Genomic DNA, 112,350 nt, shown 5'->3' with positions numbered 1-112,350 from the left:
ACACCGGTTCCGATGTCATCCTCTTCGATACGGGCCTCGGTGAAGGCGGTCGCGCAAACGGTCTCGGCCGCCTGGTCGAAGGCCTCACGGCTGCCGGTTACAAGCGCGAAGACGTCACCACCGTCGTCATCACCCACATGCATGGCGACCATATCGGTGGCCTGATGGAAGGCGGCCAGCCGACCTTCCCGAATGCGCGTTATGTCACCGGACAGGCCGAGTATGATTTCTGGGTCGATCCGGCGCGTGTCGGCACACCGGCCGAAAACGGCCACAAGGGCGTCCTCGCGAACGTACAGCCGCTGGCCGAGAAAATGACCTTCATCGGCGATGGTGGTGAAGTCGTCTCGGGCGTCACCGGCATGGCAGCCTTCGGTCACTCGCCGGGCCACATGATCTATCGCCTGGAATCGGAAGGCCGCCAGCTCGTTCTGACCGCCGACACCGCCAACCATTTTGTACTGTCCCTGCAGCGCCCGGATTGGGAAGTGCGCTTCGACATGGACAAGGCCGCGGCCGCTGCAACGCGCACTAAGGTCTTCGACATGCTCGCGACCGACAAACTCGCTTTCCTCGGCTATCACATGCCGTTCCCGGCCGTCGGTTTCGTCGAGAAGATCGACCAGGGCTATCGCTTCGTGCCCAAGGCCTACCAGTTCGAGATCTGATGATCAGCGGGGCCGCGCTTGATGTGCGGCCCCCTTTTGCTCACTGGCCGGCGTAGATTTCTTCCGTAGCTTGTTCGATGAAGTGATGCATGCGGCTGTCGATATCAGCCTCGCTCACCTCGACACCTGCCTTCGAAAAGTCTTGGCGAAGCTGTTCGAGCAGTCGATGCGGCTCGACGACCTGCTTCACAGCCACGCTGCGCGCATAGGCCTCGACGTCGTCGAGACCCATCGTATAGGCGGCCCAGCGGCCGATCATCTTGCTGCCGCGCACCTGCGCCTTGAATTGGATTTCTGCCTGACGGGCGAACTGGTTTTCGAGTGCCTGCGCACGCTTCTTCAATGCGGTCATGATGGATCCCCCAGATCACTGTGACTTCTTGTTCTTCTTGTGTGCCCCCAGCCCCTGAGAGCGTGTCCCTTATAGATGAGGAGGAACTGATAGGCGGTATAAGTGCTGCCTAAAATTCGAATGAATCTGCATTTTTCTGTGGGGTGACACAGCGGCACGGCGAAGCCCCGTGCCATGGATCGTTTTGCTATTCCCTTCCTGTCATGAACGTGTTACCAGCCCTCGCCAACTTCCAAGCATTTCTTGCAGAAGCGACCGAACGGGATGTCTCGTTTCCGGGCGGATTCTGCCTATCCAAACGAAGGAATTGGCAATGGCACGCATCGTAATGTCGGCAACTGGCGCAGAAGCGCTCACCTTTGACGACGTCCTCCTGCAGCCGGGGCACTCCGAAGTGATGCCGGGGCAGACCAACATAGCAACCCGCATTGCCCGCGATATCGATCTCTCGCTGCCGATCCTTTCCTCCGCCATGGATACCGTCACCGAAAGCCGGCTGGCCATCGCCATGGCCCAGGCGGGCGGCATGGGCGTTGTTCACCGCAACCTGACGCCGATTGAACAGGCCGAAGAGGTCCGGCAGGTGAAGAAGTTCGAAAGCGGCATGGTCGTCAACCCGGTGACCATCGGCCCGGACGCAACGCTTGCCGAAGCCAAGGCCCTGATGGGTGCGCATGGCATCTCGGGCATCCCGGTCGTTGAAGGCGCAAGCCGTCCCGGCCGCCTCGTCGGCATCCTGACGAACCGCGATGTGCGCTTCGCCTCCGATCCGAACCAGAAGATCTACGAGCTGATGACCCGCGAAAACCTCGTGACGGTCAAGGACGGTGTCGACCAGCAGGAAGCCAAGCGCCTGCTGCATGCGCATCGCATCGAGAAGCTTCTGGTCATCGACAATGAAGGCCGCTGCGTCGGCCTGATCACCGTCAAGGATATCGAAAAGTCGCAGCTCAATCCGCATGCCGCTAAGGATGCCCAGGGTCGCCTGCGGGTGGCCGCTGCCATCTCGACCGGTGACGACGGTGTCGAGCGCGCCGAGCGCCTGATCGATGCCGGCTGCGACGTGATCGTCGTCGACACGGCCCATGGCCACAGCCAGAAGGTTCTGGATGCCGTCGCCCATGTGAAGAAGATGTCGAACGCCATCCGCATCATCGCCGGCAACGTGGCGACCGGCGAGGGCACCAAGGCACTCATCGATGCAGGCGCTGACTGCGTCAAGGTCGGCATCGGCCCGGGCTCGATCTGCACCACCCGCGTCGTCGCTGGCGTGGGCGTGCCGCAGCTCGCAGCCGTCATGGCCGCCGTCGAAGAAGCCAACAAGCACGATATCCCTGTGATCGCCGATGGTGGCCTGAAGTTCTCGGGCGACGTTGCCAAGGCGATTGCCGCAGGTGCATCCGCCGTCATGGTCGGCTCGCTGCTCGCCGGCACGGATGAAAGCCCGGGCGAGGTCTATCTCTACCAGGGTCGCTCCTTCAAGGCCTATCGCGGCATGGGCTCTGTCGGCGCCATGGCCCGCGGCTCGGCTGACCGTTACTTCCAGGCGGAAGTGCGCGACACGCTGAAGCTCGTGCCTGAGGGGATCGAAGGCCAGGTGCCGTACAAGGGCCCGGTCTCGGCCGTTCTGCACCAGCTCGCCGGCGGCTTGAAGGCTGCCATGGGTTATGTCGGCGGCAAGGACATCAAGGACTTCCAGGAGAAGGCGACCTTTGTCCGTATCTCCGGCGCCGGCCTGCGCGAAAGCCATCCGCATGGCGTGACGATTACCCGCGAAAGCCCGAACTACCCGGGCGCGGCATGATCCTGGGGCGTTTGCCCGGTCCACGTCAGGCGCCGCTGCTCTGGGCAAGCGGCGCCTTGTCCGCCGCCTTGCTCGGCTGGATGAACCTGAGCTTCGCCTTGCCCTTCGCCGGCTTGACCGGCGGACGGGCCATTCCCGATCTCGATATCGAGAGCACGGGGCAGGGGTTGCTTGCCCTGAGATCGCTTCTGGCAACGAGGCCGGAAGCAGCCGACCTGCTCCGCGCCATGCATCTCGGACCGGATCTCCTTCTGCCCGCAATCCTCGGCCTCTTCCTCGTCCTTTTGATGCGACGGGTGGCAATCGGCGCTGGCCTTTATGGCCGTCCGGCGGAGCGCCTCCTGCCGTTTCTGCTGGCGCTGCCGATCGGCTATATCCTCGTCGATTACCTCGAGAACCTGGCGAGCCTCATGCTCTTTCCGCCAGCCTCGCCGGCACCGGGAACGGCGACCCTTCTTGCCGAAGCGCTGTCTTGGCTCACGCGTCTGAAGTTTGCTGCGCTCGTCATTTCAGGCATCCTCATTCTGCGGCTGGCCTTCGGCCCCAGGCCGTCAGCCGATTCCTGATCCCTCTGCTCAACTGATTTTCAAGGACGTGATTTTCAATGACCGGTTTTGAGATGTTCTGGCCGCTGATGGCCCATGCCTTCCTCGTGTTTTGTCTCTACGCTCTGCTGGTTGTCCGGCGCGCCGCCGTCGTGCGTTCCGGCAAGGTTGAGCGGATCGCCTTCCGTGAGAACCTCGCCGAGCCCGAGGAGAGCCGCGTGGTCAACCGGGCAATCGCAAACCAGTTCGAGCTGCCGGTTCTCTTCTACGCCCTCTCGGTGCTGCTCTTCATCACCGAGGCCGACAACATCGTGGCCGTCGTGCTCGCCTGGATCTTCGTCGCGGCACGCTATGTTCAGGCCGCCATGCAACTGACCGGCAATCTGCCGCTGCGCCGTCTCTTCTTCATGATCGGTTTCGTGACGCTCTTCCTGATGTGGCTGTGGCTGGTCGTCTGGATGGCCACCAGCTGAAGCCTTCACGGCAACGTGTCTGGGCGCGGCGTAGCTCGGCCCTATTTTGGCGTGGCATCCAATCCCATCCCCCGAGGAGAGTGTCATGTCGAAGCCCGAAATCACGCAGGCCATGATCAATGCCTATGACGAATACACCCATCTGACCCTCGACCGTCGCGGCTTCATGCAGAAGCTGACGACGCTCGCCGGCTCCGGTGCCGCGGCCGCTGCCATCATGCCCATGCTCGCGGCCAACCAGGCGAATGCCGCCATGGTCGAAGAAGGCGACGCCCGCCTTGATGTCGCAGACATCACCTATCCCGGCGCGTCCGGCGAGATGAAGGGCTATCTCGCAATGCCCAAGGATGCGGCGGAGAAATTGCCCGCCGTCATTGTCATCCACGAAAACCGTGGCCTCAATCCGCATATCCGCGATGTCGCCCGCCGCATGGCGCTCGAGGGCTTCGTGGCGCTGGCGCCCGACTTCCTCTCCCCGAACGGCGGTACGCCCGCCAATGAGGACGAAGCGCGTGCCATGTTCCAGTCGCTCGACATGGCCAATGCGACGGCCAATGGCGAGGCGACCCGCGCTTTCCTCGCCGGTCATGAGAAGACCAATGGCAAGGTCGGCGCGATCGGCTTTTGCTGGGGCGGCGGCATGGTGAACCGCATGGCTGTGGCCTCGCCCGAGCTCGGCGCCGGTGTGGCCTATTATGGTTCTCAGGCGCCAGCCGACCAGGTGCCAGCCATCCAGGCACCGCTGATGCTGCACTACGCCGGTCTCGACGAGCGCATCAATGCCGGCATCGACGCCTACAAGGCCGCCCTCGACGCCAATGGCAAGGCCTACGAGCTGCACATGTATGAGGGCGTCAACCACGCCTTCAACAATGACACCTCCTCGGCGCGCTACGACAAGGCAGCCGCCGACCTTGCCTGGTCGCGGACCATCGGGTTCCTCAAGAAGAACCTGGCCTGATCGAGCTGCGGGGAGTGGGATCGCTCCCCGCATCCATGACATTTCGATGAAATCTCCCAGCCTTTGACACCGATCAAACCGCGGCACGCCTCCCGCGCATAGCTTTCCCTCAAGCCGCCGGCACACGCGCCGCGCGCAATGAAGCGAGGGAGATTGACATGACATCGATGATGAAGGCTGCGGTGGTCCGCGAATTCGGCAAGCCGCTGGTGATCGAGGAAATGGCGATACCGGATCCCGGTCCCGGCCAGATCCTGGTCAAATACGAGGCGACAGGCGTCTGCCACACCGACCTGCACGCCGCCAATGGCGACTGGCCGGTGAAGCCCAATCCGCCCTTTATTCCGGGTCATGAGGGCGTGGGCTACGTTGCCAAGCTCGGCGCCGGCGTCACCCGCATCAAGGAAGGCGACCGCGTCGGCGTGCCGTGGCTGCACACGGCCTGCGGCTGCTGCTCGCCCTGCCGCACCGGCTGGGAAACGCTCTGCGGCAGCCAGCAGAACACCGGCTATTCGGTGAACGGCACCTTTGCGCAATATGGCCTCGCCGATCCCGATTTCGTCGGTCGTCTGCCGGACAATCTCGATTTCGGCCCGGCCGCTCCGGTGCTCTGCGCCGGCGTGACCGTCTACAAGGGTCTGAAGGAAGCGGAAGTGAAGCCGGGCGAATGGGTGGTCATCTCCGGCATCGGCGGGCTCGGCCACATGGCCGTGCAATATGCCAAGGCCATGGGCATGCATGTCGTTGCCGCCGACATCTTCGACGACAAGCTGAAGCTTGCCGAGGATCTCGGCGCCGATGTCGTGGTCAACGGCAAGGACAAGGATGCAATCGAGCAGGTGCAGAAGGCAACGGGTGGCGTGCACGGTGCGCTCGTCACGGCCGTCTCGCCCAAGGCCATGGAACAGGCCTATGGCTTCCTGCGCTCCAAGGGCACCATGTCGCTGGTCGGCCTGCCACCGGGCTTCATCTCGCTGCCGGTCTTCGAGACCGTCCTGAAGCGCATCACGGTGCGCGGCTCGATCGTCGGCACACGTCAAGATCTGGAGGAAAGCCTGCAGTTCGCCGGCGAAGGCAAGGTCGCCTCGCATTTTAGCTGGGACAAGCTGGAAAACATCAACGACATCTTCCATCGCATGGAAGAAGGCAAGATCGACGGCCGCATCGTCCTCGATCTCGCAGCCTGAATTTGTTTGATCAACGGGGGCGGCACGCGTTTGCCGCCCTTCACCCGTCGCGGACGCCGGACGTCTGATCTTATTCGCCGGACTGGATTGTCATGATCCGCGGCGTTGCGGTCGAACAGGCATTGTCGTCACAGATGCCGGTGATCCAGACCTCGCCATTGCCGATCATCACGCCCTCCGAATTGACGAAGAGATCGCCATACTCCTGGTTCGCGACCGCTTCCAGAATGGCGTCGGTGAAGACATCGTCATACCCGTCGCGCAACTCCTCCTCGGACGCATAGGTCTCCTCATTACCGTCGATCCGGACGATGATCGGATAATTGACCAGGCTCACCACGATATCCGACTTGCCCTCCTCGAGAGCGACCTTGAAGGCATAGAAAAGCTCCTTGTAGTCGCCAGCCGGTCCGAGCAGCGTCTCGATCTGCTCGTCCACCGACGCCTCATCGGCCCGGCTCGCGGGAGACCCGGCAAGGATGACAGAGAATGCGATGAGCAGGAGGCGAAGGAGACGGTTCATGAGGCTTCCTTGAAACAGTGTGCTTCTCTCCAATAATCCGAAAGTGCAGCGGCGCCTCGAATTTCTTTTGGGATGATCCCGAAGGAAACGCTGCAAAAGTGAACACTGAGTGAAGCCTGACATACTGGCAGGCTTCCGCCAAACGGCCTATCTATTGCACTGCAGCAAAGAATGGACAGGCCCATGGCAGAGACTAACACCGAGACAGGAACGAACGCAGCCACCGATCGCATCTTCGTCTTCCAGGGGGGCGGCGCGCTTGGAGCCTATCAGGCCGGTGCCTACGAAGCCCTGCATGAAAACGAGGTGGAGCCCGACTGGCTCGCCGGCATCTCCATCGGCGCCATCAATGCCGCCATCATCGCAGGCAGCCCGCGGGAAAAGCGGATCGCCAATCTTCGGGACTTCTGGAATACGGTCTCTTCCAGCCTCAACTTCGGCTGGACTGCGCAGGACAACACGCTCCGGCGCATCCAGAACGACGCTGCAGCCATGGTCGCCACCGCCTTCGGCATTCCGGGCTTCTTTTCCCCACGTCTGGTCACACCCCATCAGCTGCTGACTAATCCGGACCTGCGGGTAAGCGCCTATGACACTGAGCCCCTGATGAAGACGCTGGAACGGCTCGTCGACTTCGATCTCCTCAATGATTGCCAGACCAGACTCAGCCTGGGGGCGGTCGACATCCGCTCCGGCAATTTCGCCTATTTCGACAATCGCAAGACCCGGCTCGATGCCCGCCATGTCGCCGCCTCCGGCGCTCTGCCGCCCGGCTTTCCGCCGATCGAGATCGACGGTCGCCATTACTGGGACGGAGGCCTCGTCTCCAACACGCCGCTGCAGCATGTGCTGAACGTCAACGACGCCTCGCGGGATCTGGAAATCTTCCAGGTCGACCTCTTCAATGCCCGTGGCGACATGCCGCGTGACCAGTTCGAGGTCGAAAGCCGCATCAAGGAAATCCGCTATTCCAGCCGAACGCGCATGAACACCGATGATTTCGCCCGCCGACAGATCGTCCGCCGTGCCGCCAAGCGTCTGCTTGAAAAGCTGCCGCCCGAGTTCCGCGATGACGAGGATGCGCAGATCCTCCGCTCCATCGGCCATGAATATGACGTGACGATTGTCCATCTCATCCACCGCCGCGCCTCCCATGCGACCCATGCCATGGACGCCGAGTTCTCCCGCAGTTCCATCCAGGAACATTGGAAAGCCGGCTATGACGACGCGACCTACACGCTTAAACATCCGAAGTGGCGGCATCGCGGTCGACCCAAGGACGGCATCCAGATCTTCGATCTGGCACGGGAGCGTCATCTGCATGTGGACGGGTGACGCGTAGAAGCGACCTTTTTTGTGTGAAAACGAACAATTTTCCTCTCGCACGGCGCCGTTAACGCTTTTGCGAGGCCGCTGACCTATTCCGGTAACAAATGTTAAGCAGCCATGAAGGCTGTCTCATCGGGGAGTGCAATGAGCGATCAGGTGGTCGAAGGGCGGCTGGAGCTGCGCAAGAAGCCGCAACAGGAGAGAAGCATCCAGCGGCTGGAGGCGATCCTGGAGGCCGCGATCGAGCTTTTCTTAGAGAAAGGTGTTGTCGAGACGACCATGAGCGAGATCGCGCAGCGCGCGGGCATCTCGATTGGCTCCCTCTACCAGTTTTTCCCGCAGAAGGCGGCGGTCATCAAGGCGCTGCACGAGCGCTTCTCCGCACAGCTGGAAGGCTTCATCCGGCAGATCTTTGCAGACGTCGAGACTTTGGACGAGGCGGCAGAGCGCGCGTCGGAAAGTCTCATCGAACTCTATGGCATGTTCCGCGCCCAGCGCATCTACATGACGCTGTGGCAGGCAATCGTTGTCGACAAGGACCTCTCCCAGTTGTCGAACGATTTTCACGAACAGATCATCGCCAGCTTCTACCGCGATCTGGCTCATCTGGTGCCGCAAAGCGAGTTCGAGCGCTTTCGCGTCAATATCAAGCTGATGATCCTCGCCACCGGCGAGGTCATCCGCTTCACGACCCAGCAGCCGGATGAGGTCGCGGAAGCCCATCTGGCGCAGTGGCGCCGCGTCATTCGCGGCAGCATCTTTGCCTTCTGATCTGCCTTACCAGCCGGGGATCATGTTCCCGGCGCGCAGCCGCGGATAGTAACGCGAGATCGTCTTCGGCTCGCCATCCATGTCGTCCTCCACCTGCGCCGGCGTGATGTTGTCGAGGCAGGCGGTGATATGGTCGGTGATCGCATTGACGAGTGAGGTCGAAAGCCCCGGGCGCTTCATCAGGCCGATCTGAACGGGTGGAAGGGGCGGGAAGCCGTCATTGGCCGTCAATACCTTCATGCCCGTCCGAAGTGCGGATTCCGGCAGGATCGAAACGGCCATGCCGGCGAGAACCGCCGCTGCGACGACGGTCGAGGACCAGCTCGTGAAGAGGATCTGGTAATCGCGACCGTCAGCATCGAGCGCCGAGCAGGCAAGCTGCCGCCACTGGCAGTCCCGGCGGCCCACCGCGAGCGGCACCGGTGCGTCTTCCTTCAGCGGATGGTTGGCGGAGCCCACCCAGCAAAGCGGCTCGGTTCGCACCACATCGGATTGCCGGAGCAGCGGATTGTGCGTTACCAGCGCGATGTCGAGTTCACCCTTTGCCATCTTGTCGGCAAGGTCCATCGACGGTTCGCAGACGATATAGAGCTCCACATTCGGATGGGTCTTGGCGAAGCGACCGATGATCTCCGGCATGTAACGGTCCGCATAGTCGTCCGGCGTACCGATCCTCAGCGTGCCCTCGAGCCTGTTGTCGTCGAAGGCGGCGATCGCCTCGGAATTCAGTCGGATGATCCGCCGGGCATAGTTGAGCAGCTTGTCACCATCAGCAGTCAGGCGGTTGCCCCGACCATCCTTGATGAACAGCTGTTTGCCGACACGTTCTTCCAGCCGGCGCATCTGCATGGAGACGGCGGACTGGGTCTTGAAGACGCGCCCTGCAGCCTTGGTGAAGCTGCCGGTGTCGACGATGGCGATGAAGGTCTGCAACTGATCGATATCGAGGGGAGCCGACATGGGAAGTCATCCATCAGAAGGGTTGATGACTACCATTAGAAACATTCGTTGGACTGATCAATATCCTTTCGGCATCTTCGCAATCGTAATCCTCACCGACCGGTCTCCGGCCATTCATCCACCTCGAACCTCGTCACCTGTCTGCGCCCGCAGACGGGTTCGTCTTCTCGTGCCTGCTGAAAGGAAGATAGCCATGCGCACGAACGATCGGATCTTCGATTTTGACCTCGACCTCGCCACCGAACGGCCGAACCGGACGCTTGCCGCGCGTCTTTATCAGCTGGCTGGATGGCTCGGATCCCTTCGTGTGGCGCTTCGCAATCGCCTCGCAGCGAACAGTCTCGCCGATCTCGACGAGCGCCTTCTGAACGACCTCGGTCTGAGCCGCGGAGACGTTCGGGACGTGTTGCGCCGACATGGCCTGACTGACGATCCTTCGCTGCAACTGGCCCGTCTCGCGCGCCGCCGCGCAGAGCGATCCATACGCGGCCAGAGGACAGACTGAGCCTCCTCCCATCCCCGCAGGGTGACAGCCAATAGCCCTGCCTCTTGCCCGGCCACAGCTCCTGTGGGCCGGGCTTTTTTCATAAACGCTAAAATAACGATCTCTATTGTGAAATATGAAGGGAAAAGCCTCGGGAAGTAACCTGTTGCTAACGAGCGTATGTCAGCGATGAACTCGCCTGACGTGCTACCTGCTTCGGAGACCCTTCATGCGCATATCGACAAAGCTGCCGCTGGCGGCCACGCTGTTCGCCCTCGTAATCCTGAGCGCCTCCGTGGCGATCGGGTTGGTCCAGCAGAGCCGGGTTCTTGACGAACAGGTCTACCAGAAACTGGAGGCAACCGCGGATGGTCGCCGCAACGAGACACGGCGCTTCCTCGAAGCCATCCGTCTCGATGCCCGTGGCACCGCCGCCGACATGATGACGCAGCAGGCACTCTTCGGCATCACCGGCGCCTGGCCAAAGCTGGGAGACGACCCGGCGACAGAATTGCACAAGCGCTATATCGACGAGAACCCGAATCCGATCGGCGAGAAGTACAATCTCGAAAGTGCCAAGAAGGACAGCTACGACCGCGCCCACCGCCAGGGCCATGTCACCTTCCTGAAACATCTGAAAGCACAGGGCTATTACGACATCTTCCTGATCGATGCCGATGGCAACATCGTCTACACCGTCATGAAGGAGCGCGACTTCGGCACCAACCTGATCTCCGGCCCCTACAAGGATACGGGCCTCGCTCAGGTCTTCCGCAAGGTCATCGCAAGCGATGATCCCGATGCCTTCGCGAATTCCGACTTCGAGGCCTATGCGCCGTCCAATGGCGCTCCGGCAGCCTTCGTTGCCGTGCCGATCATCATGAACGAGCGCAAGCTCGGCGTGCTGGCTTATCAGCTGCCGAATGATCAGCTGAACACGATCTTCGCCAACACGCGCGGTCTCGGCGAGACGGGCGAAACGCTGCTGGTCGACAAGGCCGGTATGCTGGTCTCCGACAGCGTCCGCACGCCGGATTCCGACAGCCTGAAAGTCGCCATCAACGCGCCGCTGCTCGCGGACACCTTGAGCGGCCAGGACGTCAACGGCAATATCGAGGGCTATCGCGGTATCACCAGCTATGCGGCAGCCGTGCCGCTCGATTTCGGCGATGTGCGCTGGTCGGTTGTCGCCCTGATCGGCGAAGAAGAGGTCATGGCGCAGCTGGTCTCCGCCGGTCTGAAGTCGGCCGGCATCGGTGCCTTCCTGGTCCTGATCGGCTCGCTGGTAGGTTTCGTCTTCTCGCGCAGCTTCACCCGCCCGATTTCGGAGCTTGTCAGCTCCATGGGCCAGCTTGCCGATGGCAATACCGACATCGACCTCAAGGGTGTCGATCGCTCCGACGAAATCGGTGACATGGTCCGTTCTGTGGCGGTCTTCCGCCAGGCCGAAATCGACAAGCGTGAACTGGAGGCGGAAAACGAGAGCCGACGCTCCGCCACCGAAAGCGAGCGCCACCAGCGCGAAGCCGAACGTGCAGCCGCCCAGGCCGAATTGACAGAAGCCATCGAGGTGCTTGGCACCGGCCTGCAGCGCCTCGCCAATGGTGACCTGACCGGCACCATCCGCAAGCCGCTCGCCGGTAATCTCGATCGCCTGCGCCTTGACTTCAACGCCTCGCTCGAGCGCCTCTCCGGCACGGTGTCTGCCGTCCATGGCAATGTCGCCGAGATCAATCGCAAGAGCGGCACGGTCAGCTCCGCCACCGCCGATCTCAGCCATCGCACCGAGCAGCAGGCGGCAGCCCTGGTTGAAACCTCGACGGCGATCCGCCAGATCATGGAGGCGATCCGCCATTCCTCGGAGCGCGCCGAGAACGCCTCGCGTCTCGCCCGTGAAGCCCGCGCCAATTCCGATCGCTCCGGCGAAATCGTCGGTGGCGCCATCGACGCCATGCAGCGCATTGAGAACGCCTCCAGCGAGATCTCCAAGATCATCAATGTCATCGATGAAATCGCCTTCCAGACGAACCTCCTGGCGCTCAATGCCGGCGTCGAAGCAGCCCGCGCCGGAGAAGCCGGCAAGGGCTTCGCCGTCGTGGCCCAGGAAGTCCGCGAGCTTGCCCAGCGATCCGCAACGGCTGCCAAAGACATCAAGGCCCTGATCACCAAGTCTGGCGAAGAAGTCTCGAGCGGCGTTGGCCTCGTGCGCGAAACCGGGACGGTGCTCTCGTCGATCGCCGGCCAGGTCGTGCAGATCGGCGACCACATCCACTCGATCGCCTCGACGTCCAAGCAGCAGTCTGCGAGCCTGAACGAGATCAACGCCGCCGTCGCGCGCATGGAAAACGTCACGCAGCAGAACGCGCGCGCGGCCGAACAGACCAATGCCGAGATGTCGGGCCTGACCCGCGATGCGGAAATGCTCTCCAGTCTCGTCGGCCAGTTTACGCTGGAAGCCAATGCTTCCACGGTTCAGAACCGGTTCGCCGATCAGCGTGACACGGGCTTCAACCGCCCGGTCCAGCCCGCAGCACCATCGCAGCCCGCGCCATCAGCGGCCAAGCCGGCCTCGCGCTCGTTCCTCAAGCCGAAGGTGGCTCCTGCGGAAGCCGGAAACCGTGCGGTTGCCTCTCCCGCCCGATCGCTGATGGACAAGATCTCCATCGGCCTCGGCGCCAAGCTGACCCAGGCCAAGGACAACAAGTCCGACGGCGAGTGGGAAGAGTTCTGAGGCGACTAACCTCGCAAGTGAAAACGGCGCGGGAGACCGCGCCGTTTTTCGTTTCAGGAAAGGAAGCAAAGATCAGGATTTCTTCGGCTCGGCCGCCGGCTCGTCAGCTGCAGACGCATCATTGCGCGAAGCAGAGAGATAGGTCTCGAAGATCTGCTCCATGCTCTTCTGATAGCTCTTTTGCACTTCCAGTCCGCTGTCGAACATCGTGTTCATCATCGCGGAAAAGCTCTCCTGCGCTTCCTTCTCCGGCGTCTTCTCGGGCTCCGGCGCTGGCTTCGGCGCTTCGGCCGGCTTGCCCGTCATCTGCGCCGTATAGGCCGCCGCCATGTCCTGGAACGCCTTGGTGAAGGGATTGTCGAGGAAGGGATTGGCCGGCGCCTGGGGCTCGGGCTTCTTCTGCGTCGCGCCCATCATTTCCTGGAAGGCGCGGGTGAAGGGGTTGTCGAACATGGTGGCCGCCTGCGGCTGCGGCTTCGGCTGCAGACCGGTGCTTTCCAGCCATTGCTGCATCATCGCTGCCATCGGCGTGCCGGCAAAGGCGTTGGCGCCAGGAAACTGTCCGGTGCTCTGCTTGAAGAGGCCGCCCATCAGCGTGTCGGCCATGACGGGCATCATCTGCTTCAGGATGTCCTGTCCGATGCCGGTCAGTTGCGCGGCCTGCGCGGCGATCGCGCGCGAGACTTCCTTGGAGCCGAAGAGCTGCTGCAGCACCTGATTGCCGTCGGCGATCCCCTGCGGCGTGAAGGCCGAGCTCATATCCTCGAAATATTTGGCATAATTGCCCGATGCCATCGCCTGAAACAGGGCCGAGAAATCGTAAGGGTTGGTGGTGTTGCGCTTGAAGCCCGAGGCAAAGGCCGGCATCAGCGCCGCGACTGCCTTGGCCGCTTGTTCCTGTGCCAGGCCGTATTGCTTGGCCATGGCGTCCATCGCCATGCCGTTTTGCGCCTGCAGCATCATGTCGAACAGTGGCAGCATGGCATTTCTCCCCGGATGCGTGCAGATGATTCCGCACTATATCCGGAAAGGTCCCTCAGCAAACCGCTTTTTGCCACCTTGCTGAAATGCATGCGGCGGCAAGAGCGAAGGCTCAGTACTGGTAGTCCACGAAAACCGGATCGACCGAGCCGTTCCAGCGGCCGTGATAGAGTGCCAGCATATCGTCCGCGAGTGTCGTCCGCTTGGCGAGAACCTCGTCCAGCGTGTTGAGGAAGACGCTCTCGTCCTGGCCTTCGGCGTTGAGCTGCGCCCGGGCCTTGAGGCCAGTGCGGGAGATCTCGACAACCTCGCGCGCAACCTCCATCAGCGGCCGTCCGGCAACAGACGCCTTCAGCCCCTGCGCCGGAACGGCGTCGCGCATGGCCACCACATCCTCGACCGTCCAGCCGGCGGTCATTTCGTCCGCGGCTGCCAGAGCCGCGTCGTCGTAGAGCAGACCGACCCAGAGCGCCGGCAGCGCACAGATGCGCCTCCACGGGCCACCGTCGGCGCCGCGCATTTCGAGGAAGCGCTTCAGGCGAACGTCCGGGAAGAGGGTGGACAGGTGATTGGTCCAGTCGCCGAGCTGCGGTTCCCAGTCGGCGATCTCGCCCTTGAGTGCACCATTCATGAACTGGCGGAAGGTGATGTGCGTGCAGTCGTGATACTTTCCGTCGCGGACCACGAAATACATCGGCGCATCGATCGCCCAGTTCACGTAGTCGCCGAAGGAGAAGTCCTTGGAGAAGGTGAAGGGCAGAACGCCGGCGCGGCGGTTGTCGGTGTCGCGCCAGATGTCGCCGCGCCAGGACAGAAGCCCGTTGGGCTTGCCCTCGGTGAAAGGCGAGGAGGCAAAGAGCGCGGTCGCCAGCGACTGCAGCTTCATCGACACCCGCATCTTCTGGCGCATGTCGGCTTCCGAGGAGAAGTCGAGGTTAACCTGGATCGTGCAGGTCCGGTACATCATGTCGAGACCCTGGCTGCCGACCTTCGGCATGTAGCGGGTCATGATCTCGTAGCGCGATTTCGGCATGCGCGGCGTCTCGGCAAGTGACCATTTCGGGCTGCCACCGATGCCGAGGAAACGGATGCCCATGGGTTCTGCGACATCACGCAGCACGGCGAGGTGCTGGTTGGATTCCTTGCAGGTCTGGTGCAGCGTCTCGAGCGGCGCGCCCGAAAGTTCGAACTGGCCGCCGGGCTCAATCGAGATCGCGCCCATGCCGTGCTGTTCACCGAGCCCGATGATGTTCTCGCCGTCCATGATCGGCTCCCAGCCGAGCTTGGCCTGCATACCGGTCAAAAGGGCGGAGATGCTGGCTTCGCCAAAATAGGGAACGGGGCTGTTGTCGGCGCGGAAGAAGGCGAACTTCTCGTGCTCGGTGCCGATCCGGAACTTCTCCTTCGGCTTGGCCCCGGCTGCCATGTAGGCCGCCATGTCGTCGAGTGTGCCGAGAGGGGTCTGGTCGGTCGTATCACGGGCCATGAAAGCTACCTTGCTGGGCGTCGTAGGCGGGCCCAAGCAGGCCCATCACTGTGGCTGATTGAACCGGATTTATGTGCCGTGCAAGTGAAATTCTCTCAAGCACGACTCAAAAAACTGGAACGAGGTGAAGCGGAAATGGAGGCTAGCGCCAGTCGCCGATGGCGGCCTGCACAACGGCCATGGCGGCCACGGCGGCCGTGTCGGCACGCAGGATGCGCGGACCGAGCGGAATGGCCGTCACGAAGGGCAGGGAGCGCAAGAGCGCACGCTCGTCTTCCGAAAAGCCACCCTCCGGCCCGACCAGCAGCGCGAAGGACGTCTCCTCGATCTTCGAGAGAGCGGGCAGGGGATTTTGCGTGGCGCTGTCTTCGTCGCAATAGATGATCCGGCGATCGGCCGGCCAGCGGTCGAGCAGGTCCCTGAGCTTCAGCGACTCCCGGACCTGCGGGATCGCCAGGATGCCACATTGCTCGGCGGCTTCGACGGCATTGGCCTGCAGACGATCGATGCTGCCGATCTTGCCTTGCACATGCTGCGTCATCACCGGCTGCAGGATGCCGGCGCCCATCTCGACCGCCTTCTGCACGAGATAGTCCATGCGCCCGACCTTGAGCGGCGCGAAGAGAAACTGCAGATCGCAATTTTCGGGCTGCGGGCGTGTTTCTTCGATCGGCGTGATCAGGATCTTCTTGCGCGTCGGAAAATGCACGGCCGCTTTCCACTCGCCATGCCGTCCGTTGAACACCAGAAGTTCCGCCCCTTCTTCGAAGCGCAACACGTTGGCGAGGTAGTTGAACTGTTCCGCCGTCGCCTCGAAGGCCTGGTTCAAGCTGAGGTCGGCGGTCACATAGAGCCGCTGCATCCGGTAATTGGCACGCATGATGGTCTCGTCTCCGGGATCAAAGAGCGAGCTGAGACATAACCCAATACAGGAAGGCTGCAAGTGCGGCGGAGGCCGGAACCGTGATGATCCACGCAGCAACGATCGTCATGAAATGCGAACGGCGCACCAGATAGCGGCGGCGGATCTCTTCCGGATTGCGCTCCGGCTTCGGCTCGATCACGTAGCGCTCCGCCTTGTTGCGCATGTATTCCATGCGCCGCTTGGAGTTGCGGGTATACCACTCGCGGAAGAAGCCGACACCGAAGACGGCACCAACGGCAATGTGGGTGGAGCTGACGGGCAGGCCGAGCGCCGAGGCGACGATCACCGTGATCGCTGCCGACAGCGAAACGCAGAAGGCGCGCATCGGGTTGAGCTTGGTGATCTGCTCGCCGACGAGGCGGATGAGGCGCGGCCCGAAGAGCAGAAGCCCGAGCGAAATGCCGGCGGCACCGATCACCATGACCCAGAGCGGCACCGTGACCTGTCCGGAAATCTCGTGGTCCTGCGCTGCATGCACGATGGCCGAGAGCGGTCCGATCGCATTGGCCACATCATTGGCGCCATGGGCGAAGGAGAGCAGGGCAGCCGCGAAGATCAGCGGCAGCTGGAAGAGCTTGCGGAGCGACTGGTTGCGGTTCTCGAGCCCGCGCGACTGCCGCCGGATCAGGGGAACGCTCAGCCACCACGAGAGAACACCGAAGCCGAGACCGATCAGGCAGGCCTGCACGAGGCTGACGGCGATCAGCTTGTTGAGGCCTTTCAGTGCGAGATAGGCGATGAAGGATCCCGTCATGATGCCGATCAGAACCGGCACCCAGCGCTGGGCAGCCTCGATCTTCTCCTCGCGGTAGATGATGAATTCCTTGATGAAGGCGAGGAAGAGGGCAGCGATGACGCCACCGAGCACGGGCGAAATCACCCAGCTTGCGGCAATCCCGCCCATGACGCCCCAATCGACCGCCGACATCCCGGCTGCCGCCACGCCTGCGCCGAGGACGCCGCCGACCACTGCATGGGTCGTCGAAACCGGCGCGCCGATCCAGGTCGCCAGATTGACCCAGAGCGCCGACGAAAGCAGGGACGCCATCATTGCCCAGATGAAGACATCCGCATTCGGCATCTTGGACGGATCGACGATGCCGCGCGAAATGGTCGACACAACATCGCCGCCGGCGATCATCGCGCCCGCCGTTTCGAAGACGACGGCAATCGCCAGTGCCACGCCCATGGTCATGGCCCGTGAGCCGACGGCCGGTCCGACATTGTTGGTGACGTCATTGGCGCCGATATTCATCGCCATGTAGGCGCCGATCGCTGCTGCGGCAACGATGACCATAGCACCGGGGCGGTCCATGACGACCGCAGCAGCCACCACCGCCACGACGACGAGGAAGATCAGCCCGATCCCGAGTGGCGCGAATCCGCGCGACACGTGGTGCGCCGCTTCCTCCACATGAGCGATCTTGTCGAGATCCTTGTCCAGTGTTGGCTTGACGAGTTTCGGCTTGGTCTTGCCCATGCGAGATGTCTCCGGACGAGGCTACCTGTCCGGTTCCTCATTCTCTTTCTAGCGGCGGATGATGAAACCTGATCCGCGATCTATTGGCCTGTGCGGAAAATCCCATCTGATGGCAGAAGCCCCTAGCGATAAAGGGCCGCTGCCGCAATATGACAGTTTTGTGACAGTTGATTTCAGGCCGTTTGTGCAGCTTTTTTTGCCACGGGGGCTGCCGATTGTGACATTTTGGCAAAGTCACCGAACAGCATCTTCAGTTCCGGCTCGTCCACGCGCGAGGCGGCCTCGTCGCAGGAAACCCATTCCAGGCGACGCACGCCCTTTTCCGGAAACTCCTTCACGGCGCCTTTGACCTCCAGGGCATGGACCTGCACCCGGGTCGGCACTTTGTGGCCACCGCGCATCTTCTTCATGTAGGTGTAGAAGCCGATCGGCTCGACTGTTGCCTTGCCCTTGATGCCGGCCTCTTCGAAGGCTTCACGTTCGGCAATGGCATAGGGCTGCTTGCCGGGCATGTGCCAGCCCTTCGGAATGACCCATCGGCCGGTGTCACGGCTCGTGATCAGCAGCACCTCCAACTCACCCGTCTTCTTCTTGCGGCGATGGCAGATCGCAGCAAATTGCTGCCGCGGCGGACGCTGCAGCATGAGCTTGATGTCGGATGTGATGCGGCCGATGATTCCCAAGGACTTGTCACCTCGATTCGTTGTTTAAGGATACGCCTGTCAGCCGCAGCTTTGCGGCCAATGTTGCGGGAAGCTCAAGTTTTTCACGCAATAGTTAGCGCTGCTTATCAGGTGTGAGCGCCAGGCGTTCAATTCAATGCGACATTCGGTGCCCGAAAGTCGCATTTTCCGACATTCAAGTCGGTTCCGGCGTCGCAAACACGCCGAATTGGGTCAGCCCTTCGATCACGCCACGAGCGGCTTTGCCTTTGGTCGTGATGATGCCGTCTCTGGCCTGTGCGAGGCTGACGAGCTCCGGGAGAGCATTGCCGGGCAGGATCCCGCGGACACCCTCCAGTTCGAACATGCCGCGGTCATTGCCCGTGTCGCCGGCAACCACCACCTCGTCCATCGAGATTTCGAGCTCGCCGCAAAGCCAGATCAGGGCCTGTCCCTTGTCGGCAATCTCCGGCAACACGTCGAGATCGCGCGCGCTCGAATAAACGATCCGCGCTCGGTGGCCCGAACTGGCGAGCATCTGTTCCAGTTCCAGAATTTCTTCGGCACTGGCATCATGCAGATACCAGCTGGACTTGTAGTCGTGCTGATACTGCGCCGGCTGCCGGGTCAGCCGCTCCATCATCACAAGCTCGGCCTCGATCAGGTCGACGTCGTAACCATCGGCAATGACGGCCGTATAGGCGGCGGCGAGATGCGGATGGTTCTCGGAATGCACCATGGTGCCGACCCCGCCGATCAGGAAATCAGCCTTCGGCAGGCCTTCCTCCGCCGTAAATTCGAGGATGTCCTCAATCAGCCGCCCGCTGTTATAAACGAGGAGCGGGCGCTCGTTGTCCGGCAGCGCCTGCCAAAGTCGTGCGAACTCGATGGACGCGCCGCGGTCACCCGCGAGCGTGCCGTCGAGATCCGATGAGAATAAACGGACCGGTTTCAATCCCCGTCGTTCCATGGTTCGCCCCAGTCGCTTTCTTCAAGAGCTTGCGCCACCGGGCGGCCTTCCACAAGGGCGACGAGCTGCTGCGCGATGCCGGTCCAGGTGAAGAGGCTGCGGGCCTTGTGCGCACCCATGCGCGACAGCCGACCGTAAAGCCGCGGATGCTTCAGCGGCTTCATCATGGTGATGCCGAGGTCATACTTGTCGAAGGTATCGGCAAAGAGTGCATGGCGGCCGTAGCTGATGGCACGGAAGAGACCGCCGTGGATGGTGACGATCGTCGGCGTCCCGCTCGCCATCGCCTCGATCGCGGTCATGCCGAACGGCTCGTACCGGCTGGACAAGACGAAGAGGTCGGCTGCACGATACATGTCCGGCAGATCCTCGTCGGCAATGAAGCCCGAAAAATCGACCTTGTCGGCGATCCCGAGATCCACGACCTGCTGCTTAAGTTGGGCGAGGATGGTTTCTTCCTGCGGATCCATGTTCTCGCCGCCGACCGCAAGCCTCAGCCGTGCCTCAGGCACACGCTCGACAAGAACCGAAAAAGCGTCGATCAGGAGATCATAGCCCTTGTTCGTTGCCAAACGGCCCAGCGCGAGAATCGTCGTGCCTTCGAAGCCGAGGCGCTGCCGAACCATTTTCCGCGAGGCTTCAGAGACAGGATAGAAGCGGTTGTCGTCGTAACCCGGCGGGATCATGTGCACGCGGTTGCGCGCCAGTCCGTAATCCTCGGTCAGCATGTCGAGCTGGATCGGTGTCGTGGCGATCACCAGCTGGCAGCTGCGATAGACGATCAGCTCGTGCTGGATGCGTTCCTTGAAGTTGAACTCCTGCTCGAACTTGTCGGCCCGCTCCGGATAGTCCGTCTCCATCTGCCGCTTCTTCCACAGGCCGAGCGAATGCGGCGTATGGATATGCGGGACGCGCAGGGCTTCTGAGAGCCGCTGCCCGGCAACGCCGGCATCCCAGTAGTGGCTGTTGATGAAGAGGTAGGTGAGCCCTTCGCGCTTGATCCAGCGCAGCGCCTTTTCATTCCACTCGTTGAGGTGCCGGTGCAGATATTCCTTCGGGATGAAATCCGGGCCGCCGCAGGGAATGCGCACGACCCGCACATGTTCATCGACCTCATCGATCTCAGGCTGATCCTCGAAGCGGCGGGTAAAGATATCGACCTTGTGGCCGAGTTGGGCGAGTTTCTTCGCCAGTTCAAGCACATAAACAACTTGGCCGCCGGTATCGGCGGCCCCGAGAGGCGGCTGTGCAGCCACGTAGCCATGCGTGGAAACGAGCGCAATGCGCGGCGTCTCATGCGGATCCGTTGGTAAAGCCATAATCCCCACTCTTGAAAATTCGTTCTTAAGAAGCGGGAATAATAATACCTGAAACGGCAAAAGGTTCCAAATTCAGAACGAAATTTCTGCGTGATTGCAGATTTGTCGCATTTGAAACCGTCTGTGGGACGGCGTGCCGGTCGTTATCGGCTGCGGCCGCCGCGTCCGCCATCGCGCCGGATCAGCCGCAGCTTGGCAATACGGCCCCACTCGTTCGCACGGGCGCTTTCGTCGGCCGCGCGCATGACGAAGTCGATATGCGCTTGGGCTGCGGCCTTCGCGCTCGCAGGATCGCCCGCCAGGATGGCGTCATGGATCGCCACATGCTGCTCCAGCAGTTGCTCCCGGGCATTCGGCAGCGAGAAGACGGCCTTGCGGTTGAAGAAGATGCCTTCCGACAGGAGCCGATAGCAGGCCCGCATTGTGTGCAGGAGGATGATGTTGTGGGCCGCCTCGCCCACGGCATTGTGGAAGTCCACATCGGCTGAGAGTTCATCCTCGGGCTGGCTCTCGTCATGGGCGCGCCGCATGTCCGCGATGATGCGCGAAAGCAGCGCCTTGTCGGTCGCCGTCGCCCGCTGTGCCGCAAGCTCTGCCGTCAGCCCTTCGAGTTCGCGCCTGTATTCGAGATAGTCCCGGGTGGCGCGGGCATGGCGCGAAATCAGATCGGTGATTGGCTGGGAAAACACCTGGCCGATGATGTCGGCCACGAAGGTCCCGCCGCCATGATGACTGACCAGAAGACCCCGGTTCTCCAGTTCCTTCAGCGCATCGCGCAGGATCGGGCGGGAGACTTCCAGCGATTGGGCAAGCTCCCGTTCCCCGGGCAGGCGGTCGCCGTCACGCAGCACGCCGTCGAGGATCAGCAGCTCGATCTGCTGCACCACCTCATCGGCGGTCCGGCTGTGGCTCACGCCAGAAAACAAGGTTTCGTCGCTCTCGTCCATCGCGGCCTCCACTCCGCTCACTTAGCAAGCGAAGCGAAGACTGGTCAAATAATCTGCCCACTTCGAAAAGGAGCAGTATCCTCATCCGCTGTGACAAATGCATCTTTGCGGTTCGCATCACTCGCTGCTAGCTTTGGATCAGGGCAAGGGAGACGGTCGGCGTGGCAAAGGGTGATTTCGCATTTCCAATGGCGCCGGAGCGGGCGCTGGCACTCGGCGAGATACATGCCCGGCCTTATGCGCTGGTGAAGTCGGGCCGCGTGATCTTCCAGCTCGCCTTCATGATGGATGGCGGCTCGGCGGTCCACCATGCCGCGATCTCCGAACTGTCGCGGGCGAGGGGTGTCGCGCCGCCTGAGAAGAACGGACGTTACCACGCACTGCCCTGGGGGCAGGGGACATTGCGCTGGGAGCGCCACACTGAATTCTCCACCTGGTTCTGGGATGGACCGCTGCCGGAGAAGTTCGGCGGCGAAGTGCCCGTGCACCCGTTCGGCGATGGCTTCACCGCACCCGGGCCACTGATTTCAGGCATCCGTCTCGAACTGCGCCCGGAAGGCCCTGAAACGGTCGAGGCGCGCGGCGTCTTCGATCCCGCAAGCCTCTGCTACAGCGAGCTGAAAAACGGCCAGGCGGCCGTGCTCACAGACTTCCGCCAGGATGGCCACGGCCTCACCCACATCCTCGTTGTCGACCGCGGCATGACGGAAGCGGGACGCGGCGCCGTCGTCCAGCGCCTGCTCGATATCGAGACCTATCGCACCATGGCCATGCTCGGCCTGCCGCTCGCCCAGACGCTGTCGCCGGAGATGCGCCGCATCGAAGACGGGCTGACGGCCGTCACGCAGCGGATGAAGGCCCATGCCCGGGACGAGTCCGACGAGATGCTCTCGGAACTCACACGCCTTGCAGCCGAGCTTGAAGCCAATGCAGCCTTGAGCCTTTACCGTTTCGGTGCCAGCCGTGCCTATGACGGCATCGTCCGCGAGCGCATCAAGACGCTCGACGAGACACCGGTCCCGGGACACGAGACCTTGGGCGCCTTCCTCGAGCGGCGTCTGGCGCCGGCCATGCGCACCTGCCAGTCGATCGAAGAACGCCAGGCCAACCTCTCGCGAAAACTCTCGCGCGCCACGGCCCTTGTCCGTTCCTGGATCGATGTCGAGCTGGAGCGCCAGAACTCCGATCTTTTGACCGCCATGAACAGCCGCGCCGAAATGCAGCTACGCCTGCAGCAGACCGTCGAAGGTCTCTCGGTCGCCGCCATCTCCTACTATGTCGTCGGCCTCGTCGGTTATGCCGTAAAGGCCGTGCCCCACGATGTCCTGCCCTTCGACCCCGCCATCATCACCGGCCTCTCGGTGCCGCTCTCCGTGCTCGGCGTCTGGTGGGTGGTAAGGAGGATCCGCAGGAGCCACGAGCGGGACGGCTGATCAGGTCTTGCTGCGGCGCATTCGTGGTCGATATAAGACCTGAGACAGCGGCAGGTAGCAGGCAGAATGGCAAGACAGACCAAGGCAAAACTCGACAGGAAGGGGCTGACCGGCCTTGGGCTCGAGAAACTGGTCGATATCCTTCTGGAGGAATCCGCTGCGAACAAGGCGCTGAAGGCCCGGCTGCAGACGGCGCTCGCGGGCGAGACCGGTCCGGACGAGATCGCGCGGCTGATCGACAAGCGGCTCGACGCGATCGATCAGGCAACGACCCGCATCAACCGGGCCCGTGCGCGCGATCTTGCCGGCGAGTTTGCAGCCTTGGCCCGCAACATCCTCTCCGAACTCGGCGCTGCCGATCCTCAGGCTGCCGCCGAGCGGATCCTGCGCTTCCTCGGTCTCCGTTTCCCCGTTTCCGCCCGCATGGCGACCGACAATGCCCGCCTCTGGAAAGTCTTCGAGGATACCGAGCTTGCCGCCCTTGAGCTGATCAAGACCGTAGGCGCCGAAGAGCAACCGCTGCTCGTGCCGCATATCGAGCGTTTGCGTCTGCGTGACCGCTACGGCGAGCATACCGGTTTCCTGCGCGCGTTGACTGGCGTGGTCTCCGGCCCGGCAGCAAAGGCGTGGCGCAAGGTGCTGGCGGAGGTTCTGCCCTCCGAACCCTTGAAGCTCGGCGCGCTCGATCTCCTGCAGTCGCTCGCTCTGCATCAGGGTGACATCGACGACTTCCTGGCGCTCGAACGCCAGAAGCCGGACAACCGCCGCGATACGCTGGCCGTCGCCAGCATGCTGCACGAGGCCGGACGTCACGAAGATGCGCTGGAATGGGTGCGCGAGCGCCCGCGCGGCGTGCGCCTCATCCCGGTCAATGGGGTGCTGGCATCGGTCGGTCCAGACTATGGTGCTCATGAGCGCCGCCTGCTGGAGGCCGAGATTCTCGAAAGGCTGAAGCGCCGCGAGGACGCGCAGGAACTGCGCTGGCGGGAGTTTGCCGAAACCCTCGATCCCGAGGTCCTCAAGCTCTACCTGTCGAAGCTCGATGATTTCGCCGAATTCGACGAACTCGACCGTGCCCTGGCGCTCGCCAAAGAGCACGAGGACATCTATCTCGCGCTCGAATTTTTCGTCGCCTGGCCGCGCCTCGATCTCGCCGCCGCCCATGTCCTGCGCCATAGCCACGACTGGGAAGGCCGCCACTACGACGATCTCGCCCCTGCCGCTGAAGCGCTTGCCGCGAAAGAGCCGCTGGCTGCCGTCGTTCTCTACCGTGTGCTGGTCGAAGATATCCTCCGTCGCGGCATCGGCATGGCCTATCCCCATGCCGGGCGCTATGTCGGCGAACTTGCGCGTCTGATGCCGAACCTGCCCGAAGGCCACGGCCTCTCGACCCACGCCGCCTTCCTCGCAGAGTTAAAACGCAATCATTCGAAGAAATACGGCTTCTGGAGTTCGGTGCCGGGTGGACTGTCGGCGCAGTCCTAGCGCTCCCAATATGGCACCGGCCCATACAACTCCGCCAGATAGTCGATGAACAGCCGCACTTTCGCGGGCAAAAACTGGCGGCTCGGATAGACTGCCGAGAGCGCTACGTTGCGCGAGCTTTCATACTGCGGCAGCACCTGCACCAGCTTGCCGCTCTTCAGTTCCGCTCCGACATCCCAGGTGGAGCGCAGCGCAATGCCGAGGCCGGCGATCACGGCCTCGCGGATGACCTCGCTGGAATTGGTGATCAGCATGCCCTCCGGTCTGAGGGCCACCGGCCCGCTTGGCCCTTCCAGCCGCCAGGAGTCGTGGTTGTGGGCCGGCAGGCAGCGATGCTTCTTCAGGTCCTCGAGGGTCTCGGGCATTCCATGCGCGGCCAGATAGTCAGGTGCAGCGCAGAGCACGCGGCGAACGGGCGCAAGCCGGCGGGCGACCAGCGAGGAATCGTTGAGTTCAGCAATGCGGATCGCGAGATCGAAGCCGCCGCCGACGATGTCGGTGAACTCGTCCGACAGCACCAGGTGGATTGCGAGATCCGGATGCGCTTCCATGAAGGGCTTCAAGTGCGGCGCGACATGCATGCGACCGAAGGAGGTCGATGCCGAGATCTTCAGCGTGCCGTTGACCTCCGAGGAACGTCCTGACGCAAAGGCTTCCGCCTCTTCGAGCCCGCCCAACACCGTCAAAACCCGCTCGTGAAAGCCCTGACCGGCCTCCGTCAGCGAGATCTGCCGCGTCGTGCGCTGCAGAAGCCGCGTGCCGAGCTTGTCCTCCAGCCGCTTGATGCGCTTGGAGACAACGGCGGGCGACAGGCCGAGGTCGCGCGCCGCCGTCGACATGCTGCCGGCTGCGATGACGCGGACGAAGACTTCAAGATCACCGAGATTGGTCATGAGTGCGCGCTACTTTTTCCGATTTGGTCATAAGTGCATAGCATTTGCCCTGCGAAAGTCCTAGTGGTAAGAAAATTAGACCAGTTGAGCGAAAGGCCTCCTGTCGCTAGGATCGTTGCATGTCGGGAGGAGACCATCATGAGTGAGGCCATCGCCTTTTTGCCGCCGAGAGCGCAGGTCCTGTCGCGCCGCGCCGAGATCCTGGCCGACCTGAAGGAACTCGTGCCCGCCGGGCGTCTCGTGGCCGAGGAAACCGCGCTGGTGCCTTTCGAAACCGATGGCTTCATCGCCTATCGCCGCCGCCCGCTTGCCGTCGTTCTGCCGGAGACCACGGCCCAGGTCGCCGCGGTGATGAAATACTGCCACCGCTACGGTATTCCCGTCGTCCCCCGCGGCGCCGGTACCTCGCTGTCGGGCGGTGCGATCCCGCAGGAAGATGCCGTCGTGCTCGGCCTGTCCGCCATGACCCGCATCATTGAGGTCGACTACGCAAATCGCTGCGCCACGGTCCAGGCAGGCGTCACCAACCTAGCCATCTCCGACGCCGTCGGCGCCGACGGCTATTTTTACGCCCCCGACCCGAGCTCGCAGCTCGCCTGCACCATCGGCGGCAATATCGCCATGAATTCCGGCGGCGCCCACTGTCTGAAATATGGCGTCACCACCAACAACCTCCTCGGGGTCAAGATGGTGCTGGTGGACGGCACGGTGATCGAACTCGGCGGCAAGCATCTGGATGCCGAGGGTTATGACCTGCTCGGCCTCGTCTGCGGCTCGGAGGGCCAGCTCGGCGTGGTCACGGAAGCCACCGTCCGCCTGCTCGCCAAGCCGGAAGGCGCGCGCCCCGTGCTCTTCGGTTTCGACAGCGCCGAGGCTGCCGGCTCCTGCGTCGCCGATGTCATCGGCGCCGGCATCATCCCCGTTGCCATCGAATTCATGGACAAGCCCGCGATCGATATCTGCGAGGCCTTCGCCAAGGCCGGCTACCCGCTCGATGTCGAGGCTCTGCTGATTGTCGAGGTCGAGGGCTCCGAAGCCGAGATGGACGCCATGCTGGCCTCGATCGTCGAGATCGCCAAGCGCCATGGCGTCAAGACCGTGCGCGAAAGCCAGACGGCAACGGAAGCGGCGCTCATCTGGAAAGGCCGCAAGTCCGCCTTCGGCGCCACCGGCCGCATCGCCGACTACATCTGCATGGACGGCACTGTGCCGCTCAGCCAGCTCGCTTACGTCTTGCGCAAGACCTCCGAGATCATCGATCGCTACGGCTTGCGCGTCGCCAATGTCTTCCACGCCGGCGACGGCAACATGCATCCGCTGATCCTTTACAACATCAACGACCCTGAAGACGCCGCCCGGGCAGAAGCGGCCGGCATGGAAATCCTCAAGCTTTGCGTCGACGCCGGCGGCTGTCTCACCGGCGAACACGGCGTCGGCATCGAGAAACGCGACCTGATGCGCCACCAGTTCTCCGACATCGACCTCGCCCAGCAGATGGCCGTTCGCTCCGCCTTCGACGAGGGCTGGATCCTCAACCCCTCCAAGGTCTTTCCGCTGGAGGGGAGGGGATGATGATCGTGTCGGTTCTCTCTGTGGTTTACCCCCCTCTGTCCTGCCGGTCTCCCCCACAAGGGGGGAGACCGGCAACCCGCCTGCGCCCTGCGCGCGGCAAGCATTCGCCCGGTGAAGCCTCTCGCCGTTCTGCGCCTTCTCATGAGCCTGTGTCGGATCTGACCCGAAGGGCAGAGCGGCAGCCCCATCCACTCTCCCCCCTCGTGGGGGAGATGCCCGGCAGGGCAGAGGGGGGCGTGCTTGCGCCAGCGCATCTGCAAGCCGCCGTAACCGCGAAAGCCACCCCATGCTGACCCCCGTGACCGAAACCGAAGCCGCCGAGCTCATCCGCGGGCATGCCGGGAAGAAAACCCCGCTGCACATCCGCGGCGGCGGCACCCGTGCGGGCTTCGGCAATGCCGTGACCGCCGAGGCCACGCTCTCCTCCTCGTTGCTGACCGGCATCGTTGAATACAACCCCGCCGAAATGGTCATCACCGCCCGCGCCGGCACGCCCGTTGCCGAAATCGAGGCAGCTCTCGCCGCAAACGGGCAGGGCATGGCCTTCGAGCCGATGGACCATCGCGGCGCCATGGGCACCTCGGGCACGCCCACCATCGGCGGCCTCTTCGCCGTCAACAGTTCCGGTCCCCGCCGCTTCACGGCAGGGGCTGCCCGCGATCATCTGCTCGGTGTGCGCTTCGTCAATGGCGCAGGCGATGTGGTGAAGGCCGGTGGCAAGGTGATGAAGAACGTCACGGGGCTCGATCTCGTCAAGCTGCTCGCCGGTTCCCACGGCACGCTCGGCTTCCTCACCGAAGTCACCTTCAAGGTCCTGCCGGTGCCGAAGACCTCGACCACTCTTGTCCTCTCCAGCCTCGAGGACGAGCAGGCGATGCACGCGCTGGCCGCCGCCATGTCGCTCTCCGTCGAAGTCTCAGGCGCCGCCCATCTGCCGGAAAGCGTCCGCGGCCGTTTCATCGGTGGATCCCTTCCCGAAGGTGCCGCCACGGTCATGCGGCTGGAAGGCCTGGAGGCCTCCGTTGCCGTGCGCGCCGAAAAGCTGGCGGCGGCCATGGCAGGCTTCGGCCCTGTCGGTCGCCTCGACGCTGACCAATCGAAGACCCTCTGGCGCGAAATCCGCGATGTCGTACCTTATGCCGATGGCACGGCGCGTCCGCTCTGGCGTGTCTCCATGGCCCCGTCCGAAGCCTGGAAACTGGTGGCAGGCCTGAGGCTCCGCGCAGGCATCGATGCCTATTATGATTGGCAGGGCGGGCTCGTCTGGATGCGCGCCGAGGCCGATCCGGAGGCCGAGGTTCTGCGCCATGGCATCCGCACGCTTGGCGGCGGCCATGCCACGCTTCTGAGGGCCGCGCCGCAGATTCGCGCGGAAGTCGCCGCCTTCGAGCCACAGGCCCCGGCTGTCGCTTTGCTTTCCGCCCGGTTAAAGGCAAAACTCGACCCGCACGGGATCTTCAATCCCGGCCTGATGACGTGAAGGAGTTTTGTCATGACTGATCCCCATTACCAGCCGCCAACAGGCTCCGGAGGCGAAGGCTGGTTCTCGCCCGGCCGCCTGAATGTTCAGGTGGTCTATTGCCTCTATCTCGTCAGCTTTGTCGTCGGCCTCACCGGCATCGTCGGGCTGATCATGGCCTATGTGAACCGTGGCAAGGGCGAGCCTTGGGTCGACACCCACTATACCTATGCCATCAGGACCTTCTGGATCGGCCTGCTCTATGCCTTGATCGCCGGCCTACTGATGGTGGCCGTCATCGGTGTCATCCTGATCTTCGCCGTTGCCATCTGGATCGTCGTCCGCTGCGTCATCGGCCTGCAGAAGGCGTCTGCGGGAGAACCCATTGCCCGTCCCACCAGCTGGTGGATCTGAAATGAAGTTGAAAGAAGCGGCCATGCCGGCCGCTTCTCTGGAGGAAACGCGTGCAGACCAATTTCACCGCCGAGCAGCTCGCCGATCCCCATGTCGCGGAAGCCGAGAGCATCCTGCGCAAATGCGTGCATTGCGGCTTCTGCACCGCCACCTGTCCCACCTATGTGACGCTCGGCAACGAGCTCGACAGCCCGCGCGGCCGCATCTACCTGATCAAGGACATGCTGGAAAACGGCCGCCCGGCGGATGACCAGATCGTCACCCATATCGACCGCTGTCTCTCCTGTCTCGCCTGCACCACGACCTGCCCTTCGGGCGTCGACTACATGCATCTGGTCGATCACGCCCGCATCCATATCGAAAAAACCTATCGCCGCCCGCTGATGAACCGGCTGACCCGCAACATGCTGGCCATGGTTCTGCCTTATCCCGGCCGCTTCCGACTGGCCCTGAAGCTTGCTGCCCTTGGTCGCCCCTTTGCCGGTCTGTTTGATCAGGTGAGGGCCCTCAAGCCCATGGCCGCGATGCTGCGGCTCGCGCCCTCCAAGGTCGCGCCACCTTCCGACTTTGCAAAGCCTGCGACCCATGCCGCCGCGGCCACCCGCCGTGGCCGTGTCGCGATCCTCACCGGCTGCGCCCAGCCCGTCCTCGATCCCGGCATCAACGAAGCGGCGATCTCGCTGCTCAACCGCTTGGGCGTCGAAGTCGTCGTGCCCCAGGGCGAAGGCTGCTGCGGCGCGCTCGTCCACCACATGTGCCGCGAAGAGCAGGCCCTCGACAGCGCGCGGCGCAACGTCGATGTCTGGACCCGTGCCATCGAAGCGGGCGGTCTGGACGCGATCATCGTCACGACCTCGGGCTGCGGCACCACGATCAAGGACTACGGACACATGCTGCGCCTCGATCCCGCTTATGCCGAAAAGGCCGCGCGCGTTTCGGCGCTCGCCAAGGATGTCACCGAATATCTCTCGACCCTCGATCTGCCGATCGCGGAAGGAAAGGGTCTGACCGTCGCCTATCACTCCGCCTGCTCCCTGCAGCACGGCCAGAAGGTGACCATGGCGCCGAAACTGCTCCTGAAGTCGGCCGGCTTCACGGTCAAGGACCCGCCCGAAGGCCATCTCTGCTGCGGCTCCGCCGGCACCTACAACATCATGCAGCCCGAGATTTCTGCCAGGCTGAAGGCGCGCAAGGTGAAGAACATCGAATCGACGAGACCCGACATCATCGCCGCCGGCAATATCGGCTGCATGACCCAGATCGGTTCTGCCACCGGCATACCCGTCGTCCATACGGTCGAGCTCTTGAACTGGGCCTATGGCGGTGAGCGCCCCAAATCGCTCGATCGACGCCCCGCAGCCTGAGCGAATTGTTAAGCGATTGCTTTTACGCTTGTCCCAGGATGGAGCATCCCGGGAGGCCGTCATGGCGAAGAAAATCGTGGTCGTCGCATTGCTGTTTCTCTGTCCGCTTGCCGTGCAGGCACAGGCGGCCGAGCGCATCTACTGCGCCAGCTCCGACAAGGCTGTCGACATGTCGCTCGAAAGCGGCTTCAGCAGCAGGGACCAGGAAAAGCTCGTGCATTTCCGCGGCATGGCCGGTGTCAAGGATCCTGCCGCGCCACGTGAATTCCGGCGTTTCCAGATCAATTCGGAGATGCTGCGCCAGTACTGGATCGACGGACGCGACCTGCGTTTCAGCATCCAGACCTTCACGCCACCCAACCAGCCGGTCTATCGCGTCACCATGTCCATGCGGACGGAACGCAGCGACGCCACGGCGACCCGCTTCAACGGGGACTATGAGCTGAAGGTCGAGAAGCTCAAAGGCGGCAGCACGGTTGGCGCGGATGTCCTCGTCTCCCACAGCGCCGCCATCTTCTGCGATATCAAGCGACGCTGAACCTCAGAACCGGTAGCTGACGCCGACATTGACCGCATTGGTCAGGATATTGGTCTTCAAAGACGCGCCGGAATCGATATCCACGTCGACCCAGGAATAATTGCCCTTGTATTCGACGAAGGCCGACCAGTTCTTGGTGAAGTCGTAGGCCACGCCCGCTTGCGCCTGCACGGTCGCACCACCCAGCTGGTATTCGAAGGTCCGGCCCGAGCCACGCGTGACCTCGACATGCGGAATGTTGATGCCGGCACCGGCCCCGACATAAGGCACGAATTTCGTGCCTTCGATCGGCATGCGATAGAGCGCATTCAATGTCAGCAGGTTGATGCCGTCTGAGAATTCGAAAGCCGACCAGCCGGACGCGTCGAGCGTCTTGCTGTCTGCATAGACCTTGGCATGGCTGAAATCGAGGGACAGGCCGACATTGGGCTGACCAAGATTGTCCATCCACCATGTGCCGCGGACACCGTAATAGGGCGGCATCTCGAAGGACTTGCCTTCCCAGCCTGCGCGGAAATCCGGTGCGTCCGATACCTCGATGTCGCTGTGCGGCGCGGTCTGGAAGCCGCCATAAACGGAGACACCCATTTCGGCCTGTGCCGGCAAGGTGGCGAGCGTGGTGAGGCACGCACCGGCAAGGGCGAGCGCAAGCGAGCGATTGATCATCAACAGTCCCCGAGAAAACAAAGCGTGTCAGACGCGGGGCCCCCGAGCCCCGACCTGTGCGGAGACTGCACCGTCGAGACAACAATATCATGACACGCAAAACGGCCGCGCTTTCTCAACGCGGCCGTCTATAGGAAACCAGGATATAGGCAGCCTCAGCCGCCAAAAATCGTGCGCAGGATGTCGACGCCCTTGTCGTCGAAGGACACATCGCCCTGACGGTTGCCCGGGCCGATCACGATGACCTTGGAGCCGATATCGGCGCGATCATACAGATGCTCGACATCCTTGTTCATCATGCGGATGCAGCCGGACGACATGTTGAGGCCGATCGTCCAGGGTTGGTTGGTGCCATGGATGCGGAAGATCGTGTCGCGGCCGCCCTTGTAGAGATACATGGCGCGGGCGCCGAGCGGATTGTCCGGTCCACCTTCCTGCACCACCGGCAGGATATGGCCCTTGGCGGCTTCGCGGCGGCGCATCTCTGCCGGCGGACGCCATTCCGGCCATTCCGCCTTGCGGCCGATCTTCACCACGCCCGACCAGCCGAAGCCTTCCCGACCGACGCCGACGCCGTAGCGCGTCGCGCGGTTGTTGCCCTCGACATAGTAGAGAAACTTGTTGTTCGTATCGATGATGATCGTGCCCGGCTTTTCGTCCGTCGTCAGGCGCACGACCTTGCGCTTGAACTTCTCCGGCACTTCCTTGCGCTGCTGCGCAACAAGCGTCACGTCACTGGTCGTCTGAATGCGATTGAGGCTGATGGCAGACGCCGGCAGCGGCATGGCAAAGGTCACCGCCAGCATGGCCGCGGTGACGCTCTTCGTGATGGTCTTGAGCATATTCTGTCCCCTGAATTTGCAGGGCTCAGAGCCTAGCTCCTTCCTTTTGCAAAGCAAGGGTTAATCCAACGATTGTGATCTGTTGAGTGCCTTAGATCACAATCACCTTGGTGCCGACCTTCACCCGCTCATAGAGGTCGGTGACGTCTTCGTTGCGCATGCGGATGCAGCCGGAAGATACGCCGCTGCCGATCGACCAGGGCGCGTTGGTGCCATGAATGCGGTAGAGCGTCGAACCGAGGTAGAGCGCACGGGCACCAAGCGGATTTTCCGGGCCGCCGGGCATATGCGCGGGCAGGAAATGGCCCTTGGCCGCCTCGCGCGCGATCATCTCCTGCGGCGGGCGCCAATCCGGCCATTCGCGCTTGGCGGTCACCTTGTGTGTGCCGGCCCATTCGAAGCCCGGCTTGCCGACGCCCACCCCATAACGCTTGGCCATGCCGTCTGCCATCACGAGATAGAGAAACCGCTCGCGCGTGTCGATGACGATCGTGCCGGGCTTTTGCTCGGTCTGATACTGCACCATCTGCGGCAGGAACTGCGGCTCGATCTGGGTGCGAACGGGCTTGTCGGGTCGCATCGCCACCGGCTGGGCTGCCGGCTGCTGCGGGAAGAGCACGCGCCGCTGCTGGACCACGCGACGCTGCTGCACCGGCTGCTGGCGAAGCACCTGCTGCGGCTGCTGGACGATACGCTGGCGGCCTGCCGGTACCGCCTGGCGCAGGCGTTGCGGCGCCGCATAGCCGCGCGTCTGTGCCGGAACGCCGCCGAGCTGCAGCACCCAGGACGCCTGCAGGTCCGGGCTCACCATGACAGGCGGGCGGCTGCGGTAACGGTCACTGGCATGGACGGGCAGGGCAATCGACAGGCTGGCCAGCATGGCCAGAAGCAGTGAGGTTTTCGACATCGGACAACTCGCTACGTGGGACCGGATGCGGCGGCACGCACTGCCACCAACTCGCGTTAAACCTGCCAGAGCGCGACCCGCCAATTGGTAAAGACCTGGTCGTGAAAATGCGATCGACGCCGTAAACCTTTCGGAAGGGTTAGCGACCGGTTTGGAAAAATCGTGAACAAATGGTAAACGCTTCACCGCAGCGGGGGGGAATCGCATGGAGACGACAGCCGAAGGCCTGATCCGTGGAGAGGACGGTCTCGACCGCTGTTTCTGGCATGGCGGCCTCGAAGACTACCGCCGCTATCATGACGAGGAATGGGGCCGGCCCGTCACGGATGACATCAGGCTGTTCGAGAAGATCTGCCTTGAAGGTTTTCAGTCCGGCTTGTCCTGGCTGACGATCCTGAGGAAGCGCGAGAACTTTCGCGCGGCCTTTGCCGGCTTCGATTTCCATCAGGTCGCCCGCTTCGGTGATGAAGAGATCGCCCGATGCCTTGCCGATGCCGGCATCATCCGCCACCGTGGCAAGATCGTCTCGACCATCAACAACGCCCGCCGGGCGGTGGACATGCAGGCCGAGTTCGGCTCGCTCTCGCGTTACTTCTGGAGTTACGAGCCGGACGCTTCCGAACGTCCGCCGCGCATGGATTATGTGACACTGAAGGCCAATCCGACATCGCCCACCTCGATCCGTCTGTCGAAGGACCTGAAGAAGCGCGGCTGGACCTTTGTCGGCCCGACCACGGTCTACGCCTTCATGCAGGCCATGGGCCTCGTCAACGACCACATCGAAGGCTGCTGCTGCCGCGCGCCGACCGAGGAACTGCGATCCCGGCTCGTGCGCCCCTGACCGTCAGTCGATGCTGACGGCGAGGATCCGGCTGATCTCGGTCAGCGACCGCCCGGATTGCGCACGCCATGCAGTGAACGCCGCCTGAACGGCCGCCTTGTCCTTCGCCGATGTCGGCGCCTTGTCGACGACGCCCTCCGCAATCAGCCGGTTCACCACGCTTTGCGACAGGATGAAGCTGTCGATCCCGGCAAAGCGCAGGAAGTATTGGCCCGTATTGCCACCGAGCCGCGAACCCTTCTTCTGCAAGAGGTCGAGTAGCCCGACGTAATTCTCGGTCGGCCAGCCGGCAAAGAAGGCGCCGGCCGAGCCATGGTCGCGTGCGATCCCGGACAGAAACACGGCGTTTTCCTGCACCGCCTTGATCTTCGGCCCATGCCGCACGATGCGCGTATCGGAGACGAGCCGGGCAAAATCCTCGTCATGCAGCATGGCGCAATGCCCGATATCGAAGCCCTCGAAGGCCGCCTCGAAGCCCGGCCACATCGCCTCCACGACCTTCCAGTTGAAGCCGGACTGGAAGATGCATTTGGTCATCAGCGCCAGAAAGCGATCATCCGGCATGGCCGCGATCTCGGCCTTCGGTTTCGGATGCTGAAGGCTCTCGAGCACACCGGCCTCACCCTTGCGGGCAACCGCGAGCGCATAGATTTCGTCGAAGGAGCGCATGGGGCCTCAATGCTGAAGGTTGGCGACGAGATCCGGCACATGACCGAGATCGGGTATCTCGCGGAAGCGCGGTGCCTCTTCGGGCTTTTCGACATGCTCGAGCACCCAGGTCAGCTCATGCGGGACGAACACGCCCCAGGCGCCGGCAGCGATCGCCGGCACGATGTCCGATTTCAGCGAGTTGCCGATCATCATCGACCGCTCCGGTCCCTCGCCATGTTTCCCGAAGATCCGCCGATAGGTGGTGGCGGTCTTGTCGGAGACGATCTCGACCGCATCGAAATAATCGCCAAGGCCAGATTGCGCGAGTTTCCGCTCCTGATCGAACAGGTCGCCCTTGGTGATCAGAACGAGGAAATACTTGCCGGCCAATGCGTCGAGCGCATCGCGGGCATGCGGCAGGCATTCGACCGGGTGACTCAGGAGGTCGCGACCGATCGCCAGGATCTCGCTGATGACGGAGGAGGGGGCTCGCCCCTCGGTGATCTCGAGCGCCGTCTCGATCATCGAGAGGGTAAAACCTTTGATGCCGAAGCCGTAATGGGCGAGGTTGCGCTTCTCCGCCTCCAGCAGACGGTCCGAGACGTGATCTCCTTCGGCATAGTCGGCGAGCAGGCTGCGGAAATGGCTTTCCGTCAGCTTGTAATACTGCTCGTTCTGCCAGAGCGTGTCATCGGCATCGAAGCCGATCACAGAGACAGGGCGATTGGACATGACGCCTCCTTTTCAGTCAGGGGGCTGAGACTAATCCGTCTCTTCGGCAAAGCAATGGCGTCCGAAGACGCCATTGCAGGGTTGTGGGGAATGCGGCTTATTGCCCGTTCTTGGCAAGCCATTCCTTCATCATGGCGATCTCGCCTTCCTGGGCCGCGATCACCTCTTCGGCAAGCTTGCGGATCTCGGGATCCTTGCCGTGTTCGAGCACGATCTTCGCCATGTCGATCGCGCCCTGGTGATGCGGGATCATGCCCTGCACGAAATCGACATCGGCATTACCGGTCAGCGGCACGGCCATGTCCTTGTGCATCTTGGCATTGGCCTCCTGGAATGCCTTCGACGACGGGCTGTCGTCCATCATGGAGTGACCCATGGCCGACATGTCATGGCCCTGATGCATGGTGTTGTCCTGGGCGAGGACAAGGGACGTGGAAAGGGCGGTCGAAAGCGACGCCGCAACGAGAAGCTTCTTCAGCATTGAAATCTCCTGTGCTGATCGATGAAAGGAAAAGCGCGGACCTCATGGCCGCGCGGTTCATCGCATCAGGCGCGGGGAGGGGGTGTGAGCGGCGCCGTCATCTGCGACACCAGCCTTGGGGAAAGGCTCATAGCTTCGGCGGCCCGCGCCGGCTTGCCGCTATCGGCAAGCACAGGATCGGCGGGCAAGGTCAAACAGGCTGCGCAGTGCGAGGCCATCTTCAGAGGCTTCGATGACTGATCGTCTTCATCGATAGAGATGGTCTTTCCGCCAAAATGCGGGCAGTCGCTATCCGCCACGGTCTTGGTCGGCAGGTGGTGGAACGTGAAGAGATCGCCTTGATCCATCGCATGCATAACGGGCATGGCCATGGCCGGCATGCCGATCATCGGCATGGCGCCATAGGCGAGTCCTGCGAGCAGGAATAGAAAACGTATGAGCGGTCTCATGACTTGAAGATGATGCTGGATCGCGTCGAAAGCAAGGCCAGCAAGGTGAGCCTCAGCGCACGATCACGCGATGCACGATCTTGTAGTCCCGGCTCTCTTCGCCAAAGGGAATGACCGGCCAATCCCAGCTGTCCCGGACCGGACCCGGATCAACCCCATGCATCAGGTCGACCGTTTCGTGGGTCTGGTTGTTTCGGTCGATCACCGTGTAGCCCACATCCGTGACGAGACAGGTTGCGGCCGGAACTTGGGCAAGACCCTCAAGATGGGCGGCGATGACTTGGGGAACAAGCACCTCGGCATCCACATGTCCTTCGAGCTTGCGCGCAGCGCCAACTCCGATCTGCGACAGCAGGTTCGCCGAGACGACGAAATCGAGATAGGGCACCTGCCGGAGAAACGAGAGCGGCTCGACAGCCTCTCCGGCAAGCAGCGCATCGAGCCCCGAAAGATCCCGCTCGATCAGCCGGATGTTCTTGAAACGCTTGACCGTGAGCCAGCTCCGCACGCTTGCCAGATGCACGAGATCGACCAGCACCACCGTATCGAAGAGCCGCGAAAGCTCGGCAACCGGCACATCGCGCAACAGTCCCGAGCCCAGCACCACCACCGTCCGCCTCTGCCGACAGGCTTCGGCCGCGCTCAGAATAGTCGCCATCGTCCGTCTCTCGTGGTCCGCCCAGTCGGCGCGACAGCGATTGGCCCGCGCCCAGAGATTGACGGAGGAGCGAATGAACGGACGATGCGCGGCCGAGGTTACGGGCCAGCTCGCGGCATAATTCAGGGCTTCGAGGATCATGGATTACCGATAGACGGAGCTGCGATGGCCGATCTCGACCACGAGTACGATGAGTTTGCCGTCCTGGATATCGCAGATGATGCGGTAGTCGCCAACTGTGTAGCGCCAATAGGCACCAAGCTTGCTGCCATGAAGCGGATCTCCAAGGCTTCGGGGGTTGTCGTGGGTAGCAAGGCGTTCTTCAAGAAACTGTTTGATGCGGCGCTGGATGACGGGATCGAGTTTCTTGATCGTTTTCTGAACGGGCTGACGATACTCAATCGTCCAGGCCACGCCAGAACTCCTCGGAACTGATGACCTTGTCCTCACCGCTCTGGATACGCCTCATGGCTTCATCGGCGGCGGCCAGATCTTGAAGGTTTTCAAGTTCCCGCTGGATCATCTGGCGCAGATACTCATCCGGCTCCGCACCGGCCTCCGACGCGTATTCGACGATCAACTGGTGCATTTCTTCCGGCATCTCGAGCGTGACGCGCTTGTTCATCGGCCCAACCTCTGGTTTCGCGCTGTAATATACCACCGCACCGGCCCATTTTCCAGCATCCGGCCTTCACCCCACCCGCCTTCGCCCTTGCCGCCAAATCCTTGATCCTCTAAGACACCGGCACCTTTTTGAAACGAGAATTCCGGTTGTCATCATGAGCGATAAGAACAAGAAGCCCCAGAAGCTGAAGGCCCGCCTGCCGCGCGGCTTCGTCGATCGCGAGGCTGCCGATATCCGCGCTGCCAACCAGATGATGGAGACCATCCGCGAGGTCTATGAGCGCTATGGTTTCGACCCGATCGAGACGCCGCTCTTCGAATACACCGATGCACTCGGCAAGTTTCTGCCCGACTCGGACCGCCCGAATGAAGGCGTCTTCTCGCTGCAGGACGATGACGAGCAATGGATGTCGCTGCGTTACGACCTGACGGCCCCGATGGCGCGTCATGTCGCGGAGAACTTCCAGGAAATCCAGCTGCCGTTCCGCACCTATCGCGCCGGCTACGTGTTTCGCAACGAGAAGCCGGGCCCGGGCCGCTTCCGCCAGTTCATGCAGTTCGACGCCGACACGGTCGGCGCGCCGGGCGTCCAGTCCGATGCCGAAATGTGCATGATGATGGCCGACACGCTGGAAGCGCTGGGCATCAAGCGCGGCGACTATGTGATCCGGGTCAACAACCGCAAGGTTTTGGATGGCGTCATGGATGCCATCGGCCTCGGCGGCGAGGAGAATGCCGGCCGTCGTTTGAATGTGCTGCGCGCCATCGACAAGCTCGATAAGTTTGGCCCTGAGGGCGTTAGGCTGCTGCTTGGAGAAGGTCGTAAGGACGAGTCAGGCGACTTCACTAAGGGTGCAGGTCTCGCCGAAGATCAAATCAACAAACTTGAGCTTTTCTACAGTGGCGTGGGTCAGAGTGCGCAGGACCTATTCAAACCTGCGACGGACGCCGCGGCGCAGGATGACCACTCGGTCGTGAATGCCGACGGCCTGACGTCCTATCCGGCAAACTCGATACAGCTTGCAGGTTATCTGGAGCTGTTCGATGCACAGCATCCGGCGCACGAGGGTTTCAAGGAACTGAAGGCAATAAGCGATCTTGTCCGGGCGGCAGGCTACGGAACCAAACGCATCCGTATGGATGTTTCCGTCGTCCGTGGCCTCGAATACTATACCGGCCCCGTCTACGAAGCTGAACTCACCTTCGACGTCACCAATGAAAAGGGTGAAAAGGTCGTCTTCGGCTCGGTCGGCGGCGGTGGTCGTTACGATGGTCTCGTCTCGCGCTTCATGGGCCAGCCGGTCCCGGCCACGGGCTTCTCGATCGGCGTCTCGCGCCTGATGACGGCGCTGAAGAACCTCGGCAAGCTCGGCCAGGATGAGGTGCTTGGCCCTGTCCTCGTCACCGTCATGGATGGCGATGTCGAGAGCATGGGCCGCTATCAGCGCTTCACGCAGCAGCTTCGCGCCGAAGGCATCCGGGCCGAAATGTACCAGGGCAACTGGAAGAAGTTCGGCAACCAGCTGAAATATGCCGACCGCCGTGGTGCTCCCATCGCCATCATCCAGGGCGGCGACGAGCGCGCGCAAGGCGTCGTCCAGATCAAGGACCTGATCGAGGGCAAGCGCCTTTCCGGCGAAATCACCGACAATACCGAATGGCGCGAGGCCCGCGTCGCGCAGGAAGTCGTGGCCGAGGCCGAGCTCGTGGGCAAGGTCAAGGAAATCCTGGCCGCTCAGGCGGAAGATCGTCGTCGGGCGAAGGGTGTCTGACGTGATGTCGGGTGGTTACCCCCCTCTGCCCTGCCGGGCATCTCCCCCACAAGGGGGGAGAGCGGGTTGGGGCCGGCCTCTTGCTCAGCCACCACTCTCCCCCCTTGTGGGGGAGATGTCACGAAGTGACAGAGGGGGGTGCAGCACCCTCTGCGGAGTTCTTTGATGCCCCTGACCGACATGCCCGATTTCGCCGGCACCATCCTGCAGGAATTCACATCCCGCGGCACGACCCGCGTGGACACGCCGGTGATCCAGCCGGCCGCGCCCTTCCTCGACATGGCGGGCGAGGACCTACGCCGCCGCATCTTCTTGACCGAGAACGAGCGCGGCGAAAGCCTGTGCCTGCGTCCGGAATTCACCATCCCCGTCTGCCTGCGCCACATCGAAACCGCGACCGGCACGCCGAAGCGCTATGCCTATCTCGGTGAAGTCTTCCGCCAGCGTCGCGAAGGACCGCAGGAGTTTTATCAGGCCGGCATCGAGGATCTCGGCGATATCGCAACTGCCGCTGCCGATGCCCGGGCGATTGCCGATAGCGTGGCGATCCTCACCCGCCTGCTGCCGACCAAAACGCTGACCGTGACCCTCGGCGACCAGTCCGTCTTCGAAGCCGTCGTGAAGGCGCTCGGCCTGCCCGCCGGTTGGCAGAAGCGTCTCATCCAGGCTTTCGGCAATCCGGTTCAGATCGACCAGCTACTGCGGACTTTGGCGACCCCGACGCCGGTGCCGGGTCTGGCGCCTGAGGTCTCGGATCTTCTGGCAAAGGGTAACCAGGAGGCCCTGATCGCCCACATCGACGCGACCATGCAGGAAACCGGCTATCTGACCAATGCGAGCCGCACGCCGGCCGAGATCGCCCGCCGCCTGAAGGAAAAGCTGGAGCTCTCCGAGACCCGCCTCGATGGCGCGGCCCTGCTTCTGCTGCGCGAATTCCTCTCGCTCGAACTGCCGCTTGCCGATGCCTCGGCCGCCCTTGCCGGCTTTGCCGATGCCGCAGGCCTGAAGCTTGGTTCAGCACTCAGCCGCTTCGACGAACGCGTGGCAGCCCTTGCCAATATCGGCACGGATCTCGCCCGCATCACCTACCGCGCCGCCTTCGGTCGTCCGCTCGATTATTACACCGGCCTCGTCTTCGAGGTGGCGGTGAAAGGCAAGCCCGCGGTGCTCGCCGGTGGCGGTCGCTTCGACCGGCTGCTCACCCTGCTCGGCGCTGAGACGCATATCCCGGCCGTTGGCTTCTCGCTCTGGCTGGATCGAATTGAGACCGAGAGGAGCGCGTCATGACCATCACAATCGGTCTGCCCTCCAAGGGCCGCATGAAGGACGATGCCTCCGCCATTTTCGAGAAAGCCGGCATGAAGATCGTCGCCGTCGGCAATGACCGCTCCTATCGCGGCCGTGTCGAAGGTTTCGACGATGTCGAGATCGCCTATCTCTCCGCTTCCGAAATCTCGCGCGAGATCGGGAATGGTACCGTCGATTTTGGCGTGACTGGCGAAGATCTGATCCGTGAAGGCCTGGCGGAAGCCGACAGCCGCGTCGAGATCGCGGCTCGCCTCGGCTTTGGCCATGCCGATGTGGTCGTGGCAGTTCCCGAGATCTGGTACGATGTCGACACCATGGCCGATCTCGGCGATGTCGCCGCCGAATTCCGCACCCGCCATGGCCGACGCCTCGCCATCGCCACCAAGTACTGGCGCCTGACGCAGCAGCATTTTTCCGGGAGCCACGGCATCCAGCTCTACCGCATTGTGGAAAGCCTCGGCGCCACCGAAGGCGCACCCGCGGCGGGCCAGGCCGACATCATCGTCGACATCACCTCGACCGGCTCGACGTTGCGCGCCAATCACCTGAAGGTCCTCTCGGATGGCGTCATCCTGCGCTCCGAGGCCTGCCTCGTCAGGGCACGCAAGCCGGAGCATGAGGGCAATGCGATGATCGGTCGGATCATCGAGGCTGTGCGCGGGGTCCTCTGAGGCGTGAGACTTCTCGTCGTGCGGTACCCCCCTCTGCCCTGCCGGGCATCTCCCCCACAAGGGGGGAGACCAATCCGCGGCTGGCGCCGCGCACTCCCTCTGCTCTCCCCCCTTGTGGGGGAGATGTCACGAAGTGACAGAGGGGGGTATGATCTGGCTCACCTATGGATTCTCGATGCGAAAAAACCCGCCGGATCGCTCCAGCGGGTTTCTTGTTGCCTTCAAGGGGCAGGGATATCAGGCAGCGACGGCTTGGGCGGAACCGCGGCGGGCGTCGATCGAGTAGGCGCCGGCGCCGACGATGGCGAGTGCGATGTAGCCGCCAGCCAGCGTGATGTTCTTCATCATCATGATCTGGTTCAGCGTGTTGATCCAGCCGAGAGCGCCTTCCGGCCAGCCTTCGATGGCAACGGTGCCGGAGTGGAAGACGAGGCCCGTGAAGACGCAGAAGAGCGCAACGGTCCAGGCGGTGATCTTGGTCTGGAAGCCGACGAGGATGAAGAGGCCAGCGACGAGTTCATAGAGACCAGCGGCATAGGCGAGCAGATCGGCAGCCGGGAAACCGGCGCCGGCGATCATGCCGGCAGTGCCGGCCGGGTCGGTCAACTTGCCGAAGCCGGACATGATGAACATGAAGGAAAGCAGGATACGAACGAGAACGAGAAGGCCGTTATTGGTGGCGGACATGGGGGAACTCCGTTGAGCGTTGACGCTGAAACCCCCATCGTTGGCGGCCTCAGTCTGTGCCGCTTAGATGCATGCTTTTTTGTCGCAGGCATAGGTTAACAGTCTTTGACTGATCGTTCACAAAAACGAAACGACATCGCCGGCCTCGTTCGGTGCTCCACTCTTCCCAGAGCACGGCGGGCTCCCTACCTCCTATGGCATCCCCCGAGCAAAAGGAGCCTCGAGCATGGCAGATCTTTCCGCGTTCCCGATCACGACCAAGTGGCCAGCCGCCAATCCAGACGTCATCCAGCTTTACTCCCTGCCGACGCCGAATGGCGTCAAGGCCTCCATTGCGCTGGAAGAAATGGGCCTGGCCTATGAACCGCATCTCGTTGATTTCGGCAGCAATGCACAGAAGAGCCCGGAATTCGTCTCGCTGAACCCAAACGGTCGCATTCCCGCATTGATCGATCCCAATGGCCCCGATGGGAAGCCGATCGGCATCTTCGAGTCCGGCGCCATTCTCATCTATCTCGCGGACAAGACCGGCAAGCTTCTGCCAAAGGAAGGAGCGGCACGTTATGCCGTGTTGCAATGGCTGATGTTCCAGATGGGCGGTGTCGGGCCGATGTTCGGCCAGTATGGCCATTTCTACAAGTTCGCCGCCGACAAGGTGGAGAACAACCCTTACCCCGCCCAGCGCTATCGTGACGAAACCCGCCGTCTGCTCGGTGTGCTGGAAGCCCAATTGGAAAAAGGGCCGTGGTTGACGGGCGAGGACTATACGATCGCCGACATCGCCACCTGGCCCTGGGTGCGTGCGCTCAAGGTCTTCTATGCCGGTGAAACCGATCTCGGCCTCGCCGACTTCCCGCGCGTGCAGGAATGGTGGACCCGTGCCGAAGCCCGGCCTGCCAGCCAGAAGGGGCTCAACATCCCGGCGCGCGGCTGATCATGTCAGGGGAGGCGTCGGTGGACGCCTTCCTTTCTCCCGGATGTCCCTGAAGAGAAACGGCGTCAGACGGGTGAAACGGAAACGGTTGTCGGCAGCTGAAACCGCGGAAAGATGAAAAGCCCGACCATGTTGCCGCCGCTGCCTTCGAAGTCGGAGGATTCCCCGATGCAGAAGACCGGCTGGCGGTGCTGGCTGCCGGTCACGATGGTGGTGGAATAGCAGAAACGCGAAGGCTGGGTGGCAGCCTGCTCGAACAGCCGCAAAATATGCCCGCGATCCGCCTGCTCATAGCAGCGCATGACGGTCAGCAGACCGCATTCGTCATTGTCGAGGCCATGCAGGACCCTGGCGTTCTCCCCAAGCTTCAATAGCCCGTTGGTGAGATCGCCCGTCCAGTCTTCGGACAGGCCAAAACGGCAGTCATGCTGCCCCAACAGGCCTTTTCCGTCCTGTTCGCTGACCCTGAAAGCGGTCGCGAGATTGGCATTTGCTATTTTGAACAAGGCTTTCCCCAAGTCGATAGCCAGAACCGGCCCACTGTCTTCCCGGCCTGCGGCAGTCACTGCCGTAGCCACCCCTTCCGGCCGGAGCCGGCATGCCCGTCCGAACGGAGCTTCGTTCCTCCGGTTGCAGCAGTGAACACACCACCGCCACCATGCATCCTCGCCCCTGATCGAGGAAGCACAGCGTAAAAGTCCATCTCAGCCAGCCTTCCGACCGACAGACCTGGACGAAGTCAATCGCCGCATATTGCTCCGGATGCATCCATGTCGCGTTGCATGGCGGCGCATTTTGCGATCCGCCAGGCGTTCATGCTTCCCCCACAAGAAGCTTGAAGAACAACACGCTAGACACGCCGGAGTTAACGCACTGGATACCATGTTTTATTTCGGCTGAAAACGGTAGATGTCTCGATTTGGCACAGAACACTCGACCAAGGTAATAAAGCTAAATATTAGGATAAAATAATATACGGAGATTACACAGCATTTTCACGCTCGTGATGGAGCAGTGCTTGCATCTCACTTCGCAGATATTGAAATATTAGAAAGTTTTTTGTCAACAGTTCAGTTGGGCATCCGCCGTCGCCATCTTTGGGTGCACGAGCACGCCAAAGAAAAAGGGCGACCCGAGGGCCGCCCTTCCAAAAGACTGAACCGGATGGCTCAGATGTCAGACCCGAAAGTCTTACATCATGTCCATGCCGCCAGTTCAGCGCGCTTGACGCGCTGAACCACTTTAAGTGATGGGCGGCTCCAATGGACCTGATTGTAAGACCTGTTGGTCTTACATCATGTCCATGCCGCCCATGCCGCCCATGCCGCCCGGCATGCCGCCAGCAGCTTCCTTCTTCGGAAGTTCGGCGATCATGGCTTCGGTGGTGATCAGCAGCGAGGCAACCGAAGCTGCATTCTGCAGAGCCGTGCGGACAACCTTGACGGGATCGACGATACCCATGGCGATCATGTCGCCGAATTCGCCGGTCTGGGCGTTGTAGCCGAAGTTTTCTTCGTTCTTGTCGAGGATCTTGCCGACGATGATCGAAGCTTCGTCACCAGCGTTGGTTGCGATCTGGCGAACCAGAGCCTGCAGCGCACGGCGAACGATGTTGATACCAGCTTCCTGGTCGTCGTTGACGCCCTTGGCGGTGATCTTCGTGGACGAACGCAGGAGAGCAGTGCCACCGCCCGGTACGATGCCTTCCTGAACGGCCGCGCGGGTCGCGTTCAGAGCGTCGTCGATGCGGTCCTTGCGCTCCTTGACTTCGATTTCGGTCGAGCCGCCGACGCGGATGACGGCAACGCCACCGGCGAGCTTGGCCAGACGCTCCTGGAGCTTCTCGCGGTCGTAGTCCGAAGTGGTTTCTTCGATCTGCGCCTTGATCTGGGCAACGCGGCCTTCGATGTCCGACTTCTGGCCGTTACCATCGACGATCGTGGTGTTTTCCTTGGTAATGGAGACCTTCTTGGCGCGGCCGAGCATGTCGAGGGTGACAGACTCGAGCTTGATGCCGAGGTCTTCCGAGATCACGGTACCACCGGTCAGGATCGCGATGTCTTCGAGCATGGCCTTGCGGCGATCGCCGAAGCCCGGAGCCTTGACGGCAGCGATCTTCAGGCCGCCACGCAGCTTGTTGACGACGAGCGTTGCAAGGGCTTCGCCTTCGACGTCTTCAGCGATGATGACGAGCGGCTTGCCGGTCTGAACGACGGCTTCGAGAACCGGCAGCATGGCCTGGAGGTTCGAGAGCTTCTTCTCGTGCAGCAGGATGAACGCGTCTTCGAGGTCAGCGACCATCTTTTCCGGGTTCGTCACGAAGTAGGGGCTCAGGTAGCCGCGATCGAACTGCATGCCTTCGACGACTTCGAGTTCGGTTTCAGCGGTCTTGGCTTCTTCGACGGTGATGACGCCTTCGTTGCCAACCTTCTGCATGGCTTCAGCAATGTCGTTACCGACCTGCGTGTCGCCGTTTGCCGAGATCGTGCCGACCTGGGCAACTTCAGCCGAGGTGGAGATCTTCTTGGCCTTGGCCTGGAGGTCCTTGACGACTTCAGCGACGGCCAGATCGATACCGCGCTTCAGGTCCATCGGGTTCATGCCGGCGGCAACGGCCTTGGCGCCTTCGCGAACGATGGCCTGGGCCAGAACGGTTGCGGTGGTGGTGCCGTCACCGGCGATGTCGTTGGTCTTCGAAGCAACTTCGCGGACCATCTGGGCGCCCATGTTTTCGAACTTGTCTTCCAGTTCGATTTCCTTGGCAACCGATACACCGTCCTTGGTGATGCGCGGAGCGCCGAAGGACTTGTCGATGATGACGTTACGACCCTTCGGGCCGAGGGTAACCTTCACGGCGTCTGCGAGGATGTCGACGCCATGCAGCATCTTTTCGCGCGCGGTGCGGCCAAACTTGATTTCTTTAGCAGCCATGTTCAAACTCCCGGGCGTCTAGCCCATTGTTGACTTGGTTAAAAAGGAAGTGGGGACCAGGCTGAGATCAGCCGATGATGCCCATGATGTCGGCTTCCTTCATGATCAGCAGGTCGACGCCGTCGAGCTTGACCTCGGTGCCGGACCACTTGCCGAACAGAACGCGGTCGCCGACCTTCACGTCGAGGGCAACCTGCTTGCCGCTTTCGTCGCGGGCGCCAGGACCAACGGCGATGACTTCGCCTTCAGCCGGCTTTTCCTTGGCGGTGTCGGGAATGATGATGCCGCCCTTGGTCTTTTCTTCGGATTCGACGCGCTTGACGACAACGCGATCGTGCAGAGGACGGAAATTGGTGCTTGCCATTGTCTAATCCCTCGATCAAATGACATTCGCGATCCCGGACGGGACCACATCGGAATTTGTTAGCACTCTCCCTCAGGGAGTGCCAGCGACGCTGAGATAAGAACAGGCTCCGAACGAGTCAAGCGTCTCGTGAAAAAAGGGAAGGTGCATGCCGGCCAAAAAAACCGACATTCACGACACCCAGGTCCTGACCGACCGCCCTGCATCCCCGACATTTTCCGAGCTCACCTCCGCCTTCGCCCGGATCGGCGTCCTCTCCTTCGGCGGTCCCGCCGCGCAGATCGCGCTGATGCACAAGATCTGCGTCGAGGAAAAGCGCTGGATCGATGAAGACCGTTATCTGCATGCCTTGAACTACTGCATGCTGCTTCCGGGCCCCGAGGCGCAACAACTTGCCACCTATATCGGCTGGCTCCTGCATGGCGTGCGCGGCGGCATTGTCGCCGGCCTGCTCTTCGTTCTACCGGGCCTGGCCGTCATCCTAGGACTGTCCGCTCTTTACGCGCTTTATCAGGAGACAAGCCTCGTCACCGGCCTCTTCTTCGGCTTGAAGGCGGCCGTGCTGGCGATTGTCGTCGAGGCTGTCATCCGCATCGGAAAGCGGGCGCTGAAGACGAGTTTTCATCGGGGACTGGCGGCCGCAGCCTTCTTCGCGCTCTTCCTGTTCTCCGTGCCGTTCCCGCTCGTTCTGCTCGCTGCTGCGCTCATCGGCTTGCTTCACGCACGAGGCGGGGAAACGTCGACGGCTGAGATATCGCCCGAGGTCGGCGCGCGTCCGCCCTTATCCAGTCAGGTGGCCACGCTCCTGTTCTGGATCGCGGTCTGGCTCGCACCTCTGCCGCTGCTGTGGTGGGCGCTGCCGGAAACCGCTCTGCCCGAAGTGCAAAGCTTCTTTTCAAAGATGGCGCTCGTCACCTTCGGCGGCGCCTATGCCGTGCTGGCCTATGTCGCTCAGGTCGCCGTCGATCATTATGCCTGGCTCAAACCCGGCGAAATGCTCGACGGCCTGGCTCTGGCCGAGACGACACCCGGACCGCTCGTCCTGGTTCTCTCCTATGTCGGCTTTCTCGCCGGCTTTCGGGAAAGCGGCGTGCTCGACCCGCTGATCGGTGGCCTGCTCGGTGGCCTGATCGCCGCCTGGGCCACCTTCATTCCGAGCTTCATCTGGATCTTCGCCGGTGCGCCCTATGTCGAGCGGCTGCGCGGCAACCGTCTCTTGAGTGCCGCGTTATCCGCTATCACCGCGGCCGTCGTCGGCGTCATCCTCAATCTGGCCGTCTGGTTCGCGCTGCATGTCTTGTTTAACCAGGTGGAGCCGGTCGATCTCGCACAGCTAGGTCCGCTGACGCTCTCCGTTCCGCAGCCGGTCTGGTCGTCGCTGGATTGGCAGGCGCTTGTCATCGCCGTCATCTCGGCCGTCCTGATCTTCCGCTTCCATATCGGCATCGGCAAGACGCTGCTCGCTGCAGGCGCGCTGGGGCTGGCAGCCCGTTTCCTTCTCTAACGCTAAAGGCAACGGCTGCCAATTTCGGGCCTCGCGACGCTTGCCCCTTGCCTTGCCGCCCGTCCTTTGCCATGTCACCGGACACACTTCGAGCAGTCAGGACAGATGATGACCCACAGCATTTCCACCCTCGGTGACGTAACCGACGCCTATGACGTCATTCTCTGCGATGTCTGGGGCGTGCTGCACAACGGCATCGACGCCTTTCCGCTCGCCGGCGAAGCGCTGACCGCCGCGCGGGAGAAGGGCCTGACGGTGGTGCTGATCACCAATTCACCCCGACCCGCGATCGGCGTGATCCCGCAGCTGCGCGCCATCGGTGTTCCTGACAGCGCCTATGACCGCATTGTCACGTCGGGCGATGTCACCCGCACGCTGATCGCCGCCGGACCGAAGAAGGTATTCCTGCTCGGGCCCGAACGCGACCTGCCGCTTTTCGACGGTCTCGACGTGGAGGTGGTCTCGAAGGAAGAGGCAGACTGCGTGGTCTGCACCGGCTTCTTCGACGACGAGGTCGAGACACCGGAAGACTACCGCGACATGCTGACGGATTTTGTCGCCCGGAAGGTGCCGCTGATCTGCGCCAATCCGGATCTGGTCGTCGAGCGCGGTCACCGCATCATCCCCTGCGCCGGCGCTGTTGCCGCATTTTACACAGCACTCGGCGGCGAGACCCGCATCGCCGGCAAGCCGCATGCACCGATCTACGCCGCAACGCTGGCGGCGGCAAAGGAAGCCCGCGGCGACTTCGACAAGGCCCGCGTGCTCGCCATCGGCGATGGCATGCCGACCGACGTCAAGGGTGCCGTCGATGCCGGCCTCGACCTTCTCTACATCTCCGGCGGCATCCACGCTGCGGATTACACGGCAAACGGCCTGACCGACGAGGGCAAGCTGCATGTCTTCCTCGATCGCGAGAAGGTCGCGCCGCAATACTGGATGCACAGGCTGGCATGAGGCGCATGCTGAGATGACCATCTTTCACCGCAATGAAAAGAAGGAACCGCTGCCCGCAGCCCTGCGCGGCGGCGTGGTGGCGATCGGCAATTTTGATGGCGTGCATCGTGGCCACCAGGCCGTGTTGAAGCGCGCGCTGGAGCGGGCCGAAACGCTCGGGGTGCCCGCTCTGGTGCTGACCTTCGAGCCCCATCCGCGCACCGTCTTCAATCCGGACAAGCCGGTCTTCAGGCTCACCCCGCCATCCTTGCGCGCCCGCATCCTTCAGGCCATGGGCTTCCATTCGGTCATCGAATACCCCTTCGACCGGGAATTTTCGCAGCGCTCGGCCGAGGATTTCGTCCAGTCGATCCTGGGCGACTGGCTCGGCGCCAAGGAGGTCGTGACCGGCTTCGATTTCCATTTCGGCAAGGGAAGGGAAGGCGGTCCCGCCTATCTCATGCAGGCCGGAAGCCGCCACGGCTTCGGCGTCAGCCTCGTCGATGCCTTTCGCGATGAAGGCGCCGAAGTCATTTCCTCGAGCCGCATTCGTGGCCTGATCGCAGACGGCGACGTTGCCCAGGCCGCCGGTCTCCTCGGCTATCGCTACACGGTCGAAGCGGAGATCATGAAGGGCCAGCAGCTCGGCCGCACGCTGGGCTTCCCCACCGCCAACATGCATCTGCCGCCGGAAGCAACCTTGCGTCCCGGTATCTATGCCGTCCGCTTCCGCCGGATCGATGGCATCATCCGCGATGGCGTCGCCAGTTTCGGCTATCGTCCGACCGTCACCAGCAATGGCGATCCATGGCTGGAAACCTTCGTCTTCGATTTCTCCGGCGATCTCTACGGCGAAACCTGCTCCGTCTCGCTCTTCGGATTCCTGCGCGACGAATGGAAGTTCGACGGGCTGGATCCGCTCGTCGCCCAGATCCACAAGGATGCGGAGGAGGCGAGGGCGCTGCTCTCCGGCGTCAAGCCGCTCGGCCCGCTGGACGCTGCGATTACCTTCTGAGGTAACACTCCGCCGTCATCGATGTGAGTTGCCCATCCGCTCAGCGTCACATATGCATGGTCATATGTAAGATCGGCCCGTGACCCGGCGGGCGACGCTGGAGACTGACTTGACCGAATTCACCCCCTTGATGTCTTTCGCCGGAGGCCTGCTGATCGGCTTCTCGGCACTTCTCCTGATGCTGACTTGGGGCCGCATCGCCGGCATGACCGCGATCATCGGCGGCATCCTGCCGCCGCTCGGCGCCGACTGGTCCTGGAAAGCCGCTTTCCTCGCCGGCGCGATCCTGGCGCCGCTCGCTCTATCGGTCGGCGGCTACGAGGTCGACTATTCGGTACCGGTCTCCACCACCGCCCTGATCATCGGCGGCCTGATTGCCGGCATCGGTGTCACCTTCGGTTCCGGCTGCACCTCCGGCCATGGCATCTGCGGCATGGCGCGCCTCTCGCGCCGCTCGATGGCCGCAACCGCCACCTTCATGGCCTTCGCGATCGTCACCGTCTTCCTCATCCGTCATGTCTTCGGGGTCTCGATCTGATGCGGTTCCTCATCGTTTTCTTCATTGGCGCCCTGTTCGGGACCGGCATCGTTCTCTCGGGCATGGCAAACCCCGCCAAGGTCCTCAACTTCTTCGACCTCGCCGGCAGCTTCGATCCGAGCCTCGCCTTTGTCATGGCCGGCGCTTTGTCGATTGCAGCACCCGGCTACGCGCTCCTTTTCCGCAGCCGGCAAAAGCCGCTCTTCGATGCGACCTTCCGCCTGCCCAAGGCGAACGACATCGACGCGAAGCTGATCGGCGGCTCCGCCGTCTTCGGAATCGGCTGGGGCATTGCCGGCTTCTGCCCGGGTGCATCGATCCCCGCACTCGGCCTCGGCCATGCGTCGGCGGCGATCTTCGTTGCGGCCCTGCTCATCGGCATCCTGATCGCCCGGCGCCTCGCCAAGGCGGATTTCTTCGCCGACCTTTCACGCTCGGGCTGAGCGCCGCCTGCGGGCAACGCCGGCCATCACCGCTTGACGCCTCGGCCGCATTGCCGCCTAGTGCGACCAGCACATCAGTTGAGACAGCCCGAAAGGCAACCCATGGCCACGACGCCGCGCAGACCCGCCAATCCGAAGGATGCCGCCGAGGCTCTGTTCAAGCCCGCGAAGAAGCCCGCAGCCCCGGTGGTCGAGCGCCGCGCGCCGCCGCAGGTTAAGGAACTGGTCTCGATCAAGCTCGACAGCGCGATCCTCGAACACTTCCAGAAGGACGGCCCCGGCTGGCAGGACCGCATCAACGACGCCCTGCGTGCGGTCGTCGAGGCGGAGAGCAGCGAGTAGGAAGCCACGCACGGCGCTCCATCTTGCCCCTTCCTTTCGGAACGAAAAACCCCTAAAGAACGCGGCGACATGACGTATCTTTCGGCGGCCCGGATCATTCGAATTATTGGCCCGGCCCTCCCGGTGGCTTGAAGAGCTGCGGGAAGGTCCGGGTTTTTTGGCGTGAGGTCTGTAGCCTGACGCCCGCTTGCCGCCACTCCAAGACGCAAATTCCGCGACCCCGAGGTCGCCCCATCCGATGGCTGATTCATGACCGATACCCCTGAAAAGATCGATTACTCCAAGACCCTCTATCTGCCCGAGACCGAATTCCCGATGCGCGCCGGCCTTCCCCAGAAGGAGCCGGAAATGGCGGCGAAGTGGAAACAGATGGGTCTTTACAAGAAGCTGCGCGCCTCCGCCGCCGGCCGCGACAAGTTCGTCCTGCATGACGGCCCGCCCTATGCCAACGGCAACATCCATATCGGCCACGCGCTGAACAAGGTGCTGAAGGACGTCATCACCCGCTCCTTCCAGATGCGCGGCTTCGATAGCAACTACGTGCCCGGCTGGGACTGCCATGGCCTGCCGATCGAGTGGAAGATCGAGGAAGCCTATCGCGCCAAGGGCAAGGACAAGAACGAAGTTCCGATCAACGAATTCCGCCAGGAATGCCGTGACTTCGCGCAGGGCTGGATCAACATCCAGGCGGAAGAATTCCGCCGCCTCGGCATCGAGGGCGACTTCGACAATCCCTACACCACCATGGCATTCCATTCGGAAGCCCGCATCGCCGGCGAACTGCTGAAGATCGCCATGAGCGGCCAGCTCTATCGCGGCTCCAAGCCGATCATGTGGTCGGTCGTCGAGCGCACGGCGCTTGCCGAAGCCGAAGTGGAATATGCCGAGGTCGAGAGCGACACGATCTGGGTGAAGTTCCCGGTGGTGGAAGGCGCAGATGAATTGAAGTCTGCCTCCGTCGTCATCTGGACGACCACCCCTTGGACCATCCCGGGCAACCGCGCGATCTCCTACTCCTCGAAGATCGAATACGGTCTCTACGAGATCACGGAAGCCACCAACGACTTCGGCCCGCAGCCGGGCGAAAAGCTGATCTTCGCCAAGCGCCTCGCCGAAGATGCATCCACCAAAGCCAAGGTGACCTTCAAGCTCGTCCGTGATGTGACCGCGGCCGAACTCGGCGCGATCACCTGCGCGCACCCGCTGGCAAGTCTTGGCTACACCTTTGCCGTCCCGATGCTCGACGGCGACCACGTGACCGACGACGCCGGTACGGGTTTCGTCCACACCGCCCCATCCCACGGTCGCGAAGACTTTGAAGCCTGGATGGCGAATGTCCGCGCGCTCGAAGCCCGTGGCATCGACGTGAAGATCCCGTTCCCGGTCGACGATGCCGGTTTCTACACCGAAGACGCCCCCGGTTTCGGCCCCTCGGCCGAAGGCGGCGCTGCTCGCGTTCTCGACGACAACGGCAAGAAGGGCGACGCCAACAAGCGGGTCATGGATGCGCTGATCAAGGCGAACAACCTCTTCGCCCGTGGCCGCATCAAGCACGAATACCCGCATTCCTGGCGTTCCAAGAAGCCGGTCATCTTCCGCAACACGCCGCAGTGGTTCGTCTACATGGACAAGGAACTCGGCGACGGCACGACGCTGCGCACCCGTGCGCTGTCCGCCATCGACCAGACCCGTTTCGTCCCGGCCGGCGGCCAGAACCGTCTGCGTGCGATGATCGAGCAGCGTCCGGACTGGGTGCTCTCGCGTCAGCGCGCCTGGGGCGTGCCGATCTGCGTCTTCGCCGATGCCGAAGGCAATGTGCTGAAGGATGAGAAGGTCAACGCCCGCATCCTCGAAGCCTTCGAGAAGGAAGGGGCAGACGCCTGGTTCGCCGAAGGCGCCAAGGACCGTTTCCTCGCCGGCGAGCATGATGGCGAGAAGTGGCAGATGGTCACCGACATCCTCGACGTCTGGTTCGATTCAGGCTCGACCCATACCTTCACGCTGGAAGATCGCCCGGATCTCAAGTGGCCGGCCGATGTCTATCTGGAAGGTTCCGACCAGCATCGCGGCTGGTTCCATTCGTCGCTGCTTGAAAGCTGCGCCACCCGCGGCCGCGCGCCCTATAACGCCGTCATCACCCATGGCTTCACCATGGCAGAAGACGGTCGCAAGATGTCGAAGTCGCTCGGCAACACCGTGACGCCGCAGGACGTGATGAAGGAATCCGGAGCCGATATCCTGCGCCTCTGGGTCATGTCGACCGACTATGCCGAAGACCAGCGCCTCGGCAAGACGATCATCCAGACCAACATCGACGCCTACCGCAAGATCCGCAACACGATCCGCTGGATGCTCGGCACGCTCGCCCACGACAAGGGCGAGGAGATCGCCTATGCCGACCTGCCGGAACTCGAAAAGCTGATGCTGCATCGTCTGGCCGAACTCGACCAGCTGGTCCGCAAGTCCTACGATGAATTCGACTTCAAGCGCATCGTCCGCGCGCTTTCGGACTTCGCCAATGTCGAACTCTCGGCCTTCTACTTCGACATCCGCAAGGACACGCTCTACTGCGACGCGCCGTCCAGCCTGAAGCGCCGTTCGGCGCTCTTCGTCATCCGCAAGCTCTTCGATTGCCTGGTCCTGTGGTTCGCGCCGATGATGCCCTTCACCACGGAAGAGGCCTGGCTCTCTCGTGACCCGAAGGCGGAGTCGGTCCATCTCGAGCAGTTCCCGGTGATCCCGGCCAACTGGTCGAACGAGGCGGTCGCCGATAAGTGGAAAAAGGTCCGCACTGTGCGCCGCGCCGTCACCGGCGCGCTCGAAATCGAGCGCAAGGAAAAGCGCATCGGCTCCTCGCTGGAAGCCGCTCCGATCGTCCATGTCGCCGATGCGGAGCTCCTGAAGGCACTCGACGGTCTCGACTTCGCCGAAATCTGCATCACCTCGGACATTGAGGTCGTGTCGGGCGAAGGCCCGGCGGAAGCCTTCCGTCTCGACGATGGCACCAAGGTCGCGGTCGAGCCGAAGCTCGCCGAAGGCACGAAATGCGCCCGCTCATGGAAGATCACCAAGGATGTCGGCTCCGATCCGGACTATCCCGACGTTTCCGCCCGCGATGCCCAGGCGCTGCGTGAACTCGCGGCACTCGGATAAGGAAATGTGACCGGATGATTTGCGCTTTTGCGGGTCATCCGGTAAAACTGCCTGAAATTGGCCGAATTCGACCGGCAGGGCTGGTCGCGAGTATTCGGCACGACTGATGTAACTGCGGCGAGGCTGGTAGGCATTCATGAATTCGGCATATCTGTTCAGAGTTGGCCTCGGTCTGGTTGGCCTTTTCGGCGTCACGGCCAGCCTGTCCGGCTGCGTCGGCAGCCCGACCTACGGCACTGACAAGACGGCAATGGAGCAGCTGGTGGATGACGTCGGCTCGGCCGTGTCGATCGCCCCGCGCGAAGCTGCCAACAAGGACACGAAGTACAACCCGCGTCCGGATCTCGTGCTGCCGCCGGGTGGCACCCAGACGGCTGCCCTCGTTGCGCCGCAGGCTTCCGTCGCAAGCCGCGAAAACAATCCGGAATGGGTGGAATCGCCGGAAGAGGCACGTGAACGCCTCGTCGCCGAAGCCGACGCCAATGCGAACAACCCGCGCTACCGTTCGCCGCTGCTTGCCGGCTACGGCACGGCAGGCACCATGACCGAGACCCAGAAGTGGCAGGCCTTCCGCGAGGCACGCCAGCTGCAGAAGGGCGCCTATCTCGACCAGCGCCGTCTTCTCTCCGATCCGCCGGCCGAATATCGCCAGACCCAGGACGTCGCTCTAACCGACCTGGGCGAGCCGGAAGCCAAGAAGGAAAAGCGTCGCAAGAAGGAAGCCAAGGCTGCCCAGCAGACCAGCTCCTGGTGGATGCCTTTCCAGTAAACCTTTTATCGATATCGTGAATTCCGGGGCAGGGCGGCAACGACCTGCCCTTTTGCTTGAGGTCGTCAGATGAACTTCACCATTCGCCCCGCCACGCCGGAAGATGCCGCCGTCATCCTCGGCTTCATCATCGAACTCGCCGTCTATGAAAAGGCGGGCCATGAGGTCGAGGCAACCGAGGAGACGGTCCGATCCTCGATCTTCGGCGAAGGCTCGGTGACGGATGCGGTAATCCTGGAGGCCGATGACAAGCCGGCCGGCTTTGCCGTCTGGTTCTACAGCTATTCTACCTGGCAGGCGAAGAACGGGCTTTATCTGGAGGACCTCTACGTCTCGCCCGACTTCCGCGGCTCCGGCGCCGGAAAGCTGCTTCTCAAACATCTCGCACGTGTGGCGGTGGAAAAGGGATGCGGCCGCTTCGAGTGGAGCGTGCTCGATTGGAACGAGCCGGCCATCCGCGTCTATGACGCCGTCGGTGCCGAGCCGCAGAACGAATGGATCCGCTACCGATTGGCCGGCCAGAAGCTCAAGGATTTCGCCGGCATCGCATGAGGCGGCTTGAAGGCCGCCCTTTTACTCTTCGTTTTCCACCGTGCGGGCGACAAGCGCCATGTGCAGCGCCTGGAGCGCCGGGCCGATGAAGGAAACCCAAAGCAGCGCCATGTTGCGCTCCGCGTGGTCATGCCGAGACAGCACGAAGATCAGGCCGATGATCGTCAGCATCAGGACGGGCGTCGTCGCGATCGCGAGAAGCCGCGGCGCCCGCCAGTTTACGGTGCCATCGGCCGACCATTGCATCGGCAGACGGTCGCTATGCGGCGCGACGTTGCGATAGGCCCAGAAGGCAATGGCAGCCATGCCGGCAATCGACAGCGTGAGCACAACAAAGATCATCAATCCCTCCGATCCTGGAAGAAGGCCCTGAGCATTTCGGCCGCTTCGCTTTCGCGAATGCCGGAATAGACATCCGGCGCGTGATGGCAGGTGGACTGCGCAAAGAAGCGGACACCATTTTCGACCGCACCACCTTTGACATCGCCGGCAGCATAATAGAGTCGCCTCATCCGGGCAAAGGAGATTGCCGCCGCACACATGGTGCAGGGTTCGAGCGTCACATAGAGATCGGCATCAACAAGCCGTTCGTCGCCCACGGCAGACGCGGCACGTCGGATGGCGAGGATCTCGGCATGGGCGGTCACGTCGTTGAGGGCCCGTGTCTCGTTGCCGGCCCGACCGAGGATCCGTCCGTCGCGCACAACCACGGCCCCGATCGGAACCTCGCCACGCTCGCCGGCCGCACGCGCCTCCTCGAAGGCCGCCTCCATGAAGCCGTTTGTCTTCTCCATGCCTGAACTTTCCACTTAACCAGAGCCGCGCGACCTGATACGACAGCCCAAACCACAGGCAAACAGCAAATGACATTCAAAGACAAGTCCAGGCGTCCGGGGGCGAAGTCCTCCGACCGCGGCGGCAAGCCGCAAACCCGAAAGCCGTCCGCAGCCTCAGCAGACAAGCCCGCGTCGAAGCCCGCCCGCGCGCCCCGCGCCGAGGCGCCGGCCGGCGACGAGGCCATGAAGCCCGAGCGCATCTCCAAGCTGCTCGCGCGTGCCGGCGTCGCATCCCGTCGCGACATCGAGCGCATGATCATGGAAGGCCGCGTTTCCGTGAACGGCAAGGTGCTCGAAACACCGGTGCTGAACGCAACGCTCGCCGACAAGATCGAGGTCGACGGCCAGCCGATCCGCGGCATCGAACGCACCCGCCTGTGGCTCTACCACAAGCCGGCCGGCCTGGTGACGACCAATTCCGATCCGGAAGGCCGTCCGACCGTATTCGAGAACCTGCCGGAAGAACTGCCGCGGGTCATGTCGATCGGCCGTCTCGACATCAACACCGAGGGTCTGCTGCTGCTCACCAATGACGGTGGTCTTGCCCGTGTCCTGGAATTGCCTACGACCGGCTGGCTGCGGCGTTATCGCGTGCGCGCCTATGGCGATATCGACCAGCCGGCGCTCGATGCGCTGAAGGAAGGCATCGCCGTTGATGGCGTGCTCTACGGTGCGATCGATGCGACGCTCGACCGCAAGCAGGGCCACAATGCCTGGATCACCATGGGCCTGCGTGAAGGCAAGAACCGCGAGATCAAGAACGTGCTCGGCGCGCTCGGCCTCGAGGTCAACCGCCTGATCCGCATCTCCTATGGCCCGTTCCAGCTCGGCGATCTGCCGGAAGGCCAGGTGGTGGAAGTGCGCGGCCGCATGCTGCGTGACCAGCTTGGTCCCCGCCTGATCGAGGAATCCAAGGCCAATTTCGACGCGCCGATCTACAGCCATGGCACGGAGACGGACGAGGAGGACGCTGCAGCGCCGGCCAAGAAGTCCGGCCGCGAGCCGAAGGCCGACTGGGGTCGCGACGAGCGCTCTTTCGAGAAGAAGCGCTCTGGCCCGAAGGATCGGGGAGACAAGGGTGACCGCCGCGAGCGGGCGCTCGGCCGTCTCGATACCCGCCGCGACGATGGCAATTCTGGCGACAAGTTTGCCGACAAGCCGAAGCGGCCCGCTGGCAACACCAAGGGCAGGACGGCAAATGTCTGGATGGCCCCGGGTGCCCGGCCGCTCGGCGAAAAGGCGGCCGCTGCCGCTGCCCGCCGCAAGCCTGATCCGCGCGGCGCAAAAACCGCCGATCGTTTCGACGACAGGCCGACCTCGACCGTCAAGATCACCCGTGCCCGCGACGAAGAGGGTGATTGGATCCGCGCCGATGGACCGGATCAGAAATCGGGTGCACGCGAAGGCGGCCGTGGCGGAAAGCCCGGCGGTTTCGGTGCCCGTCCCGCCCGCCGGGAGGGAGACGACCGTGCTCCCCGCCGTGACTTCGGCGACCGTGCCGAGCGCGCTCCCCGTCGAGACGCAGAAGATCGCGGACCGCGTCGAGAGTTCTCCGATCGTGGTCCCAAGCGCGATTTCGGTGATCGCCCCGCACGAGGTGATCGCCCGCGTGACGACCGGCCCCGGGATGACAGGCCACGCGATGACAGGCCTCGCGGCGAGCGCCCCTTCGGTGACAAGCCGCGCGGTGGCAAGCCCTTTGGTGACAAGCCAGCCGGCAAGTCCTTCGGTGGCAAGCCTTCAGGCAAGCCGGGTGGAAAGTCCTTTGGTGGCAAGCCAGGCGGCAAGAGCTTCGGTGGCAAGCCGGGTGGCCGTCCTGCAGGTGGCCCGCGCTCCGGTGGTCCGGGGGCTAAGCCTTCCGGCAGCCGCGGTGGCGCGCCCAAGGGCAAGAGGTAAGCCGGCATGCGCATCGTCGGCGGAGAATTCCGTGGCCGGACGCTGGCCACGCCGAAGTCGAATGACATCCGGCCGACCATCGACCGGACGCGCGAAAGCCTGTTCAACATCCTCGCGCATGCCCATCCGGGCGTGCTCGAAGGCACCCGCATCCTCGATCTCTTCGCCGGCACCGGTGCCGTCGGCATCGAGGCTCTGTCGCGCGGCTGCAAGTCGGCGCTCTTCGTCGAAAACAGTGTCGAGGGCCGCAGCCTTCTCTGGGAAAACATCGATGCGCTCGGCCTGCATGGCCGCGCCCGCATCCTGAGGCGCGACGCGACCAATCTCGGGCCGGCCAACAACATCGAGCCCTTCGAGCTTCTCTTCGCCGATCCGCCTTACGGCAAGGGCCTTGGCGAAAAGGCGTTGCTTGCGGCGCATCAGGGTGGCTGGCTGGCCAAGGATGCGCTGGTAATCCTTGAAGAACGCAGTGATGTGCAGGTCTCCGTCGACCCGGTTTTCGCCTTTGTCGAAGAGCGGACCTTTGGTGACACGAAAATGTACTTCTTTTCCTATAGGCCGTCCTGATCCCGTCAGTGGAGAAAGACTGAGTCTATGGATCTTGTCGCCGAAACCCCCATCCCCTCCAATCCCGTGAAAGCCGATCCGACGATCGGCGTGGCGCTCGGGGCAGGGGGTGCCCGCGGCTTTGCGCATATTCCGGTGCTCGAAGTCTTCGATGAACTCGGCATCAAGCCGGCGCTGATTGCCGGCTCCTCGATGGGCGCGATCCTGGGAGCCGGTTATGCCGCCGGCATGAGCGGCCGTGACATCCGGGACTACACGCTCTCCCTGGCCGACAATCGCGGTCTCGTCCTCAACCGCTTCTGGAGCCTGCGCCCCGCCAGCATCCGTGCGCTGGGCGGCTTTCGTCTCGGGCAGTTCAACCTGCCGCGCCTGTTGCGCGCCTTCCTGCCGCCGCAGATCCCGGAAACCTTTGCCGAACTCGGCCTCCCCCTGACCGTCATCGCGACTGACTATTATGGCCAGTGCGAACTGGTGCGCAGCGAGGGCGATCTCTATGAAGCGCTGTCGGCCTCCGCAGCCATTCCAGCCCTGTTTGCGCCCGTCACCATCGACGGTCGATTGATGATCGACGGTGGCATCTTCAACCCGGTGCCCTACGACCATCTGGTCGGCAAGGTCGACATCATGATCGCCGTCGATGTGATTGGCGCGCCGGAGGGCGACGGCTCACTGGTTCCCAACCGCATCGACAGCCTGTTCGGCGCCTCGCAGCTGATGATGCAGTCGCATATCGCGCTGAAGATGAAGATCTGCCAGCCCGACATCTATCTGCGCCCCGACGTCAACAGCTACAAGGTGTTGGACTTCTTCAAGGCGCGGCAGATCCTGGAGATCTGCGATCGCCTCAAGGATCCGCTGAAGCGCGACATCGCCGCGCGCATGGAAGACTTCGTCCGTCGCTAGCGATCAGGCGGCCGGAACTTCTCGTTCCTCCTCGACCGCCTGGATCGCCTTTTTCGGCTTGACCAGCGGCTCGGGCTTCACCGGGCGTTTGTGGATCAGTTCGCGGCCCGCGAGGATCCCCTCCTGCGCCTGAAGCTTCAGCCGTTCTTCGTCGCGGCGGCGAATGTCTTCACCGATCGTATAGGCCTCGTCTTCCGAGGCGCCGAGCCCCTCCAGCGTGCGCCGACCGAAGAGCAGGCCGGACTCGAAGGTCTCGCGCAGCTCGTGTTCCACGTCTTTGGCCCGAAGCTCAAGGCTGTGAACCCGGTCATAGGAGCGCACGAAGAGACGCACATCCGGATATTCCGAGCGAATGAGGTCGACGATCTTGTCGGTGATCTCCTTCTTGTGCGTGCAGACAGCGACGATCTTGGCTTTCTCGATCCCGGCGGCCCGCAGCATGTCGAGGCGCGTGCCATCGCCGAAATAGATCCTAAACCCGAAGGTTGCCGCCTGCCGGATACGGTCCGGGCTATCGTCGAGGATGGTCACGTCCCGGCCGCTTGCCAAGAGGATCTGCGCGGCAATCTGGCCAAAGCGCGAGAAGCCGATCATCAGGACGTCCGAACCCGCACCCTCGAAGTCTTCGTCCATCTCCTCCTTCTCGGTCGCGTCGCGCGACAGCAGCCGCTGGCCGATCAGCGCGGTGAGCGGCGTCAGCGCCATTGAGAGCGTCACGATCGAGATGAGCAGCGAGGACTGCGCGCCGGAGAACAGGCCGGCTGCGGCTGCGGTGGTAAAGAGTACGAAGCCGAACTCGCCGCCCTGCGGCAGCAACATGCCGATCCGGATGGCGTCATTATGCGTGGAGCCGGCAATCCGGCAGATTGCATAGATGATCAACGCCTTCACCGCCATGAGGACGGGCACGGCGATCACGATCAGCAACAGGTTGTCGACGATGACCTGCAGCTCCATCGACAGGCCGACCGCGATGAAGAAGAGCGCCAGCAGAAGCCCGCGGAACGGCTCGATATCGGCCTCCAGTTCATGGCGATAGGAGGATTCCGCGAGCATCACGCCGGCAAGGAAGGCGCCCATGGCCATGGAGAGACCTGCCACCTGCATGAGATAGGCCGATCCCAGCACGACGAAGAGGGCAGCGGCAATCATGACTTCCCGCGCCCCCGTCCGGGCAATGATCTGGAACATGGGCGTCAGCAGATACCGGCCCGCCAGGATCATGGCGATCACCGCACCCACGGCAATCCCCACCTCCAGGATCGGCGACTGCTGTGCCTCACCGCCTTGCGAGCCCAGAACCGACACCATGGCCAGAAGCGGCACGATTGCGAGATCCTGGAACAGCAGGATCGAAAAAGACCGCTGGCCATAGCGGCTGTTCATGTCGCCATAGTCTTCAAGCAACTGCAGCGCAAAGGCGGTGGAGGAGAGCGCGAGGCCGAAGCCCGCAACCAGTGCCCCTCGCCAGTCGAGAAGGCCGGCGGCATAGACCAGGCCCGTCAGGGCCAATCCTGTGAGCACGACCTGGCTCGTCCCGAGCCCGAAGATGTCGCGTCGCATGGTCCACAATCGGCTGGGTTTGAGCTCCAGTCCGATAATGAAGAGCAGCAGCACCACGCCGAGTTCGGCGACCGCCAGGATCTCGCCGGAGCCGCCGATCAGATGCAGCACGGGGCCGATCACGACGCCGGCGGCAAGGTAGCCGAGAACGGTGCCAAGCCCCAGTTTGCGGAAGATCGGCGCTGCGATCACGGCGCCGCCGAGCAGCAACAGGGGTTGGGTGAAAAGAGCTTCGCTTGCGCCTGCCAATGCCATTCTCCTCGTCCGCCGGCATAAGCCGCGCTTGCTCGCCCGGTGCCATGCCGGGCTCGTGATCGGAAAACCCCGAACCGCCCTTGATGCACCTTGTGTTGCACAATAAATGGAGCGGGAAGGAAAGGCCAACCCATGCCCAATCAAATCGATTCCGCCAATCTCCTCGAACGCGCAGAGCAGCTTGTGGACCTCGCCATGAAGGCCGGTGCCGACAAGGCGGATGCCGTGGTCGTCCGCTCCCGGTCCAAGGGCGTCAGCGTCCGGCTCGGCAAGGTCGAGTCGACCGAGGCCTCCGAAAGCGACGACTTTTCACTGCGGGTTTTCGTCGGTCGCCAGGTTGCCAGCGTCTCGGCCAATCCGGGCTTCGATCTGAAGGCACTGGCCGAGCGGGCCGTGGCCATGGCCAAGGTATCGCCCGAAGATCCCTTCGCCGGCCTTGCCGACGAGAGCGAGCTTGCGCGCGACATTCCCGACCTAAAGCTCTTCGATGACACGGATGTCTCAAGTGACGAGTTGCGCGAAAGCGCGCTCGCCATGGAAGAGGCCGCCCGGTCGGTGAACGGCGTCAGCAATTCGCTGGGTGCCGGCGCCTCCGCCGGCATGGGCGGTCTGGTGCTCGTCACCTCCCACGGTTTCTCCGGCAGCTATGCCGGCTCGCGTTTCTCCCGCTCCGTCGGCGTCATTGCCGGTGAGGGCACCAAGATGGAGCGCGACCACGACTTTGACAGCCGCCTCTACTTCGCCGAGCTCGACAGCCCGGAAGAGATCGGTCGCCGCGCCGCCGAGCGTGCGATCCGTCGATTGAACCCGCGCCAGGTCCCGACCGCCTCCAACCTGACCGTCGTCTTCGACCCTCGCATCGCCCGCGGTTTCGTCGGTACGATCGCCGGAGCGATCAACGGGTCTTCGGTCGCCCGCAAGACCTCCTTCCTGCGCGACAAGATGGGCCAGCAGGTGTTGAAAGCCGGCCTCAGCATCACCGATGATCCGCTGAAGGTGCGCGGCTCCTCCTCACGGCCCTTTGACGGGGAAGGCGTCTCCGGCACGCCACTCACCATGATCGAGGACGGTGTGCTGAAACACTGGTTCCTCTCCTCTTCCGTTGCCCGGGAATTGGGTCTGAAGACCAATGGCCGCGGCGTGCGTGGCGGCACCTCGGTCTCGCCATCCTCCACCAATCTCGCATTGGAGCCGGGCGACATCTCGCCGGAGGAATTGATCCGCAGCGTCGGCACCGGGCTCTATGTCACCGACATGATCGGCAGTGGCGTCGACATGATCACCGGTGAGTATAGCCGCGGCGCGAGCGGCTTCTGGATCGAAAACGGCGAATTGACCTACCCGGTCTCCGAGATCACGCTGGCGTCCAACTTGAAGCAGATGTTCATGCGGATCACGCCGGCCAACGACATCGACCGGAAGTTCGGCGTCGCCGCGCCCACGCTTGCCATTGAGGGCATGACCCTTGCCGGACTCTGATCGACAGACACCGCCCGGTCCGCGCTTCGACTGGCAGGCGGATCTGAGGCTGATAACCGAAGCCGCGCGCGAGGCCGGCAAGGTGGCCATGGCCCATTTCGGCCAGTCGCCGGAAGTGTGGTGGAAGAACGAGGGCCGCTCGCCGGTCAGCGCGGCCGATTATGCGGCCAACCGGATCCTTGAAGAAATCCTTCGCCACGCCCGCCCGAATTACGGCTGGCTTTCGGAAGAGACGGATGACGATCCGGCGCGCCTCTCCTGCGATACTCTCTTTGTCATCGATCCGATCGACGGTACCCGTGCCTTTCTTGCCGGCAAGGATACGTGGTGCGTCTCGGTTGCCGTGGTCTACAAGGGAGCGCCGGTGGCCGGCATTCTGGTGGCGCCATCGCTCGGGGAAGAATTTACCGCAACGATCGATGGTCCTGCCCGTCGCAATGGCCAGGACATTGCGGTTTCCACGGCCGGGATCGAAGACAGCCTGAAACTCGCCTCCGCGCAGGACATGGTTGCAAGCTTCAGCCCGGTCCTCAGGCCCCGGATCGAGCGGGTGGAGCATATCCCCTCGCTCGCCTACCGACTGGCGCTGGTCGCCGACGGGCGCATCGACGCGACGCTCGTCAAGAAGAGCTCGCATGACTGGGATCTCGCCGCAGCCGATCTGATCCTTGCCCGCGCCGGTGGCGGGATCACAGATCTCGACGGGCAGCCCCTGGTATACAATCGGGAAGAGGTCACCCACCCGGTGCTCTGCGCAGCATCGGCCGAGCTTCTTCCGGCATTGCTGAAGAACATCTCCCGAATTCCTCGGAGTTGACCTTTGGGGCGAAATCGCGCAGATGGTTCCCCACAGACTAGGAATAAGAAAAGGCCGCAAACATGACGGAAACCAACGAAAACAAGCAGCTTCTCCATCTGGTTTTTGGCGGTGAATTGTCGAGCCTGGAAGAGGTCCAGTTTCGCGATCTGAATGCCCTCGACATCGTCGGCATCTTCCCCGATTACGCCAGCGCGCTCGTCGCCTGGAAGGCGAAGGCTCAGGCCACGGTCGACAATGCGCATATGCGTTATTTCATCGTTCACATGCACCGACTGTTGAACCCTTCGGATAAGTGAACCAGGGGTCGGCGGTGCTCCCAAAACCGCCGTTCACGACCCGAAAGGGTCACGTTTTGAACTCAGTCTTCTTGCATCTCTAGTGTGCGTAGCGCCGCCTCCGAAAAGGGCTGAATGGCATTGTCGATGAAGATGAGCAGGTTCGATCGATGGCACTGAGCGATGGCCTAGCCTCCTTCGCCTTGACATCCTACGGCTGGCTGGGCCTCGCCGCCTACCCGCTGTCTCGGCCCCTGCTTGCCTATCGCGCAGCCAAGGGCAAGGAAGACCGGGCCCGCCGTGCGGAGCGCTTTGGCCATGCAAGTCTCGCAAGACCCGTCGGACCGCTTGTCTGGATCCATGCCGCGAGCGTCGGCGAAACCACCGCCGTCATGTCGCTGATGCGGGAACTGCGCCGCCGCGACATTCATGTGCTGCTGACCACCGGCACCGTGACCTCGGCGGAAGTTGCGAAAAACCGTCTCGGCGACATGGTCCTGCACCAATATGTGCCGCTCGACCTCCTGCCGTCGATCCGCCGCTTCCTCGATTACTGGCAGCCGGATGTCGCGATTGGTGTGGAGTCCGAGATCTGGCCGACGACGCTTGCGGAACTGCATCGCCGGCATATCCCGCAGATCCTCGTCAATGCCCGCATGTCCGATCGCTCCTTCGATCGCTGGAAACGGCATTCCTCGATTGCAGAAACCCTGTTCGGCAAGCTCGCGCTGGTGATCGCCCAGTCCGATCTCGACGCGGAGCGCTTCCGGGATCTCGGCGCCTGGCCGGTCAGCGTCTCCGGCAATATCAAGGTCGACAGCGACGCGCCGCCCTGCGACGAGCAGGTGCTTGAGCGCTACCGCCAACAGATCGGCAATCGCAAGACCTGGGCGGCCATCTCCACCTTCGACGGTGAAGAGAAGATCGTCTCCATGGTGCATCGTGCGCTGAAGGCCCATACTGGCCTCTTGAGCGTGCTTGTCCCGCGCCACCCGGAGCGCAGCGATGAGATCGAAGCCATGCTGGTCGAAAAGGGGCTGGTCGTTGCCCGCCGTACCCGCGGGGATGTGATCACGCCGGAGACGGATGTCTTCCTGGGCGATACGATCGGCGAAATGGGTCTCTATCTCAGGCTGACGGAAGTCGCCTTTGTCGGACGTTCGCTCTCGGCCGAAGGGGGGCAGAACCCGCTGGAGCCGGCCATGCTCGGCTGTGCCGTTCTGTCCGGTCCCCAGGTCAGCAATTTCCGCGAAAGCTACCAGCGTCTCGTCCGCAAGGGCTCTGCCCGCATCGTTCGCGATGCCGAGATGCTGGCCAAGGCCGTGCACTTCCTGCTGAACAATGATGTGGCGCGCTCCAAGATGATCGACGCCGGTCAGGAAAGCATGCAGGAAATGCGCGGTGCGCTGACGGCGACGCTCAAAGGGCTCGAGCCCTATATCAGCCCGCTCTCCGTCAAGGCCAAGCTGGAACCGCGCATCGCCGGCCAGAGCTGAGACACCAGCCAGGAATTGTTTCATGCAGCAGAAGCCCCAGATCGCCGGCATCCTGTTCGATAAGGACGGGACGCTGCTCGACTTCGATGCCAGCTGGGGACCGGTCAATCGCGAGGTCGCGCTGATGGCTGCCGATGGTGACCAGGCACTGGCCGATCGCCTGCTCCTTGTCTGCGGCATGGATCCCGTGAGCGGCGCAATCGTGCCCGACAGCCTGTTTGCGGCCGGCAATACGCTTGAGATCGCCGAAGGCATGATCAATGCCGGCTCGCCCTTTATGGTCGAAGCGCTGGTGCCGAAGATCGACGACTGCTTCGCCAAGGCTGCGGAGTTCTCAGTGCCGGTCACCGAACTTGAGCCTCTGTTTGCCCGCCTGCATGGCAAGGGCCTGCGCCTCGGCATTGCCTCCAGTGACAATGAACGCTCGATCAAGGTGGCGGCTGAGCGTTTCGGCATCCTGCCCTATATCAATTTCATTGCGGGCTATGACAGCGGCCATGGCAGCAAGCCGGAGGCCGGCATGGTTCTCGGCTTCTGCAAGGCGACGGGTCTTGCCCCGGCAGAAGTGGCCGTCGTCGGCGACAACAATCATGACCTTCACATGGGCAGGAATGCCGGTGCGGGTCTGAAGATCGGTGTCCTCTCCGGAACCGGCTCGCGCGAGACGCTGACGCTGCATTCCGACATGGTCCTCGCTGACATCACCGAACTTGAAGCTGCCCTCGCCTGACGAAGGCGTGCCATTTCGGCACGGCCGCGCTTGACCATTCTGCGTTGCAATGGTTCTTGTTGCGCCCAAAGGACGGCGTCAGAGGGGCGCCGGGGTCAGGACAGGGACGAGAATGGTATCCGAGGCACCGCCTTTCTGGTGGACCAAGACCGGTTGGCAGGCAATCTGCCTTTATCCGCTCTCCTTCGTCTATGGCCGCATCTCCGGTGGCATCCTGCAGCATCGCCGTAGGCATCCTCTGTCCGTGCCGGTGATCTGCGTTGGTAATTTCACTGTCGGCGGTGCGGGCAAGACCCCGACGGCCATTGCGATCGCGCGTGCCGCGAAGGCAAGGGGGCTGACCCCCGGTTTCCTCAGCCGCGGTTATGGCGGCTCGCTCGACGTCACGACCGTCGTTGATCCCCATCATCATCGTTCGACGGCTGTAGGCGACGAACCGCTTCTGCTTGCTCGCGAGGCACTGACCGTGATCTCCCGCCGCCGTGTGGCCGGTGCGGAGAAGCTGGTCGCCGAAGGCGCGGACCTGATCATCATGGATGATGGTTTCCAGAGCGCCCGGCTTCACGTCGACTACGCCCTGATCGTGATCGACAGCATGCGCGGCATCGGCAATGGCTGGGTCGTGCCTTCAGGACCGGTCCGCGCGCCCATTCCTGTTCAAATGCGTCATCTGGATGCGATCCTGAAGGTGGGCAAGGGTGATGCCGCGGACCAGTTCGTCCGCCAGGCCTCCCGCAGCGGCAAACCGGTTCTGGTCGCAAACGTCATGCCTCAGTCCGGCGGAGATCTTTCCGGTCGGTCGGTGCTGGCTTACGCCGGCATCGCCGACCCGAGAAAGTTCTACCGCACCCTGGAAGAGCTTGGCGCCGTGGTTGCCGACCGCCAGGATTTCTCCGATCACCATCATCTGGCCGATGACGAGATATCGGATCTGCTGGCACGGGCGGAGAAGCAAGGCCTGCAACTCGTGACCACGGCCAAGGACAGCGTCCGCCTTGCCGGCGGTCATGGTCGCGCGACCGAGCTTCAGGAAAAATCGGAAGTGGTGGATGTCGACATGGTCTTCGATGACCCCAAGGCGCCGGACCTGATCATCGATCGCGCCATCGAAGCCTGCCGCCTGCGGCGCCTGGCCGCGAAGGCCTGATCAGCGGCGCTGGTTAGGCACAGCGCCCGCACGCTTTTCGGCCTCGAGCGAGGCCGCTGCGTCGACATAGGCTTCCTGGCGCGCGACGCTCCAGTATTTCAGCTCATCGACCATGACGGGCCGCCCGGTGATCGCGCAGGTGACGAAGGTCCCGGGCGTCAGGATCTGGAAATCGGCATCGAGATAGCGGATCTTGGCTTCGCGGTTTCCGCCGCCTTCGAAACGGTTCATCACTCTTCTCCTGCGCCGGGTGTCACGGACCTGCAATACAGCGCCCTCCCGGCGAATGAAAGATGGCTCATTTGAAAACACGCCGAGCTAGCGCTCAACTGCGCCCGAACAGTCGTTCGATATCGGAGAGCTTCAATTCCACATAGGTCGGCCGGCCATGATTGCACTGGCCCGAACCCGGCGTCTGCTCCATCTGCCGAAGCAGCGCATTCATCTCCTCGACTCTCAGCCGCCGGCCCGAACGCACCGAGCCATGGCAGGCCATGGTGGCGGCGACATGTTCGAGTTTAGCCGACAGCCTGTCGGCCGTATCCCATTCGGCAATCTCGTCGGCGAGGTCACGCACGAGCTGCGTCGCATCCATTTCGCCGAGCATCGCGGGCGTCTCGCGCACCGCAATCGCCCCCGGTCCGAAGCGCTCGATCGCAAGCCCAAGCTGCTCCAAGCTTTCCGCATGGGTCATCAGCCGGTCGCAATCTTCTTCCGGCAGGTCGACGATCTCCGGGATGAGCAGACCCTGCGACGGGAGCCTCCGACCTGTAAGCGCCTTGCGCATCTGCTCGAACACCAGGCGCTCATGCGCGGCGTGCTGGTCGACGATGACGAGCCCGTCCTCCGTCTGTGCCACGATGTAGTTTTCATGCACCTGCGCTCGCGCAGCACCAAGCGGGTAACTCGAGATGGTCTCGACGGTTGCGCTTTGGACCGCGGGCGAGGGCGGCGCGGTCTCGCTGCGGGCGGTCGGGACGGAGAGGCTGTCGAAGGCCGCCTGCACCGTCTCGCCAAAGCCGCGGGGAGCCGACACTGCGGCTGCCGCCAAGCCACCGCCGAAGCTCGGCGTGGCTCCGTAAAGGGGACGGGACGGGGAATTCGCCGACGACCAGGCCTGTGTCGGCTGCGGTGAAAACCCGGGACGAAACGCACGCAGCATGCCGCCGGCGCCGGTCGTTGCCGCCCGGTCGCCCTCCCGTTGAAGGGATTGCCGGATGGCACCGACGATCAGCCCGCGCACCAGCGCCGGATCCCGGAAGCGGACATCCGATTTTGCCGGGTGAACATTCACATCGACCAGCGCCGGATCGAGTGTCAGCGACAACACGGCGACAGGATACCGCCCCTGCGGGATCGTCTCGGCATAGGCACCCCGGATCGCCGACAGGATCTGCTTGTCCTGGACGGGACGGCCGTTGACGAAGGCGTATTGATGGGCAGAATTGCCCCGGTTGAAGGTCGGCACGCCGGCAAAACCGGTAAGCCGCACATCCTCGCGCTCGGCGTCGAGCTCGATGGCATTGTCCTTGAAATCGGCGCCCAGCACCTGCGCGATGCGCGCGAGATGATCGTCGCCCGTGCCGGGAAATTCGAGCGTCGAGCGGTCGGTGCCCGAGAGCACGAAGCGGATGGCGGGAAAGGCGATCGCCATGCGCTTGACGATCTCGGTGATCGCGCCTGCTTCCGCCTTTTCCGTCTTCATGAATTTCAGCCGGGCCGGCGTGGCGAAGAACAGGTCGCGCACCTCGACCGTCGTGCCCGGATTGGCGGCAGCAGGCCTGACATCGCCGACCTTGCCGCCGACCACGGCGATCTCAGAGCCACTGTCGGCGCCCGGCGGGCGGCTGGTAATCGTCAGCTTGGCCACCGAACCGATCGAGGGCAGGGCCTCGCCACGAAAGCCCAGCGACCGGATGTCGAACAGCGTCTCGTTGAGCTTCGATGTGCAGTGCCGGCGGATGGCGAGTGCCAGATCCTCCGGTCCCATGCCGCAGCCATTGTCGATGACGCGCAGCAGCGTCTTGCCGCCACCGGCGGTCGCCACTTCGATGCGCGTGGCGCCCGCGTCGATCGCATTTTCGATCAATTCCTTCGCCGCGCTGGCCGGTCTTTCGATGACCTCGCCGGCGGCGATCTGGTTGATGAGCGTTTCGGAAAGCTGCTTGATGATCATGTCGCCATTTTCCCGGATTCGGAGCTTGGACGAAAGGCGAAATCGTATGGCGGCCACCTTCATGCCCATCATTAAGTGGCCCTTAACGGAATGTCTCTAGTTTGAACAATGGCTTGCAATGTTCCATCAGCAAGCCTGCTGACGGTGAATTGAGGATATGGGCCGGGTGTTCCTCAGCGATTTCACCGTCTGAAATGCGCTCCGGCATGTCTCCATGATGGCATCAGCCCCCTAATTCTTGCCGTGCAAGGCGGTGAGATTCCGAGAGGCAGCAGTGTGAGCGAGTTTCCACCGGCCCCCGACCAGGACAAGAGACGGCAGGGGCACGACAATCCGTCGGCCGAAGCCGGGCTCGATGCTGCCCTGCTGGATGCCGTGTCTGAAGCTTTCTCCTCGGGCTTCATCATCTATGACCGCAACGACCATCTGATCTTTGCAAGCCGCAGCGCCCGCCAGTTTCTGCCCCTGCCGGCCTCCTTCTTCGAGCCCGGCACGCGCCTGAGAGACATTCTCGGCGCCGCTTACGATCTTGGCCTGCGCCATGCCGCGAGCGGCCAGTCCGACAGCGCCTCGCTGAGCCGTGAGGAATGGCTCACCCGCCAGATTGCCGCCCACTGGAAAGAGCGGCACGAAATACAGTCCTGCGACAACGACAAACGCTGGACCCGCTTCTCCAAGCGCCGGCTGTCGTCCGGTTTCGGCTTCTGCGTCATGAGCGACATCACCGAGCAGAAGCGCCGGGACGAACAGTGGCGCGCCGATGTCGAGCGCGTGCAGCTGACGGAAGAGATCCTCGACAATCTCGCCCATCCGGTCTTCGTACAGGACCGCAATCTTCAGTTGGTCGCCGTCAACAAGGTATTCTGCTCGGCAACCTCCGTCGGCGCGGACAATGCCCTTGGCAGCACGATCACGACGCTCTTCGAGGCGCAGGTCGCCGAAAGGCTCGCGACTGCATCCCGTCACGTGCTCGAGACCGGCGTCACGTCTTCCCTGACCTTGCCGATGCGTCTCTACGGGGACCCGCCGCGGCCGATCCTGGTCCATGTCCAGCGTGTTGGAAAGCCGGGCCGCTATCTGGTGGTATCGAGCTTCGGCGAAGTGGGTGGTGCTGCCGATTTCGCCGCACCGCACGAGCCGCAGATCGTGGAGCCTCGCGAACCTGAACCGTCCTACGGCACGGACGACGGCCGCCTCAATGGACGCAAGGCGCTGATCGTCACCGGCGACCGCGAGTTCGAGACAAGGGCGCTCGAGATCATGCAGTTGCTGGGGCTCGACAGCTGCTGTGTCCGTGACGAGGCGGAACTCGATGCCTTCCTCTCGGTTGCCCGGTCCGTCGGCGTGAGCATCGATCTTGCAATCGTCGACGCCGACCTCGACAGCCGCTGCTTGGAACTGCTGCAGGCGGTGGATGTGGACTATATCACGATCCCGGCCTTCGATATTTCCGGCGATCTCGCCTTCAGCGTTCTCGATCGCCTGACGGCCCTCCAGGCGCCGCCTGTCCCGGCGGATGACTGGGAGATCACCACGGAAGACATTCCGCCCCCGCCGTCGATCGAAGCGGCGTCCTTTGTCGCCGCTCCCCTAGCCGCGGCAACCCCGTCGTCGCCGTCTCTCGTGCTTGTGGCCGAGGACAACGAGATCAACCAGATCGTCTTCTCGCAGATCCTCGAAGGACTGGGTTACGCCTACCGGATCTGCGCCGATGGTGAGACCGTCGTTCGGCTGCGCAGCGAGCTGAACCCGGCCATCATCCTGATGGATGTAACCTTGCCCGGCATCAATGGTTTCGAGGCTGCACGCCGCATCCGTCAGCTGCCGGAAGAACTGGGCGCGCAGACCCCGATCATCGGCGTGCTCGCCCAAGCGTTCGATCGCGACCGCGAAGCGTGCTTCGCCTCTGGCATGGACGATGTCATCCTCAAGCCATTGAGCCCCGACGTTGTCGATCAGGCGATCCGTCGTCTGGTCCCGGAGATTGCCCGGATCGCCTCGACCGCCTGATATCCCCCGATTTTTTGGGAGGCCGGGCAGCGCTCTCATGCAGCATCGATATGATTATCTTAATGTTTTAGACCCATTCTGGCACGCGTGGAAGGAACCGTACCAGGAAGCATGAATGGGTCCCGCCGGACGACCGCCTGAGCCGCAAGGCCTGAGCGACCAGAAGACGACAGGCTATACCGATCGCTTGACCGGCCTCGGCAACCGCCACAGGCTGAGCGACAAGGTGCGCCAACTCGCCGCCGACCGCGCAGCCGACCCTGCACCCTTCACCGTGGGTATCGTCAATCTCGACGGTTTCAAGCCGATCAACGATCTCTTCGGCCAGGCCTCTGGCGATGAAATCCTCTGCCAGGTGGCGCATCGCCTGAAGGCCTGCGTGCCGGATGGCGCAATCGTCACGCGTCACGATGGCGACGAGTTCGCGATCGTCCTGCCATTGGTCTTCGAACGACTGGGCGCGGAGCGCGCCGGACAGTTGATCAAGGACGTCCTCTCCGCCCCTTACGACCTCGGCGACCGCAATGTGCGCCTCTCCGCCTCCCTCGGCTTTGCCGTCTATCCCTTTGCCGGCGAAGATTTCGAGGAATTGATGAAGAGCGCTGAAACGGCGCTTTACCGATCCAAGCGTCGCGGTCGCGGCCAGATCACCGTCTACTCCCGCGAGATCGCGCAGGAAATGAAGCAGGCAACGCAGCTGGAACAGGCGCTGCGCAATGCCATCATCAACGATACGGTGGACGTTCACTTCCAGCCGATCGTCCGTCTGCGCGACAACCGCATCGTCGGCTTCGAGGCACTCGCCCGCTGGATCGACCCTGACCTCGGCTTTGTCTCCCCCGCCGTTTTCGTGCCGCTGGCCGAAGAACGCGGTTTCATCGACACGCTGTCCGAAATGCTGTTGCGCAAGGCCGCGGAAGCAACCCTCGCCTGGCCGCGCGACCTCTTCCTCTCGTTCAACCTGTCGTCTGTCCAGCTGATGGACCTCAGGACCTCGTTCAACACGCTGTCGATCCTCAACAGCGTTGGCTTTGACCCACGCCGCCTCGAGCTCGAAATCACCGAGACGGCCGTCATGTCCTCGGCCGATACGGCGCGTCGGATCATCAAGGAATTGAAGGATGCCGGCATCCGCATCTCGCTCGACGACTTCGGCACAGGCCAGTCGAGCCTTGGACGCCTGCGCGAATTCACCTTCGACAAGGTGAAGATCGACCGCGCCTTCGTCTCGGCGATCACCACGGATCGCACATCGGAACACATCATCAAGGCGATCGTCAGCATGTGTGAAGGCCTCGACCTCGAAGTCGTGGCCGAGGGCATCGAGACGGACGCCGAGGCACGCAAGCTGAGGGAGCTCGGCTGCGGCATGGGGCAAGGCTATTATTTCGGCAAGCCCGTGGATTCGGCTGCGACTCTTCGTTATCTCGCGGAAAACCATCACGATTTCGCGCTCGTTGATCGCGCCTCTGCCTGACGAATTCCGGTCTTCACGCAAAAGAAAAGGCGGCGCCGAAGCGCCGCCCGTCAGGACCTTAACACGTCCCTCGTTCCGGGATTAGTTATCCGTCGACGAGGTGGTAGTGCCGTCGGTCGCGTCATCAGCCTGGTCTTCCAGCGTGCGGAATTCCGGTGCGTTGCGCAGGCTTTCGGCCGTTTCAGTCGTCGTCAGGCGAACTTCAGCGTCAGCAACCTGCTCGACCTGGGTTTCGTCGGTGTCGGTTGCAGCCGTGGTGCCGGCGGTACCGGTCGTGCCCATGCCGGTAGCAGCCGTACCGTCCGTGGTGGCAGCGCCGTCAGTGGTCATCGCCGTGTCGTCATCCATGACGCGGGTGATCGTGATGTTCTCGAACGGAACGGCGACGTTCTTTTCGCCGATGCCGAGGAAGCCGCCGACGCCAACGACAGCTGCGACGATGCCGCCATCCTTTTCGACCAGCAGGTCATTGATGTCACCGATCGACTGGTTGTCAGCGGTGTAGATCGCCTGACCCATGAAGTCGTTGACGGAAATGTGGTTTTCGGCTTGTTCGGTCAGGTACGTGCCGTTGCCTGCGGCGTCAGCAGGAGCTTCGGCAGTGGTGCCCATGGCGCCGGAGGTGCCGTCGGTCGAAGCGTCAGGCGTGACCGGAGCGGGCGTAGTCGTTGCAGCGCCGTCGGTTGCAGCCGGCGGGGTGGTCGTTGCACCCGGCGTCGCATCCTGAGCGATGGCGAGCGGAGCGATTGCGGTCGAGCCGAGCAGTACGGCGGCGGCGAGCGTCTTGAAGGACTTGTTCATGGTGGACCTACCTTTCCTCTGAGATGGTCTGCGAATGACGCTGCTTGCTGGCTTGCAGTGTGGGCGGCGTCGGTTCGTGAGGAAAATGTCCAGCGGTCCTTATCGTTCCATCGTCGATGCCCGGATTATTTTCACGCTTCTACAGGAACAAAAAACCCGCAAAAGGGTTTGCGCGGCCGGTCGGCGGCCAGCAAACCCCAGAGCAGAAACAAAAGCTTAGAGCTTGAAGCGCGGTTCGGGCTTGCCCTTGACGCTGATGCCGAGATCGAAGGTGACACCGGCAAGCTTGTCTGCTGCTCTCTCGGCATCGCTGAGCCCCTCCCAGCAGGAGGTGAAGGCGAGGCGATCGAGGTTGGCGCCAAAGAAGGCGGGGCAGGTCGGCCGACGAACGGGCACGGCGTAGCGTGCGATATGCTGACCCTCGGGCGAATAGCGATCGACAGCGCCGCCATCCCAGTTCGCGTTCCAGATCGTCCCCTCGAGATCGACCACCGATCCGTCAATGACGCCCTGGCGCTGGGACTGATCGATCAACACCGTGGGCGCGCCCGTTGGCAGTCCGGTGGACGGGTCGACCGTCACCCGCATCATGTGGTTGACCTTCGAGTCGTTGAAATAGCCGACGCTGCCATCAGGCGAGAAGCAGATGCCGTTCGGGATGCTGACTGCGTCGAAGATTTTCGTCACGGTGGTGCCCGCGACATGATAGATCGCTCCGGCGCCGGTCTCTGCCTTGCGGCTCATCATGCCGATCCACATGGCGCCGCTCGTATGCATGCGTCCGTCATTGGAACGGTTCTCCGGCTTGTCTTCGATCGTCGCATAGGGAGAGAGCTTGCCGGTCGCGCCGTCGCGCAGAAACAGTCCCTGGTCGGACGCGATCATCTGACGGCCCGCGTCGACTACAGCGATCACGCTGCCGAGGAAGGGCAGGGAGTGCTTCTTCAGCTGGCCACGCTCGACGTCGAGCTCGCAGAGGGTCTTGCCGAGGATGTCGAACCAGAAGAGTGCGCCGGAGCCCGGATCATAGGCGGGGCCTTCACCCAGCTCCATGGGCTCTTCGGTGAGTGTCCTGCCGTTGAAGCTCTGTGTGGCGATCACGCGTGTCCTCCTTTTCGATATGGTCGTCGACCTTGCCCTTCGACTAACGTCTCAGACAGGGGTTTACGGTAAAATTCATGGGGTATCTGGACCCTTGACGCTTTACAAGTCTATGCTCCGGCAACCCAAGGGTCAGATTCGCAATTGGTATCGTCTTTGGGTGTTTCTCACCATTCTCTTTGCGGGACCGGAAAGAAACGGTCTTGTGCTGGTTCGGAGTGATTGGCTGGAGCTTGAGTTTCGCCGTGATCATCCGATCCCTGGCCAATGGCAGGTGAAGTAGCAATTGACGTATACGTCTTGGACAATCTCCTCGATGATCACGGCCGGTGCCCCGGTCCGGATGGGTGTGTGATGACAAACCAGGACATGGCCACTGCGGAACGTCTCGACGGACTGATCAGCGACATCAAGAGCTTCAAGACACAGTTCGACGTCTTTCGCTTCATGAAACGCGTGACGGAGCTTTATGGTGCCCGCGCCTTCATGGTGCTCAACATGCCGGGTGCCACCGCGCAGGAACTCAGCAGCAGCTCGATCATCACCAACTGGCCGGCCGATCTGCTGACCGAATTCGATCAGGGGGCCTTGTTGTCGGGGAGCCCCGTTCTCGCGCATCTGCGCCGCGCCTCCATTCCACTGCTTTTCGACATCGACGACGTCGCGATTCAGCGCGATCCGAAATCCGGCGAGGTGTCAAAGGCCCTCTTCCATCGGTTCCGGATGAACCGCGGCGCCTACTTTCCGGTCCATGATGCGACGGGTGCCCGAGGCGCTGTTTCCTTCGCCGGGGATCGCGAACCCTTCAGCACTCTGGAAATGACACAGCTCGCTTACATCGCGGCGCATGTCTTCAACCGTCTTGCCGAGATCCGCGAGATGGACAGCCGCAACAGCGACATGTTGACCGACCGCGAACTCGACTGCCTCAACTGGACGGCGGCGGGCAAGACGAGCGTGGAAATTGCGGAAATCCTGACGCTGTCGGAGCATACGATCAACCACTATCTCAACCGCGCCACCAAGAAGCTGGACGCGGTCAACCGCACCCAGGCGGTCGCGAAGGCCCTGCGCCTCGGTTTGATCAAGTAAGCGTAAACGCTGGTGCTTTTTTGTGCTGCTGAAAGCAGCGCCGCCTGTTTTCCCGGCATCTGTTGCGCGCGAGAGCCGAGCAATCCTCGCCAATTCACCGATATCTGCCGCATTCGCATCTGGCACGCTTCCTGCATTGTTAGGAACAGTCCAGAGGGGACGTTGCACGACACCCGTGAACGGGTGCAGCCTGCCAAGCCGCCGCGGGGGGTGCTCTCCGCAGGCGGCTTGTCTGTCTCTGCCGCAAAGGTCGCACCCTCGCGCCGCATTTGCGGTTGGCGAATGCCTCCGGCTCCATTATCTGATTTCGCTGAACGGTAAGACGTAAGCGGAAAGAAGAGTGCAATGGCCGAACTGTCGCGTGACCTGGTGATTGAGGCGATGAAGGGGATCCGCGGGCCGGATCTCGAAAGCAACATCGTCGATCTCGGCATGGTGTCTGATGTCTTCATTTCCGATGCCAAGGTCTATTTCTCGATCAATGTGCCGGCCGAGCGCGCCCAGGAACTGGAGCCGCTGCGTCAGGCCGCAGAGCGCGTGGTCAAGGCACTGCCTGGGGTCAAGGGCGCGGTGGTCAGTCTGACGGCCGAGCGCAAGCAGGGCTCCGCGCCCCCGCCGCGGCCGCAACCGGCAGCGCCCGCACATGGCCATTCCCATTCCCACGCCCATCCGCATTCTCACGCACCGGCAGCCGCCCAAGCTGGCGCACAGCGGACCAAAGCCGGGGTGCCCGGCATCGATGCCATCATTGCGGTCGCCTCCGGCAAGGGTGGCGTCGGCAAGTCCACCACGGCGGTGAACCTGGCGCTCGCGATGAAGGCGAACGGCCTGCGCGTCGGCATTCTGGACGCCGACGTTTACGGCCCGTCCATGCCGCGCCTTCTCGGCATCAACGGGCGGCCGCAGCAGATCGAAAACCGCATCATCGTGCCGATGGAGAACTACGGCATCAAGGTCATGTCCATGGGCTTCCTGGTCGATGAGGGCACGGCCATGATCTGGCGCGGCCCGATGGTCCAGTCGGCGCTGATGCAGATGCTGCGCGAAGTCGCCTGGGGCGACCTCGATGTGCTGGTCGTCGACATGCCGCCGGGCACCGGCGACGCCCAGCTCACGATGGCACAGCAGGTCCCGCTCTCCGGTGCCGTGATCGTCTCCACCCCGCAGGATCTCGCCCTCATCGATGCGCGCAAGGGCTTGAACATGTTCAACAAGGTCGAGGTGCCCGTCCTCGGCATCGTCGAGAACATGAGCTACTTCATCGCGCCCGACACCGGCAATCGCTACGACATCTTCGGCCATGGCGGCGCCAAGGCGGAAGCCGAGACCATTGGTGTACCTTTCCTCGGCGAGGTGCCGCTCACCATGTCCATCCGCGAGACCTCCGATGCAGGAACGCCGGTGGTGGTGAGTGAGCCGGAAGGCCCGCAGGCAAAGGTCTATCGCGACATCGCAACGAAGGTCTGGGAACAGGTCAAGACCCGCGCAGGGCGGGCGGCACCGACAATCGTTTTCGAGTGATAGAACGCGTTTTAGGTCCAACAGGGCTGAAGCTCGGGTGCCTCTGACCCGGGCTGCACATGGCGGGCGTGCATATGACGCATTGCTGTAGTGCAACAATTGCTTTGGCTTTCAGTCTGCGTCTATGATTGTGTCCGCGACTTCAATCGCGCGGCGAGCCATGAAGGTGACCAGTCCTTGATAAGGGCCTATCGAAAAGACGGAAGTGCCGAGATCATCGGCATAGAGCCGACGTCGGGCGATTTTTCCGAAGACATCATCTGGCTCGACCTGATCAAGCCGAGCCGCGAGGAAGAGCATTTCGTGGAAGGTCGGATCGGCATTCAGCTGCCGACGCCGGATGAGCTCAAGGATATCGAACCCTCGAGCCGCCTCTATGTCGAGAACGAGGCGATCTACATGACCGCGTCGCTGCTCTACCGGGCAGATTCGACCTATCCGCTCCTGACTGACATCGCCTTCATTCTGTTTCGCGGGCGGCTGATCACCATCCGCTACGCCGAGCCGAAGGCGTTCGAGCTCTTCAGTGCAAGCCTCCTGCGCCTGAACGGCCAATGCGACACGGGCGCCAAGCTTCTCGGCCATCTCCTGGAGACGATCGTCGATCGCACCGCCGAGATCCTGGAAACGCTCGCCGCCCGCCTCGATGCGCTCTCGATCACCGTCTTCGTCAACCGCAAGGCGGCCAAGCGCCGTCCGCCGCGTTTCCTGGAAGACAAGCTGCTCGATATCGCCAGCCATCATCAGCTGGTGAGCAAGGTGCGTGACAGCCTTGTCTCCTTGTCCCGCCTGGTCATCTTCCTGCAGTCGCAGCCGGCGGTGCGCCGGGAAGAAGAGGCCGCCGAACTCCTTGGCCTCGTTGCCCGCGACCTCCAGTCGCTTGGCGAGCACGCGGCTTTCGTCGCCAACAACATCACCTTCATGCTCGATGCCTCGCTCGGCCTGATCAATGTCGAGCAGAATGCCATCATCAAGATCTTCTCGATCGCCTCGGTGGTCTTCCTGCCGCCGACCCTCGTCGCGTCGATCTACGGGATGAACTTCCAATTCATGCCGGAACTCGGATGGAACTTCGGATACCCCATGGCGCTTTTTGCCATGCTTCTCTCCGCCATCATCCCCTTCTTGTTTTTCCGTTGGAAAGGCTGGCTCTGAAGAGCCTGTGACCCCATGCAACAGATCGATCACCAGCACGCGGCTGGTCCGAAGGATGCACGCAGTCTTTTTCTTCTCGCACTCGGCTCCGTCGGCGTTGTCTATGGCGACATCGGCACGAGCCCGCTCTATGCCTTTCGCGAGGCCCTGAAGCCGATCGGTGTCGATGGCATCACCCGGGTCGAGATTATCGGCCTCATCTCCCTGATGATCTGGTCGCTGACCATCATCGTGACCCTGAAATACGTCCTCTTTCTTCTGCGCGCCGACAATGACGGCGAGGGCGGTACGCTGTCCTTGCTCGCCCTCCTGTCGAAGAGCGCGAACGGCCACGGGCCGATCCTGATGGTGCTCGGCCTCATTGGCGCGGCCCTCTTTCTCGGCGATTCCATGATCACCCCGGCGCTCTCGGTGCTCTCTGCCGTCGAAGGCCTGAAGCTCGTCGCGCCCAACCTGTCCGACTATATCGTCCCCATTTCGCTCGCCATTCTGATCGGCCTTTTTGCCGTCCAGTCCCGGGGCACGGGTGCGGTCGCCCGCTTCTTCGGCCCGATCACGGCAATCTGGTTCCTGGTGATGGCCGCCGGCGGCATCATCCATATCTTCGATGACATCGGCATCTTCGCAGCCTTCAATCCCTGGTATGCGGCAAGCTTCCTGATCCGCGAAGGCTTCCTCGGCATTGTCGTTCTGGGCGCCGTCTTCCTGACGGTCACGGGTGCCGAAGCCCTTTATGCCGATCTCGGCCATTTCGGCCGCAAGCCGATCCAGCTCGCCTGGTTCGCTCTGGTCTTTCCGGCCCTGGTCCTCAACTATCTGGGGCAGGGCGCCCTGGTTCTGCGCGATCCCTCCACGGCATCCGATCCCTTCTTCCTGATGTTCCCGTCCTGGGCGCTTCTGCCCATTGTCATCCTCGCGACCTTCGCCACCATCATTGCCAGCCAGGCCGTCATCACCGGCGCCTTCTCGCTGGTCCGGCAGGCGATCCATCTCGGCTTCCTGCCGCGCATGCAGATCCTCTTCACCTCGGAGACCCAGACCGGCCAGATCTATTTGCCCTCGGTCAATACGCTTCTGCTCGTCGGCGTTCTGTCCCTGGTCCTGCTCTTCGAAAGTTCGGAAGCACTGGCAACCGCCTATGGCATCTCAGTCACCGGGGCCATGGTGGTGACCACGATCATGGCCTTCGAATTCGTCCGCAAGAAATGGAACTGGAGCCTTCCTCTTGCAGTCGGTGTGCTAACTCCGCTGCTTCTGCTCGAACTGGTCTTCCTCGGCGCCAATCTCCTCAAGATCCATGACGGCGGTTACATCCCCGTGCTGTTCGCCGCCGCCTTCACCGTTGTCATGTGGACCTGGCGGCGTGGTTCGGCGATCATCTTCCAGAAGACACGCCGCGACGACATTCCGCTCGAGGATTTCATCGCCATGATCGAGAAGAAGGGCGAACACGGCCCGGCTTGCGTAGCCGGCACGGCGATCTTCCTGACCAGCGACCCGACCCGGGCACCGGCGGCGCTGATGCACAATCTCAAGCACAACCATGTCATCCACGAGCGAAACATGATTCTGACCATCCGCACGCTCGGCCGTCCGCGCGTGGCCGAGCAGGATCGTTTCGAGGTCGAGGAAATCTCCGACCGCTTCTCGCGCGTCGAACTTCGCTTCGGTTTCATGGAGACGCAGAATGTCTCCAAGACACTGGCAAGCCTGCGGCGTGGCGGATTGAAGTTCGACATCATGTCGACCTCCTTCTATCTCGGTCGCCGCAAGCTGGTGGCCGGCCCCGGCATGGGCATGCCGCATTGGCAGGATCGCCTCTATATCGCGCTCGCCGAGGCGTCAGCCGATCCCTCGGATTACTTCCGCCTGCCGGCAAACCGCCTCATCGAACTCGGCTCGCACGTCATCATCTGAGGACGACACCGCGCAAAGAGGCCGCCGGGACACCCGGCGGCTTGGTGCCACTTCCTGCCTTCACTCCCAAAGCTGTGATCTCTCGTTAACCAAGCATCAAGGTTAACGAGAGATATTTCTCTAATGTAATCCTGTAGGGTTCCGGAGCGCGGGACCTGCGTCAGTATGAGTTGGAGTGTGGCCTTGCGTCCCAAGTTTCGTCCTTCGAAGAAGGTCCTCTCCCGGCTGGAGAACTGGACCTCTCCCCTGGTCTTCGGCCTCGCGTCCTGGCTGATCTTCCCATCCGTTGCCGCCCAGGCCGACATGGCGGGCCTTCTCACCGGTCTCGACCGGGGTGCCAGCAATTGGCGTATGGTGATGACGGATGCACCTGCCGGCTCCATCCACGAGGCGAAACTTGCCTTTTCGGAAGAGGAGGCGTCGGAAGCGCTGTCCGGTGGGGCAGGCCTGATACTGCCCGATGGTCGCCGCATCGCCTTTGACGGCGGCAAGGCGGATGCCGATGCTTTGCCGGACGAGATGCGCGTCACCCGCGACCAGAAGAAGGGCAGGGTGGTCGCCGTCGAGCCGATGTTGCCGCCGCGCGCCTTTTCCGCCGGCTCGATCCTGCAGCGCACGAGCTCTCTCATGGACCCGCACCTGAAGGCGCCCTCCGCCTTTGCCCCGGATGAGGATAAGGCGAAGCCGGTCGAGCTCGCAAGCTTCTATTTCAAGCGCGAGAAGCCGCCGGTCGATCCCTCGCTCCCGTCGATGATCGCCGATCTCGTGACCAACCCCGTACCGGATGTGCTGGCGACCGCCTATGCGCCGCCACCGCCGGACTATGCCAGCGTCTCGCCCTTTGACAGCATTCTTGCCGACAAGCAGCCGGATCAGGGCCGCTTCATCCCGGATATCGATCCGAAGGATCATGCCTGGGCGGCGACCCCGCTCCCGGCCGGCGTCTTCTCGGACAAGGAGCAGAAGTGCCTGGCAGAAGGCATCTACTTCGAGGCGCGCGGGGAATCGGTGAAGGGCCAGGCCGCCGTGGCCCAGGTCATCCTCAACCGCGTTCGCAATCCGCATTATCCGGACACCATCTGCGGTGTGGTCTATCAGAACGAAGACTGGCGCAATCGCTGCCAGTTCTCCTTCGCCTGCGACCGGATCCCGGACATCATCACCTCCCCGCGGCACTGGAAGATCGCCAAGGACATTGCCATGGCGGTGACGGCCGGCAAGATCTGGTTCAAGGATGTCGGCTCCGCCACGCATTATCACGCGACCTATGTGAAGCCCGCCTGGGGCCCGACGATGAAGCGCGTCGAGAAGATCGGCAAACACATCTTCTACCGCACCTATGGCGGCGGCTGGAGCTGACCGGCCTATCGCAATCGGTCGAGCCAGCCGCTCAACAGCGGCACGACGAGGAATGAGCAGGCATAGGTCAGCGGCACGGTGACGAAGATGTAGAGCATCGGCGTCAGGTTGCCCTCCGGACCGAAGGCAAAGGCCGCCTGCACGCCGACCATCCAGCCGACGACAATGCTGATCAGGATCCGCAGGAAGAAGCGCGCCATGGGCATGTCTCGGACGAAAAGAAAGCCGATCGTCCCATCTTCAAGCGCGGATGGCAACTTCATCGCCGCCGCAGTTGCGACCAGTCCATGACATCCTCGGCACTTCTACGTGAATGTGGCAGATTCTGGTCGCCCCTTGCGGCCATTTGACCGGATTTGGCGTCCGTCATCTGCAACGAATCCTCACATTGGACTTAAGTCTATGATTTTTCGGGGTTAATTTGTGGTGAAACTTGGTGCCGTGATGCCTTGACTATGCAGGGCCTCAAAATTATGGTGCGCCCGACTTCAAAGCGGGCCAGAAGGCTTTCTATCTCGCCGTTTCTGCATTCAAATCGGGCGCAAGAACGGCCCTTGAAACAGGCAACGGACGGAGAGAGCCATGACGGACCACCGGGAAGAAGATCTGGAAGAGCGCCGCAGACGACTGGCCAGCGAACTCGCAGAGCGGGATGGCAAGGCCAGGGATGAGGAACGCGCCGAGAGAAACGCCGACGAGACCCGCAAGGGCTACGGAATGGCGATGAAGATCTCGAGCGAATTCATCTCCGCGATCATCGTTGGCGCACTTCTGGGCTATCTTTTCGACTACTTTGTGGGTACGGGGCCGTGGGGCATGATTGTCCTGCTTCTGATCGGCTTCTGTGCCGGCGTGTTGAACGTCATGCGCGTCGTCGGGATTGTGGCCTCGCCGCATCCGGCCGATCGCAGGATGGAATTCAAAGACAAGGGCGACGGTCGCTGACGCGCCAGCCCTAATGAGAATTGTCCGCTTCGGCGGCGAAAGCGAAAGAGCAGAACGTGGCAAACGATCCTACGCATCAGTTCCTGGTCCAGAAGATTGTCCCGATCGAAATCGGCGGAATTGATTTCTCGTTCACCAATGCCTCGCTGTTCATGGTTGCGACCGTGGCTGCTGCTTCGAGCTTCCTCTATTTCTCGACCTCGAATCGCGGCCTGATCCCGACCCGCATGCAGTCGGTCGCCGAAATGGCTTACGAGTTCATCGCCTCGATGCTGCGTGAAGGCGCCGGCGCCAAGGGCATGCACTTCTTCCCGATGGTCTTCTCGCTGTTCATGTTCGTGCTGACCGCAAACCTGCTCGGCATGTTCCCCTACTTCTTCACGATCACCAGCCAGATCATCGTCACCTTCGCTCTGGCGCTTTTCGTCATCCTGACGGTTCTGATCTACGGCTTCTACAAGCACGGTCTGCACTTCCTCTCGATCTTTGCGCCTTCGGGCGTTCCGGGCGCGCTTCTGCCGCTCGTATCCGCGATTGAGGTCGTGTCCTTCCTGTCCCGCCCGATCAGCCTTTCCGTCCGTCTCTTCGCCAACATGCTGGCCGGTCACATCACGCTCAAGGTCTTCGCGGGCTTCGTCGTGTCCATGAGTGCTGCCGGCGCCGTTGGCGTCGCGGGTTCGATCCTGCCCCTCATCATGACGGTCGCCATGACCGCTCTCGAATTTCTCGTTGCCTTCCTGCAGGCCTATGTCTTCGCGGTACTCACTTGCATGTACCTGAACGACGCCGTGCATGGTGGTCACTGAGAATAAAGTCGCTGGCCCCGGCCACCCGGGTGTCAAAAACAGCCGCAACAACCCATTCGAAGGAGTATCCATATGGAAGCGGAAGCAGCAAAGTACATCGGCGCGGGTCTCGCATGCCTCGGCATGGCTGGTACCTCCCTCGCTCTCGGCCGTATCTTCGGTGACTACCTGACGGGCGCTCTGCGCAACCCGTCGGCTGCCGACAGCCAGTTCGGCCGTCTGGTATTCGGCTTCGCCGTTACGGAAGCTCTGGGCATCTTCTCGCTGCTCATCGCTCTCCTTCTCCTGTTCGCCGTCTAATAACGGCTGGAGTTTGGGATCACGGCGCGCCGACAAGGCAGCCGTGATCTCGCGCATTTGAGCATACACCTGGAGGTGAGCATGTTTGTGACCCCCGCCTTTGCCCAGGAAACCCCGGCAGAAGGCCAGCTTCACACCGAGACCGGCGTGGCCCACGACGAGGCTCATGGCGGCGGCGTGTTCCCGCCGTTCGATTTCTCGACCTATCCGTCGCAGCTTCTGTGGCTGGTGATCACGTTCGGCGTGTTCTACATGCTCATGCAGAAGGTCATCGTCCCGCGCGTCGGTGGCATTCTCGAGAACCGTCACGACCGCATTGCGCAGGATCTCGACGAGGCTGCTCGTCTGAAGTCCGAGGCCGATGCCGCCATCGAAACCTACGAGCGCGAGCTGACCGCGGCCAAGGCGAAAGCCGGCCAGATCGCTTCCGCTGCCCGCGACGAAGCCAAGGCCAAGGCCGATGCTGAACGCGCCGCCATCGAAGCGGAACTGTCCGCCAAGATCGCTGCTGCCGAAAGCCGCATCGCCGACATCAAGGCTCGCGCTTTTGCCGAAGTCGACACCATCGCGATCGACACTGTCGGCACGATCGTCGAAGAACTCATCGGCACCAAGTCGACCGCGGCTGACATCAAGGCTGCCGTCTCCGGCATCGCCAAGCAGGGAGCCTGAGCACCATGGACGCTACATTCTGGGCACTCGTTGCGCTCGTTCTCTTCTTCGTCCTGATTGCCTACCTCAAGGTTCCCGGCATGATGGCCAAGGCTCTCGACGAGCGCGCGGACAAGATCCGCGACGAACTCGCCGAAGCCAAGCGCCTGCGTGAAGAGGCACAGCACCTGCTGGCCGAATACCAGCGCAAGCGCAAGGAAGCCGAAGCCGAGGCTGCAGCCATCGTTGCTGCTGCCGAACGCGAAGCAGCAGCCCTGACGGCTGAAGCCAAGCAGAAGACCGAGGAATTCGTTGCCCGCCGCAACGCCTTGTCCGAGCAGAAGATCAAGCAGGCCGAGACCGAAGCTGTGAACGCCGTTCGCGCCGCCGCCGTCGACCTTGCTGTGGCTGCTGCCGAAAAGGTTCTGGCCAAGAAGGCCGACGAAAGTGTTCAGCAGTCGCTGTTCAAGGCCTCCGTTGGCGAAGTGAAGTCGCGCCTCAACTGATTTCAGACAGCCGCTGAAGAGTGATGAATGACGCCCCGATCGGTTCGCCGGTCGGGGCGTTTCCTTTTGTGCTGTGCCTTTGACGCAGCCGTATGGGAAGACGGGTCCCCCGACTCGTCTTGCCTGACCTTCCAGGCGGAAGACGGACTTAAGGGATTAGTTCTGGATGATGTCGGCTTCTTCCGGCGCTTCGGCCTTCAGGGGGCGAAAGCTCATGCGATGCAGAGGGCAGGGGCCGTGGGTGACGATGGCGCTGCGATGACGGTCTGTCCCGTAACCGGCATGCACCTCGAAGCCGTAGTCGGGATAGACGAGCCCGGCGCGGACCATCATCCGGTCGCGCATCACCTTGGCGACGATCGAGGCGGCGGCGATGGAGACCGAGCGCGCATCGCCCTTCACCACGGCCTCTCCGGCGCAGATCAGCCCAGGGGGAACATCGCGGCCATCGGCCAGCACATGGCGTGCCTCCTGGTCGAGCCCCGCCACAGCGCGGCGCATGGCATCGAGGCTCGCCTTGCGGATGTCGATGAGGTCGATGCGCCGGGGTGACGACGAAGCAATGGAGACCGTCGCCTCCCGCAGGATCACCTGATAGAGCGCTTCCCGCTGGCTTGCCGAGAGCTTCTTCGAATCGTTCAATCCCTCAGGGATGCGCTTGGGGTCGAGGATCACGGCGGCGGCAACGACCGGTCCTGCTAGAGGCCCGCGTCCTGCCTCATCGGTTCCGGCGACCGGCCAGCTGCCGCGGCGCTTGGCGCGGCTCTCGAGCGAGAAATCAGGAACCAGCGGCAGGTCGGGAAAGAGGCCAGGAGAATCGGGTGGCGTGCGACGTTTCATGCGGCAGAAATCGCACGCGCACCCGACCTCCTGCAAGTCCCCGGTCCCGATCGCCGATCATGGCGACAGGGGCGGCTTACCAGGGACCACATCCGGTGCGAGGCGGCGGACAACAGCACCGGAATCACGAATAGAAACCCGTCAGAGCAGAGAGAGTTGAACCCCGTCGCTGTTGGGCGAGACGAACAGATCTTCCCTCAGATGCAGGCTGCGGCGCATCAGGCCGAGGCGTTTGGTGGCCATTTCGAACCGGCGGCTGATCTGCCAGGCATAGGGGCCGGCACCTTTCATCCGCTTGCCGAATTCGGCGTCATAATCCTTGCCGTCGCGCATCGAGCGCACCAGCGACATCACATGCCGATAGCGGTCCGGATAGTTCTGCAAGAGCCAGTCGCGAAACAGCGGGCTCACTTCGAGCGGCAGGCGCAAGAGCACATAGCTTGCCTCCGACGCACCGGCCGCCTTGCCACTGTCGAGGATCCGCTCGATCTCGTGGTCGTTGAGGGCCGGAATGACCGGTGCCATCATCACCGCCACCGGAATGCCAGCCTCCGACAGCGCCTTGATCGCCTCCAGCCGTTTGGCCGGAGTCGAGGCGCGGGGCTCCATCGTCCGTGCCAGCTTGCGGTCGAGCGTCGTCACCGAAATTCCGACCTTCACCAGGCCGCGCTCGGCCATGGATTTCAGGATGTCGATGTCGCGCAGGATGAGCGCCGACTTGGTCACGATCACCACCGGGTGGTTTGCCTTGTCCAGGATCTCGAGGATCTGGCGCATGATGCGCCATTCCCGCTCGATCGGCTGGTAGGGATCCGTATTGGTGCCAATGGCAATCGGCTTCACCTTGTAGCCGGGCTTCGAAAGCTCCCGCTCCAGGAGGCGCGGCGCATCCGGCTTGGCAAACAGCTTGGCCTCGAAGTCGAGACCGGCCGACAGGCCCATATAGCTGTGGGTAGGACGCGCAAAGCAATAAATGCAGCCATGCTCGCAGCCGCGATAAGGGTTGATCGAGCGATCGAAGGGGATATCGGGAGACTCGTTGCGGGTGATGACGCTGCGCGGCTTTTCCACCTGCACCTCGGTGCGGAAGGGCGGCATGTCCTCGAGCGTCTGCCAGCCATCGTCGAAGGCAACGCGTTCCTTGCTCTCGAACCGCCCTGCGGGATTGATGCCGGCCGCACGTCCGCGCCGCCGATCGATCTCGATCCGCATGCCCGAAGCATTCATCATCGCATCGGCAATATCTGCCGTATTGCCGGGCTGGAAGGCAGCCTGGCTCACAAGAGACAGCTCGTTCATGTTTGCTCCTCGCAGGCTTTGCAGCCCCGCTCAATGACTTTATTCCTAAACGGAAAATGAGAACAATGCAAGAACAAACTTCATCCAAACTGCTTGTGGCAAAACTTTGTGCAATGCGATAGATATAGGCAATGCTCACAGTCATCATGGAATGCCACGATCAGGAACCCGAGCTGGCACAGACCCTGTCCGTGCTGGTGGCAGGCGCTGTTGAGGGCCTTGTCAGCGATGTCATCGTGCTTGATCACGGCTCGCAGGACGGCTCCTCGCTGGTCGCCGACGCCGCCGGTTGCCGCTTTTATCAGCAATGGGACATGAAGGATCTGCTGGCGACAGCGCGTGGTCAGTGGCTGCTGCTGATCGAGCCTGGCGCGCGACTGGGAGCTGGCTGGGTCGACGAGGTGTCCGAATATGTGGCGCTGAATAAGGCCCCGGCCCGATTCTCCGAATCGCGGCTCTATCGTCTGCCCTTCTACCGCCGCCTGACCCGCAGCCGCCCGCTCCTGGAAAATGGCCTGCTCATTCCCAAACGTCAGGCGCTGGGCCTGGCCGGAGAGGGCAGGGAGCTTCTGCAGCTTGCGAAAGGCCACAAGCCGCGCCGTCTGGCCTCCGAGATCATACCCTCCTGGGTCGCGCGCGAAGCACGCCGCTGATCCGGATTTGCCGCTTGCGAGAAGACGGCGCTCAGCCCTGGCTGCGCCTCAGGTGCTCGTCGAGCCGTGGCATGATTTCCACGAAGTTGCAGGGCATGTGCCGATAGTCGAGCTGCAGCTTGATGATGCCGTCCCAGGCGTCCTTGCAGGCCCCGGGCGAGCCGGGCAGCACGAAGATGACGGTGGCATTGGCAACGCCACCCGTCGCACGAGACTGGATCGTCGATGTGCCGATCTTGTCATAGGAGATGCGATGGAAGACCTCGGAAAAGCCGTCCATGCGCTTTTCAAACAGCGGCTCCAGCGCCTCGGGCGTCACGTCCCGGCCGGTAAAGCCCGTGCCGCCGGTGGTGATGACGACATCGATCTCCGGCTGCTTCGTCCAGTCTTCGACCTGCGCCCGGATCGCGGCCTTGTCATCTTTCACGATGGCGCGCTGGACGAGCCGATGGCCGGCCTCTTCGATCCGGGCAACGAGCGTGTCGCCGGATTTGTCGTCGGAGAGGCTGCGGGTGTCGGAAACCGTGAGCACGGCGATCCCCACGGGGATGAAGGGGCGGCTCTCGTCGATGCGGCTCATCAGATTTCTCCCGGAACGGTGCGTGTCAGAAGCACATACCAATTCGGCCGATAGGCCGAAAGCGCAAGGGCGGCCTTCATCGCCGCAGCCTCGGTTTCGTAGAGACCGAAACAGGTAGCGCCAGAGCCGGACATGCGCACGAAACCGGCAAGGCTCTGGCGAAGCAGGTCGCAGGCTTCTGCGATCTCCGGCACCAGCGCTTCGGCCCGCGGCTGCAGGTCGTTGCGCAGCACCGAGAGCGACTTCATCCATTCCGAAACGTTGGGCGCCGCAGTCATCTCGCCGATCGGTGCATTGTCCCGCCGCGTCAGGCTGCGGAAGATCTCCGGGGTCGAGACGGGCTTCAGGGGATTGAGCAGAACCAGCGGCACGGAGGGCATCGCGGCCTTTTCGATCGCCTCGCCGATACCTCTGGCGCGCAAGGGCGTGGAGGCGAGACACATCGGCACGTCGGCGCCTAGCTGAATGGCAATCTCCAGGAGTGTCTGAGCGGGCAGGTCGGCTTTCCAGAGCCTCGAGAGCCCCCGCAGCGCGGCAGCCGCATCCGCCGATCCGCCACCGATGCCAGAAGCGATCGGCAGGCTCTTGTCGAGCGTGATCGCGACTTGGCGATATGGCTGACCCTGGGCGTCAAGGGCTGCCCGCAGCAGGTCACGGGCCTGCAGAACCAGATTGTCGTCCTGGGAAAGCTCGGTGCCGAAGCGACCGACAACGCGAAAACTGTCGCTATCTGCCGTCTCGAAGACCAGTTCGTCACCGTCTTCGGCAAAGGTCACAAGACTATCGAGCAGGTGATATCCGTCGTCACGCCGGCCTGTGACATGCAAAGCGAGGTTGATCTTGGCCGGAGCCGTCTCGACGATCCGCTCCGGCCGGCGCTCTGCAACAGGTGTCATGCGGATCAGGTCTTCTTGTCGTCTTTCTTGGGCTCTTCGGCCGGCTTGCTCTCGACCTTGGCTGCATCCGCCTCGATCGGCGGCAGACCCTTCTCAATCTTCGCCTGGATCTTCGGAACTTCGGCTTCCTCCGGTTCGGAGGCAAGAGCCCGCTTCCACTGATACTTGGCCTCGAGCTTGCGTCCGACGCGCCAGTAGGCATCGCCAAGGTGGTCGTTGATCGTCGCGTCACCGGCGCGCAGTTCGACCGCCCTTTCGAGCTCGACGACGGCTTCCTCGAAGCGACCGAGGCGGTAATAGGCCCAACCGAGCGAATCGACGATGTAGCCGTCATCCGGCCGCAGTTCGACGGCCTTCTTGATCATCTCCAGGCCTTCCTGGAGATTGCGGTTCATGTCGACCCAGGAATAGCCGAGATAGTTCAGGACCTGCGGCTGGTCGGGATTGAGCTCGAGTGCCTTGTGGAAGTTCGGCTCGGCCTTGTCCCACTTCTTCAGGCGCTCATAGGCGATGCCGCGCTGGAAGAACACCGACCAGTGGTTCCGGGACGGCGTCTGGCCGGTGATCTCGACCGCCTTGTCGTAGTTCTCCGCCATCGCCGCATAGTCCTTGGCGTCGGAGAGCACGCTGCCATAGGCGAGATAGCTGCGGATGTCCTGCGGATCGGAGGCGATGAGCGCCAGAAGATGCTCGCGCGCTTCCTGCACCTTGCCGGTCTCGGCCAGCGTCAGGCCCAGCTGCAGCTCGGAGATCCGCCGCATCGGCGAAGTCTCAGGCACCTGACGATAAAAGGCGATCGCCTTTTCCGGCTGCTTCGCATTCTCGGCAATGCCGCCGAGCAGGATCAGCGTGTCGGCCGCATCCTTGTCCAGCGCATGCGAGAGCTGGAGATAGAGCATGACGGTGTCTTCCGCACCTTCGCGGTTTAGCGCGCCGCCGATCGAAAACAGGACGCCCGCAGCGCCCTGGGCCGCGGTCGCAACCACCGGCTTCGGCTGACGGCCGGCCTCGATCTCGTCACGCAAAGCCTTGAAGGGAGCAAAATTGGTGATGAGCTCGCCGCCGGCAGCCAGCGCATCGAGCGCCTTCTGCTTGTTGCCTGCCTGGGCTTCGAGCGTTGCCAGGGCGATGACCGCACGGGCAAAAGTATCGGGTGCCGTCGCGCCGCCATTGCGGTCGGTCACTGTTTCGGTCAGCGCCTTGCGCGCCGTGTCCGTGTCGCCGACCATGGCCGCCATGACGCCAAGATTATAGTTCTGGAAAATGCCGTACCAGCTCGGCCCGTTGAGGTCCTGCACCAGCTTCAGCGCTTCCATGCCCTTGCCTTCGCCGACCTTCGTCCAGGCGATCAGCAGCTGGTTCATCAGCCGGTCCAGATCATTCGGACCCTGATACTTGAAGTGATCGAGCGCCTCGGAATAGTTGCCGTCACGGATCGCCCGGAAGCCGAGCGCCACCGAGGTCACCCGCTCCACCGCCGGATCCTTTTCCAGAACCTTGGCGAGATCGGCACCCTCGTCGAACTGGCCGTTCATGATGAGCGCGATCATCAGGCGCTGCTGTAGCTCCAGCTCGTTCGGCGTGAATTCCAGCGCCTTCTTGTAGAGCTTCACCGCGTTGCCATAGTCGCGATCGGTCTCGGCCGTTCTCGCCGCCAGAAAGGCGCCCGCAAAGGAATCGACACTTTCGATGTCGAAGCTTTCGGTTTCTTGCGCTGGCGATGTGGTCGCGGCAACTGCCATCGGCGCCTGCGAGACGCTGAGAAGCAGCGCAAGTGCGGTGCCGGCGAGAGAGCGAAGGGCAAAGCATTGCCGCATGAAGGAGCCTTTCCAGAACCGAAGACGAGCGCGCGTCACCCGCGCACGGGCGAGACGCGATGATTCACGGACAGAATGGCTTTTTTGAAGCAGCCTCGCAAGGCAATCGACGGTGAAGCGTCAATTGACTCGCGAAATGCAGAAGTCGATCACATCGTTGAGCGCGCTCTTCCACGGCGTTTCCGGCAGGGGCGCCAGCGCATCGCGTGCGATCTTGCCATAATGCTGTGCCCGCTGGATCGTATCGGTCAGCGCATCATACTTGCCGATCAGACCAAGCGCCTTTTCGAGCCGCGCATCGTCGTTCTGGCCGCCTTCGATCGATTCCTTCCAGAATTCGCGCTCGGCTGCCGTGCCGCGGCGATAGGACAGGATGACCGGCAGGGTAATCTTGCCCTCACGGAAATCGTCGCCGACATTCTTGCCGGTTTCGGCAGCCTTGCCGCCATAGTCGAGCACGTCGTCGACCAGCTGGAAGGCAAGACCCAGATTCATGCCATAGGACTTCAGTGCGCTGCGGGTGGCCTTGTCCGTCCCTGCGACGATCGGACCCACTTCGGCGGCGGCGGCAAACAGGGCCGCAGTCTTGGCGCGGATGACGGCGAGATAGTCGTCTTCGGTCGTCTCCATGTTCTTGGCGACCGAAAGCTGCAGCACTTCGCCTTCGGCAATCACGCAGGCCGCCGTCGAGAGAACGTCAAGTGCATCGAGCGAGCCGACTTCGACCATCATGCGGAAGGCCTGGCCGAGCAGAAAGTCGCCGACAAGCACGCTGGCCTGGTTACCCCAGATCGTGCGGGCCGTGGACTTGCCGCGCCGTAGATCGCTTTCGTCGACCACGTCGTCGTGCAGCAGGGTTGCCGTGTGCATGAATTCGACCGAGGTCGCGAGCTTGATGTGGTGATCGCCCTCGTAGCCGAACATGGCGGCCGTCGCGAGCGTCAGCATCGGGCGCAGCCGCTTTCCACCGGAGGAAATCAGATGATTGGCGACTTCCGGGATCATCTGCACATCGGAGCCGGCCTTCGACAGGATCAGCTGGTTGACACGCTCCATGCCGCTTTTCGTCAGGTCCACCAAAGGCTTGACGGATGCCTGTTTGTTTTTGCTTTCCTCAAGCGGTATGACTACGCCCAACGCACCGGACTCCTGTTCAATTTGGAGGCCGACAATAAAAAGCCGGAGGAGCCACGGCAAGGGGCGAATTGCCTCGCTTTCGGGCTTGAACACGGTTTTGCCGTAAACAGTGAGTTCTGAAATCGATGCATGAGATCATTCGCAGTAACGACGTCGTCCTGCTCTCCTTCGCTGAAAGCCTGATGCGCGATGCCGGGATCGCCACCATGATCGCCGACCAGTCGATGAGCATTCTGGAGGGATCACTCGGCATGCTGCAGCGCCGCCTGCTGGTGGATTCCGACTGTGTCGACCAGGCTCGCCGCATTCTGACCGATGCCGGCCTGGGCGCAGAACTGCGCGACCGCGAGGACTGAGGTCGCCATGGCGGCAGGCACAGAGCCCTTGAGCGAGCAGCCCGTGCAGGAAACGGTGGACGCCTTCCATCGCGGCCGCTTCCATCTGGTTCAGCCCGTCGGTCGCGGCCACCGGGCCGGCATGGATGCCATGCTGCTTGCGTCACTTGTCGTTGATGATCGTAAGGTCCGCGTTGCCGATCTCGGCGCTGGCGCAGGAGCTGCAGGCCTTGCCGTTGCGGTCCGTCTGCCAAACGCCTCGGTCACTCTGGTCGAGCGCTCCCCCGATATGGCTGCTTACGCTCGCAAGAGCCTGGCACTCGCAGAAAACACGAACCTTGCCGGCCGCGCCGAAGTCGTTGAGGCCGATGTCACCCTGACCGGCCGCGCCCGTGTATTTGCCGGCCTCGCCGATGACAGCTTTCACCACGTTATCATGAACCCGCCTTTCAACGATCCCGGTGATCGCAAAACGCCGGATGCCTTGAAGGCGGAAGCCCATGCGATGACCGAGAACCTGTTTGAAAGCTGGATCCGGACCGCAGGCGCAATCATGATCCCGGGCGGCCAGCTCTCGCTGATTGCACGGCCCCAGTCGATCGCCGAAATCATCGCCGCCTGCGGGAAGCGTTTTGGCGGCATCGAGATCACGGCGATCCATCCGCGCGAGGGCGAAAATGCCACCCGCATCCTGGTCACCGCGATCAAGGGCTCCCGCGCCCGCCTGCAGCTGCGCGCACCGCTTCTGATGCATGACGATCCGCAAAGCCATGCCTTTGCACCCTTCGTCGACGATCTCAACAACGGGCGCGCCGGATACCCGCGGCTGCGTTGAAAACACTGATTTTTCCAGGCGCGCCATTGTGTTTGCGCCGGCGCATCTTACATCTCCTCCCGATATTGAAGATCATGAGGAGTTGAGACGCGACCATGGCAGACTTTCTGAAACGGCTGGTTCCCAAGCGCTTCCAGAAGAAGGGCACCGTCATTCCGGTCGTCCGGCTGCATGGCCCCATCATGAGCGGTGGTTCGCGCTTCCGCCCGGCGCTCAACCTCTCCTCCATCGCCGGCCAGCTGGAAAAAGCCTTCGCCATGAAGGATAGCCCGGCCGTGGCGCTGTCGATCAATTCCCCCGGCGGTTCTCCTGTCCAGTCGCGCATGATCTATGACCGCATCCGCGCGCTTGCCGAAGAGAAGAACAAGCGTGTCCTCGTTTTCGTTGAGGATGTCGCAGCCTCCGGCGGCTACATGATCGCGATCGCTGGCGACGAGATCATCGCGGACGCCACCTCCATCGTCGGCTCGATCGGCGTCGTCTCCGGCGGTTTCGGCTTTCCCGAACTCCTGAAGAAGATCGGCGTCGAACGCCGCGTCTACACCGCTGGTGCGAACAAGGTGATCCTCGATCCTTTCCAGCCGGAAAAGGAAAGCGACATCGAATACCTGAAGACCCTGCAGCTCGAGATCCACGAGATCTTCATCGACATGGTCAAGGCCCGCCGTGGCAGCCATCTCGCGGATGATCCGACACTGTTTTCGGGTCTGTTCTGGACTGGCCGCAAGGGCCTGGAGCTCGGCCTCGTCGATCGCCTCGGCGGCATGCGTGAGGAGATCAAGACGCGCTACGGCAAGGATGCCCGCCTCGAACTCATCGGTGCGCCGAAGGGGCTCTTCGGTCGCCGCGCCCCAGGCATCGGCGCATTCGGGTCGACGGATCAGATCGCCGCACAGGCGGTTGCCGGTCTTGCCGAGACGCTCGAAGAAAAGGCACTATGGGGCCGCTACGGTCTTTGACCGGAGCGGAGTGCGGCGGCTGACAGGCGAGGGGACATGGCGCAGCTGATATTCTTGACGATCCTGGTCGGTGGCGCCTGGTTGCTCTACCGCCGCTTCGTGGCCGATGCCGAAAAGCTGGCGGCAAGATCCCGTGCCGAGGAAAAAGAGCGTGAAAACCAGGCGATTGGAACTCTGATCCAGGATCCGGAGACAGGCGAATACCGCCCCCGACGTCCGGACGACGACGACTGATCAGCCCATGCAGGCTGATGAGCGGCTGAGCAGGTTTTCATTGTCACCGCGGAAAAGATAACCTAAGTCATTGCAGGATCGCGAATATTGCGTTCGCAGGCATCCGAAGTTGGAGTCTCATGAGCTACACGACGCAGTTGGACGGCGTGACGGGCCAGATGGCGGAAGAGATCCGCTCTTTCGATTGGGGCAAGACATGCCTTGGGCCGATGTCTTCGTGGCCTTTGTCCCTGCTGACGACCCTGCGCCTCGTTCTGACGACACGCCAACCCATGTGCTTCTGGTGGGGCGAGGACCTGCTGCAGTTTCACAACGACAGCTATCTTCCGATCCTCGGCGGCCGCGAAACCAACGCGCTCGGTCAGCCATTCCGACAATACTGGTCGGATGTCTGGGACGGTGTTGAACCCTTCGTGAAGCGGGCGCAGGCCGGCGAAGGCACCTGGATCGAGAACCTGCCGCTGCAGATTCATCGCAATGGTGCGCCGACGGAAAGCTATTGGACCTTTTCCTACAGCCCCCTTTACGACGACAACGCGCAGATTGCCGGTCTCTTGAACGTGGTCACGGAGACAACGGCCTCCGTGATCGACCGCAGGGCTTTGGAGAAGGCCTATCTCGATGCGCAGAGACATCTCGATGAGCGTGAGCAGCATGAAGAGGAGCTGAAGCTTCTCAACCGCGAGCTGGCCCATCGCATGAAGAATACGCTGGCCATGGTCCAGTCGATCATCAGCCAGAGCCTGCGCAATGCCCCGTCTATATCGGAGGCCGCTACCACGATAGGGGCGCGGATCCAGACGCTGGCCAAGGCGCAGGACGTGTTGACCGGCATGAGCGTGACGGCCGCCGAAATCACCGCGATCGCGAAAACAGCCGTCGCACCCCATGTCGACGGCGACGACCGCATCACGATCACGGGTCCGCAAGTCTATCTCTCCGCCCAACAGGCGCTCGGTCTTTCGCTTGCGATCCACGAACTGGCGACCAATGCCACCAAATACGGCGCACTGTCCCGGCCGGAAGGCCGTGTCGTGATGACCTGGGACAAGCAGCCCGAGAACGGCTTCACCTTCGACTGGCGGGAAAGCGGCGGACCTCCCGTCACCGAACCCGCGCGACGCGGCTTCGGCTCGAGACTGACGGAACGTGTCGTCTCCGATCTCTTCCAGGGCCAGGCAGCGATCCGGTTCAATCCGGAAGGTGTGACCTTCTCCCTGGTCGGCAAGCTGCACAACGCCGACGACCTCGAGCACTGAGCAATCCCCGCATCCGTGATCCGCTTGCCGAGACGCTTGACCCTTGGGTCCGCTCATGGCACCAGACGGGCCGCAACATGAGCCAAGCCGATGGATAGCCCGATGAACACGCCCCTTGCCCCGCACATGGACCCGAAGCGCTCCTTCCAGGCGCTGATCCTGACGCTGCATGCCTACTGGGCGGACAAGGGCTGCGCGGTGCTGCAGCCCTACGACATGGAAGTCGGTGCCGGCACCTTCCATCCTGCAACGACACTGCGCGCGCTTGGCCCCAAGCCCTGGCGCGCCGCTTATGTGCAGCCTTCGCGCCGCCCCTCGGATGGCCGCTACGGCGAAAACCCGAACCGCCTGCAGCATTACTACCAGTATCAGGTCATCCTGAAGCCGAACCCGTCCAATCTGCAGGAACTCTATCTCGGCTCGCTGAAGGCGATCGGCCTCGACCCGTTGCTGCACGACATCCGCTTCGTCGAAGACGATTGGGAAAGCCCGACACTCGGCGCCTGGGGCCTTGGCTGGGAATGCTGGTGCGACGGGATGGAAGTCTCGCAGTTCACCTATTTCCAGGCCGTCTGCGGCATCGACTGCTCGCCGGTCTCGGGCGAACTGACCTATGGGCTTGAGCGTCTGGCCATGTATGTCCAGGGCGTCGACAACGTCTATGACCTGAACTTCAACGGCCGCGAAGGTGAAGAGAAGATCTCCTATGGCGACGTCTTCCTGCAGGCCGAGCAGGAATACTCCCGTCACAACTTCGAATTCGCCAACACCGAGATGCTGCATCGCCATTTCATCGATGCCGAAAAGGAATGCCAGGCGCTCCTCGCCGCCGGCGCGCCCTCGGACACGGAAAACCAGCGCCTGCACAAATGCGTCTTCCCGGCCTATGACCAGTGCATCAAGGCCTCCCACATCTTCAACCTGCTCGACGCCCGCGGCGTCATCTCGGTCACCGAACGCCAGGCCTATATCGGCCGCGTCCGCGCGCTGGCCAAAAGCTGCGGCGAGGCGTTTCTTCTGACCGATGCCGGTGGGGTCAATTTCGGCCGGGCTGCGTAAGGCCTAAAACTCCAGCCCCGCCGCCACGCGGTTCTCGATCCGGACTACCAGTCCGTGGATCTTGGCCATCAGCACATCGAAGTCGATCGGCTTGGTGAGGTAGCTTTCGGCACCGGCGCCCAGTCCCTCGATCATCTTTTCCCGGTCGGCGAGTGCGGTCAGGAAGAGGAAGGGCATATTGGCGAATTGCGGGTGGTTGATCTGCAACTCGCCGAGCATCGAGATCCCGTCCATCTCCGGCATGGTGATGTCGGAGATGACGATATCCGGCCGCTGGCTTAAGATCTTGTCAAGCCCCTCCTTGCCGTTTTCGGCTTGCAACACACGGATGCCGGCCTCTTCCAGCTCCTCGACAATGAGCTCCCGGACGTCTCTTTCGTCTTCGACGCAAAGCACTGTGATCATGTCAGTCTCCCTTAGTGGATTGCAGGATCAGGCGGCGCTCACCTCCGGCGCAGGTTGAGCTGTCTCTGGAATTGCCGGCCCCTGGATCGGCAGAACCAGGGTGAAGCAGGTGCCCTTGCCGCGCTCGCTCTCGACGAAGATGTCGCCGTCATGCAGCACGACGATCTGCTTCACGAGCGACAGGCCGATCCCGGTGCCGGCGATGCCGGTCGAGGTGCGGGCGCGAAAATAGGGCTGGAAGAGTTTCGGCACGTCCTCGGCGTCGATGCCGACGCCCTCGTCCCTGACGGAAAGAAACACGAAGCCGTCTTCCTCCCAGCCGCGGATGGTAATGTCGGGCGCCCGCGGCGCATATTTGACCGCGTTGGAGAGCAGGTTGGTCAGAACCTGTGAGATCGCCAGCGCATCACAGCGGATCACGGGCGGCAGTGCCTCGATCTCGGCGTCGAATCGATGATGTTGCGACGACAGCTTCTGCCGCTTGATCGCCTGCTCGATCAGCTTGTGCAGGGAGCAGTCGACCAGTGACAGCTCGATCTTGCCCGTGTCCATGCGGCCGGCAGACAGGAAGCTCTCCATCAGCACCACCATGCGCGCCACTGCCGAACGCACCTGCTGCGTCTTTTCGGAAAGGAAGGCGGCTTCCATCTCACCCTTCTTGCGCTGAATGCGCTGGGCGGCGCCATCGATGATGGCGAGCGGCGTGCGGAATTCGTGACTGGTCATCGCCACGAACTGCCGCTGCATGGCATTGATGTTCTTTTCCTGCTGCAGCGCCTCTTCAAGCGCCGCTGCCTGGGCCGCGATCTCCGCCGTGCGCTGGCGGACCGTCTTTTCCAGCTCGTCGCGATTGCGGATCAGCTCCTTCTCGGCGCGCTTGCGCAGCGTGATATCGGTGTAGCTCAGCACATAGCCGCCGTTGGAAAGCGGCTCGGATCGCACAGCCAGCACCTTGCCGCTCTTGCGCTCGCGCTCGAAGCTGTAGGGCAGACCGAGGGCCGCCTGTTCGATCCGCTCGCGCACCATGGCCTCAGGATCGCCGTCGCCCCATTCGCCGCGGCTGGCATTGTAGCGCAGGATGTCCTCGAATTTGGATCCCGGGGGAAAGAGCTCCGGTGGAATGTTCATGAGGTCGTAGAGCCGCCGGTTGGCCATCAACAGCCGCGACCGGTTGTCGAAGACGCCGATCCCGCCGGGAATCGCATCGAACACCTGCTCCAGCAGTCCGAAGGCCTTGCGCTGATCGGCGGTCGCGATGGCGACCTCGGCAAACAGGTCGGAAGAAGGCCCCCTTATGCGCCAGACATGCACCTTGACCGGATAGACCGTGCCGTTTCGTCGGCGCTGGATGGCATCGAAGGTGACGCTGCGGGTACTGCCCTCGACCAGCGGCATCAGTTTCGCTCGATAATCGAGCTCGGAAATGCCGACTTTCAGCGATGCGGGTGTCATCCCGGTAAGCGCTTCGGCCGAATAGCCGGTCCTGACACTGGCGGTGGCATTGGTGCGGCTGATGGTAAAGCGCAGCGGATCGAAGATGTAGATCTCATCCGTCGACAGCTCCACCATATCGATAAGCGAAGCCGTGCAGCCGGTGCGCTGCTGTATGATCGGTGCAAGCTCCTGCGCCAGGAGCCGGAGCGCCATCAGGCTTTCCATGTTGATCGGCCGCTCGGTGCGGCTGAAAAAGGCGACTGTGCCAAAATCCGGATCGCCGGTGATGGAAATCGGTATCCAGTAGGGGATCAGGTCCTCGCGTTCGGCAATGCAGTCCGGCATGCGCGCGCCCAGGGGAAGATCGATGGGCAGGTCCATCTGATCGGCGGTATTGTGGTGAAAGAGCCGCTGTCGGTCCTGACCGGCTTCGCGGATGTAGATGGCAGCCATGTCGGACAAATCGAGCTGCGGCAGAGAGGTCAGGACGGCAAGAACCTCTTTCAGCGTGTCGCCGAGACGCCTTTCGGGGATCGCCGCTCTCAGCATGTCGCGGCTGGCGAGCAGGGCCCAGGGGGGCAGGGTGTTCCAGGTCAAAGCTTGCATGCGACAGCTCCGCTGCAAAAACCTATCGGGCGGCCATATTAGGACGCGCGAATTAACGGAGCTGTGCCGGTTTGCCTGCAATTTGAAGCATCTGCGCAGCGAAGGGGTTCTCGGAGCGGCTAGGCGTTTTCTGGCCAACTTCCATCATGACTTTCGCATGATGACCCGCTAACGTGCGGCCAATTCAGCTGCGGAGCCTGCCATCCATGTTCACGACACTTGCCATCCTCGCCGCCATCGGCGCCTATCTCGTCTTCATCTACAACGGTCTGGTAAAGGCCCGGCAGATGGCCGAGGAAGCCTGGTCGGGTATCGATGTGCAACTGAAGCGCCGCGCCGATCTCATCCCCAACCTGATCGAGACGGTGAAGGGCTATGCCGGTCATGAAAAGGGCACGCTGGAAAGCGTCGTCGAGCTGCGCAACAAGGCTCAGGCCGTTCCAGCGGGCGATGTCGCCGGCCGCGCGGCCGTCGAGGGCATGCTGGGGGCCGCCCTCGGCAAGGTCATCGCGCTCGCCGAAGCCTATCCAGATCTCAAGGCCAACGAAAACTTTCTGCAGCTGCAAACGTCGCTCGAAACCATTGAGGGTGAGATCCAGATGTCGCGCCGCTACTACAATGGCGCGGCCCGCGATCTGAACGTCAAGGTCGAGAGCTTCCCCAACAACCTCGTCGCCGGCCAGTTCGGCTTCTCGAAGAAACCCTATTTCGAGATTGCCAACGAGGCCGACCGTGCGGTACCGACGGTCAAGTTCTGACGTCCTTCGGCGGATGTCCCTTTAGAGACCGAGATCATGACGACTGACAGTGTGACCATCCTTCCGCCCACCCATGCCCTGAACGGCAAGGTGAGCCCTCCGGGTTCGAAATCCATCACCAATCGCGCGCTTCTCCTGGCAGGTCTGGCGAAGGGCACCAGCCGCCTGACCGGCGCGCTGAAAAGCGATGACACCCGTTATATGGCCGAGGCGCTGCGCCAGATGGGCGTGACCGTCGAGGAGCCGGATGCCACCACCTTCGTCGTCACCAGTTCGGGCGAGTTGAAGGCACCATCCGCGCCGCTCTTCCTCGGCAATGCCGGCACCGCCACCCGCTTCCTAACCGCCGCGCTCGCCCTCGGCCAGGGCCGCTATGTCGTCGATGGCGACGAGCACATGCGCAAGCGCCCGATCAAGCCGCTGGTCGAAGCCTTGAAATCGCTTGGCGTGACGATCGAGTCCCCCACCGGCTGCCCGCCTGTGACAATCGATGCGACCGGCCGTTTCGAGAAGAACCATGTCGTGATCGATGCTGGCCTCTCCAGCCAATATGTCTCGGCTCTCCAGATGGCCGCGGCTTGCGGTTCGGAGCCGTTCACCATCGAGCTTGCCGGTGCCGATATCGGCGCCCGCGGCTACATCGACCTGACGATGTCGGCCATGCGCGCCTTCGGCGCCAAGGTCGAGCAGCCGACATCATCGTCCTGGGTCATCCAGCCGACGGGCTATACCGCGACCGATTTCCACATCGAGCCGGATGCATCTGCCGCCACCTATCTCTGGGGCGCGGAAGTCCTGACCAAGGGCCAGATCGACATCGGCACGCCGTCTGACGCTTTCACCCAGCCGGATGCCAAGGCCTATGACGTGATCGCCCAGTTTCCGAACATGCCGGCTGTCATCGACGGCAGCCAGATGCAGGATGCGATCCCGACAATTGCCGTGCTCGCCGCCTTCAACGAGACGCCGGTGCGTTTCGTCGGCATCGAGAACCTGCGCGTCAAGGAATGCGACCGCATCCGCGCCGTCTCCACTGGCCTCAACAACATCCGCGAGGGCCTTGCCAAGGAAGAGGGCGACGATCTGCTCGTCTTCTCCGATCCATCGCTTGCAGGCCAGTCGCTGCCGGCCGAGATCGACACCTTCGCCGATCACCGCATCGCCATGAGCTTCGCGCTGGCGGGCCTCAAGATCCGCGACATCACCATTCTCGACCCCGCCTGTGTTGGCAAAACCTATCCCGGCTATTGGGATGCGCTCGCCTCCCTCGGCGTCGAATTCGTCAGGAATGATCCGAAATGACCATGCTCCTCCGCCTGTGCTCCGCTCTCCTTCTCGTTTTCTGGATGGCATGCGGCGCGCAGGCTGAGGAGGTCATTCGCGACTATCACTCCGACATCACGGTCTTGCCCGACGCCACGCTCGAGGTGACGGAAACGATCACTGTCAATGCCGAAGGCAATGACATCAAGCGCGGTATTTTTCGCGATTTCCCGCTCTACACGCAGGACGCCCGCGGCTTTCGCCAGAAAGTCGACTTCGAACTGATCTCGGTCGAACGGGACGGTCGGCCGGAGCCCAATCACACTGAATCCGTCTCCGGCGGCATCCGGATCTATACCGGCTCGGCCGACGTCTTCCTGCGTCCCGGAGAATACACCTACACCATCACCTATCGCACCGGCCGGCAGATCCGCTATTTTGATGATCACGACGAGCTCTACTGGAACGTCACCGGCAATGGCTGGCTCTTCCCGATCGAAGAGGCGAGTGCCAGCGTCTCCCTTCCGGATGATGCGGTTCCGACCAGGACAACGGTCTATACCGGTGCCACAGGCTCGACGGCGAAGAACGCGCGTGAAATCCCAGGCTCAGATGGCCTCGAGTTTGAAACCACCGAGCCGCTCGGGCCGGGCGAAGGCCTGACCATCGTGCTCGCTTTCGACAAGGGCGTCGTTGCCACCCCCTCGTCGGAAGACAGCGCCTGGTGGCTCATTCGCGACAACTTGAACACGATCATCGGCTTCGGCGGCCTTGCCGTCATTTTCCTCTATTATCTCCGCTCCTGGGTTGCCGTCGGGCGCGATCCGGCAAAGGGCGTCGTCGTGCCGCGCTGGGACGCGCCGGACGGCATCTCGCCGGCGCTGGTCAACTATATCGATAACAAGGGTTTTTCCGGCGCCGGCTGGACGGCGCTTTCCGCTGCCGCACTCAATCTCGCAGTCGCCGGCTATGTCGAGCTCGACGATCTCGACAGCAGCATCACGATCCGGCGGACGAGAAAGCCGATTGAGGGCAAGCTGCCATCGGGAGAAGCAGCGCTGATGGCGGAAATTCCCTCAGCTGGCGACGAACTCGTCATCGACAAGGCCAACGGCAAGAAGGTGCAATCCGTCGGCAACCGCTTCCGCCAGGCGATCGAAAAGGAACACCGCAACAAGTATTACAAGGGCAACGCCGGCTATACCTCGCTCGGCATCGGCCTCTCGATCGCGGTCATCGCAGCCCTTTTCATTTTTGGCGACCTTACCGAAGACGTCTACGCGCTGGTGTTCGTGCCCACCTTCTTCTCGGTCTTCTTCGGCACGTTCACAGCCGGTCTCGGTCGCACCTTGCGCCGCGGGCGCTCGCTTGTGAGCAAGATCTTCGCCGTGGTGGCGCTGGCCTTCATCGGCTTCGTTGCCCTCTCGACGCTCGGCCTGATGCTGCTCTCCATGTGGATGGATCTGGAAGCAACCCACCAATTCCCGGTGCTGATTGCCGTCGGCGGCATCCTGCTGGTCAATCTGCTCTTCTTCTACATCATGGGCGCCCCGACCCCGCTCGGCCGCAAGCTGATGGACGGCATCGAGGGCCTGCGCATCTATCTGACGCTCGCCGAAAAGGATCGCATGAACATGGCCGGCGCGCCGACCATGTCGCCCAGCCATTTCGAAAAGCTTCTGCCCTATGCCGTGGCGCTGGGCGTCGAAAAGCCGTGGTCGCAAGCCTTCGAAACTTGGCTCGCCACGGCCGCCGCCGGCGCCGCAGCCGCCGCCTACAGCCCCGGCTGGTACCACGGCAGCAACTACGGCCGTTTCGGCGACCTCATCGGCGGCTTCTCCTCCTCCATGGCCTCGACGATCGCCTCGACCATTCCGGCACCGCCCCCTTCCAGCTCCTCATCCTCCTCAGGCTTTTCCGGCGGCTCCTCCGGCGGCGGCGGTGGCGGCGGCGGCGGGGGAGGGTGGTAGTCACCCACCTCCCTTGAGGAGGGAGGTCGCCGCGAAGCGGCGGGTGGGGGTGCCCGATGGATTACCTGATCCGCTTGGAGCGGACGTCTGGACGTCGTCCTGTCACTTGCTCATTCGGCTATTCCTAGATCACTTGCGCCTAGCGTCATCACCCCACCCCGGAGCTCCGCTCCGACCCTCCCCCTCAAGGGGAGGGTGTTTGGAACGGCCAGCGCCGGTCTCCCACCTCCCCCTTGAGGGGGGAGGTCGCCGCAAAGCGGCGGGCGGGGGTGATCCTGGCCAAGCTCTCGCATTTCCCCTCAATCCCCAGAGTTGAAACGCGCTGAGATTCGACGTTCCATGGAGATGTCAAGGCACCGGAACGCAGCTATGCCCAGACCTCCCAATTCCATGGATCGCTTTCGCCGCGCCAATGCCAAGCGCCTGCGATCGAAGGCCACTGACGCCGAACGGAAACTCTGGCGCCATCTCTGGCGCATTCCAATCGATGGCAGCCACTTCCGCCGACAGGTCCCGATCGGTCCCTACTTTGCCGATTTCGCTTGTCATCAGATCGGCCTGATCATTGAGTTGGACGGCTCCCAGCATGCGACGGATGAAGGGCTTGAACGAGACCAGGAGCGAACCGACTTTTTGGAGGAGCAGGGATACAAAGTGATCCGCTTCTGGAACGCCGAAGTCCTGACGGAGCTGGATGCGGTCCTCGACACAATCTATGCGGCGGCCCGTGAGCACGAGATATTCCTTGAACTGCACCCAGATGTCAGGTCACCACGCAGAGCGGATCGTCCTCCTGCGTTTGACGCGTCCAAAGGTGATAAAAGGTTGCCGTCAGATCACCCCACCCCGGAGCTCCGCTCCGACCCTCCCCCTCACGGGGAGGGTGGTTGAGACGCTGACGCCGCACCACCCACCTCCCCCTTGAGCGGGGAGGTCGCGCGGAACGCGCGGGTGGGGGTGATGGCGGCACGTCTGGTCCGATTACGGTGCCGATAAGGTCGAGATCGTCGATTACCACTGAGAAGGAGACATGCCATGACCATCGTCCTGCCGCCCGTCCATCCCGGTGAAATTCTGCGCGATGAGTTTCTCGAGCCCATGGGCCTGAGCGCCGGCGCCCTTGCGCGCCTATTGAATGTGCCACGCACGCGGATCGAGCGTCTGGTTGCCGAGCAGACGTCGTTGACACCCGATACTGCGCTTCGCCTCGCTCGGTATTTCGATATGTCGCCGCAGTTCTGGATGAACCTGCAGACGAGCTATGACCTGAAGACAGAAGCGACAGCAAAAGCCGCCGAGCTGGCTGCCATTCCCGTGCGAACAGATTTGACCGCAGCCTGAACCCCCGCCATTTTGCACGCATCCATGGATGACTTTTGCCGCAGGGCTTGCTAAGTCCGCCGCAGCCTCAAGCAACATCTCGAAAAGTCAGACCCGATGCCCGATCTCCTGCTCGAACTCCGCTCCGAAGAAATCCCCGCCCGCATGCAGCGCAAGGCGGCTGGCGATCTGAAGAAGATGGTCACCGATGCGCTTGTCGATGCGGGTCTCACCTATGAGGGTGCGCGCGAATACTGGACGCCGCGGCGCCTGACGCTCGACATTCGCGGGCTGACCGCCCGCTCGGCCGATATCAAGGAAGAGAAGAAGGGGCCGAGCGTGTCGGCACCTCAAGGCGCGATCGACGGCTTCCTGCGTGGCGCGGGCCTCACCGCGATCGACCAGGCCACGATCAAGACCGATCCGAAGAAGGGCGATTTCTACGTTGCCTATCTGGAAAAGCCCGGTCGTGCGGCCGAAGAAATCATCGCCGATGTCATGCCCGGCATCATCAGAGCCTTCCCCTGGCCGAAATCGATGCGCTCTGGTTTTGCCTCCATGCCCAAGGGCTCCGGCTATGGCGGCATCGAGGGCAAGGGCATGGAGAGCCTGCGCTGGGTGCGCCCGCTGCAGTCGATCGTCTGCACCTTCGGCCCCGAGCATGACGAAGTGCAGGTGATCCCCTTCGAGATCGACGGCATCGTGGCTTCCAATGTCACCTATGGTCACCGCTTCCATGCGCCCGACGCCATCACCGTCAAGCGCTTCGACGATTACGTTTCGAGCCTGGAACGCGCCAAGGTCATCCTTGACGCCGAGCGCCGCAAGGACATGATCCTGCACGACGCCCGCGACATCGCCTTCGCCAACGGTCTTGAACTCGTCGAGGACGAGGGCCTGCTGGAGGAAGTCTCCGGCCTCGTCGAATGGCCGCAGGTTCTGCTCGGGACATTCGAAGAGGATTACCTCTCGATCCCCGCCGAGATCATCCGCCTGACGATCAAGACCAACCAGAAGTGCTTTGTCGTGCGCCCGCAGGGTGAGACGGACAAGCTCTCCAACCATTTCATCCTGATCTCCAACATCCAGGCCACCGATGGCGGCCGCGAGATTATGCATGGCAATGGCAAGGTCGTGCGCGCGCGTCTGTCGGATGCGCTGCATTTCTGGAAGCGTGACCAGGGCGACCTGCCGGACCTCGACACGCTGAAGGCCTCGGCCGCCAAGTTCGACCTGGATCTCAAGAAGCCGCTCGACCAGCGCATGGCCAAGCTCGACGCGCTGAACGTGACCTTCCATGCCAAGCTCGGCACGCAAGGGCAGCGCGTCGCGCGTATCCGCGAACTGGCCAAGGTGCTGGCCCCGATCGTAAGCGCTGATGCCGCCCTCGTTGACCGCGCTGTGGTGCTGGCGAAAGCCGACCTGCGCACCGAAGCCGTCGGCGAATTCCCCGAACTCCAGGGCGCCATGGGCCGCAAATATGCGCTCCTGCAGGGCGAAGATGCCTCCGTCGCCGCCGCCATCGAAGACCACTGGAAGCCGAACGGCCCGTCGGATCGTCTGCCGGAAGACAAGGTCGGCCTCACCGTCGCGCTCGCCGACAAGCTCGACACGCTGGTCGGCTTCTGGGCGATCGACGAAAAGCCGACCGGCTCGAAGGACCCCTATGCGCTGCGCCGTGCGGCGCTGGGCGTGGTGCGCATGATCCTAGAGAAGGGCATTCGTCTGCCGCTGGCGTCCGTCGCCAAGGATGCCGACCTCCTCTCCTTCTTCCACGACCGCCTGAAGGTCTACCTGCGCGATCAGGGCGCCCGCCACGACATCATCGATGCCGTATTGACGCCAGACGCCGATGACCTGCTGATGGTGGCCCGCAAGGCCGAGGCGCTCACCGCCTTCATCACCTCGGAAGACGGCTTGAATCTCTTGGCCGGCACCAAGCGCGCCACCCAGCTTTTGGCTGCCGAAGAGAAGAAGGGCACCGTCGTCGCAGATGGCGTCTCGGAAGCGCTGTTGAAGCTCGACGCGGAAAAGTCCCTCTTCGCCGCCATCCAGTCCGCCTCGAAATCCGCGGCTGAGGCCGTGGCATCGGAAGACTTCCGCTCCGCCATGCAGGCGCTCTCGACACTGCGCGGCCCGGTAGACAAGTTCTTCGAGGATGTCCTGGTCAATGACGAGGATGCCGCGATCCGCGCCAACCGCCTTGCGCTCTTGAAGGCAATCCGCGAGGCGACAGCCACGGTCGCGGACTTCTCCAAGATCACAGGCTGATGATGTGAGACCCTGCTTCGGCGGGGTCTTTCGTTTCATGCGGCGAGTTTTCCGAGGTCGGCATCCTGTGCTAGATTGGATTGGCAGCCAGTTGGAGCGATCCCCATGAACAAGCCCGTTCAGGTCACCATTGCCGAACCCTATGACAGCTTCGTCGAGTCTCAGCTCGAAAGCGGCCAGTTCAAGTCGGCGCAAGAAGTGGTCGAGGCCGGTCTTCAGCTGCTGAAAGAAGAGCAGGCGCGTACAGAATGGCTGCGCAAGGCGCTGATCGAGGGGGAAAACAGCGGGCCGTCTGTGCCCTTCGATCGCGAGGAATTCAAAGCCCTTCTGCGGGAACGCCATCTTCGTTCGCGAGCTTCTCAAGAAACCTAAGCTGCTGCAGACATCGCCCGCCGCGACCACTTTGGTATTGCTAGAATGCCCCCCCAAATCCTTATCAGCGCCTGCCTGCTCGGCCGCCCTGTCCGCTATGACGGCAAGGGCAAGCCGCTGAATGATCCGCGGATCGAACGCTGGAAGGCCGAGGGTCGCCTCGTCGGCTACTGTCCGGAACAGGCCGGTGGCCTGCCCACGCCGCGCCCGCCCGCCGAAATCGAAGGTGGCATGAACGGCGAGGATGTGTTGGCCGGCCGGGCCCGGGTGCTGGAGGTGACGGGCGGCGATGTCACCGCCGAATTCGTCGAGGGCGGAAAGAAGGCGGTCGCCTTCGCCCGCGAGCAGGGATGCGATGTCGCGCTCCTCATCGACGGCAGCCCGTCCTGCGGTTCCGGCTTCATCTATGACGGCTCTTTCTCCGGCACCTGCCACCCCGGCTTTGGCGTCACCGCAGCCCTGATGCGTGAAGCCGGCATCGAAGTCTTCTCCGATCGCGAGCTCGATCGACTAGCCGCGCATATCGATCGCACGGCCTGACATGAAAAAGCCGCCGGATCGCTCCGGCGGCCTCTCGATCTGCGTCACACGGAAGGTGATCAGCTCGCCATGCGATACTGCTGCTGGCCGCCCGCCTGGCTCGTCTTGAAGCTGCGGATGAGGTTCAGGAGGTCGCCCGTGTCGTTGGCGAGAACCTCTGCCGATGCCGTGGTTTCCTCGGCCATCGCCGCGTTCTGCTGGGTGGCCTGGTCGAGCTGGTTCATCGACGACGAGATCGAGCGCAGGGTCGTGTCCTGCTCCTGGGCGCTGTGCGAGATCTTGGAGACGATGTCGTTGGCGCTGGCGATCTGGTCGGAGATGCGTTTCAGGGCTTCGCCGGTCTGACCGACCAGCTGCACACCCTGTTCGACCTGTGCGGAAGAACGGGCGATCTGATCCTTGATCTCCTTGGCGGCCGCTGCAGAGCGCTGGGCAAGCTCGCGGACTTCCTGGGCGACGACGGCAAAGCCCTTGCCGCTTTCGCCGGCACGGGCCGCCTCAACGCCGGCATTGAGCGCCAGCAGGTTGGTCTGGAAGGCGATCTCGTCGATCACGCCGATGATCTTGGTGATCTCGGCAGACGACTGTTCGATGCCGCTCATCGCGCTGATGGCACGGGCCACGATCTCGTCGCTCTGCTTGGCTTCGCCGCTGACGGCGCTGACGCGGCTTGCGGCTTCACGAGCACCATCCGCCGTCTGGCGAACGGCAACGGTCAGTTCGTCGAGCGCCGCAGAGGTCTCTTCGAGGTTAGCAGCCTGCCGTTCGGTGCGGGTTGCAAGCTCGCCGGATGCGCGACGGATCTCTTCCTTCGAGACGGCAATGTCGTTGCCCTTCAGGTTGACGCGGGCCATGGCTTCCTCGAGGCGGGCAAGCGCATCGTTGAAGTTGTCGCGCAGCGCTGCATATTTCGGGCCGAGGTCGGCGCAGCGGACAGTCAGATCACCATGGGCGAGCTGCTCCAGCGACTGGCCGATGGTGGAGACGACATGCGCCTGCTGCCGGGCTTCGGCAAGCTGCGCCTCGGCATTCTGGCTGCGCTCGCTGTCGAGTTCGCGCTGCTGCTCTTCCTGGCGGGCCGCAAGCGCATGACGCTCGCGCACCTTGTCCTGCAGGCTCTTGGTGGCCTTCGCCATCATGCCGATTTCGTTGCGCAGATCGGTATGCGGAATGGCGATATCGACATTCTCGTCTGCCACGGCTTCAAGCGAATCGTGGATCGCCTTCAAAGGCTTGGTGATGTTGCGGATCACGAAGAAGGCGGCGATCAGCGCGAGAGCGAAGATGCCGATGGACCAGCTGATCGTCTTGATGACGCTCGAGCGGATTTCAGCCTTCAGGTCATCGGTGTAAAGGCCGGTGACGATGACGACCTTCCAGGGTTCGAAGGCCTTGCCGTAGGAGGCCTTGGGATAGGAACGATCTTCGGGATCTTTTCCAGGCTTTGGACCGATGAACTCGACAAATCCGCCGCCCAGCTGGCCAAGCCGGACCAGCTCGTCACGATAGGCAAAGCCATTCGCGTCCGGCTTGCCCTTGTTGCTCTTGCCGACATCCTTCGAAGTCGGGTGGAACACCATGACGACATCATAGTCATAACCGAAGAAGTAGCCGTCCGGCTCGAAGCGCATCTTGTTCAGCATGTCGTAGGCGCGGGTCTTGGCCTCTTCAACGGTGAATTCGCCGGCAACGGCGCGGTCGTTGAAGTCCTTGAGAACGGACAATGCGCTCTCGACCTGCGTCCTCAGGAGTTCGTAGCGCTGCTGGTAGATTGTCGCAGTCGAGGATCGGACCTCGAAATAGGTGGCGGCAGCAAAGGCCACCATCAAGCCGCCGATCAGCATGATCAGCTGGAGGGAAATCTTCAGGTTTTTCATAGGCGAGCGATCTTTCGTCTGTCGAGCGGTTCGTGCGCGGTGGGAGGAGCAAGCGAACGGGATCGGCACGTCATGTGTCGACGGAGTACGACAGACTCTCGATCCGAAAGATTGAGATGCCTTTAAGCAGCTCAGAATATTGGGATACGAAAATGTACTGGTGAAATTTAGGGGGGGTCTCAAACGACATAACGCCCGGGACTGGGCCGGGCGTTATGTCCGTGTCGTCCACGAGGAACCGCCGCGCCCGGATCGTTTGGCGGGCGGATGGGAAAATCAGTCGAGGCGCAGCTCGAAGCCTGCAAGAGCCGGGGCAGGCTTGTCGCCCGCAGCCGTATCGACGGCCGCGGTCATCGCGCCATGGTCGATGGCGGCAGGAGCGGCCAGGGTGCCGGCAACGACCATCGAGCCGTCCGTCGCCCAGCCTGCAGCCGAGCTATAGACCACGACCGGGGACCCGCCGAACCAGCGCTCCACGCGCTTCAGCTTCTTCTCACCGTCGATATCCACCACTTCGGCGGCCTGATAGCCATTGGCGATGGCGGGCACCTGGTAATGCGACTTGCTGAGCCTCGGTGCCGGCGCGGGGCAGTGGGCGCAGTCGATCGAGACGATGCTCGGCTGGCTGGCGGAGAGCCCGGTTATGGTCGAGATCGAGCCTGCCATGGCAGGCATGGCCACCAGCGATGCTGCAAGGATCATGGATGTCGAAGCGAGACGGCGCATAAGGTTTTTTCCCCGATTGTTGGGAAGAACGTTAGCAGCAGTTTCTTTCGATCCGGTCAGAAGCTTCTGTAAAATTTGAACGAAGTGGCGATTTCGAAGCGGAAATGGCGACAGATCCGTATGGAAATCAGGCTTTCTCGCGCGCAATTGCCCGCCAGCCGATGTCGCGGCGGCAAAAACCGTTCGCCCATTCGACCGCGTCGGCCAATCGATAGGCTTCCGCCTGCGCCTCCGCAACCGTCGCCCCCCGCGCCGTGGCGTTGAGCACGCGCCCGCCTGTCGCGACCAGCTGGCCGTCCTTCATCGCCGTCCCGGCATGGAAGACCTTGGCGCCGTCCCCGGCCTGGGGAAGCGAGGCAATCGGCGTCGCCTTGTCGTATGCGCCGGGATAGCCCTTGGATGCCAGCACCACGGTCAACGCCGGGTCCTCGCTCCACTCGGCCGTCACCTGGTCTAGCGTCCCGGTGGCGGAGGCATGGAGGATCGGCAGAAGATCGCTCTTCAGGCGCATCATCAGCACCTGGCATTCCGGATCGCCGAAGCGCACATTGTATTCGATGAGTTCCGGGCCCTTCTCGGTGATCATCAGCCCGGCGAAGAACACGCCCTGGAAGGGATGCCCCATCTCGGCCATGCCGCGCATGGTCGGCTCGATGATCTCCTTCATCGTGCGCTCGACCATCTCTGCCGTCATGACCGGTGCCGGGGAATAGGCACCCATGCCGCCGGTATTCGGGCCGGTATCGCCGTCGCCCACGCGCTTGTGGTCCTGGGCGGTGGCAAGTGGCAACAGCGACTTGCCGTCGGAGAGGCAGAAGAAGCTTGCTTCCTCGCCATCGAGGAAGGCCTCGACCACGACTTCCGCACCGGCAGCACCGAACGCGCCCTCGAAGCAGTCGTCGATCGCGGCGAGTGCCTCATCCAGCGTCATCGCAACCGTGACACCCTTGCCGGCGGCAAGGCCGTCGGCCTTGATGACGATGGGTGCGCCCTGTTCGCGCACATAGGCCTTGGCCTTCGGCGCGTTGTTGAAACGCTGATAGGCGCCGGTCGGAATATTGAAGCGGGCGCAGACATCCTTGGTAAAGCCCTTGGAGCCCTCGAGCTGGGCCGCGGCCGCCGACGGCCCAAAGACCGCGATGCCGGCTTCGCGCAGGCGATCGGCAATGCCGGCGACCAGCGGTGCTTCCGGGCCAACGACGACGAAGTCGAGGCCCTTGTCCTTGCAGAAGGCGACCACAGCAGCATGATCATCCGTGTCGAGGGCAACAAGATCGGCCTCTTCGGCGATCCCGGGATTGCCGGGGGCGGCATAAAGCTTGGTCAACAGCGGCGACTGGGCGATCTTCCAGGCCAGAGCATGCTCGCGTCCACCCGAACCGATCAAAAGAACCTTCATTGCCAGCCTCCAGTGCCACAAGGGAATGCCCGGCGGTTAAGGGGAGGGAGGCGAAAGGTCAAGCCGAATTGACCTCTGATGGCCCTGCTTTCCTGTGAAGTGGGCTCCATTCCCGTTGCCTTGCCGCAATCGCCCGTTATGGTCCGCGTCCACGAAGCAGGTTCAGCAAAAGTGTCCCACGGTTTTGCGATGAGAACCTGCGACAAACAAAGACGCTGAGCGGATGAATTGTTGGC

General features: G+C 62.6%; 112 protein-coding genes (1 of these 112 running past the window's edge). 67 read left to right on the top strand and 45 right to left on the bottom strand.

The genetic code is table 11. The features are described 5' to 3' along the window. Positions 1-668: the 3' portion of an MBL fold metallo-hydrolase gene (locus FAA86_RS16825; RefSeq protein ID WP_113462093.1), read on the top strand. 322 nt of this gene lie to the left of the window's left edge; only the last 668 of its 990 coding nucleotides appear in the window; its start codon lies beyond the left edge, outside the window; its stop codon occupies positions 666-668. 40 nt (positions 669-708) lie between these two features. On the opposite strand, the gene FAA86_RS16820 is transcribed toward FAA86_RS16825, so the two are convergent. Further along, a complete protein-coding gene (locus FAA86_RS16820; protein ID WP_113462092.1) occupies positions 709-1,020 on the bottom strand; it encodes an ATPase inhibitor subunit zeta in 312 nt (103 codons plus the stop codon). 313 nt (positions 1,021-1,333) lie between these two features. Between FAA86_RS16820 and guaB the strand changes: the two genes are divergently transcribed. The 5 genes from guaB (at position 1,334) to adhP (ending at position 5,990) form a co-directional block, all read left to right on the top strand. Then, on the top strand, positions 1,334-2,824 hold the full coding sequence (gene guaB, locus FAA86_RS16815; protein WP_113462091.1) for an IMP dehydrogenase: 1,491 nt from the start codon (positions 1,334-1,336) through the stop codon (positions 2,822-2,824). Further along, positions 2,821-3,390, top strand: coding sequence for a hypothetical protein (locus tag FAA86_RS16810; RefSeq protein ID WP_136542328.1), 570 nt, complete (start codon positions 2,821-2,823; stop codon positions 3,388-3,390). The genes guaB and FAA86_RS16810 overlap by 4 nt, the downstream gene beginning before the upstream one ends. Positions 3,391-3,428: 38 nt before the next feature. Further along, entirely contained in the window at positions 3,429-3,842 is a 414-nt protein-coding gene (locus FAA86_RS16805) for an MAPEG family protein (RefSeq protein WP_136542327.1), read from the top strand. An 85-nt stretch (positions 3,843-3,927) separates the two neighbouring features. Further along, positions 3,928-4,803 carry a dienelactone hydrolase family protein gene (locus FAA86_RS16800; protein ID WP_136542326.1) on the top strand — a complete coding sequence of 292 codons (876 nt, stop codon included), beginning with the start codon at positions 3,928-3,930 and terminating at the stop codon, positions 4,801-4,803. Positions 4,804-4,961: 158 nt separating this feature from the next. Beyond that, positions 4,962-5,990: an alcohol dehydrogenase AdhP gene (gene adhP, locus FAA86_RS16795; RefSeq protein ID WP_136542325.1), complete on the top strand. Its 1,029-nt coding sequence runs from the start codon at positions 4,962-4,964 to the stop codon at positions 5,988-5,990. Positions 5,991-6,060: 70 nt separating this feature from the next. Here the strand turns inward: adhP and FAA86_RS16790 are convergent, their stop codons facing one another. Next, the gene (locus tag FAA86_RS16790; protein ID WP_136542324.1) at positions 6,061-6,513 is read right to left on the bottom strand and encodes a hypothetical protein; all 453 of its coding nucleotides are present in this window, start codon (positions 6,511-6,513) and stop codon (positions 6,061-6,063) included. A 183-nt stretch (positions 6,514-6,696) separates the two neighbouring features. Between FAA86_RS16790 and FAA86_RS16785 the strand changes: the two genes are divergently transcribed. Beyond that, on the top strand, positions 6,697-7,848 hold the full coding sequence (locus FAA86_RS16785) for a DUF3734 domain-containing protein (protein ID WP_136542323.1): 1,152 nt from the start codon (positions 6,697-6,699) through the stop codon (positions 7,846-7,848). Between the two features lie 138 nt (positions 7,849-7,986). Further along, complete coding sequence (locus FAA86_RS16780) at positions 7,987-8,613, top strand: TetR/AcrR family transcriptional regulator (RefSeq protein ID WP_136542322.1); 627 nt, start codon at positions 7,987-7,989, stop codon at positions 8,611-8,613. Positions 8,614-8,619: 6 nt separating this feature from the next. Here the strand turns inward: FAA86_RS16780 and FAA86_RS16775 are convergent, their stop codons facing one another. Further along, entirely contained in the window at positions 8,620-9,573 is a 954-nt protein-coding gene (locus tag FAA86_RS16775) for a LysR substrate-binding domain-containing protein (RefSeq protein WP_113462084.1), read from the bottom strand. Between the two features lie 193 nt (positions 9,574-9,766). Here FAA86_RS16775 and FAA86_RS16770 point away from each other — a divergent pair, with 193 nt between their 5' ends. Further along, positions 9,767-10,078 carry a DUF1127 domain-containing protein gene (locus tag FAA86_RS16770; protein WP_136542321.1) on the top strand — a complete coding sequence of 104 codons (312 nt, stop codon included), beginning with the start codon at positions 9,767-9,769 and terminating at the stop codon, positions 10,076-10,078. A gap of 208 nt (positions 10,079-10,286) precedes the next feature. After that, positions 10,287-12,788 (top strand): methyl-accepting chemotaxis protein, encoded by a 2,502-nt coding sequence (locus tag FAA86_RS16765; protein WP_136542320.1) that lies wholly within the window; start codon positions 10,287-10,289, stop codon positions 12,786-12,788. A 72-nt stretch (positions 12,789-12,860) separates the two neighbouring features. On the opposite strand, the gene FAA86_RS16760 is transcribed toward FAA86_RS16765, so the two are convergent. From FAA86_RS16760 to FAA86_RS16725, 8 genes are all read right to left on the bottom strand, one after another. Beyond that, positions 12,861-13,769 (bottom strand): DUF937 domain-containing protein, encoded by a 909-nt coding sequence (locus tag FAA86_RS16760; protein ID WP_136542319.1) that lies wholly within the window; start codon positions 13,767-13,769, stop codon positions 12,861-12,863. Positions 13,770-13,881: 112 nt separating this feature from the next. Continuing rightward, entirely contained in the window at positions 13,882-15,255 is a 1,374-nt protein-coding gene (locus tag FAA86_RS16755) for a glutamate--cysteine ligase (RefSeq protein WP_136542318.1), read from the bottom strand. A gap of 142 nt (positions 15,256-15,397) precedes the next feature. Then, on the bottom strand, positions 15,398-16,135 hold the full coding sequence (locus FAA86_RS16750; RefSeq protein WP_136542317.1) for a 16S rRNA (uracil(1498)-N(3))-methyltransferase: 738 nt from the start codon (positions 16,133-16,135) through the stop codon (positions 15,398-15,400). A gap of 19 nt (positions 16,136-16,154) precedes the next feature. Continuing rightward, the gene (locus FAA86_RS16745; RefSeq protein WP_136542316.1) at positions 16,155-17,660 is read right to left on the bottom strand and encodes an inorganic phosphate transporter; all 1,506 of its coding nucleotides are present in this window, start codon (positions 17,658-17,660) and stop codon (positions 16,155-16,157) included. Positions 17,661-17,833: 173 nt separating this feature from the next. After that, positions 17,834-18,343: an NUDIX hydrolase gene (locus tag FAA86_RS16740; protein ID WP_183954593.1), complete on the bottom strand. Its 510-nt coding sequence runs from the start codon at positions 18,341-18,343 to the stop codon at positions 17,834-17,836. Positions 18,344-18,518: 175 nt separating this feature from the next. Then, positions 18,519-19,292 (bottom strand): HAD-IIB family hydrolase, encoded by a 774-nt coding sequence (locus FAA86_RS16735; protein WP_246035116.1) that lies wholly within the window; start codon positions 19,290-19,292, stop codon positions 18,519-18,521. Further along, positions 19,274-20,611 carry a glycosyltransferase family 4 protein gene (locus FAA86_RS16730; protein WP_113462076.1) on the bottom strand — a complete coding sequence of 446 codons (1,338 nt, stop codon included), beginning with the start codon at positions 20,609-20,611 and terminating at the stop codon, positions 19,274-19,276. Before FAA86_RS16730 ends, FAA86_RS16735 begins: the two co-directional genes overlap by 19 nt. 143 nt (positions 20,612-20,754) lie before the next feature. Next, on the bottom strand, positions 20,755-21,558 hold the full coding sequence (locus tag FAA86_RS16725; RefSeq protein WP_113462075.1) for a FadR/GntR family transcriptional regulator: 804 nt from the start codon (positions 21,556-21,558) through the stop codon (positions 20,755-20,757). A gap of 161 nt (positions 21,559-21,719) precedes the next feature. Between FAA86_RS16725 and FAA86_RS16720 the strand changes: the two genes are divergently transcribed. Further along, positions 21,720-22,991 (top strand): DUF3422 family protein, encoded by a 1,272-nt coding sequence (locus FAA86_RS16720; RefSeq protein ID WP_136542315.1) that lies wholly within the window; start codon positions 21,720-21,722, stop codon positions 22,989-22,991. A 66-nt stretch (positions 22,992-23,057) separates the two neighbouring features. After that, positions 23,058-24,476 carry a DUF6880 family protein gene (locus tag FAA86_RS16715; RefSeq protein WP_136542314.1) on the top strand — a complete coding sequence of 473 codons (1,419 nt, stop codon included), beginning with the start codon at positions 23,058-23,060 and terminating at the stop codon, positions 24,474-24,476. Here the strand turns inward: FAA86_RS16715 and FAA86_RS16710 are convergent. Next, entirely contained in the window at positions 24,473-25,369 is an 897-nt protein-coding gene (locus FAA86_RS16710) for a LysR family transcriptional regulator (protein WP_136542313.1), read from the bottom strand. The genes FAA86_RS16715 and FAA86_RS16710 overlap by 4 nt on opposite strands. Before the next feature lie 138 nt (positions 25,370-25,507). Between FAA86_RS16710 and FAA86_RS16705 the strand changes: the two genes are divergently transcribed. The 5 genes from FAA86_RS16705 (at position 25,508) to FAA86_RS16680 (ending at position 30,716) form a co-directional block, all read left to right on the top strand. Next, a complete protein-coding gene (locus tag FAA86_RS16705; RefSeq protein WP_136542312.1) occupies positions 25,508-26,941 on the top strand; it encodes an FAD-linked oxidase C-terminal domain-containing protein in 1,434 nt (477 codons plus the stop codon). Positions 26,942-27,227: 286 nt separating this feature from the next. Continuing rightward, positions 27,228-28,421 carry a glycolate oxidase subunit GlcE gene (gene glcE / locus FAA86_RS16695; RefSeq protein WP_136542310.1) on the top strand — a complete coding sequence of 398 codons (1,194 nt, stop codon included), beginning with the start codon at positions 27,228-27,230 and terminating at the stop codon, positions 28,419-28,421. Positions 28,422-28,433: 12 nt separating this feature from the next. Next, a complete protein-coding gene (locus tag FAA86_RS16690; RefSeq protein WP_113462067.1) occupies positions 28,434-28,814 on the top strand; it encodes a DUF4870 family protein in 381 nt (126 codons plus the stop codon). A gap of 50 nt (positions 28,815-28,864) precedes the next feature. Continuing rightward, positions 28,865-30,178 carry a glycolate oxidase subunit GlcF gene (gene glcF, locus FAA86_RS16685; protein ID WP_136542309.1) on the top strand — a complete coding sequence of 438 codons (1,314 nt, stop codon included), beginning with the start codon at positions 28,865-28,867 and terminating at the stop codon, positions 30,176-30,178. A 61-nt stretch (positions 30,179-30,239) separates the two neighbouring features. Continuing rightward, the gene (locus FAA86_RS16680; RefSeq protein ID WP_136542308.1) at positions 30,240-30,716 is read left to right on the top strand and encodes a hypothetical protein; all 477 of its coding nucleotides are present in this window, start codon (positions 30,240-30,242) and stop codon (positions 30,714-30,716) included. A gap of 3 nt (positions 30,717-30,719) precedes the next feature. Here FAA86_RS16680 and FAA86_RS16675 read toward each other — a convergent pair whose 3' ends face one another. The 3 genes from FAA86_RS16675 to FAA86_RS16665 form a co-directional block, all read right to left on the bottom strand. Further along, positions 30,720-31,382 (bottom strand): outer membrane protein, encoded by a 663-nt coding sequence (locus FAA86_RS16675; RefSeq protein ID WP_113462064.1) that lies wholly within the window; start codon positions 31,380-31,382, stop codon positions 30,720-30,722. A gap of 155 nt (positions 31,383-31,537) precedes the next feature. Further along, positions 31,538-32,224 carry a L,D-transpeptidase gene (locus FAA86_RS16670; RefSeq protein WP_136542307.1) on the bottom strand — a complete coding sequence of 229 codons (687 nt, stop codon included), beginning with the start codon at positions 32,222-32,224 and terminating at the stop codon, positions 31,538-31,540. A 91-nt stretch (positions 32,225-32,315) separates the two neighbouring features. Next, complete coding sequence (locus FAA86_RS16665; protein WP_136542306.1) at positions 32,316-33,131, bottom strand: L,D-transpeptidase; 816 nt, start codon at positions 33,129-33,131, stop codon at positions 32,316-32,318. A gap of 205 nt (positions 33,132-33,336) precedes the next feature. On the opposite strand from FAA86_RS16665, the gene FAA86_RS16660 reads away from it, so the two are divergent. Then, positions 33,337-33,972 (top strand): DNA-3-methyladenine glycosylase I, encoded by a 636-nt coding sequence (locus tag FAA86_RS16660; RefSeq protein WP_136542305.1) that lies wholly within the window; start codon positions 33,337-33,339, stop codon positions 33,970-33,972. 3 nt (positions 33,973-33,975) lie between these two features. On the opposite strand, the gene FAA86_RS16655 is transcribed toward FAA86_RS16660, so the two are convergent. The 7 genes from FAA86_RS16655 to relB all read right to left on the bottom strand — a co-directional run bounded on the left by FAA86_RS16655 (position 33,976) and on the right by relB (position 37,568). Next, on the bottom strand, positions 33,976-34,641 hold the full coding sequence (locus FAA86_RS16655) for a DNA-3-methyladenine glycosylase I (RefSeq protein ID WP_136542304.1): 666 nt from the start codon (positions 34,639-34,641) through the stop codon (positions 33,976-33,978). Positions 34,642-34,647: 6 nt separating this feature from the next. Further along, positions 34,648-35,355 carry an HAD family hydrolase gene (locus FAA86_RS16650; RefSeq protein WP_136542303.1) on the bottom strand — a complete coding sequence of 236 codons (708 nt, stop codon included), beginning with the start codon at positions 35,353-35,355 and terminating at the stop codon, positions 34,648-34,650. 97 nt (positions 35,356-35,452) lie between these two features. After that, positions 35,453-35,836 carry a CopM family metallochaperone gene (gene copM / locus FAA86_RS16645; protein ID WP_136542302.1) on the bottom strand — a complete coding sequence of 128 codons (384 nt, stop codon included), beginning with the start codon at positions 35,834-35,836 and terminating at the stop codon, positions 35,453-35,455. A 65-nt stretch (positions 35,837-35,901) separates the two neighbouring features. Next, the gene (locus tag FAA86_RS16640; protein WP_136542301.1) at positions 35,902-36,231 is read right to left on the bottom strand and encodes a hypothetical protein; all 330 of its coding nucleotides are present in this window, start codon (positions 36,229-36,231) and stop codon (positions 35,902-35,904) included. Positions 36,232-36,337: 106 nt separating this feature from the next. Next, positions 36,338-37,084 carry a hypothetical protein gene (locus tag FAA86_RS16635; protein WP_136542300.1) on the bottom strand — a complete coding sequence of 249 codons (747 nt, stop codon included), beginning with the start codon at positions 37,082-37,084 and terminating at the stop codon, positions 36,338-36,340. 3 nt (positions 37,085-37,087) lie between these two features. Further along, positions 37,088-37,357: a type II toxin-antitoxin system RelE family toxin gene (locus FAA86_RS16630; RefSeq protein ID WP_136542299.1), complete on the bottom strand. Its 270-nt coding sequence runs from the start codon at positions 37,355-37,357 to the stop codon at positions 37,088-37,090. Next, positions 37,341-37,568, bottom strand: a complete 228-nt coding sequence (gene relB, locus FAA86_RS16625) for a type II toxin-antitoxin system RelB family antitoxin (protein WP_136542298.1) — start codon at positions 37,566-37,568, stop codon at positions 37,341-37,343. Before relB ends, FAA86_RS16630 begins: the two co-directional genes overlap by 17 nt. Positions 37,569-37,722: 154 nt before the next feature. Between relB and hisS the strand changes: the two genes are divergently transcribed. The 3 genes from hisS (at position 37,723) to hisG (ending at position 41,318) form a co-directional block, all read left to right on the top strand. Then, positions 37,723-39,339, top strand: coding sequence for a histidine--tRNA ligase (gene hisS / locus FAA86_RS16620; protein WP_136542297.1), 1,617 nt, complete (start codon positions 37,723-37,725; stop codon positions 39,337-39,339). 165 nt (positions 39,340-39,504) lie between these two features. Continuing rightward, a complete protein-coding gene (locus FAA86_RS16615; RefSeq protein ID WP_136542296.1) occupies positions 39,505-40,626 on the top strand; it encodes an ATP phosphoribosyltransferase regulatory subunit in 1,122 nt (373 codons plus the stop codon). Next, positions 40,623-41,318, top strand: coding sequence for an ATP phosphoribosyltransferase (hisG, locus tag FAA86_RS16610; protein WP_136542295.1), 696 nt, complete (start codon positions 40,623-40,625; stop codon positions 41,316-41,318). The genes FAA86_RS16615 and hisG overlap by 4 nt, the downstream gene beginning before the upstream one ends. 237 nt (positions 41,319-41,555) lie before the next feature. Here the strand turns inward: hisG and FAA86_RS16605 are convergent, their stop codons facing one another. Beyond that, positions 41,556-42,005, bottom strand: coding sequence for a DoxX family protein (locus FAA86_RS16605; RefSeq protein WP_113462051.1), 450 nt, complete (start codon positions 42,003-42,005; stop codon positions 41,556-41,558). A gap of 226 nt (positions 42,006-42,231) precedes the next feature. Between FAA86_RS16605 and FAA86_RS16600 the strand changes: the two genes are divergently transcribed. Then, positions 42,232-42,939, top strand: coding sequence for a glutathione S-transferase C-terminal domain-containing protein (locus FAA86_RS16600; RefSeq protein ID WP_136542294.1), 708 nt, complete (start codon positions 42,232-42,234; stop codon positions 42,937-42,939). Positions 42,940-43,004: 65 nt separating this feature from the next. Here FAA86_RS16600 and FAA86_RS16595 read toward each other — a convergent pair whose 3' ends face one another. The 3 genes from FAA86_RS16595 to groES all read right to left on the bottom strand — a co-directional run bounded on the left by FAA86_RS16595 (position 43,005) and on the right by groES (position 46,234). Continuing rightward, positions 43,005-43,445, bottom strand: coding sequence for a hypothetical protein (locus tag FAA86_RS16595; RefSeq protein ID WP_136542293.1), 441 nt, complete (start codon positions 43,443-43,445; stop codon positions 43,005-43,007). 784 nt (positions 43,446-44,229) lie between these two features. Further along, positions 44,230-45,870: a chaperonin GroEL gene (gene groL / locus FAA86_RS16590; protein ID WP_136542292.1), complete on the bottom strand. Its 1,641-nt coding sequence runs from the start codon at positions 45,868-45,870 to the stop codon at positions 44,230-44,232. A gap of 67 nt (positions 45,871-45,937) precedes the next feature. After that, positions 45,938-46,234, bottom strand: coding sequence for a co-chaperone GroES (gene groES, locus FAA86_RS16585; protein ID WP_062276043.1), 297 nt, complete (start codon positions 46,232-46,234; stop codon positions 45,938-45,940). Between the two features lie 148 nt (positions 46,235-46,382). Here groES and chrA point away from each other — a divergent pair, with 148 nt between their 5' ends. The 9 genes from chrA (at position 46,383) to FAA86_RS16540 (ending at position 55,486) form a co-directional block, all read left to right on the top strand. Continuing rightward, on the top strand, positions 46,383-47,738 hold the full coding sequence (gene chrA, locus FAA86_RS16580) for a chromate efflux transporter (RefSeq protein WP_136542291.1): 1,356 nt from the start codon (positions 46,383-46,385) through the stop codon (positions 47,736-47,738). 108 nt (positions 47,739-47,846) lie between these two features. Beyond that, entirely contained in the window at positions 47,847-48,695 is an 849-nt protein-coding gene (locus FAA86_RS16575) for a TIGR01459 family HAD-type hydrolase (protein WP_136542290.1), read from the top strand. A gap of 13 nt (positions 48,696-48,708) precedes the next feature. After that, positions 48,709-49,689, top strand: coding sequence for a bifunctional riboflavin kinase/FAD synthetase (locus FAA86_RS16570; RefSeq protein ID WP_136542289.1), 981 nt, complete (start codon positions 48,709-48,711; stop codon positions 49,687-49,689). 109 nt (positions 49,690-49,798) lie between these two features. After that, on the top strand, positions 49,799-50,227 hold the full coding sequence (locus FAA86_RS16565) for a YeeE/YedE family protein (RefSeq protein WP_246035115.1): 429 nt from the start codon (positions 49,799-49,801) through the stop codon (positions 50,225-50,227). Continuing rightward, the gene (locus FAA86_RS16560; RefSeq protein WP_136542288.1) at positions 50,227-50,670 is read left to right on the top strand and encodes a DUF6691 family protein; all 444 of its coding nucleotides are present in this window, start codon (positions 50,227-50,229) and stop codon (positions 50,668-50,670) included. Before FAA86_RS16565 ends, FAA86_RS16560 begins: the two co-directional genes overlap by 1 nt. Positions 50,671-50,772: 102 nt before the next feature. Beyond that, positions 50,773-51,012 (top strand): BrnA antitoxin family protein, encoded by a 240-nt coding sequence (locus FAA86_RS16555; protein WP_136542287.1) that lies wholly within the window; start codon positions 50,773-50,775, stop codon positions 51,010-51,012. A gap of 249 nt (positions 51,013-51,261) precedes the next feature. Continuing rightward, complete coding sequence (ileS, locus tag FAA86_RS16550) at positions 51,262-54,165, top strand: isoleucine--tRNA ligase (RefSeq protein WP_136542286.1); 2,904 nt, start codon at positions 51,262-51,264, stop codon at positions 54,163-54,165. A 136-nt stretch (positions 54,166-54,301) separates the two neighbouring features. Then, complete coding sequence (locus FAA86_RS16545) at positions 54,302-54,934, top strand: hypothetical protein (RefSeq protein WP_136542285.1); 633 nt, start codon at positions 54,302-54,304, stop codon at positions 54,932-54,934. Between the two features lie 69 nt (positions 54,935-55,003). Further along, positions 55,004-55,486 (top strand): GNAT family N-acetyltransferase, encoded by a 483-nt coding sequence (locus FAA86_RS16540; protein WP_136542284.1) that lies wholly within the window; start codon positions 55,004-55,006, stop codon positions 55,484-55,486. A gap of 21 nt (positions 55,487-55,507) precedes the next feature. On the opposite strand, the gene FAA86_RS16535 is transcribed toward FAA86_RS16540, so the two are convergent. Both FAA86_RS16535 and FAA86_RS16530 read right to left on the bottom strand, forming a co-directional pair. Further along, positions 55,508-55,828 carry a hypothetical protein gene (locus FAA86_RS16535; RefSeq protein WP_136542283.1) on the bottom strand — a complete coding sequence of 107 codons (321 nt, stop codon included), beginning with the start codon at positions 55,826-55,828 and terminating at the stop codon, positions 55,508-55,510. Beyond that, a complete protein-coding gene (locus tag FAA86_RS16530) occupies positions 55,828-56,280 on the bottom strand; it encodes a nucleoside deaminase (protein WP_136542282.1) in 453 nt (150 codons plus the stop codon). The genes FAA86_RS16535 and FAA86_RS16530 overlap by 1 nt, the downstream gene beginning before the upstream one ends. Positions 56,281-56,349: 69 nt before the next feature. On the opposite strand from FAA86_RS16530, the gene FAA86_RS16525 reads away from it, so the two are divergent. From FAA86_RS16525 to FAA86_RS16515, 3 genes are read left to right on the top strand one after another with little or no spacing between them, the layout of a single operon-like run. Then, complete coding sequence (locus FAA86_RS16525) at positions 56,350-58,218, top strand: pseudouridine synthase (RefSeq protein ID WP_136542281.1); 1,869 nt, start codon at positions 56,350-56,352, stop codon at positions 58,216-58,218. Between the two features lie 6 nt (positions 58,219-58,224). Continuing rightward, positions 58,225-58,785 (top strand): 16S rRNA (guanine(966)-N(2))-methyltransferase RsmD, encoded by a 561-nt coding sequence (gene rsmD / locus FAA86_RS16520; RefSeq protein ID WP_136542280.1) that lies wholly within the window; start codon positions 58,225-58,227, stop codon positions 58,783-58,785. Positions 58,786-58,812: 27 nt separating this feature from the next. Next, complete coding sequence (locus tag FAA86_RS16515) at positions 58,813-59,688, top strand: patatin-like phospholipase family protein (RefSeq protein ID WP_136542279.1); 876 nt, start codon at positions 58,813-58,815, stop codon at positions 59,686-59,688. Positions 59,689-59,691: 3 nt separating this feature from the next. Here FAA86_RS16515 and FAA86_RS16510 read toward each other — a convergent pair whose 3' ends face one another. Next, positions 59,692-61,506 (bottom strand): monovalent cation:proton antiporter-2 (CPA2) family protein, encoded by a 1,815-nt coding sequence (locus FAA86_RS16510; protein ID WP_136542278.1) that lies wholly within the window; start codon positions 61,504-61,506, stop codon positions 59,692-59,694. Positions 61,507-61,638: 132 nt separating this feature from the next. Between FAA86_RS16510 and FAA86_RS16505 the strand changes: the two genes are divergently transcribed. From FAA86_RS16505 to lpxK, 6 genes are all read left to right on the top strand, one after another. After that, complete coding sequence (locus FAA86_RS16505) at positions 61,639-62,985, top strand: TldD/PmbA family protein (RefSeq protein WP_136542277.1); 1,347 nt, start codon at positions 61,639-61,641, stop codon at positions 62,983-62,985. Continuing rightward, a complete protein-coding gene (locus FAA86_RS16500; protein WP_136542276.1) occupies positions 62,972-63,802 on the top strand; it encodes a 3'(2'),5'-bisphosphate nucleotidase CysQ in 831 nt (276 codons plus the stop codon). The genes FAA86_RS16505 and FAA86_RS16500 overlap by 14 nt, the downstream gene beginning before the upstream one ends. Before the next feature lie 62 nt (positions 63,803-63,864). Further along, positions 63,865-64,101: a DUF4170 domain-containing protein gene (locus FAA86_RS16495; RefSeq protein ID WP_113462031.1), complete on the top strand. Its 237-nt coding sequence runs from the start codon at positions 63,865-63,867 to the stop codon at positions 64,099-64,101. Between the two features lie 155 nt (positions 64,102-64,256). After that, positions 64,257-65,576 (top strand): lipid IV(A) 3-deoxy-D-manno-octulosonic acid transferase, encoded by a 1,320-nt coding sequence (gene waaA / locus FAA86_RS16490; protein ID WP_167495021.1) that lies wholly within the window; start codon positions 64,257-64,259, stop codon positions 65,574-65,576. Positions 65,577-65,598: 22 nt separating this feature from the next. Next, positions 65,599-66,306, top strand: coding sequence for an HAD family hydrolase (locus FAA86_RS16485; RefSeq protein ID WP_136542274.1), 708 nt, complete (start codon positions 65,599-65,601; stop codon positions 66,304-66,306). A gap of 112 nt (positions 66,307-66,418) precedes the next feature. Then, positions 66,419-67,453: a tetraacyldisaccharide 4'-kinase gene (gene lpxK / locus FAA86_RS16480; protein ID WP_136542273.1), complete on the top strand. Its 1,035-nt coding sequence runs from the start codon at positions 66,419-66,421 to the stop codon at positions 67,451-67,453. Here the strand turns inward: lpxK and FAA86_RS16475 are convergent, their stop codons facing one another. Then, entirely contained in the window at positions 67,454-67,684 is a 231-nt protein-coding gene (locus FAA86_RS16475; protein ID WP_167495016.1) for a DUF2093 domain-containing protein, read from the bottom strand. A gap of 94 nt (positions 67,685-67,778) precedes the next feature. Next, a complete protein-coding gene (mutL, locus tag FAA86_RS16470; RefSeq protein ID WP_136542271.1) occupies positions 67,779-69,629 on the bottom strand; it encodes a DNA mismatch repair endonuclease MutL in 1,851 nt (616 codons plus the stop codon). Between the two features lie 276 nt (positions 69,630-69,905). Between mutL and FAA86_RS16465 the strand changes: the two genes are divergently transcribed. Next, positions 69,906-71,639, top strand: coding sequence for a response regulator (locus tag FAA86_RS16465; RefSeq protein ID WP_136542270.1), 1,734 nt, complete (start codon positions 69,906-69,908; stop codon positions 71,637-71,639). A gap of 115 nt (positions 71,640-71,754) precedes the next feature. Then, positions 71,755-73,116, top strand: coding sequence for a putative bifunctional diguanylate cyclase/phosphodiesterase (locus FAA86_RS16460; protein ID WP_136542269.1), 1,362 nt, complete (start codon positions 71,755-71,757; stop codon positions 73,114-73,116). An 81-nt stretch (positions 73,117-73,197) separates the two neighbouring features. On the opposite strand, the gene FAA86_RS16455 is transcribed toward FAA86_RS16460, so the two are convergent. Next, positions 73,198-73,917 carry a PRC-barrel domain-containing protein gene (locus FAA86_RS16455; protein WP_136542268.1) on the bottom strand — a complete coding sequence of 240 codons (720 nt, stop codon included), beginning with the start codon at positions 73,915-73,917 and terminating at the stop codon, positions 73,198-73,200. Between the two features lie 216 nt (positions 73,918-74,133). Beyond that, entirely contained in the window at positions 74,134-74,970 is an 837-nt protein-coding gene (locus FAA86_RS16450) for an SMP-30/gluconolactonase/LRE family protein (protein ID WP_136542352.1), read from the bottom strand. Between the two features lie 402 nt (positions 74,971-75,372). Between FAA86_RS16450 and FAA86_RS16445 the strand changes: the two genes are divergently transcribed. The 5 genes from FAA86_RS16445 to FAA86_RS16425 all read left to right on the top strand — a co-directional run bounded on the left by FAA86_RS16445 (position 75,373) and on the right by FAA86_RS16425 (position 82,062). Further along, positions 75,373-76,110: a helix-turn-helix transcriptional regulator gene (locus tag FAA86_RS16445; RefSeq protein WP_113462022.1), complete on the top strand. Its 738-nt coding sequence runs from the start codon at positions 75,373-75,375 to the stop codon at positions 76,108-76,110. Between the two features lie 345 nt (positions 76,111-76,455). Continuing rightward, positions 76,456-77,631: an iron-sulfur cluster carrier protein ApbC gene (gene apbC / locus FAA86_RS16440; protein WP_136542267.1), complete on the top strand. Its 1,176-nt coding sequence runs from the start codon at positions 76,456-76,458 to the stop codon at positions 77,629-77,631. Positions 77,632-77,808: 177 nt separating this feature from the next. Beyond that, positions 77,809-78,786: a magnesium transporter CorA family protein gene (locus tag FAA86_RS16435; RefSeq protein WP_136542351.1), complete on the top strand. Its 978-nt coding sequence runs from the start codon at positions 77,809-77,811 to the stop codon at positions 78,784-78,786. A gap of 15 nt (positions 78,787-78,801) precedes the next feature. Beyond that, positions 78,802-80,703 carry a potassium transporter Kup gene (locus tag FAA86_RS16430; protein WP_136542266.1) on the top strand — a complete coding sequence of 634 codons (1,902 nt, stop codon included), beginning with the start codon at positions 78,802-78,804 and terminating at the stop codon, positions 80,701-80,703. Between the two features lie 165 nt (positions 80,704-80,868). Continuing rightward, entirely contained in the window at positions 80,869-82,062 is a 1,194-nt protein-coding gene (locus FAA86_RS16425) for a cell wall hydrolase (protein ID WP_377344343.1), read from the top strand. Positions 82,063-82,067: 5 nt separating this feature from the next. Here FAA86_RS16425 and FAA86_RS16420 read toward each other — a convergent pair whose 3' ends face one another. Continuing rightward, positions 82,068-82,325 (bottom strand): hypothetical protein, encoded by a 258-nt coding sequence (locus tag FAA86_RS16420; protein ID WP_136542265.1) that lies wholly within the window; start codon positions 82,323-82,325, stop codon positions 82,068-82,070. Positions 82,326-82,644: 319 nt separating this feature from the next. Between FAA86_RS16420 and FAA86_RS16415 the strand changes: the two genes are divergently transcribed. The 5 genes from FAA86_RS16415 (at position 82,645) to FAA86_RS16395 (ending at position 85,270) form a co-directional block, all read left to right on the top strand. Then, positions 82,645-83,007 (top strand): AtpZ/AtpI family protein, encoded by a 363-nt coding sequence (locus FAA86_RS16415; RefSeq protein WP_113462018.1) that lies wholly within the window; start codon positions 82,645-82,647, stop codon positions 83,005-83,007. Between the two features lie 56 nt (positions 83,008-83,063). Beyond that, positions 83,064-83,813 (top strand): F0F1 ATP synthase subunit A, encoded by a 750-nt coding sequence (locus FAA86_RS16410; protein ID WP_113462101.1) that lies wholly within the window; start codon positions 83,064-83,066, stop codon positions 83,811-83,813. A gap of 72 nt (positions 83,814-83,885) precedes the next feature. Next, on the top strand, positions 83,886-84,113 hold the full coding sequence (locus FAA86_RS16405) for a F0F1 ATP synthase subunit C (protein WP_006726635.1): 228 nt from the start codon (positions 83,886-83,888) through the stop codon (positions 84,111-84,113). An 81-nt stretch (positions 84,114-84,194) separates the two neighbouring features. Next, positions 84,195-84,785 (top strand): F0F1 ATP synthase subunit B, encoded by a 591-nt coding sequence (locus tag FAA86_RS16400; RefSeq protein WP_113462017.1) that lies wholly within the window; start codon positions 84,195-84,197, stop codon positions 84,783-84,785. Positions 84,786-84,790: 5 nt separating this feature from the next. Then, entirely contained in the window at positions 84,791-85,270 is a 480-nt protein-coding gene (locus FAA86_RS16395) for a F0F1 ATP synthase subunit B (protein WP_136542264.1), read from the top strand. 156 nt (positions 85,271-85,426) lie between these two features. Here the strand turns inward: FAA86_RS16395 and FAA86_RS16390 are convergent, their stop codons facing one another. Then, on the bottom strand, positions 85,427-86,110 hold the full coding sequence (locus tag FAA86_RS16390) for a ribonuclease HII (protein ID WP_136542263.1): 684 nt from the start codon (positions 86,108-86,110) through the stop codon (positions 85,427-85,429). Between the two features lie 141 nt (positions 86,111-86,251). Continuing rightward, a complete protein-coding gene (locus FAA86_RS16385) occupies positions 86,252-87,409 on the bottom strand; it encodes a PA0069 family radical SAM protein (RefSeq protein WP_136542262.1) in 1,158 nt (385 codons plus the stop codon). A gap of 131 nt (positions 87,410-87,540) precedes the next feature. Here FAA86_RS16385 and FAA86_RS16380 point away from each other — a divergent pair, with 131 nt between their 5' ends. Then, positions 87,541-88,062, top strand: coding sequence for a glycosyltransferase family protein (locus FAA86_RS16380; protein WP_113462013.1), 522 nt, complete (start codon positions 87,541-87,543; stop codon positions 88,060-88,062). Positions 88,063-88,093: 31 nt separating this feature from the next. On the opposite strand, the gene moaB is transcribed toward FAA86_RS16380, so the two are convergent. The 4 genes from moaB to FAA86_RS16360 form a co-directional block, all read right to left on the bottom strand. Further along, positions 88,094-88,642: a molybdenum cofactor biosynthesis protein B gene (gene moaB, locus FAA86_RS16375; protein WP_136542261.1), complete on the bottom strand. Its 549-nt coding sequence runs from the start codon at positions 88,640-88,642 to the stop codon at positions 88,094-88,096. Continuing rightward, complete coding sequence (locus FAA86_RS16370; RefSeq protein ID WP_136542260.1) at positions 88,642-89,538, bottom strand: 4-(cytidine 5'-diphospho)-2-C-methyl-D-erythritol kinase; 897 nt, start codon at positions 89,536-89,538, stop codon at positions 88,642-88,644. The genes moaB and FAA86_RS16370 overlap by 1 nt, the downstream gene beginning before the upstream one ends. Positions 89,539-89,543: 5 nt before the next feature. Further along, positions 89,544-91,355, bottom strand: coding sequence for a tetratricopeptide repeat protein (locus FAA86_RS16365; RefSeq protein WP_136542259.1), 1,812 nt, complete (start codon positions 91,353-91,355; stop codon positions 89,544-89,546). 120 nt (positions 91,356-91,475) lie between these two features. Beyond that, complete coding sequence (locus FAA86_RS16360) at positions 91,476-92,492, bottom strand: polyprenyl synthetase family protein (RefSeq protein WP_113462100.1); 1,017 nt, start codon at positions 92,490-92,492, stop codon at positions 91,476-91,478. Between the two features lie 125 nt (positions 92,493-92,617). Here FAA86_RS16360 and FAA86_RS16355 point away from each other — a divergent pair, with 125 nt between their 5' ends. From FAA86_RS16355 to FAA86_RS16330, 6 genes are all read left to right on the top strand, one after another. After that, positions 92,618-92,848 (top strand): putative signal transducing protein, encoded by a 231-nt coding sequence (locus FAA86_RS16355; RefSeq protein WP_113376055.1) that lies wholly within the window; start codon positions 92,618-92,620, stop codon positions 92,846-92,848. A 7-nt stretch (positions 92,849-92,855) separates the two neighbouring features. Then, on the top strand, positions 92,856-93,662 hold the full coding sequence (locus FAA86_RS16350; RefSeq protein WP_183954591.1) for a tRNA1(Val) (adenine(37)-N6)-methyltransferase: 807 nt from the start codon (positions 92,856-92,858) through the stop codon (positions 93,660-93,662). 95 nt (positions 93,663-93,757) lie between these two features. Then, complete coding sequence (locus FAA86_RS16345; protein ID WP_136542258.1) at positions 93,758-94,621, top strand: S49 family peptidase; 864 nt, start codon at positions 93,758-93,760, stop codon at positions 94,619-94,621. Positions 94,622-94,657: 36 nt separating this feature from the next. Next, on the top strand, positions 94,658-94,855 hold the full coding sequence (locus FAA86_RS16340) for a hypothetical protein (RefSeq protein ID WP_113376057.1): 198 nt from the start codon (positions 94,658-94,660) through the stop codon (positions 94,853-94,855). Positions 94,856-94,974: 119 nt separating this feature from the next. Further along, the gene (locus tag FAA86_RS16335) at positions 94,975-96,114 is read left to right on the top strand and encodes a sensor histidine kinase (protein ID WP_136542257.1); all 1,140 of its coding nucleotides are present in this window, start codon (positions 94,975-94,977) and stop codon (positions 96,112-96,114) included. 126 nt (positions 96,115-96,240) lie between these two features. Then, the gene (locus FAA86_RS16330; RefSeq protein WP_136542349.1) at positions 96,241-97,173 is read left to right on the top strand and encodes a glycine--tRNA ligase subunit alpha; all 933 of its coding nucleotides are present in this window, start codon (positions 96,241-96,243) and stop codon (positions 97,171-97,173) included. Between the two features lie 3 nt (positions 97,174-97,176). Here FAA86_RS16330 and FAA86_RS16325 read toward each other — a convergent pair whose 3' ends face one another. Beyond that, a complete protein-coding gene (locus tag FAA86_RS16325) occupies positions 97,177-97,578 on the bottom strand; it encodes a response regulator (protein ID WP_136542256.1) in 402 nt (133 codons plus the stop codon). Positions 97,579-97,605: 27 nt separating this feature from the next. Next, positions 97,606-99,618, bottom strand: coding sequence for a sensor histidine kinase (locus tag FAA86_RS16320; protein ID WP_136542255.1), 2,013 nt, complete (start codon positions 99,616-99,618; stop codon positions 97,606-97,608). 206 nt (positions 99,619-99,824) lie between these two features. Here FAA86_RS16320 and FAA86_RS16315 point away from each other — a divergent pair, with 206 nt between their 5' ends. The 8 genes from FAA86_RS16315 to FAA86_RS16280 all read left to right on the top strand — a co-directional run bounded on the left by FAA86_RS16315 (position 99,825) and on the right by FAA86_RS16280 (position 108,112). After that, a complete protein-coding gene (locus FAA86_RS16315; RefSeq protein WP_136542254.1) occupies positions 99,825-100,376 on the top strand; it encodes a LemA family protein in 552 nt (183 codons plus the stop codon). 36 nt (positions 100,377-100,412) lie between these two features. Continuing rightward, positions 100,413-101,678, top strand: a complete 1,266-nt coding sequence (locus tag FAA86_RS16310) for a 3-phosphoshikimate 1-carboxyvinyltransferase (protein WP_136542253.1) — start codon at positions 100,413-100,415, stop codon at positions 101,676-101,678. After that, entirely contained in the window at positions 101,675-103,609 is a 1,935-nt protein-coding gene (locus FAA86_RS16305) for a DUF2207 domain-containing protein (RefSeq protein ID WP_136542252.1), read from the top strand. Before FAA86_RS16310 ends, FAA86_RS16305 begins: the two co-directional genes overlap by 4 nt. A gap of 339 nt (positions 103,610-103,948) precedes the next feature. After that, positions 103,949-104,500, top strand: a complete 552-nt coding sequence (locus FAA86_RS16300) for an endonuclease domain-containing protein (protein ID WP_342774138.1) — start codon at positions 103,949-103,951, stop codon at positions 104,498-104,500. Between the two features lie 144 nt (positions 104,501-104,644). Beyond that, a complete protein-coding gene (locus tag FAA86_RS16295; protein WP_113460681.1) occupies positions 104,645-104,950 on the top strand; it encodes a HigA family addiction module antitoxin in 306 nt (101 codons plus the stop codon). A 96-nt stretch (positions 104,951-105,046) separates the two neighbouring features. Next, positions 105,047-107,200, top strand: a complete 2,154-nt coding sequence (gene glyS / locus FAA86_RS16290) for a glycine--tRNA ligase subunit beta (RefSeq protein ID WP_136542250.1) — start codon at positions 105,047-105,049, stop codon at positions 107,198-107,200. A 105-nt stretch (positions 107,201-107,305) separates the two neighbouring features. Further along, complete coding sequence (locus FAA86_RS16285) at positions 107,306-107,572, top strand: type II toxin-antitoxin system ParD family antitoxin (RefSeq protein ID WP_136542249.1); 267 nt, start codon at positions 107,306-107,308, stop codon at positions 107,570-107,572. Positions 107,573-107,617: 45 nt separating this feature from the next. Next, positions 107,618-108,112: a 2-thiouracil desulfurase family protein gene (locus tag FAA86_RS16280; protein WP_210309811.1), complete on the top strand. Its 495-nt coding sequence runs from the start codon at positions 107,618-107,620 to the stop codon at positions 108,110-108,112. A gap of 59 nt (positions 108,113-108,171) precedes the next feature. Here the strand turns inward: FAA86_RS16280 and FAA86_RS16275 are convergent, their stop codons facing one another. From FAA86_RS16275 to purD, 3 genes are all read right to left on the bottom strand, one after another. Further along, entirely contained in the window at positions 108,172-109,989 is a 1,818-nt protein-coding gene (locus FAA86_RS16275; protein WP_136542247.1) for a methyl-accepting chemotaxis protein, read from the bottom strand. A 276-nt stretch (positions 109,990-110,265) separates the two neighbouring features. Then, the gene (locus FAA86_RS16270; protein WP_136542246.1) at positions 110,266-110,715 is read right to left on the bottom strand and encodes a plant virulence effector HPE1-like domain-containing protein; all 450 of its coding nucleotides are present in this window, start codon (positions 110,713-110,715) and stop codon (positions 110,266-110,268) included. Positions 110,716-110,842: 127 nt separating this feature from the next. Continuing rightward, positions 110,843-112,114: a phosphoribosylamine--glycine ligase gene (gene purD, locus FAA86_RS16265; RefSeq protein ID WP_136542245.1), complete on the bottom strand. Its 1,272-nt coding sequence runs from the start codon at positions 112,112-112,114 to the stop codon at positions 110,843-110,845. Between the last annotated feature and the right edge of the window lie 236 nt (positions 112,115-112,350).

It is taken from the genome of Rhizobium rosettiformans W3, assembly GCF_004912135.1.
Taxonomy (GTDB): Bacteria; Pseudomonadota; Alphaproteobacteria; order Rhizobiales; family Rhizobiaceae; genus Allorhizobium; species Allorhizobium rosettiformans.
The sequence above is the reverse complement of the archived record's forward strand: the minus strand, read 5'-3'. Positions and strand labels throughout refer to the sequence as shown.

Bases quoted from the DNA above. Each gene is read 5' to 3' on its own strand.
- FAA86_RS16820 (WP_113462092.1), bottom strand. From the start codon at position 1,020: ATGACCGCATTGAAGAAGCGTGCGCAGGCACTCGAAAACCAGTTCGCC.
- guaB (WP_113462091.1), top strand. From the start codon at position 1,334: ATGGCACGCATCGTAATGTCGGCAACTGGCGCAGAAGCGCTCACCTTT.
- FAA86_RS16810 (WP_136542328.1), top strand. From the start codon at position 2,821: ATGATCCTGGGGCGTTTGCCCGGTCCACGTCAGGCGCCGCTGCTCTGG.
- FAA86_RS16805 (WP_136542327.1), top strand. From the start codon at position 3,429: ATGACCGGTTTTGAGATGTTCTGGCCGCTGATGGCCCATGCCTTCCTC.
- FAA86_RS16800 (WP_136542326.1), top strand. From the start codon at position 3,928: ATGTCGAAGCCCGAAATCACGCAGGCCATGATCAATGCCTATGACGAA.
- adhP (WP_136542325.1), top strand. From the start codon at position 4,962: ATGACATCGATGATGAAGGCTGCGGTGGTCCGCGAATTCGGCAAGCCG.
- FAA86_RS16790 (WP_136542324.1), bottom strand. From the start codon at position 6,513: ATGAACCGTCTCCTTCGCCTCCTGCTCATCGCATTCTCTGTCATCCTT.
- FAA86_RS16785 (WP_136542323.1), top strand. From the start codon at position 6,697: ATGGCAGAGACTAACACCGAGACAGGAACGAACGCAGCCACCGATCGC.
- FAA86_RS16780 (WP_136542322.1), top strand. From the start codon at position 7,987: ATGAGCGATCAGGTGGTCGAAGGGCGGCTGGAGCTGCGCAAGAAGCCG.
- FAA86_RS16775 (WP_113462084.1), bottom strand. From the start codon at position 9,573: ATGTCGGCTCCCCTCGATATCGATCAGTTGCAGACCTTCATCGCCATC.
- FAA86_RS16770 (WP_136542321.1), top strand. From the start codon at position 9,767: ATGCGCACGAACGATCGGATCTTCGATTTTGACCTCGACCTCGCCACC.
- FAA86_RS16765 (WP_136542320.1), top strand. From the start codon at position 10,287: ATGCGCATATCGACAAAGCTGCCGCTGGCGGCCACGCTGTTCGCCCTC.
- FAA86_RS16760 (WP_136542319.1), bottom strand. From the start codon at position 13,769: ATGCTGCCACTGTTCGACATGATGCTGCAGGCGCAAAACGGCATGGCG.
- FAA86_RS16755 (WP_136542318.1), bottom strand. From the start codon at position 15,255: ATGGCCCGTGATACGACCGACCAGACCCCTCTCGGCACACTCGACGAC.
- FAA86_RS16750 (WP_136542317.1), bottom strand. From the start codon at position 16,135: ATGCGTGCCAATTACCGGATGCAGCGGCTCTATGTGACCGCCGACCTC.
- FAA86_RS16745 (WP_136542316.1), bottom strand. From the start codon at position 17,660: ATGGGCAAGACCAAGCCGAAACTCGTCAAGCCAACACTGGACAAGGAT.
- FAA86_RS16735 (WP_246035116.1), bottom strand. From the start codon at position 19,292: ATGGAACGACGGGGATTGAAACCGGTCCGTTTATTCTCATCGGATCTC.
- FAA86_RS16730 (WP_113462076.1), bottom strand. From the start codon at position 20,611: ATGGCTTTACCAACGGATCCGCATGAGACGCCGCGCATTGCGCTCGTT.
- FAA86_RS16725 (WP_113462075.1), bottom strand. From the start codon at position 21,558: ATGGACGAGAGCGACGAAACCTTGTTTTCTGGCGTGAGCCACAGCCGG.
- FAA86_RS16715 (WP_136542314.1), top strand. From the start codon at position 23,058: ATGGCAAGACAGACCAAGGCAAAACTCGACAGGAAGGGGCTGACCGGC.
- FAA86_RS16710 (WP_136542313.1), bottom strand. From the start codon at position 25,369: ATGACCAATCTCGGTGATCTTGAAGTCTTCGTCCGCGTCATCGCAGCC.
- FAA86_RS16705 (WP_136542312.1), top strand. From the start codon at position 25,508: ATGAGTGAGGCCATCGCCTTTTTGCCGCCGAGAGCGCAGGTCCTGTCG.
- glcE (WP_136542310.1), top strand. From the start codon at position 27,228: ATGCTGACCCCCGTGACCGAAACCGAAGCCGCCGAGCTCATCCGCGGG.
- FAA86_RS16690 (WP_113462067.1), top strand. From the start codon at position 28,434: ATGACTGATCCCCATTACCAGCCGCCAACAGGCTCCGGAGGCGAAGGC.
- FAA86_RS16680 (WP_136542308.1), top strand. From the start codon at position 30,240: ATGGCGAAGAAAATCGTGGTCGTCGCATTGCTGTTTCTCTGTCCGCTT.
- FAA86_RS16675 (WP_113462064.1), bottom strand. From the start codon at position 31,382: ATGATCAATCGCTCGCTTGCGCTCGCCCTTGCCGGTGCGTGCCTCACC.
- FAA86_RS16670 (WP_136542307.1), bottom strand. From the start codon at position 32,224: ATGCTCAAGACCATCACGAAGAGCGTCACCGCGGCCATGCTGGCGGTG.
- FAA86_RS16665 (WP_136542306.1), bottom strand. From the start codon at position 33,131: ATGTCGAAAACCTCACTGCTTCTGGCCATGCTGGCCAGCCTGTCGATT.
- FAA86_RS16660 (WP_136542305.1), top strand. From the start codon at position 33,337: ATGGAGACGACAGCCGAAGGCCTGATCCGTGGAGAGGACGGTCTCGAC.
- FAA86_RS16655 (WP_136542304.1), bottom strand. From the start codon at position 34,641: ATGCGCTCCTTCGACGAAATCTATGCGCTCGCGGTTGCCCGCAAGGGT.
- FAA86_RS16650 (WP_136542303.1), bottom strand. From the start codon at position 35,355: ATGTCCAATCGCCCTGTCTCTGTGATCGGCTTCGATGCCGATGACACG.
- copM (WP_136542302.1), bottom strand. From the start codon at position 35,836: ATGCTGAAGAAGCTTCTCGTTGCGGCGTCGCTTTCGACCGCCCTTTCC.
- FAA86_RS16640 (WP_136542301.1), bottom strand. From the start codon at position 36,231: ATGCCGATGATCGGCATGCCGGCCATGGCCATGCCCGTTATGCATGCG.
- FAA86_RS16635 (WP_136542300.1), bottom strand. From the start codon at position 37,084: ATGATCCTCGAAGCCCTGAATTATGCCGCGAGCTGGCCCGTAACCTCG.
- relB (WP_136542298.1), bottom strand. From the start codon at position 37,568: ATGAACAAGCGCGTCACGCTCGAGATGCCGGAAGAAATGCACCAGTTG.
- hisS (WP_136542297.1), top strand. From the start codon at position 37,723: ATGAGCGATAAGAACAAGAAGCCCCAGAAGCTGAAGGCCCGCCTGCCG.
- FAA86_RS16615 (WP_136542296.1), top strand. From the start codon at position 39,505: ATGCCCCTGACCGACATGCCCGATTTCGCCGGCACCATCCTGCAGGAA.
- hisG (WP_136542295.1), top strand. From the start codon at position 40,623: ATGACCATCACAATCGGTCTGCCCTCCAAGGGCCGCATGAAGGACGAT.
- FAA86_RS16605 (WP_113462051.1), bottom strand. From the start codon at position 42,005: ATGTCCGCCACCAATAACGGCCTTCTCGTTCTCGTTCGTATCCTGCTT.
- FAA86_RS16600 (WP_136542294.1), top strand. From the start codon at position 42,232: ATGGCAGATCTTTCCGCGTTCCCGATCACGACCAAGTGGCCAGCCGCC.
- groL (WP_136542292.1), bottom strand. From the start codon at position 45,870: ATGGCTGCTAAAGAAATCAAGTTTGGCCGCACCGCGCGCGAAAAGATG.
- groES (WP_062276043.1), bottom strand. From the start codon at position 46,234: ATGGCAAGCACCAATTTCCGTCCTCTGCACGATCGCGTTGTCGTCAAG.
- chrA (WP_136542291.1), top strand. From the start codon at position 46,383: ATGCCGGCCAAAAAAACCGACATTCACGACACCCAGGTCCTGACCGAC.
- FAA86_RS16575 (WP_136542290.1), top strand. From the start codon at position 47,847: ATGACCCACAGCATTTCCACCCTCGGTGACGTAACCGACGCCTATGAC.
- FAA86_RS16570 (WP_136542289.1), top strand. From the start codon at position 48,709: ATGACCATCTTTCACCGCAATGAAAAGAAGGAACCGCTGCCCGCAGCC.
- FAA86_RS16560 (WP_136542288.1), top strand. From the start codon at position 50,227: ATGCGGTTCCTCATCGTTTTCTTCATTGGCGCCCTGTTCGGGACCGGC.
- FAA86_RS16555 (WP_136542287.1), top strand. From the start codon at position 50,773: ATGGCCACGACGCCGCGCAGACCCGCCAATCCGAAGGATGCCGCCGAG.
- ileS (WP_136542286.1), top strand. From the start codon at position 51,262: ATGACCGATACCCCTGAAAAGATCGATTACTCCAAGACCCTCTATCTG.
- FAA86_RS16545 (WP_136542285.1), top strand. From the start codon at position 54,302: ATGAATTCGGCATATCTGTTCAGAGTTGGCCTCGGTCTGGTTGGCCTT.
- FAA86_RS16540 (WP_136542284.1), top strand. From the start codon at position 55,004: ATGAACTTCACCATTCGCCCCGCCACGCCGGAAGATGCCGCCGTCATC.
- FAA86_RS16535 (WP_136542283.1), bottom strand. From the start codon at position 55,828: ATGATCTTTGTTGTGCTCACGCTGTCGATTGCCGGCATGGCTGCCATT.
- FAA86_RS16530 (WP_136542282.1), bottom strand. From the start codon at position 56,280: ATGGAGAAGACAAACGGCTTCATGGAGGCGGCCTTCGAGGAGGCGCGT.
- FAA86_RS16525 (WP_136542281.1), top strand. From the start codon at position 56,350: ATGACATTCAAAGACAAGTCCAGGCGTCCGGGGGCGAAGTCCTCCGAC.
- rsmD (WP_136542280.1), top strand. From the start codon at position 58,225: ATGCGCATCGTCGGCGGAGAATTCCGTGGCCGGACGCTGGCCACGCCG.
- FAA86_RS16515 (WP_136542279.1), top strand. From the start codon at position 58,813: ATGGATCTTGTCGCCGAAACCCCCATCCCCTCCAATCCCGTGAAAGCC.
- FAA86_RS16510 (WP_136542278.1), bottom strand. From the start codon at position 61,506: ATGGCATTGGCAGGCGCAAGCGAAGCTCTTTTCACCCAACCCCTGTTG.
- FAA86_RS16505 (WP_136542277.1), top strand. From the start codon at position 61,639: ATGCCCAATCAAATCGATTCCGCCAATCTCCTCGAACGCGCAGAGCAG.
- FAA86_RS16495 (WP_113462031.1), top strand. From the start codon at position 63,865: ATGACGGAAACCAACGAAAACAAGCAGCTTCTCCATCTGGTTTTTGGC.
- FAA86_RS16485 (WP_136542274.1), top strand. From the start codon at position 65,599: ATGCAGCAGAAGCCCCAGATCGCCGGCATCCTGTTCGATAAGGACGGG.
- lpxK (WP_136542273.1), top strand. From the start codon at position 66,419: ATGGTATCCGAGGCACCGCCTTTCTGGTGGACCAAGACCGGTTGGCAG.
- FAA86_RS16475 (WP_167495016.1), bottom strand. From the start codon at position 67,684: ATGAACCGTTTCGAAGGCGGCGGAAACCGCGAAGCCAAGATCCGCTAT.
- mutL (WP_136542271.1), bottom strand. From the start codon at position 69,629: ATGATCATCAAGCAGCTTTCCGAAACGCTCATCAACCAGATCGCCGCC.
- FAA86_RS16460 (WP_136542269.1), top strand. From the start codon at position 71,755: ATGGGTCCCGCCGGACGACCGCCTGAGCCGCAAGGCCTGAGCGACCAG.
- FAA86_RS16455 (WP_136542268.1), bottom strand. From the start codon at position 73,917: ATGAACAAGTCCTTCAAGACGCTCGCCGCCGCCGTACTGCTCGGCTCG.
- FAA86_RS16450 (WP_136542352.1), bottom strand. From the start codon at position 74,970: ATGGAGCTGGGTGAAGGCCCCGCCTATGATCCGGGCTCCGGCGCACTC.
- FAA86_RS16445 (WP_113462022.1), top strand. From the start codon at position 75,373: ATGACAAACCAGGACATGGCCACTGCGGAACGTCTCGACGGACTGATC.
- apbC (WP_136542267.1), top strand. From the start codon at position 76,456: ATGGCCGAACTGTCGCGTGACCTGGTGATTGAGGCGATGAAGGGGATC.
- FAA86_RS16430 (WP_136542266.1), top strand. From the start codon at position 78,802: ATGCAACAGATCGATCACCAGCACGCGGCTGGTCCGAAGGATGCACGC.
- FAA86_RS16425 (WP_377344343.1), top strand. From the start codon at position 80,869: ATGAGTTGGAGTGTGGCCTTGCGTCCCAAGTTTCGTCCTTCGAAGAAG.
- FAA86_RS16420 (WP_136542265.1), bottom strand. From the start codon at position 82,325: ATGAAGTTGCCATCCGCGCTTGAAGATGGGACGATCGGCTTTCTTTTC.
- FAA86_RS16415 (WP_113462018.1), top strand. From the start codon at position 82,645: ATGACGGACCACCGGGAAGAAGATCTGGAAGAGCGCCGCAGACGACTG.
- FAA86_RS16405 (WP_006726635.1), top strand. From the start codon at position 83,886: ATGGAAGCGGAAGCAGCAAAGTACATCGGCGCGGGTCTCGCATGCCTC.
- FAA86_RS16400 (WP_113462017.1), top strand. From the start codon at position 84,195: ATGTTTGTGACCCCCGCCTTTGCCCAGGAAACCCCGGCAGAAGGCCAG.
- FAA86_RS16395 (WP_136542264.1), top strand. From the start codon at position 84,791: ATGGACGCTACATTCTGGGCACTCGTTGCGCTCGTTCTCTTCTTCGTC.
- FAA86_RS16390 (WP_136542263.1), bottom strand. From the start codon at position 86,110: ATGAAACGTCGCACGCCACCCGATTCTCCTGGCCTCTTTCCCGACCTG.
- FAA86_RS16385 (WP_136542262.1), bottom strand. From the start codon at position 87,409: ATGAACGAGCTGTCTCTTGTGAGCCAGGCTGCCTTCCAGCCCGGCAAT.
- FAA86_RS16380 (WP_113462013.1), top strand. From the start codon at position 87,541: ATGCTCACAGTCATCATGGAATGCCACGATCAGGAACCCGAGCTGGCA.
- moaB (WP_136542261.1), bottom strand. From the start codon at position 88,642: ATGAGCCGCATCGACGAGAGCCGCCCCTTCATCCCCGTGGGGATCGCC.
- FAA86_RS16370 (WP_136542260.1), bottom strand. From the start codon at position 89,538: ATGACACCTGTTGCAGAGCGCCGGCCGGAGCGGATCGTCGAGACGGCT.
- FAA86_RS16365 (WP_136542259.1), bottom strand. From the start codon at position 91,355: ATGCGGCAATGCTTTGCCCTTCGCTCTCTCGCCGGCACCGCACTTGCG.
- FAA86_RS16355 (WP_113376055.1), top strand. From the start codon at position 92,618: ATGCATGAGATCATTCGCAGTAACGACGTCGTCCTGCTCTCCTTCGCT.
- FAA86_RS16350 (WP_183954591.1), top strand. From the start codon at position 92,856: ATGGCGGCAGGCACAGAGCCCTTGAGCGAGCAGCCCGTGCAGGAAACG.
- FAA86_RS16345 (WP_136542258.1), top strand. From the start codon at position 93,758: ATGGCAGACTTTCTGAAACGGCTGGTTCCCAAGCGCTTCCAGAAGAAG.
- FAA86_RS16340 (WP_113376057.1), top strand. From the start codon at position 94,658: ATGGCGCAGCTGATATTCTTGACGATCCTGGTCGGTGGCGCCTGGTTG.
- FAA86_RS16335 (WP_136542257.1), top strand. From the start codon at position 94,975: ATGAGCTACACGACGCAGTTGGACGGCGTGACGGGCCAGATGGCGGAA.
- FAA86_RS16330 (WP_136542349.1), top strand. From the start codon at position 96,241: ATGGACCCGAAGCGCTCCTTCCAGGCGCTGATCCTGACGCTGCATGCC.
- FAA86_RS16325 (WP_136542256.1), bottom strand. From the start codon at position 97,578: ATGATCACAGTGCTTTGCGTCGAAGACGAAAGAGACGTCCGGGAGCTC.
- FAA86_RS16320 (WP_136542255.1), bottom strand. From the start codon at position 99,618: ATGCAAGCTTTGACCTGGAACACCCTGCCCCCCTGGGCCCTGCTCGCC.
- FAA86_RS16315 (WP_136542254.1), top strand. From the start codon at position 99,825: ATGTTCACGACACTTGCCATCCTCGCCGCCATCGGCGCCTATCTCGTC.
- FAA86_RS16310 (WP_136542253.1), top strand. From the start codon at position 100,413: ATGACGACTGACAGTGTGACCATCCTTCCGCCCACCCATGCCCTGAAC.
- FAA86_RS16305 (WP_136542252.1), top strand. From the start codon at position 101,675: ATGACCATGCTCCTCCGCCTGTGCTCCGCTCTCCTTCTCGTTTTCTGG.
- FAA86_RS16300 (WP_342774138.1), top strand. From the start codon at position 103,949: ATGGAGATGTCAAGGCACCGGAACGCAGCTATGCCCAGACCTCCCAAT.
- FAA86_RS16295 (WP_113460681.1), top strand. From the start codon at position 104,645: ATGACCATCGTCCTGCCGCCCGTCCATCCCGGTGAAATTCTGCGCGAT.
- glyS (WP_136542250.1), top strand. From the start codon at position 105,047: ATGCCCGATCTCCTGCTCGAACTCCGCTCCGAAGAAATCCCCGCCCGC.
- FAA86_RS16285 (WP_136542249.1), top strand. From the start codon at position 107,306: ATGAACAAGCCCGTTCAGGTCACCATTGCCGAACCCTATGACAGCTTC.
- FAA86_RS16280 (WP_210309811.1), top strand. From the start codon at position 107,618: ATGCCCCCCCAAATCCTTATCAGCGCCTGCCTGCTCGGCCGCCCTGTC.
- FAA86_RS16275 (WP_136542247.1), bottom strand. From the start codon at position 109,989: ATGAAAAACCTGAAGATTTCCCTCCAGCTGATCATGCTGATCGGCGGC.
- FAA86_RS16270 (WP_136542246.1), bottom strand. From the start codon at position 110,715: ATGCGCCGTCTCGCTTCGACATCCATGATCCTTGCAGCATCGCTGGTG.
- purD (WP_136542245.1), bottom strand. From the start codon at position 112,114: ATGAAGGTTCTTTTGATCGGTTCGGGTGGACGCGAGCATGCTCTGGCC.